The sequence below is a fragment of the Nocardia sp. NPDC001965 genome (assembly GCF_053594175.1).
This window is the reverse complement of the sequence record NZ_JBSFDZ010000015.1, coordinates 1-112,337: the sequence shown is the minus strand read 5'-3', so window position 1 is coordinate 112,337 and position 112,337 is coordinate 1. Positions and strand designations below refer to the sequence as shown.

The following is a 112,337-nucleotide window of genomic DNA, read 5'->3' as shown; positions in this document are numbered from 1 at the left end:
TACGTGGTTACGCAAGCTGCCGCCTCCGGGCCCTGACTCGGTCATGCGGTGTGCAACCCACATTCGGTCTTGGCGAGACCGGCCCAGCGGCCGCTTCGCGGATCGGAACCCGGCTCCGGCTTCCGTGTGCACGGAGCGCAGCCGATGGACGGATACCCTTCCTCCACCAGGGGATTGACGAGAATCGAATGCTTCTCGATGTAGTCCTGCATCTCGTCGTCGGACCAGGGTGCGATCGGATTGATCTTCACCAGCCCGAAGCCTTCGTCGAAGGAGATGAGCGGCGCGTTGGCGCGGGTGGGTGCCTCCACGCGGCGGATACCGGTGACCCACGCGTTGTAGGGCGACAGCGAATTGCGCAGCGGCACGACCTTGCGCAGGCGGCAGCATTCGTTCGCGTCCCGGGCGAACAGATCCTTGCCCAGCAGCGCGTCCTGTTGATCCACCGTCTGCTCCGGGCGGGCGTTCACCACATTCACCCCGTACACCGCTTCCACGGCGTCGCGGGTGCCGATCGTCTCGGCGAAGTGGTAGCCGGTATCGAGGAACAGCACGTCGACGCCGGGCCGGACCTCGGCGGCCAGCTGGACCAGCACCCCGTCCTGCATATTCGACGCGACGATATAGCCGGTGCCGAAGTTCTCGTCGGTCCAGCGCAGCAGCTCGGCGGCCGAGGCGTGCGGGCCGAGTTCGGCGGCGCCGCGTTCGGCCAGGGCCTTCAGTTCCTCGGTGCTCAGTTTGGCCGGCAACTGTTTCTGCTCGGTTGTCACAGTGGGTTCTCCCGTCACCACGCTCGCGGGTTTCATCGCAGATCGGCTTCCTCGGCGCGAACGGCCCACTGTGCGAACCGTTCCCCGCCTTCGCGGTGTTTGACGAAATTGCGGACCACGCGCTCGATGTAGTCACCGAGTTCGGCGCTGGTCACTTTGTGCTGACGCAGTTTGCGTCCGAAGGCGCTGTCGAGGCCGAGGCTGCCACCCAGATGAACCTGGAAGCCCTCGACCTGATTCCCGTCGCCGTCGTCGACGAGCTGGCCCTTGAACCCGATATCGGCGATCTGCGACCGGCCGCAGGAGTTGGGGCAGCCGTTGATATTGATGGTGATCGGTACGTCGAGCTCGGCGTTTATATCGGCCAGCCGCTGTTCCAGCTCCGGGGCCAGCACCTGGGAGCGTTTGCGGGTCTCGACGAAGGACAGTTTGCAGAATTCGATCCCGCTGCAGGCCAGCAGATTGCGTCGCCAGACCGAGGGGCGCGCGTGCAGGCCCAGGGGCTCCAGTTCGGCGATGAGTTGCTCGACCTTGTCGTCGGCGATATCGAGCACGATCAGTTTCTGATAGGGCGTGAACCGGATCCGGTCCGAGCCGGCCCGCTCGACCGCGTCGGAAACCTTCGTCAGGATGCTGCCCGAGACGCGGCCGGCGATGGGGGAGAAGCCGACGGCGTTCAGGCCGTTGCGCAGCTTCTGCACCCCCACGTGGTCGATCGGGCGGCTCGGCTGCTCGGGCGCCGGGCCGTCGATCAGCTTGCGCTTCAGATACTTTTCCTCGAGGACCTCGCGGAACTTCTCGATACCCCAGTCCTTGATCAGGAACTTCAGCCGCGCCTTGGTGCGCAGGCGGCGGTAGCCGTAGTCCCGGAAGAGGCTCACCACCGCCTCCCAGACCTCGGGCACCTCGTCCAGCGGCACCCACGCGCCGACCCGCTGGGCCAGCATCGGGTTGGTGGACAGTCCACCGCCCACCCACAGGTCCAGGCCGGGTCCGTGTTCGGGATGCTCGACGCCGATGAACGCGACATCGTTGATCTCGTGCACTACATCCTGCTGGCCCGAGATCGCGGTCTTGAACTTGCGCGGCAGGTTGGAGTACTCCTTCTTGCCGATATAGCGACGCACGATCTCGTCGATCGCGGGCGTGGGGTCGAGGATCTCGTCGAGCGATTCGCCGGCCAGTGGGGAACCGAGCACCACGCGCGGGCAGTCGCCGCAGGCCTCGGTGGTCTGCAGGCCGACCGATTCGATCCGCCGCCAGATCTCGGGAACGTTCTCGATCTCGATCCAGTGGTACTGGACGTTCTCGCGGTCGGAGAGGTCGGCGGTATCGCGGGCGAATTCGGTGGAGATGCCACCCAGTGTGCGCAACTGCGCGACGTTCAGGGCGCCGCCGTCGCACCGGATCCGCATCATGAAGTACTTCGCTTCGAGCAGATCGATGTTCTCGTCACCGGTCCAGGAGCCGTCGTACCCCTGCTCGCGCTGGGTGTACAGACCCCACCAGCGGAAACGGCCACGCAGATCGCCCTTGTCGATACTGTCGAAGCCGTTCTTGGAATAGATGTTCTCGATCCGCGACCGGACGTTGAGCGGGTTGTCGTCCTTCTTGGACTGTTCGTTCGGGTTCAGCGGTTCGCGGTAGCCGAGCGCCCATTGGCCCTCGGCGCGACGGCGGACCGGTTTGCCGGTGCGGGCGCGCGTGGGCCGGGCGGCGGGGGCCTCGGCCTTCGCGGGGGTGGTGGCGTCGGTGCTCGACGTCATGAAGTCGCTCCTGCTGGGTTGGGCTTACGTCCGTGCTGAGGGCGCGAGGGGCTGACTCGCGCCCGCGGTGTCAGCGGGCCGAAATCCTCGAATCGGAAATGCCGGGAATCCGGGAAGGGCGCAGCTGAGCTACCGGGCGGAACCGGGCAGACAACAGGCGCTGCAGACGCGCTTGTAGTCGACGTGGCGACGTGCCACAAGTCGTACTCCGGATGCGCGCATGCGACCCATTGTGCCATGCCGATGCTCGCGTTCTGACCGCCCTACCAGTATTTCCCGCGAACAAGCGGGAAATTCCCAGGTTCACCGGGTCTATTTGTGACGGCTGTCATATTTCCACCGGCGGGGGTATCCGGACGCGCGATCGGCGGCGCCGGCGGTGAACCCCGGGGTTGACCTGAAGTTCGGTCGAGGTTGCAAGCTCTGCCTCATGACGATCGAAACCACGCAATCCGGTCACCGCCCGGCCGACACCGATGCCGCCACCACCGCTGTCCACGCCGTGGTCGCCGCAGTGGCCCGCGCCCAGGCCGACGAGGACATCGACGCATTCGCCGCTCTCTTCCGCGATGACGCCGTCTGGACCACCGGCCACGGAAAGCGGCTGTACGGAAGGAGTGCCATCGCCGAGTTCACCGCACAGGTGCTGCCCGGGGCGAGCGCTCACGGGCACGCGACCTATGAGGTCGAACACATTCTGTTCCTGCGACCCGATGTGGCCGCGGTGAAGGTGCGGCAGCGCTACTTCGACACCACGGGCGCGCTCACCGGCGAGGGAACGCCGATGTATGTCATGACCGAGGAGGACGGTCGCTGGGTGCTCACCGCGAACCAGAACACCCCGATCGTCGAGGGCTGATCCGCCCACGGTCACACTGGAGGGGTGAGTCCCGCCGCCACCACCACGCCGCACACCGACGTCTCCGCTCCGGTGCTGCGCGATTTCGGCGGCGGGCCCTTCGGTATCTACGTCCATGTACCGTTCTGCGCGACCCGCTGTGGTTACTGCGACTTCAACACCTACACCGCCGGTGAACTCGGCAGTTCGGCCTCGACACAATCGTGGGCGGAGGCGCTGCGCGTGGAGCTGGCGACCGCGGCCCGGGAGTTCGCGGCGCTGCCGTCGGCGACACCGCCGGTGACGACGGTCTTCGTGGGTGGCGGCACCCCCTCGCTGCTCGGCGGCGACGGTCTCGCGGGCGTGCTCGACGCGATCCGCGCGGAGTTCGACCTCGCGCCGGACGCCGAGGTCACCACGGAATCGAATCCGGAGTCGACCTCGCCACAGTTCTTCGAGCGGATCCGCGCGGCCGGTTTCACCCGTATCTCGCTCGGAATGCAGTCGGCCGCCCCGCACGTCCTGGCCGTCCTGGACCGCACCCATACCCCGGGCCGTCCGGTCGCCGCCGCCCGGGAGGCCCGGGCAGCCGGATTCGACCACGTGAACCTCGATCTGATCTACGGAACCCCGGGTGAACGCGACAGCGATCTGGACGCGAGCCTGGACGCGGTACTCGAGGCCGGGGTCGACCATGTCTCGGCCTATTCGCTCATCGTCGAGGACGGGACCGCGCTGGCCCGCCGGGTGCGCCGCGGCGAACTCCCCGCCCCCGACGACGACGTCCTCGCCGCCCGGTACGAGCGGATCGACGCACGGCTCGAAGCCGCCGGGCTCAGCTGGTACGAAGTGTCCAACTGGGCGGCCGGTGACGCCGCACGATGCCGGCACAACCTCGGTTACTGGGACGGTGGCGACTGGCTCGGCGCCGGGCCGGGTGCGCACAGTCATCTCGGTGGTGTGCGCTGGTGGAATGTGAAGCATCCCGCGCGCTATGCCGACCGCGTCGCCGGTGGCGGCCTACCCGCGGCGGATTGGGAAGACCTGACCGACGCCGACCGCTACCTCGAGCGCGTCATGCTCGCCCTGCGGCTGCGCACCGGTCTGCCGCTCGCCGATCTGGATACGGCGGGTAACGCCGCCGCGCGCCGTATGGCCGCGGACGGTCTGGTCAGGGTCGACGATGATCGGCTGGTCCTGACCGCACGCGGGCGGTTGCTGGCCGACGGGGTCGTCCGGGATCTGGTCGGCTGATCGCCGGCGCTGCGCCGGTCATTCGAAAAGTGCGTAGTACAAGCACAACCCACCGAGGACCAACGTCAGTGCACCGACCACCGCCGCCACCACGCGGTAGTAGCGCCAACCCGGGAACGTTTCCCGCGGTTCGGGGCCCAGCGCGCCCGCGGGCACATTGTTCAGCGGCGACTGATAGTGGACGGTCGTGCTGTGCCCGGACACCACCGGGATCATCGCGTCCGCGAAGCCGAACTTGCCGGCGGGGACGGTGGCGAGCAGGATTTTGAACCCGACGATCCAGTGCGCGACGGTTCCGACCCGCACATGGTGGACGCCCGGGGGAACGGGGATATGCGTCGTCCCCCATGCGGCATCCGCGATCCGGTGGCCGTTCACCACAATGCGTGGTCCGGCGAGCCACCGGTAGCAATGCGGCGGCACCGTCCAGGCGAAATACCGCGCTTCCACAACTATCCCGGTAGGCCCGGGTACGGGGGTGTACAGCGGCACGGGCGAATCCGGAGTCGCATCGTAGGGCAGGATGAAATCGGGCGGGAGCATCGTGCCGCGATAGGGCTGCCCGGGAGTCACCGGGCGGACGGGGGGAGGCTGCGGGACAGCCCGCGGCACTTGTTGTGGATGTGGTTGCATGGTGATCCTGCGTTCGCTCAGCGGGGAAGGGATGGCCTGCCGGGGCGCCCGCCGATCTCGCGGACCGGCCGGCGTGCGGTGTGGACCGTTGTCGTCAGGCAGGTGCGGGGGCTTCTTCGGAACCGGTGATCTCGTTGAGGATCGCGGCCAGGGCATGCCGGATCGGCGTCATATCCTTGAGCGCCAATCCGAGTTTGGTGAGCAGTACCGAGACCCGGACCGATTCCACAGTGATCCGGTTGGCCGCTGCGAATGCCACAATCGGCGCCGAAGTACCCAGCGACAGAGCCAGTTCGATGGTCCATCCGATCAGCGCGCCGACCAACGCCACCAGGATGTCCTGGACCATGGTGCGTACCGCGTCGACGATTTTCTGGGCTTTCTCCATCATGGTGGCGAGTCCGGCGGCCGCGGCACCGGCCGCTTCGATCCGGTCGATGGCGGTCGCGGCGTAATTGCGGTAGGCGGTGGCAGTTTCACCGGACCACGCGGCGATGTCCTGGTCGACGGCTTTCTTCCAGTCCGCGCCGATTGCTGTCAGCTCTCCCGCGATCTCGGTCCACGTCGCCGCGTAGGCCTCGACCATATCCGGGTTGCCTGCCAGCGCGTCGAAACTGCGCCGCAGGTACTCGCAATGCTCCAGCATCCATCCCGCGATCTGGCCGCCGGCGAATCCGAACGGGTCGGCCCATGCCCCCCACGCTGTGAGTCCGACGTCGACCGCACCGAAAGCAGCGCTGAGATAGTCCTCTTTCCGTAAATCGGATACAACTTTCCACGCGTCGAACGCGACTGTGCCCTCCAACGCCCCCCACGGCCCGTCTTCGCCGTCGAGGCCGATATTGGAGAAGGTGAACAGCGTCTCCTGGAAGTACTGCTCGCGGAAGTTCGTGCCCTCGGCGATCAACGGATTGCCCTCGGGGGCGGCTTCGTCGCCGAACCCCGGCAGCGACTCGTTGAGCCAATCGCCCACTTGATTTGCCATCACAGCCCCCCGGTGGCGCCGTCGACGGTCGTCTGCAGTCCCTCCAGCGCCTTCGAGATCGCGCCGTCGGCGCCCTCGAACGAATCCGCGTCGGCGGTGAGCTTCTCGGGTACAGCGTTCACTGTGCCGGTGAGATCGCTGATCGCCTGCACGGTGGCGGTGTGGTTATCGCTGAGCAGCCAGTCGACGATGGGCTTGGGGATCGCCCCGAAGCCGTCGTCGGCCGCGCTGATGTAATTCGCCGCTTCCAGCGCGGTACCGAGGCGCGCGGCGATCTGACCGATCGAGGTGGCGTGCTTGCGCAGGGCTTCGGGATCCACCTGTACGGGAATCGGATTCGACATCGCCGCCTCACACCAGCCACGAGGTGCGGCGATAGTATTCGCCTTCCTCGTCTTCGACATCGGGGATCAGCGACGAAGCAACCGGTAGTTGTTCCGGTGGTGCCGAGGGCCGCGGGGGCGCGGCTTCCGGCGCGACCGGGGGCCGGGGAGCCGGGGGTGGTACCGGTGACGGTGATGTCCGCGGTGGCTGCGGCGCGGCCGGTGATCCGGGCGGGACGGGATGCGGCGGCGGGGGCGGCTGCTGTGACCAGATGGGATCCGGCGCGGCGGGCGCGGTCGGGGAAGCGGACGCGGCGGTTTCCGGGGCGGCGTACCGGTCCTCGTACTGTTTGATGATGTTCGCGCCGATCGAGTCGTCGCCCACCACCTCGCGAATGGTGGCGGTCACCTCGCCGACCAGCGTTTCGCGGGCCCGGCGCAGACACTCCATCACCTCGGCCGACAACGCTGCCGGGCTTTTGCGGCGGATACCGTCGGTGAAGCGGATATCTGTCGGTGCACCGTTCGCGTCGACGACCACGACGACACTCTTGTCGCTGGAGGTGATCGTCACCGCCAATTGCGCCATCCGGGTCTGCACCACCTGGTAGCGCTGCGACTTGCGTTCCATCTCCTCGGCCCACCGGGCCAGGTCGGCGCCGCCCCGGGACGGATCATCGATCACGCGGAATTCCCCCCTCTGTGTATCTTTGATCATGCGGCTCCGACGCTAACATGCGCGCTACGACGGCACCGGGTGAATTCGTCCGGCGCAATTACACTGGGTAACGGACCCGGTGGTACGTGCGCCGGATCCACAGGACGCGGTGCGCCGGACGACCACATCGACGCGCGGCAAGGCTAGGAGGTGGGGTCGATGTCGAGCACCGAGGATCGGCGCTTCGAGGTCCTGCGGGCGATCGTCGCCGACTATGTCTCCACCAAGGAGCCGATCGGTTCGAAAACCCTGGTGGAACGGCACAACCTGGGTGTTTCCAGTGCGACCGTACGCAACGATATGGCCGTCCTGGAGGCCGAGGGTTACATCGCCCAGCCCCACACCAGTTCCGGCCGTATCCCCACCGACAAGGGTTACCGCCAGTTCGTGGACCGGATCGCCGAGGTGAAGCCGCTCTCGGTGGCCGAACGCAAGGCGATCATGCAGTTCCTGGAGTCGGGGGTCGATCTCGACGATGTGCTGCGCCGCGGGGTGCGGCTGCTGGCGCAGCTGACCCGGCAGGTCGCGGTAGTCCAGTACCCGACGGTCTCCGCGTCCACGGTGCGCCACCTGGAAGTGGTCGCACTGAACCCTGCCAGGCTGCTGCTGGTGGTGATCACCGACACCGGCCGCGTCGATCAGCGGATCGTCGAACTCGGCACCGTGGTCGACGACGAGGATCTGGCCGCCCTGCGCGGCATGCTCGGTGCCGCCATGGACGGTAAACGTCTCGCCGCCGCTTCCGCCGCGGTCGCCGAACTGCCCGAACAGGCACCACCCAAACTGCGCGATGTACTGATAAAGGTGTCGACGGTCATGGTCGAGACACTTGTCGAACATCCCGAGGAACGCCTCGTACTGGGCGGTACCGCCAACCTGACCCGCAATGCCGGGGATTTCGGTCTCCACGGCTCCCTGCGCAATGTGCTCGAAGCGCTGGAGGAGCAGGTCGTGGTCCTCAAACTGCTCGCCGCCGCCCAGCAGCCCGGCATGGTGACGGTGCGCATAGGCGAGGAGACACAGGTCGAGGAAATACGCGGTACCTCGGTCGTCACCACCGGTTACGGCTCCGCGGGCGCGGTCCTCGGCGGTATGGGTGTCCTCGGCCCCACCCGCATGGACTACCCCGGCACCATCGCCTCGGTAGCGGCCGTCGCCCGCTATATCGGCGAAGTACTCGCCGAACGCTGAATCGCCACCCGCTTCCCGCCCGCGAGAACTGTCGTGGGAACCGATCGCGTGTGCGATGGAACTCCCGCACCACCGATCGTCGAACACCCATCGCGCTGGAGGTTTGCCCAGCAGCCCGACCGGTGCATCAGCACGCATTGTCCTGCTCCGGATGGTCGACCTCAGTGGTCGGGCCCGCCCCGGTTCTGGAGCGACAGAGCGAAGGAGCGCAGCGACTGAGCGCCGGAGTGAAGAACCGGGGTCACGAGGGCCCGACCCCGCCCCGCCGGAGGCGGGGCAGGCAAACACAGCCTCGCTGTTACGCTCGTGTTCTCCGCCGATATAAAGTTGAGTCGACCAGACTAACCTCACGGGCGGGCGGCTCACCCATCAGGAGCCACGCGGCCGGCCTTGCGAGCCGGAGCCGTGGACAGCGACCAAGGACTAAGAGAACTCAAGTGGCACGGGACTACTACGGATTGCTCGGTGTGGGCAGGGATGCCTCCGACCAAGAGCTCAAACGCGCGTATCGCAAACTGGCTCGCGAACTGCATCCCGATGTGAACCCGGACGAGGCGGCGCAGACCCGGTTCAAAGAGGTCTCCGCGGCGTACGAGGTGCTCTCGGATCCGGAGAAGCGGCGCATCGTCGATATGGGCGGTGACCCGCTGGATGCCGGTGGCGGCGCGGGCGGTTTCAGTGGCGCCGGTTTCGGTGGCCTCGGTGATGTGTTCGAGGCTTTCTTCGGCGGGATGAGCGGAGGCGCCGGTGGTAACGCGCGCAAGCCGCGCGGCCGGGTGCAGCCGGGCGCGGATTCGCTGGTGCGCACTCGGCTGAGTCTGGCCGAATGCGCGGTGGGGGTGACCAAGCATCTGACCGTCGATACCGCCATCCTGTGCGATCTGTGCCAGGGGGCGGGTACCAACGGTAATTCCAGCCCGGTGCGTTGCGAGACCTGTGGCGGCGCCGGTGAGGTGCAGTCGGTGCAGCGGTCGTTCCTCGGCCAGGTGCTGACCTCGCGTCCCTGCCCGACGTGCCGGGGTGCCGGTGAGACGATCCCGGATCCCTGCCACAAATGTGGTGGTGACGGCCGGGTGCGGGCGCGCCGGGAGATCGCGGCGCCGATTCCGGCCGGGGTGGCCAACGGTATGCGGGTGCGGCTGGCCGCTCAGGGCGAGGTGGGTCCCGGTGGCGGGCATGCCGGTGACCTGTACGTGGAGATCGTGGAGCAGCCGCACGACGTGTTCGTGCGCGACGGTGACGATCTGCACTGCACCGTCCGGGTGCCGATGGTGGACGCGGCGCTCGGTACGACCGTGGTGATCGACACGATCATGGACGGCCCGACCGAGCTGAGTATCGGTCCCGGTACGCAGCCGGGGGAGATCTCGGTACTGCGCGGGCACGGGATGCCCCGCCTGCGGTCGAGCGCGCGCGGCGATCTGATGGCGCATCTGGATATCGTGGTGCCGAGCAAGCTGGACAGTAAGCAGACCGATCTGCTGCGTAAGTACAAGGGCTTGCGGGTCAAGGACAAGGCCGAGGTGATGTCGGCCCAATCCGAGCACAACAGCGGTTTGTTCGCCCGTCTGCGCGCCTCCTTCAGCGGACGCTGACCCGGTGGCCGCGACGGTCTTCTACCTCGACGAGATCCCGGAGCCCGGGGCTGTCGCGGTACTGGACGGCGCGGAGGGGCGGCATGCGGCCACCGTGCGCCGGATCCGGGCCGGGGAGGCTATTACGCTCTCCGACGGCCGGGGCGTGGTGGCGGAGACGGAAGTCGTTGCCGCGCAGAAGAATCAGCTCGATCTGCTGGTCCGGGACCGGCGGCGCGCGGTTCCCGCGTCGCCGGCGGTCACCGTGGTTCAGGCACTGCCGAAATCGGAGCGTTCGGAGCTGGCGGTCGAGTTGATGACCGAGGCCGGCGCGGATGTGATCGTGCCGTGGCAGGCTGCGCGCTGTGTCTCGAACTGGGAGGCCAAAGCGGACAAGGGTGTGACCAAATGGCGATCGGCGGCCAGAGCCGCCGCCCGCCAGTCGCGGCGCGCCTACATTCCCGAGGTCACAGCCCTGCAGCGCACGTCGGAGGTGGTGGACGCGGTCCGGGCCGCGACGGCGCGGGGCGCGGTGGTGGCGGCCTTGCACGAATCGGGCACCGCGACCTTCACGGGGCTCCCTTGGCGTTCCGCGTCGGCGGTCACTGTGATCGTCGGCCCCGAGGGCGGCCTCGATGAGGCAGAACTGGCCGCGTTGGCCGGGGCAGGTGCCGAAGTGGTGCGGCTGGGTCCGACGGTGTTGCGTACCTCGACCGCCGCCGCGGTGGCGCTGGGGGCACTCGGAGCGCTCACTTCGCGGTGGTGACGAGCGACCGGACATCCGGTGGTGCAGGTCTTCGGCGCGGTGGCCGGGCGAAATTCCACTGGGACCTGTCGGGGCCGGGAGTTAGACTCTGGGCAGCGACTCCCGTTCGCAACCAGTTCCACCAGCGGCGCGTCACCGCAGCTCCGAGACCGGAAAGCAGGCCATAGCGACTACGTGCGATCACAAGGCGATATCGGCGATCAGAACCCCTCCGCGGCCGGGGTCGGGGCCGCGGGGCCCGCGGCACGCACCGTTCGTTCCAGCATCGAGCTCGCTCCCGAATCGGTTTTCCCGTTCCTGGGCTCCGCCGACGAGAACCTCCGTGAACTGGAGAGTCTGCTCGCCGCGGATATCCATGTACGTGGCAACCTGGTCACCCTCACCGGGGCGGCGGGGGAGGTGGCGCTGGCGGAGCGGGTCGTGGAGCAACTGGTCGCGCTGACCGGCCGCAATCGGGTGATCACCCCCGAGGCGGTGCGGCATACCGTTTCGATGCTCACCGAGGGAAGTTCGGAAGCTCCCGCCGAGGTGCTGAGCCTGGACATCCTCTCGCGGCGTGGTAAGACGATCCGCCCGAAAACGCTCAATCAGAAGCGCTATGTCGATGCGATCGACGAGAGCACGATCGTTTTCGGTATCGGTCCGGCCGGTACCGGTAAGACCTATCTGGCCATGGCCAAGGCGGTGCAGGCACTGCAGACCAAACAGGTCAACCGGATCATTCTCACGCGTCCCGCGGTCGAGGCGGGGGAGCGGCTGGGGTTCCTGCCCGGCACCCTCAACGAGAAGATCGACCCGTATCTGCGGCCGCTCTACGACGCGTTGCACGACATGATGGATCCGGAGGCCATTCCCAAGCTGATGGCCGCCGGGGTCATAGAGGTCGCGCCGCTGGCGTACATGCGTGGCCGTGCTCAACCACTTTTCACCAAGGTGCTGACTCCGGAGGGCTTCCGACCGATCGGCGATCTGGAGGTCGGAGACCTCGTAATCGGTTCGGACGGCCGTCCCACCCACGTGCTGGGGGTTTTCCCGCAGGGCTCGAAGGAGATCTATCGGGTCCATACCCAGGATGGCGCATCCACCCTCGCGTCCGCGGATCATCTGTGGTCGGTGTACACGCGAGATGATCGTCGCCGGAACAAGCCCGCGCGGGTACTGGAGACGAAGGAGATGGTCGGCAATCTGCGTGCCGCGCACTGTCACCGCTATGAGCTCCCGCTGCTCAGCGAACCGGTCTGTCTCCCGGCTCGCCCGGTCCCGATGGACCCCTACGCGCTGGGTCTGCTCCTGGGCGACGGATGCCTGACCGGTAGCACGACACCCGAGTTCTCGACCGAGGATCCAGAACTGGTCGAGATGCTGGTACAGGCGGTGCCCGGCATCGTGGTCCGGCGAACCTCTCAGGTCGACTACGTATTGAAACGAGACCGGCAGCCAGGCGAAGTCATAACACTGGAGAACCCGATCACCGGTGTTGCGCGTCGGCTGGGGCTCGCAGGCACGCGCTCGAGCACGAAATTCGTACCCGAGCTGTACCTGAACAACGACGCCTCGGTGCGTCTCGGCGTACTCCAGGGCCTGTTGGACTCCGGCGGAGGACCGGTTGTGCCGGAGGGCCGGACTTGCCGTATCCAGTTCTGCACCGTCTCGGATCGGCTCCGCGACGATATCGTGTTCCTGGTGCGTTCCCTCGGCGGTATCGCCTACACGGGGACGAAACCGGCCGCAGGTCGCAAGCCGGGACCGGCCAACGGGCGCCCGGTGTTGCACCGGCACGATGCCCACACCGTCGACATCCGGCTACCTGCCGGGATCGAACCATTCCGCCTCGCACGTAAAGCGGCGAAGTATTCGGCCGGTGGCGGCCGGCCCATGCGTTTCATCGATCGTATCGAGCCCGCCGGAACCGAAGAAGCAGTCTGCATCCAGGTCGCCGCGCAGGATTCGCTGTACGTGACCGAGGATTTCCTACTCACCCACAACACGCTCAACGATTCGTTCATCATTCTGGACGAGGCGCAGAACACGACCGCCGAGCAGATGAAGATGTTCCTGACCAGGCTCGGGTTCGGCTCGAAGATCGTGGTGACCGGTGATGTCACCCAGGTGGACCTGCCGCACGGTGCGCGGTCCGGCTTACGGGCGGCCTCGGAGATTCTCACCGGTATCGAGGATATCCATTTCGCCCAGCTCACCAGCAGCGATGTGGTCCGGCACCGGTTGGTCTCCGATATCGTCGACGCGTACGAGAAGTTCGAGGCCGAGGCCAGGCCGCCGGTGGGCCCGCCGCATATGTCGGGGAACCGGGCGCAACGGCGGGCGGCGAGCCGGACGGCGCGGCAATAGGCGTACCTCCGCATTCGCTCCGGCCGTGCGCGTTCGTATGGTGACCGGTCGTCCATAGTGCCGGTTGTGGTGGGCCTCGGCGTACCTTCGCGTTCGCTGCGGCCGTGCGCGTTCGTGTGGTGACCGGTCGTCCATAGTGCCGGTTGTGGTGGGCCTCGGCGTACCTTCGCGTTCGCTGCGGCCGTGCGCGTCGTGCGTACCTGTGGGTTCGCTGCGGTCGTGCGCGTCGTGCGTACCTGTGGGTTCGGTCCGGGCGTGCGCTGTGTGCGTAGCTCCGCGTTCGGCGCGGGCGGGCGCGGAGTGTGGATGGGCTGTGTCCGGGGGGACCCATTAGGCTGACCAGGTGAGTATCGAGATCGCCAACGAGTCGGGCATGGAAGTGCCCGAAGAAGACCTGGTGGGTGTCGCCCGGTTCGTGATCGACCGGATGGACGTGCACCCGGCCGCCGAACTGTCCATGGTGCTGGTGGATCTCGACACCATGAGCGATCTGCACATGCGCTGGATGGATCTGCCCGGTCCGACCGATGTGATGTCGTTTCCGATGGACGAGCTCGAACCGGGTGGCCGGCCGGACAGTCCCGAACCGGGTCCGTCGATGCTGGGCGATATCGTGCTCTGCCCGGAATTCGCGCTGGACCAGGCCGCCAAGGCCGGTCATTCGCTCGATCACGAACTCGCCCTGCTCACGGTGCACGGAGTGCTCCATCTGCTCGGATACGACCATGCGGAACCGGCCGAGGAGAAGGAGATGTTCGCCCTGCAGGGCCGATTGCTCGAACAGTGGTACGAGGAACTGCGGGAGGAGCAGCGGCGGGCCGAACTGGCCGCCCGGGACGCCCGGCTGCTGGGCAAAACAGGTTTCGCGGCACCGGAGGACAATCGCTCCTGGCCGGGTGACGCACACGCGTGAACGAGATGACCCTGCTGTTGGTCGCCGTTTTGCTCGCTGCTGTCGGTGGTGTCTTCGCCGCGGTGGATTCGGCGTTGAACACCCTGTCACCGGCCCGGCTCGACGATATGGCACGCAGCGACCGGCCCGGTGCGGTGCGGCTGAGCCGGATCGTGGACGACCGGCCCCGGTTCGTCAACCTCATGGTGCTGTTGCGCATCCTGTGCGAGATCACCGCGACCGTGCTGCTGGCCGCCGCGCTGAGCAGTTTCATGGACAGCGGCTGGGCGCTGCTGGTGACGGCGGTGGTGATGGTGCTGGTCTCCTATGTGGTGATCGGGGTGGGGCCGCGCACCCTGGGGCGGCAGCACGCCTACACCATCGCGCTGGCCGCGGGGTTGCCGCTGCAGTTCATCGGTGCCCTGCTGGGGCCGGTGAGCAGGCTGCTGATCCTGCTCGGTAACGCGATCACCCCGGGCAAGGGCTTCCGTAACGGCCCGTTCGCCTCGGAGATCGAATTGCGCGAAGTGGTCGATATGGCGCGCGAACGCGGGGTGGTCGCCGACGACGAGCGCCGGATGATCCAGTCGGTGTTCGAGCTCGGGGACACTGCGGCCCGCGCGGTGATGGTGCCGCGCACCGAGATGGTGTGGATCGAGACCGACAAATCGGTGGCGCAGGCGATGTCGCTGGCCGTACGCAGTGGGCATTCCCGGATCCCGGTGATCGGCGAGAACGTCGACGATATTCTCGGCGTCGTCTACCTGAAGGATCTGGTGCCCTACGCCGATCGCGGGCGCAGCGTCCGGGTGCGCGAGGTCATGCGCGATGCGGTGTTCATGCCCGATTCCAAACCGCTCGACGATCTGCTCGACGAGATGCAGCGGCGGCGCAACCATATGGCGCTGCTGGTGGACGAGTACGGCGGGATCGCCGGTCTGGTGACCATCGAAGATGTGCTCGAGGAGATCGTCGGTGAGATCGCCGACGAATACGACACCGATGAGACGCCACCCATCGAGGAGATCGAACCCGGCCGGTACCGGGTGTCGGCGCGTTTGCCGATCGCCGATCTGGGAGACCTGTACGGGCTGCCGATCGACGAGGAGGAGGTCGACACCGTCGGCGGGCTGCTCGCACACGAGCTGGGGCGGGTGCCGCTGCCGGGCGCCGAGGTGGTCGCGCACGGTCTGGAGTTGCGCGGCGAGGGCGGGGCCGACGCGCGCGGGCGCGTACGGGTGCACACCGTCGTGGTGGGGCGGGCGCCCGAGCAGAATACGGATACCGATCCGGGATCGGAGCGGGAACACCCGTCCACCCGGCAGGACGAGGGAGCAGGCGATGAGTGAGCTGGATGCCGAGGACAACAAGTTGCTGGTGCTCGCCCGGGGCGCGCTCGGTCGCACGGGTGGGTCGGCGGGTGCGGCGATCCGCGATACCGACGGCCGTACCTATGCTGCCGGGGAGGTCGCGTTGCAGGCCCTGCGGCTGACGGCTCTGCAGTCGGCGGTGGCGGCCGCGATCTCCAGTGGTGCGGAGGGTTTCGAGGCCGCGGTGGTGATCGGCGGGAAGTTCGCGGATGCCGGAGTGGCCGCGGTGCGGGAGGTCGCCGCGGGCGCGAAGATCATCTTCGCCGACGCGTCCGGCGCGGTGTTCGATATCGCCGAGGGCTATGAGGCGACCGATGCCTGATCCCGCCGAGGGGGAGTTCCGTTCCGGTTTCGTCTGTTTCGTCGGCCGGCCCAATACCGGCAAATCGACGCTGACCAATGCACTGGTGGGTGCGAAGATCGCGATCACGAGTTCGCGGCCGCAGACCACCCGGCACACCATCCGCGGCATCGTGCACCGCGAGCACACCCAGTTGATCCTGGTCGATACCCCGGGCCTGCACCGGCCCCGGACGCTGCTCGGTCAGCGGCTCAACGATCTGGTGCGCGATACGTATTCCGAGGTGGATGTGATCGCGCTGTGTATCCCGGCGGACGAGAAGATCGGTCCGGGGGACCGCTGGATCGTGCAGCAGGTCCGGCAGATGGCACCCAAGACCACGCTGCTGGGTGTGGTCACCAAGATCGACAAGGTGAGCCGGGACCAGATCGCCCGCCAGTTGATGGCGGTCTCCGAGCTGCTCGGGCCCGAAACCGAGGTGGTTCCGGTTTCGGCCACCAAGGGCGAGCAGATCGAGGTCCTCGTCGATGTGATCGCTTCCCAGATGCCGCCGGGTCCGGCGTTCTATCCCGACGGGGAGCTCACCGACGAGCCCGAGGAAACCCTGATGGCCGAGCTCATCCGGGAGGCGGCGCTGGAGGGGGTCCGCGACGAACTGCCGCATTCGCTGGCGGTGGTGATCGAGGAAGTTCTTCCGCGCGAGGAGAACGAGGACATGCTGGACGTGCACGCGCTGCTGTACGTGGAGCGGCCGAGCCAGAAGGCGATCGTCATCGGCAAGGGGGGCGCCCGGCTCAAAGAGGTCGGGACGAACGCGCGCAAACAGATCGAGCACATTCTCGGCAGTCGCATCTATCTGCATCTGCACGTGAAGGTGGCCAAGGACTGGCAGCGCGACCCCAAGCAGCTGGGCAAACTGGGTTTCTGAGGCCTGCGGACGGCGCATCGGCCGACCCTTTCCCGACACTGGAAGTTAGCCGAGGTTCGGCTTTCTCCCAGTGGCGGAGGTTGGACCAGACCGATATGCTTCGGCCCGTACCCGAATCGGTCGGAGTGAAACCATTTTTCGTCCGACGATTCGGTAACGGGCACGATGTGGTGCCGGATGCGGGCTCGGGTTTGGGTCGGCACGACCAAGCACGAGCGGGGGGTACCCGACCTATGTACGAATCCGTGCCGGTGGCCTCGGCCGGGGGGATGAGCCGACGGCAGCTGCTGGCTCCGGCGCTGGCCCTGGGGATCTCGGTCACCGTGGGTATCGGGCTTCTCGCCGCCGCCATTCTCTCGGTGACACCCGCGGACCGGATGATCACGGCCGTCTGGATTTCGGTCGCGGTGGTCGCGGCCTGCACGGCGGTCGCGACGGCCGTGTACTTCCGCGCGGCCCTCACCGCCGAACAGCGCCGCAACAGCGAAATACTCGACCACCTGGTGCGAATCGAGCGCCGCGCCGCGACCGCCGAACAGGCCGTGGCGGCGGAGAAAGAGATCAGCGCGACCAGTGAACGCCGCCGCCTCGCCGCCATCGCGGCACTGGCGAACGCGGCCGGCCGGATGCAGGCCATGACCACCAGCATGCTGGCGAGCCTGCAGGATCTGGAACATCGATACGCCGATCAGCCGGTGCTGGCCGATCTGCTGAAGATGGATCACGCCACCGCGCAGGCCGGGCGGCTGGCCGACAGTATCGCCATTCTCAGCGGTGCGCGCACCGGTCGGCGCTGGGCCAAACCCATTGTCATGGAACGTATCCTGCGCGCGGCCATCGGCCGGGTCGGCGGATATCAGCGGGTGCGGTTGCGGGCGATCGTCGATATCGCCATCGCCGGGCACGCCGCCGAAGGTGTCATCCACGCGCTGTCCGAACTCGTCGACAACGCGTGCCGGTTCTCTCCGCCCACCACCGAGGTGCACATCTACGCCGCGGAGATCCCGGCCGGTCTGGTGGTGACCATCGAGGACAGCGGGCTGGTGATGAGCGAATCCTCGCTGCACCGGGCACAGCTCACCGTCGCCGGTACCGAAGGCGACGCCGCCGAGGGGCTCTCCTCGCTCAACGGCACCCGCTTCGGGCTCGCCGTCGTGGGCCGGCTGGCCCGCAAACACGGTCTCACCGTCAGTTACCGCCCGTCCGCGATCGGCGGCACGGCGGCAGTCGTGATGATTCCCCGGGAACTCACCGCCCGGATCGAACCGCCGGTCACTCCGGCCCTGCCCGCCGGGCATTCCGCCGGGCAGGCCGGCCTGCCCCCCGGCACCGGTGCCGCCCCCGAATCCGGCCCCTTCGCTGTCGTCTCCGAAACCGGGGCACGCTTCCGTTCCGCTCCCGCGGATCCCGGCGCGGCCGACTCGGCCCGCATCCGTCTCGGATCCGGGAACACCGCAGCGGACCGGCATGTCTCGGGTCGGCACAGCATCCCGCAGCACAGTTTCGGTGAGTTCCCGGTGGCGGCGGCGGAAACCGAGGCGACCACCACCACCGTTCTGCCCAAGCGGCGCCGGGGCAGCACGCTGGCGGCCGCGCATCCCGAAGGTCTGCCCGATCCCGACTCCTTCGACGGTGCCGCCGCACCCGATTCGCCCGCGAGACACCGCTCGTCGGCGTCGTCGCTGGGCGCATTCCAGCGGGCGGTCACCGGACGTGCCGGAGACGAGGCCCAGCCGTTCGGCGGACCGATCCAGTCGCCCGGCAACGACGCCGGGCGGCTGTCCCGTCACTCCATGACAACCGACCGGGAGAACGATCGATGACGATGACATCGGATCCAGCGCAATTGGATTGGCTGTTGCAGCGACTGCTGAGCGAGACCGCGGGCGCGCGGCACGCGGTACTGCTGGCGGCGGACGGTATCCAGATGTGCCATACCGCGGGACTGTCCATGGACCAGGCCGACCGGCTGGCCGCGATCGCCTCCGGCGTGCAGGCGCTGGCGGGTAGTGCCTCGGCCGAGTTCGGCAACGGCCGCGGTGGGGTCCGCCAGTCGATGACCGAGTTCTACGGGGGGATCCTGTTCATCGTCGGCGCCGGCGCGGGCGCCCAGATCGCGGTGCTGGCCGACGACGACGCCGATGCCGGCCTGGTCGGTGCCCAGATGGCGGCGCTGATCGAACAGGTCGGGGAGTATCTGTCCGCACCGCCGCGAGGGAGCCGAGCGAGGCTGCTGTGAACCGGCCCGGCCGCGACGACGAACCCGACCGTTTCTACACGCTCACCGGTGGTCGCGCCGCCCCCACCACCGAGGAGTTCGATCCGGTGACCCTGGTGGTCAGCGAATGCGCGCCGGCGGCGGCGATGCAGTACGAACACGCGGCGATCCTGTCCATGTGCCTGCAGCCGACCGCGGTGGTGGAGATCGCCGCCGAACTGCGGCTACCGATCGGCATCGCGACGGTCCTGGTCGCGGACCTGTTGCACGCAGGCAAAGTCACCGTTCGCCATCCCGACCTGGATACGGGTCCCTACGGTGACACGTTCGATATCGACATGCTCGAGAAGGTGCTAGTTGGACTCCGTAGCCTATGACGACCGCCCCACACGCGCCCGGGCGCCACTGAGCAATTCGGTGCGGCACGCCCTGAAGATCGTCGTCGTCGGCGGTTTCGGGGTCGGGAAGACGACCATGGTCCGCGCGGTGAGCGAGATCCAGCCGTTGGACACCGAGGCGGTGATGACCAACGCCGGTGTCGGCGTGGACGATCTGTCCGGGGTGACCGGGAAGACGACCACTACCGTGGCCTTCGACTTCGGCCGGATCAGCCTCGCCGAGGAATATGTGCTGTATGTGTTCGGCGCGCCCGGCCAGGAACGGTTCTGGTTCCTGTGGGACCGGTTGTTCACCGGGACACTGGGGGCGGTGGTGCTCGTCGATCCCCGCCGGATCAGCGATTCCTGGTACGCGATCGATCGGCTGGAACACCAGGGCACCCCGTTCGTGGTGGCCTGCAATTCCTTCGAACCGATACCGCCCGCACTCGACGAGGTCCGCGACGCCCTCGATCTCGACCCGCACGTTCGGCTGTTCTCCTGTGACGCGCGTTCCCGGACCTCCAGCAAACAGGTGCTGATCGGGCTGGTCGAGCACCTCATCGAACGGCAGGTGCCACCGGCGGTAGCGGAGGTACGGTCGTGAACCGTCCGGCCTACAGCACCGGTATGTCCCCGGGCGGCTGCCCGGTGTCCCCGAGCGGTGCCGTCACCCTGGACGGCCCCGGTTTCCATACCGATCCCGCTCTGCTCTACACCCGGATGCGGTCCGAACACGGACCGGTCGTCGCGGTGGAACTCATCGGCGGGATCCCGGCCTGGCTGGTGATCGGGTACCGGGAACTGCACCAGGTCACCACGGACGGTCTGCTCTTCCCGCGGGATTCGAGTCTGTGGAACCAGTGGCCGCTGATCCCGCCGGACTGGCCGCTGCTGCCCATGGTCGGCCGGCCGCAACCGGGTATCTATTTCACCGCAGGTGCCGCGCACGCCCGGCATGTGGGCCTGGTCGAACCGGCGCTGGAATCGGTGGACCCGTTCGCGCTGCGCACCGCCTGCGAACAGCTCGCCGACGGGTTGATCGACCGGTTCTGCGGCCGCGGTCACGCCGATATCGTCACCGAATTCGCCGAACTGCTACCAGTGCTGACGCTGGCCTGGATCATGGGTGTCCCCGAATCGGACGGCCCCTATCTCGCGCACACCATGCAGACGCTGTGCGACGGTGGCCCGGAGGCGCCGGCCGCCTATCAGCGGTTCACCGAGTACATGCAGCAGCTGCTGGCGCAGAAGAAGGCTGTACCGGGGCAGGATCTGGTGTCGCGGATGCTGGCACATCCCGAACCGTTCGCCGACGAGGAATACGTGCTGAACATGCAGTCGGTGACCGCGGCGGGCCATCTGCCGACTGCCGACTGGATCGGTAATTCGATCCGCCTCATGCTGGTCGACGACCGGTTCGCGGCCGCGTTCGGTGCCGCCCGGCACAGTATCGGGCAGGCGATGACCGAAGTCCTGTGGGAGGACACCCCCACTCAGATCCTGGCCGGGCGCTGGGTTTCCCGCGATACCCGCCTCGGCGAGGCGCTGGTGCGGCGCGGTGACATGCTGCTGCTGGGGCTGGCTGCCGCGAACGCCGATCCGCATATCCGCCAGTACTCCGGCGACGGCGCCGAACCCGCCCATTCGGGTAATGCCGCGCATTTCGCGTTCGGCCACGGCGAATACCGCTGCCCCTATCCGGCCCAGCAGATAGCCGAGATCATCGCCCGCACCGGGATCGAGGTCCTGCTCGACCGGTTGCCCGATCTGGATCTCGCCGTCGCGGCCGAGTCCCTGGTCCGGCGGCCGTCACCCTTCCTGCGCGGATTCACCGCGCTACCGGTCGATTTCACACCCGTTCCCGCCGTTGGAGGTGGCTCGTGAGCCAGCATTGCCCGCACAGTGCGGCCCTGACAATCGACCCGATGGTCGCCGATCTCGCGGGCGAGACCCGCACCCTCACCGAAGGTCCGGCACTCGCCCGGATCGAACTGCTCGGCGCGCCCGCCTGGACGGTGACCCGGCACAATCTGGCCAGGCAGCTCCTCACCGACACCCGCCTGGTGAAAGATCACACGCAGTGGAATCTGTGGCAGTCCGGCGCGGTGACCCGGGCGTGGCCGTTGATCGGCATGATCGATGCCGGGCGGTCCATGTTCACCGTGGACGGTGCCGAACACCGCCGGCTGCGGATCAAGACCACCCGGGCACTGGCGCCGCGCCGGCTCGGCACGCTGCGACCGAAGATCGAACAGTTCACCGCCGAACTGCTCGACGATCTGGCCGCGGCCGGTGCCGCGAACGAGGTGGTGGATCTGAAGCAGATATTCGCCTACCCGCTGCCGATGCGGGTCGTCAGCGAGCTGATGGGGGTGCCGCGCTCCGACCACACCATGCTGCTGGAGTCGTACAAGGCGTTCTTCTCGCTGCTGACTCCGCACGAGGAGCGGATGCGGGTCTTCGCCGAACTCGACGACTACTACACCGGTCTGATCAAGGAGAAGACGGTCCACCCGGCCGACGATCTGACCTCCGATTTCATCCACGACGTGGCCGCGGGCGAAACCCCGCTGACCGAGGCGGAAGTGCACGGCAACCTGAAGGCGCTGGTCGCCGCGGGGCACGAGACCACCGTCAGCCTGATCGTCACCACCGTCCGCGCTCTGCTCGCCCATCCGGAACAGCTGGCGGCGATCCGGTCCGGCGATCGCACCTGGGCGGACGCGATCGAGGAGACGCTGCGCTGGGACGGCCCGGTCATCCACCTGCTGATGCGGTTCGCCACCGAGGACATCACCGTCGACGATGTCACCGTCGAAAAGGGCGACGGTGTCGTCATGTCCTATCGGGCGATCGGGCGCGACCGCGACCTGCACGGCGCGGATGCCGACACCTACGACATCACCCGGCCCACCGCGAACCGCAATATCTCGTTCGGCTTCGGCCCGCATATCTGCCCCGGCGCGGCCCTGGCCCGACTCGAAGCCTCGATCGCTCTGCCGGCGCTCTTCGACCGCTTCCCGGACCTCCGGTGCGCCATGCCGCTGAGCGAGATCGGTAATCTGCCGGTCCTCACCCAGAACGATCCGGCGGCGTTCCCGGTTCGGCTCGGTGATCGGCCGACTGGGCAGCCCTGACAGCGCGGCGGCCGGAGTGAGTGAGGCCCTCTCCCCGTCGAGTGGAGGTCTGCGCTCGGCCGCGGGTGAAGCATTACGCCGGAAAGGCGCGGCCGCTCCGCTCCGCGTCCGCCGTTCGGTGCAGCGCTTCGAGCAGGTGCCGCACGGCGGGCGCCGCCGGTCCGGGAGGTACGGCCAGCGACGTCGTCACCGATTGGCCGGCGAGAGGCCGGATCGCTACCCGGTGCACGGTCGGCAGGGCGGCTACCTCGTAGAACACCGTCCATGACGGCCGGTCCGCGGCGATATCGGTGAGGCTCTGCTGCAATGTGGTGAACGGCGGGCCCGCAGGTGGGTCGATCCCCGCGCTCCGGCATGCCGCGGTGACCAGGTCGTGGAAAGGCGGGTTGGATTCCCGGGCGGCCAGGCGTAGCGGCAGCTGCCCCAACTGTTCGAGCCGCAGTTCGGCCTCTCCCGCGAGCGGATGATCCGCCGGTAGCGCCACATAGAGCGGATCGGCCCACACCTCGAGTACTTCGAGGCCGGCCGAATATCGCAGGGCGCGCACCAGGGCGGCGTCCAGTTCCCCGGAACGAACCGCGGCGAGCCGTTCGGCCGGTGCCAGCCGCCGGGGCCGGACCTGCAGGCGTGGCGCGACAGCGGCCAGCTCGTCCAGCGCGCGGTACATCCGGTTACCGGGGCCATGCAAGGTCCCCAGTCGCAATACGCCGTCGCTGCCCGTCGCGATATCCGCGGCGGTATCGGCCATCCGCCGGGTGGCCGCGAGCACGAGCCGGGCTTCGCCCAGCAGCCGTTCGCCCGCGCCGGTGAGCCGGACGTGGCGAGTCGATCGGTCGAGCAGCAGGACACCGAATTCTCTTTCCAGCCGGGCGATCTGCTGACTCACCGCCGACTGGACGATGGTGAGTCGTTGCGCCGCCCGCCCGAATCCGCCCTCTTCGGCGACGGCGACGAAATACTCGAGCTGCCGTAGTTCCACCGTGCCTCTATTCATCTGGATCCGTGATCACTGCCGGTGGTAACTGCGTCTGGTTCGCGCTTTCTTCCCGGTGTGCACTGAGAGCGACAGCAGAACGAAGGAGCACATCATGTCGTCCTCTGGATCCGACGCCCTCGTCGTACCGGCCGGGACCGCGGAAAGAGTGGAGTTACCCCACGGCGGGGCTTTCCATCTGCTCGCCGATGCCGTAGACACCGGCGGCGAGCTGGGCGCGAACCGGCTCACCCTCGGTGTCGGCGCGGACGGGGCCGGCCCGCACTATCACACGCGGTCCGCCGAGTTGTTCTATGTTCTGGCCGGGACCGCGGAGTTCTTCCTCGACGGCGCGTCGGCGACCGCGCCCGCGGGCAGTCTCGTCGTGGTCCCGCCGGGTATGCCGCATGCCTTCGGCGCCGCGCCCGGGTCGGCGGCGGACCTGCTCATCGTCCTCGCTCCCGGTGTCCAGCGGTTCGAGTACTTCCGTCACCTCGGGCGGATCCAGCACGGGCACGCGGACTTCGACAGCCTGCTCACCGAACAACAGCGGTACGACGTCCACTTCCTGCCCGCGACGCCTTGGCGCCGACCGGCCGGGTAACCGCGACGAGCGGGCCTGGCAGGTGCACCCCGCCGCGGAGGTGCGGCGGCCGCGCCGGAACGGCTCGAGGCGAGGTGGCCGGACCCATGCAAGACTGGTCGGGTGCGTTTGTATCGTGACCATGCCGTCGTGCTGCGCCAGCACAAGCTGGGTGAGGCCGACCGTATCGTCACGCTCCTGACCCGGCAGTACGGTCTCGTGCGCGCCGTGGCCAAGGGGGTGCGCCGCACCAAATCGAAATTCGGGGCCCGGCTGGAGCCGTTCGCCTATGTCGACGTCCAACTCCATCCTGGCCGCAGCCTCGATATCGTGACCCAGGTCCACACCGTCGAGGCGAACGCGTCCGCCATCATCGCCGACTACGGCCGCTACACCACCGCCTGCGCCGTACTGGAGACCGCCGAACGCCTGGCCGGTGAGGAACGTGCCCCCGTCCCCCGGCTGCACACCCTCACCGCGGGCGCGTTGCGCGCGATCGCCGAGGGGCAGCGGCCCCACGAATTGATCCTCGACGCCTTCCTGTTGCGCGCCATGGACTACGCGGGCTGGGCCCCCGCCGTCGACGAATGCGCCCGCTGCGCCACCCCCGGCCCGCATCGCGCGTTCCATGTGGGCGCCGGGGGAGCGGTCTGCGTCCACTGTCGCCCACCCGGCGCCGTCACCCCCGCTCCCGCGGTCTTCGACCATCTGCTGGCACTGCGCCACGGTCGCTGGGACCGCGTCGAAACGATCCCCGAATCGGCCCGCCGGCAGGCCAGCGGCCTGATCGCGGCCCACCTGCAATGGCATCTGGAACACAAACTGCGCACCCTCCCGCTGGTGGAGCGCAGTGGCGGAGCCCCCCGCCCCGGAGCCGCGAACACCGTCGAAGAACTACGCGCGGAAGATCAGGTCGCCGGTGCGGCGGGGCCGAGTAGCCGGTAGACCGGCCGACCCGCTCTTGTCCCGCCGACGGCCCGTGCCGGTTTCCGGAGCGAGCGATAGGGGCTTCTGGGTTGATGCTGTCCCCCCGCTGCCCCGTCGGGAGCCGGACCGTCGGCAGAGCTAGGCTTTGGAGCGTGATCCTGCGTCGTGACACCACCGGTTCGGACGTACCCGCGTCCGATACCGTCCGTACCATCCGGCCGCCGTCACCGCACCCCTCGGGGGCCCGGCCGCCGGAGATTCCGGCGGAGCTGGTGCCCAGGCATGTCGCGCTGGTGATGGACGGTAACGGGCGGTGGGCGCAGGAGCGCGGGCTGCCGCGCACCGCGGGCCATGAAAAGGGCGAGGCCGTGCTCATGGACACCGTCGAGGGTTGTATCGAAATCGGTGTGAAGTGGTTGTCGGCGTATGCGTTTTCCACTGAGAACTGGCGGCGCAGCCCCGATGAGGTGCGGTTTCTCATGGGGTTCAATCGGGATGTGATCCGGCGGCGGCGGGACGAGATGCACGAAATGGGTGTGCGCGTGCGCTGGGCCGGGCGGCGACCGCGATTGTGGCGCAGCGTGATCCGTGAGCTGGAGACCGCGCAGGAGTTGACCAGGGACAACACCGTGATGACGTTGACCATGTGCGTCAATTACGGGGGTCGTGCCGAGATCGCCGACGCGGCAAGGGAGATCGCGCGCCGGGTGGCGGCGGGGGAGATCGATCCGGACAAGGTCGGTGAGGATACGATCGCCCGGTTCCTGGACGAGCCGGATATGCCGGATGTGGATCTGTTCCTGCGGCCGTCGGGGGAGTTCCGTAGTTCGAATTTCCTGATCTGGCAGTCCGCGTACGCGGAGTTCGTCTATCAGGCGACGTTGTTCCCGGATTTCGATCGGCGCAATCTGTGGGATGCCTGTCTCGAGTACGCGCGCCGTGATCGCCGGTTCGGAGGCACCAAATGAGTAGTGAGGCCGAATCGGGCGCGCTGGCACCGGATCTGGAGCTCCAGGCGCGGGCCGGGGCGGGGCTGGGGCTCTACGATATCGATGTCCGGGTCGACAACGACGGTTCGCTGCGGTTCGATTTCCAGGGTGCGTTGTGCTCGCTGAGCGCGTTCACCTTGACACCCGGCCTGGATGTGTTGTCGCTGACGTGTGTGCTGGCCTGGGATCGTCCGCTCAAGCCGCAGTTGCACAAGCGGGTGGCCGAACGGAACGCCTCGCTGCAGTTCGGTTCGATCGCGGTGATCTCGCACGGCAAGCTCGCCGATGTGATCCTGCGGTACACCTTCCCGGCGGCGGGTCTGGACGATCCGGCGTTGACGACGATGATGCTGCTGGTGCTCGGTGGCGCCGGTGAGGCGCGTAAGGGTTTGTTGCCCTGATCTGCTCGGTCAGGCCGGGTCGGCGACCGTAGTGGATTCGTGCCGCGGCCGGGTTCCGGGCGCGCCGTAGGGGAACAGTGTCTCGACCCCGCGCAGGTACTCTTCGCGGACCGGGTCGCCCAGAATCAGGTGCTGGAGTACGAATCCGGGGAGCAGCCCGAACAATGCGGCGGCCACCGCGTCGAGGTCGGCGTCGGGTGGTAGCCATCCGGCTGTGCGCATCCGCTCGGCGTATGCGCGCCACATTCCGCGGATACCGGCCAGCGTCTGCCGGACCGGTGCCGCCGCGTCCTCGTCGATCAGAGCCAGCGACCAGGCTTGCGGGGCGAGACGGATCCGGCCTTCGGGGCCGCTCTGGGCGATGATCCAGTCCGTCATCTGCCCGATCAGTTCGGCGGGGGTGGGCAGCGGATCGCTGTCGATGACCGCCGTCATTTTCGTACGGATATCGCCGGCGGCAGTGGACGCCAGTGCGATTACCAGTTGGTCCTTGCTCTTGAAGTAGCGGTAGACCGCGCCCGCGGAGAGTCCCGATTCGGTGAAAACGTCTTGCATCGAGGTCTGGTGGAAGCCTTTACGGACGAAGCAGATCCGGGCGGCGTCGAGGATCTGCTGCCGGCGGCGTTCCAGGTGTTCGTCACTGACTCGGGGCATGCCTCCAAACTAAAACGAATGTTCGTTCTTGACAAGGCGCCGTGGCCGGTGGGACGGTGAGTGCACAAAAAGAACGAGCCTTCGATTTTCTGGGGAGAACCTCATGAACGTCATCCAGCGCGCGGTGGCACTCGGGGTGGGCGCGGCTCTGCTGCAAGCGCTGATGTTGATCGCCTTCGCATGGCCGGCGACCAATATCGCGCCCCGCGACCTGCCTTTGGCTGTGACCGGCCCGCAGGCGGCAATGGTCGAGTCCCGCCTCACGGGGCAGAGTCCGGGCGCCTTCGAACTGACCGTCGTGCCGGACGAGGCGGCGGCACGCGAAGCGATCGGTGATCGCGAGGTCTACGGCGCGATCGTCACCGGCGGCGGCGCACCCCGGGTGCTGGTCGCCTCCGGCGCGGCCCCGGCGGTGGCCCAGCAGCTCACCCAGATCGGTCAGCAGATATCGGGCGCACCCGCCGCGCCGGTGGAGGACGTGATCCCGGCCGACCCCGACGATCCGCGCGGCGCCGGATTCGGCGCGATGGCCCTCCCGCTGGTCATGGCGGGTATCGCGGGTGGCGTGCTACTGACCCTCCTGGTGCCCTCGGCCGGTGGACGCGCCCTGGGCGTACTCGTCTTCGGTATCGCCGGCGGCCTGCTCAGCATGCTGGTGACCCAGACGTGGTTGTCCATCGTCCCCGGTGAATACCTCGCTCTGTCGGTAGTTGCCGGACTGGTCTCGTTCGCGGTCGCCGGCACTGTCACCGGTCTGGCCACCGTGATCGGTCGCGCCGGTATCGGTATCGCCGCGCTGACCATGCTGCTGATCGGTAATCCGTTCTCCGCCGCCACCGCCGCCCCCGAACTGCTGCCGCAGCCGTGGGGGGCGATCGGTCAGCTGCTGCCCCCGGGTGCGGCCGCCTCGCTTCTCCGCTCGGTCGCGTTCTTCGACGGAGCGGGAGCGCAACGCCCGCTCCTGGTGCTGCTGGCCTGGGCGGCGCTCGCCCTCGTACTGCTCGGCATCGGCGCGATCCGCGATCGCAACCGTGTCGAGCCGGAGCCGTCCGCCGCGTCTGCTCCCGAGGTGGTGCCGGTCACCGCGTGACCCCGCGCATCGAGAAACGGCGGAGGCCGCTACCACCCGGTGGTAGCGGCCTCCGCCGTTGTCCGGTGGAATTCCGGAGCGGCTAGCCCCGCCCGACCGCGGCGCAGGAGTGGCAGGTGCCGAAGATCTCCAGGGTATGGCTGACTTCGGTGAATCCGTGGCTGGAGGCGGTGCTGGCCGCCCATGCCTCCACGGTCGGCCCGGCGACCTCGACCGTGCGGCCGCAGTGGCGGCACACCAGGTGGTGATGATGACCGGTGGAGCACTGCCGATAGACCGATTCGCCGTTGTCGGTGCGCAGGACGTCGACCATTCCGGCGTCGGCCAGTGATTGCAGTGTGCGGTAGACGGTGGTCAGTCCGATCCCCTCGCCGCGCTGGCGTAGCTCGTCGTGTAGCTCCTGAGCCGACCGGAACCTGTCGATATCCTCCAGTAGCGCGGCGATCGCGTTGCGTTGCCGCGTGGTGCGAATACCGACTGCTTTCTGTGTGGCGGTCCCTTTGGCGGTGGCCAGGTTCTCGGACACGAATTACCCTTCTTCTTCGGCGTGCGCTACTGCGTCGACCACGATATGCGCCAGATGGTCGTCGACGAGTTCGTAGAGGACCTCCCGGCCCGAACGCTCGCCGTGCACCACCCCGGCCGATTTGAGAATCCGCAGATGCTGGCTTACCAGCGGTTGTGTAACGCCGAGAGAATCCACCAGCTCGTGCACACAGCGCGGCGACTCCCGCAGTTGTAGCACGATGGCGATACGAACGGGGGCCGCGAGTGCGCGCAGCAGTTCACCGGCGTTCTCCAGTACGGTCCGTGGGGGTATCGGGACCGGTGCCGGAGAGCGGTAGGGGTTGTGCTGCCCGGTGGCGGTGTGCGTTGTCATGGTCCACTCCTTATTGGAAACCGGTCTCATTTTGATATGCAAGGGTATGCATGTCAAATATCCGTGCCGGTCCGGATCCGAATCGTGTCCACCGGGCTGCGCCGCGCAGCTCCGCATTCGCTCCGGGCAGGCGCGCACCGCGTACCGCCGCCTCCGTCCCCGCCGCACGCAGGCTGCGGATAGGGTCCGCCCGCGTGCACCCACTAGGCTGTACCCGATCAGCCGCGCACGGCAGAGCAGCTACCGTGGGCAACCGCGATCACGTAGCCCCTTCCGGGCGGCGTAACTACTGGCGATTCGTAGTGGATGGAGAATTCTCGCGTGGCACCCAAGTCGAAGGTGGACACCGTTGCCAACCTCGCCAAGCGTCGGGGTCTCGTGTACCCGTGCGGTGAGATCTACGGCGGTACCAAATCGGCGTGGGACTACGGTCCGCTGGGCGTCGAGCTCAAGGAGAACATCAAGAAGCAGTGGTGGCGGTCCATGGTCACCAGCCGCGAGGACGTCGTCGGCCTCGACTCCTCGGTGATTCTGCCGCGCCAGGTCTGGGTGGCCTCCGGCCACGTCGAGACCTTCTCCGATCCGCTCGTCGAATCCCTGCACACCCACAAGCGCTACCGGGCCGATCATCTGCTCGAGGCCTACGAAGCCAAACACGGCCGCCCGCCGGCCAACGGCCTCGCCGATATCAACGATCCGGAGACCGGCCAGCCCGGCAGCTGGACCGAACCCCGCAACTTCTCCGGCCTGCTGAAGACCTACCTCGGCCCGGTCGACGACGAAGAGGGTCTGCACTACCTGCGCCCCGAGACCGCCCAGGGCATCTTCGTGAACTTCGCGAACGTCATGACCACCGCGCGCAAGAAGCCGCCGTTCGGTATCGCCCAGATCGGTAAGAGCTTCCGCAACGAGATCACCCCCGGCAACTTCATCTTCCGCACGCGCGAATTCGAGCAGATGGAGATGGAGTTCTTCGTCAAACCGGGCGAGGACGCCGAATGGCACAAGTACTGGATCGACACCCGCTTCTCCTGGTACACCGACCTGGGAATCGATCCGGAGAACCTGCGCCTGTACGAGCATCCGAAAGAGAAGCTCTCGCACTACTCGGCCGGAACCACCGATATCGAATACCGCTTCGGTTTCCAGGGCGGTGAATGGGGCGAGCTGGAAGGTGTCGCCAACCGCACCGACTACGACCTGTCCACGCACGCGAAGCATTCCGGCGCGGAGCTGAGCTACTACGACCAGACCACCGAGGAACGCTACGTTCCGTACGTGATCGAGCCCGCCGCCGGCCTGACCCGTTCGCTGATGGCGTTCCTGGTCGACGCGTACGCCGAAGACGAGGCCCCGAACGCCAAGGGCGGTGTGGACACCCGCACCGTACTGCGCCTGGACCGTCGCCTCTCGCCGGTCAAGGCCGCCGTACTGCCACTGTCCCGCAACGCCGACCTGACCCCGAAGGCCAAGGACCTCGCCGCCCGGTTGCGCCGGAACTGGAATGTCGAATTCGACGACGCCGGCGCCATCGGCCGCCGCTACCGCCGCCAGGACGAGATCGGCACCCCGTTCTGCATCACGGTCGATTTCGACACCCTCGAAGACCAGGCGGTCACAGTGCGCGAACGCGACACCATGACCCAGGAGCGGATCGCCCTGGACCAGGTCGAGGGTTATCTGGCGCAACGCCTCATCGGCTGCTGACCGGTACTCCGTCCGTTCCTTGCCCTACCGCCGCCGATCAGGGCGGCTGGTAGGCGGGAGCGGGACGGGAGCGGCAGGCCGCATGCGGCCGGCGCAGTGGGAGCAGATGTGATCGGATAGGTGCCGAATCGGTGGCGGCGCCCGATTCGGCGCTGTCACATCCTGATCCTCGTCCGCGGCCGGGTCGGCGGGGCGTACTCCCGGCCATCGGCCCTGCCCGGCGCAAGCACTCGCCGCCGGAGGGTGCTGCCCGGATCTCTGCGTCCGGTCTCACTAGCATCAGGGTGTGATCACCATCGATACCTCCTACACCGGACATGTCTCACCGGGTTCCGCGCCGCAGCGCCGCGAAGTCCCGGGAGCCCGGGTGACCAAGATGTCGGTCGGCCCGATGGACAACAACACCTACCTGGTGCAATGCGCGACCACCGGCGCCGCCCTGCTGATCGATGCCGCCAACGAGGCCGACCGGATCATCGAGTTGATCGAGCAGGAGACCACCGGCGGAGTCGGCCTGATCGTCACCACTCATCAGCACGGCGACCACTGGCAGGCCCTCGAAGCCGTCTCTGCCGCCACCGGTGCCCCCACCGCGGCGCATGCCCTGGACGCCGAACCGCTTCCGGTCGTCCCGCAACGCATCCTGGCCGAAGGGGATACGGTCACCATCGGCGACCTCACTCTCGAGGTGATCCACCTGGTCGGGCACACTCCGGGATCGGTCACCCTCGCACTCACCGACGGCTCCGGACGAACCCATCTGTTCACCGGCGACTGCCTGTTTCCGGGGGGCCCTGGGCGGACAAGAAGTCCGGAGGAGTTCAATTCGCTCTTCACCGGATTGACCAGCAAGGTTTTCGACCGGTTCGGCGATGACACCGTTGTGTACCCCGGGCACGGAGATGACACCACACTCGGTGCCGAGCGGCCACATCTGGCGGAGTGGAAGAGTCGCGGATGGTGAGCGGAGAGCGGGTTCCGGCGGGCCTGCCAACTCGGCTCGCCCGTTCATGGTGTCGTCTGTCGCCGCAGGTCGATACGGTCGCATCATGAGCGGCGGTGAGACTCCGGAATGGGCCGAAGGGCTGGCCCGTAAACACCTGGCGCCGCTGCCCCGACGGCTGGCCCATGTGGAAGGGGTGGCCCGACAGGCTGCTCGCGCTGAGGAAGTGGTGGACGATCCGGCGCTGCTGGTCGTCGCGGCATGGCTGCACGATATCGGCTATGCGCCGGATATCGAGCGACTCGGGTTTCATCCGGTCGACGGCGCCGAGTTTCTGCGTGACCACGGAGTCAGCGATCGGTTGTGTGCCCTGGTTGCGAATCACTCTTGCGCGTGTGTCGAGGCTAGACGCCGCGGACTGCAGATCGAGTGGTCCGACGAGGAAACAGAGCTCCGGGATGCCTTGTGGTGGGCCGATATGACCACTACGCCGACGGGTGGCACTACTGCGGTCCGTGAGCGGATTGCCGAGGTCCAGGCCCGGTACGGACCCGATCACGTTGTCGCTCAGTCGGTGGCGGAGGCCGTGCCGTACCTGCTCGGAGCGTCCGATAGGACGGTAGCCAGGCTCGGAGCCGTATCGTTCAAGTGAAGTACGGGCTGTTCGAGTCCTCGAGCCCTTTCTGAATCCTGAGCAGGATGGATGGGTGGATATCCCGCTCGGACAACTCCGTCGGCCGGACCCATTCGACCTCTGTGGATTCCTCACTCGTCCGCAGGTCGCCACCGATCGGCTGTGCGCGGAAGCAGATGGAGAACTCCTGACGTACCTCGCCGTCGTCATAGGCGATGACATGCTCAGGATTCGAAAAGACGCCCACCAGTTCGATCACGTCGACCTCGATGCCGGTCTCTTCGCGGACTTCCCGAACAACAGCTTGAGCAACCGTCTCGCCAGCTTCGAGGCCGCCGCCGGGCACGGAGTATTTGCCGTTGTCAGAGCGCCGGATCAGTAAAATTCGGCCCTCGCGATCCTGGACGAGAGCGCTCACCGCCACCTTGACGGTGTTGGGTGTCGGTGCGGCCGGATCGTAGAAGTAGTCCGTTCTGCTCATGCTCGGTTCCCGAAGTCGGCTTCGTAGCTCTCTGTCCAGACCTGTTCGAAGCTGGTCGTGTAGGTCTCGAAAAGGTCGGCCGCCGGGAGCTGCCGCAAATGGAGTGCCGGCGCGTAGGCCCCCGGCTGCCCGTACACGTGCATATTGACGATCATCTCGTCATCGAACCTGAAGATGGAGTTGTAGAGCGTCGTCTTGTGGTACCGGATGTCGACCCCGTCGATCGCCGCCAGCGGTTCGATCAGGGCGAGCGCGTTCCGGATCCGCGCGGGCACAGTCGCCGCCGCCAGCCGCTCTTCCCCGCTTCTCTTCGTCGCTTCGTCTTCGTCTGGATCCCCGAACAACATTCGGACCTTCATGCCCTCACGCGTCTTCTGCTTGATGGTCCGCGCGAACAACGGCTCTTCGGTGAGGAACAGCCCGGCGAGAACCAGGACGTCGATCTGCTCGGTTGCCTGCGACAGCAGGCGCGTCCACAGATCATGCGGAATCGCGCTCCGATGAGGGTAAACGTTGATGACTTCTGACTGCGCCACCTCTGTGCGGCGTTCCGGTGCGAGCGCTTCGGGCCAGAGGTAGTTCTCAGTCTCGCGCACCATCGAGGCGAGCTTGTGTCGATGGCGTGGGTACGGCGTTCGGCCCTTGGTGATCCATCGCTCAACTGTCTTCTCTTCGACTCCGACCTCGGCTGCGACGTCGGAGATATCCAGGCCATTGCGCAGAAGCGCCTCTCGCAACCGATCGTTCGGCATCTCAACTCCCAAGGGACGACTAGGGACTTCTTAAGTGTAGGCGAGACGTCCTCAGCCGTCCAGCTATGCGGTCATTGCGACAGCCGATTTCCCGAAAAGTAACGGATTGCAAGGCATTTCCTACTTTTCGAAGGAGAGCAACCGTGTCGCACAAGCACTTCGGTCAGGCCAGCGGGACCGACGCCCGCCGACTGATCAGCCTCAAGACGGCGGCCTCATTGGTCGACGTCGACGCGAAGACGATCCGCAACTGGATCCACGCCGGCCAGCTGCGCGGCTTCCGCGTCAACGGTCATCTGCTGCGGGTCAACCACGCCGAACTGCTGGCGCTGGTTCAGCCAGTAACCGTGCCTCTGATGGGGGAGGCGGAATGACCAGCCAGAAGAAATCCGAAGCGCCGAGCCGCGTCGATGCCGGTCGCTTGGCGGAGTACGTCGCCAAGGTGGTCGAGCAGGCGCCGCCCATCTCGGCCATAGCGCGAGCCCGGTTGTCCGCCGTTCTCGGTAGCGCGGATCGGAGGGCTGCGTGATGCGGGCGCGAACGTTCGCGGTGGTCCTCGCCGTGGTTTCGGTGGGCTTCCTGGTTCTGACGGCTCCGGAGATTGTCGGTCTCACGGTGATGCTGCTGGGAGCGGTTGCGTTCTGGCGGATGCGGCCCCGGAACGGGGTGCGGCGATGAGTATCGAGCAGGAACGGGAGCCGTTCAACGATCCGGCGGACCTGCTGGATGAGCTGGACTCGATCATCCGAGAGCAGCAGTTACTGCGGTTGCGGGTGGAGGCGTTACAGGCCCGATATCGGGAGTTGGAGCCCTACGCGGAGCGATTCGACAAGCCGGGGCTGAATGAATGGTCTACGCCGGAGACGTTCGGGTCGGTGAATATCGAGTCCGCAGTAAACCGGCTCGACGCTGTGGTCCGAGAAATGGCCTGGTCGCAGAAGTGGCTTCAGATGACAGCCACGGTCGCGGCGAAGGTGCAGGAATACCCACGTCGCCAGCTGGTCGTCGACGGGTTGCAGGTTGGGCGGTCGCGGTGATCGGCCGGGAGCCGAACGGGTACGGCCCGACGCATTACGACCGAGTTCGCGGTAATCACGCGTTCCAGAGCATGGCGGCCCCGGAGTTCACCAGCACGAGCGCGGTATTCGCCCCGGTCCGGGCGCTTCCGATCGGCGCGCAGCTGATTGTGTGGGCGGTGCTGATCCTTGTCGGGATGTGCGGTTGCACGGCGGCGTGGATCGATCAGCAGTCGTATCAGCCGTCACCGAAGGTGTGCCGTGCCGATCAGATCCCGCATGCGGAGCAGCTGGGCTGTGTTCGTCCGGCACCACAGGTGCAGTCCCCGGCAGGGCGGCCGTGATGGCGGCCGAGCAGCAGTATCGGGACCAGATCCCGGTCTACGAGTGGCGGTGCGCCCCGGGCCATCTTCGGACACGACGGCAGCTGGCGGCGCAGGGTTTGCGCCCGAACGGTCAGGACATCGCGGGCCGGGTCGAGCGTCCTCGTCGTCGGGGTGAGCCTTTGACGGCCTACCTCTACGACATCCGGTTGGCGGCGGCGAAACGCGAAGCGACCCCGGCGCAGCTGGCGGCGCTGGAGCGGGCGACGCGGGAGCGGCAGTTGCGGGCGGCGGAACGCCGTGGCATCAACCGCGAGGAGATGGATACCGCCGGTGATCCCGGTTCGGGGTGGGCCGATTCCACACCAGGCCAACGGATCGCGGGTCACGCCTTCGCCGATCTGGTCGAGGGTCGGGATCGGGAAGGGCTGGAGCGGTGACCCGCCGTCGTCCGGTGCCATCGCAGGTCCGTGAGCAGTCCCAAGTTCACGGGCAGCAGCTGGTCCCGGTCACCGAGGTGCCGCACCTGGCCGCTGCGGCGATTCGCAGTGGCCGGGTGGATCGAAAGATCCGGGTGGATCTCCCAGCACCGCAGCAGGTCCGGACTCCGGGCCGGACGGCGGGCCAGTGGCTGGGTTCGGGGCAGCGGTTGCGGCCGGTCCGGCCGCAGTACGTGACCGAGGAAGAGATCGAGCAGGCCGAACAGGGCAAGCGGGCCCCGATCCCGGGTCACCCGTTCGCGGGTCTGACCGGCAATCGAGAGCGAGAGGAGATGGAACGATGACGGTTCACCTGCTGAGCCCGCGCGACATGGTCGTGCTGACGGTGCTGGCCGAGCATTACGGTGCACCGCTGGATGTGGTGGCCCGGATGCTGGGTGTGTCGCTGCCGAGCGCGTATCGGATCGTGCGGAAATGGCGGGGCGCGCACATGGTCTCAGGGTTGAAGATCCGCCCTGTCCCTGGTCCGACCTGGGTGTTTCCGACGCGGTCGGCCGTGGAGGCACTGCTGCCGTTCTGGGCGCGGTATTGGACCCCGACCCCGAAGATGGCCGCGCACGTAATGACGGTGCTGGAAGCCCGGTTGGCGTTGGTCGGCCTGGACCTGGACCGGTGGATCAGCGAACGCGAACTGCGCGCCCAGCTGGGACCGGTGAAGCCGGGCGAACCGCGCCCGCACGTCCATGACGGCCGGTGGCTGGACTCGGCTGGTGACTGGCGGGCGGTCGAGATCGAACTGACCCCGAAGACCCCGCACGTCGCGAAAGCCGCGGTTGCACGGGCGAAGAAGGCCGCGCACGGCCAGTGCGCCGCTATCACCTACTACTGCGCGGATCCCGTGATCACCGACCGGTACGGCAATTCGACCGGCGAGCGCAGCAACGAGATCCGCAACCTCATCCGGGCCGCGGCCAAGGAGACCTCTTCTGTGGAGGGTCCTTCGGTGCGGGTGGCGGGTTTGTCCGAACTTCTTCCTGACCGGGACTCCGCTGTTCGGCCCGGCTTGACGGTGATCGCTGGCGGAGCAGCTGATCACGGGCCCCAGGCCGGAAAGGCGGTGTCGTGATGAGCACCGAAGAGATTTACGCCCAGGACCCAGGCTGCCAGCCGGTCCTGACCCCGCAGGACTGCGGACCGCATGTGACCTCGATGCCGACCGTGCCGGTGAGCCCGGCGGAGCCGTCCCAAGCTCCGCACGGTGATCCGATGCCCGAGATCAGCCCGTCGCTGCCCGGTATCGACCCCGATGGCGAGTGGTTCAACTGGCTGAACATGCCGGACTGGACGTGGGACGGTGTGGTCGACGGCGGTGTGGTGACCGGCGCCGGTTTGGTGTTCGTGCTGATCCTGACCCTGTTGCTGCTGGTGCCGTCGACGCTGCTGGCGTGGACGCCGGCGAAGATGCGGAACTGGACGATGGCGTCGCTTCTGGCGCTGCCCGGTTCGGCGATCGTGTTCGACGGTCTGGAGGCCACCGCGCCGCTGACCCAGTTCCACGAGGGCGCGACCGAACTGCTGGCCGGGAACCCCGTGCACGGGCTGCTGTTGATGTCGGTGCTGCTGGTCCCGGCGTCCTGGCTGGCCGCGACGGTGGCGGTCACCGATCGCCGAGTGAAGGCCGCTACCACCGGTTTCCGGTCCCCGGCCGCGACCGAGCGGGCGTTGCATCGGCAGGCGCAGCGGGAGCAGCGCGCCGCGGCCCGGTTGTCGCGGTATCGGCTCCCGTTCTCCACCGGTGGGCTGAACCCGCACCCGGTGATCGGACGGCTGGCTGTCGAGCACACGCAGGCGCCGGCGAAGTCGCGGGCGCGGGCGTTGATGGGTCGCAACGAGACCCGGTTGATCGTGCCGTGGATCAAGATGAACGAGCACGGCACCAGCGTTGCGTCCTCGGGTAAGGGCAAGTCGACGCTGATGAACCGGGCGTTGATCAGCTGGTTCGTGACCGGTTGGCAGCGGCACCGGCAGTGGTGGCGCACCGACCGTCCCGGTCGCCCGCTGGTGTTGGTGATCGACTGCAACGGCGGTCCGGACTCCCGTAAGGCCGCGAACCGGCTGATGCCGTGGTTCAAGGCGTTGGGTGTGCCGGAGGAGCGGATCGGGCTGTTCCCCGACCTCACCGGCCTGGATTTGTGGTCGACGCCGAAGGTCGATGACCTGCGCTCGATCCTGTCGGCGATGGTCTCCGGCGGCTCGGTGCCGACCAGTGACACCGAGAAGTACTTCCACGAGATCCGCGAAACCCTGATCCACCTCATCGTGGACGCGCCGGAGAAGGTCGTCGACGGCGAACCGGTCGGTGAGAACCCGCCGCGCTCGTGGTTCGAGTTCCTGGCCCGGTTCGACGTGCACGAGCTGGCGAAACTGTGGGGCGGGGTCATCGACGACACGATCCCGTGGTCCGGCGTGCCGGGCGTGGACGCGGAGATCGCCTCCACCAAGGCCGGGAAGCAGCCGGTGATGGATTCCGCTCGTGCGGAGTTCGGGAACCTCTATCGCGCTCTGGGTGATGCGTTCGACGGCGAGAAGTCGTTCACCGACTTCGATGTCCTCTACATCGTGCTGGAAGGCATCAAAGCCCCCGATCGGGCCCGAGCCCAGTTCGCGGCGCTGGGTTGCATGTTGGAGCAGCTCGCCGACCGGCAGCACGGCCGCCAGGCCATCCTCGCCGTCGACGAGTTCTCCGCCGTATCCGATGGCAAGACCCGCGCGAAGGCGTGGGTGGAGCGGCTGCGTAAGGCCGGGATCTCGACCTGGTGGTTCGCCCAGTCCTGGAACGGTCTCGGCCACGACGACGACGCCCGCGAAGCACTCGTGACCGCCGCGTCCGGCGGATCGCTGCTGGGTGGTCAGCAGCGCGGTGAGAAGTTGGCCGAAACCTACGGCACCCGCAAGGGCTTCGACCTGTCCCGGAAGCTCATCGGCGGCTCCACGATCGGCGACGAGGGCAACATCCAGGGCCACGACAAGTTCCTGGTCGACCCGAACAAACTGCGCTCGATGGGCAAGGGCGACATCGTCCACGTCTCCGACGGCATCGCTCGATTCGGCCGCGTCTCTCCGCTGGATGAGCGTCAGCTCGCCAGCCTGCGCCCGCTGCCCGGTTTGGGCCGTCTCGTCGACCCCGATCCCAAACCCACACCGGAGCACGTTGCCCCGGTGATCGATCTGACCAAGCGCCGTCCGGCCTGATCAGGAAGGAGAACACGTCATGGCTATGCCCAACATCAATCCCGAAGACCACGGCGAAGAGATCCCCAGCACCAACGCCCCCGGCCGGGCGCATGAGGACAGTGTCCTGGCTGCTCTGCAGGCCGATATGGAGGGCAGCACCGCCGCGAAACTCGCCGCTCAGCTGGTGCCCGTCGTCCCGGACGGCGGGCAGGTCGGGCGGGCGATCACCCCGACCGTGCAGAAGGCCGCGAAGCTCGGCGACACCGTGCGGTTGTGGGCGCCGGCCATCGGCGCCACGGCTGTGGTCGGCGGTGCGGCGCTGGTGTTCCCGCTGACCGGCCCGCTCGCGATCTACAGCGCTGGCCTGGTCGGGTTCGGTCTCTGGCACTGCGCCGGACGGCCCGGCCCGGTCCAGGCGGTGCTGATGCTCATCTACACCGTCACCGACGCACTCGCCCGGATCCGGGAATGGGTGGCCCGGCTGTCGGCTCGCCGCGCTGCCTATGAGGCCCGGCGCACCAACTCTCAGTAACTCCGTAAATCAGTAAACACAGAAGGAGAACACCGCTATGTCCGATCGTTCCGTCGAAGACCAGATCATTGCCGAGACCACGAGTTTCGCGGCCAAGCTCGGTGTGCTGGCCCGCCAGCATGCCCAGGCCCGGGGCTGGTTGGGGCAGCGCAAGGTCCGCCGCGAGATCAGCCTGACGATGCGGGCCCAGCGCCGCGCTGAGCAGGCCGAACGGGCTCATCACCTGTCCTACACATCGCAGATGATCCACCGATATCAGATCGCGGCCCAGGCCCGCACCGATCGTGCGCTCGATCCGCGGATCGGCATCGAGCAGCAGCGGCGTGACGCTGACGCCGATGCTCGTCATCTCGACGAGTTGCGGGAGCGGATCGTCGGTAACACCCGATTGACGCAGGTGGAGCGCGGTATCGCGCTCGATTGCCTGGAAACGGCGCGGATGTGGCCGCACGGGAAGGTCAAGACACCGGAACTGCTCGCCCGGGCACCGAAGGTCCGTGGCGTGGACGCGTTGCGGTATCGGGCGCGGCTGGCCCGGGAAACCGCGTGGGTGCGGGAGCGTCGGTACGAGCGTGAATCCGGGCGCCTGGCCCACGAGGCCGCATGGATCGAGCAGCGCCGGGCCGAGCGTGGGCCCGTGCGGCAGGAGTTCGTCGCGAGCACCTTGCAGCAGCCGGTTCGCGAGGAGGCGCCGCAGGCTGCGCTGGCGCGGCCGACCGGTGAGCTGACCATCGGGCAGGCCGATGCGATCCAGAAGATCCGCCATGCACAGTTGTCCTGGAACGCAGTGGCGCCGCAGGCCAGCCATGGCGAGCGGGAGCAGCTGGCCGAGCAGTGGCGCGACGCAGGCCGGGCTGCGGAGCAGGCCGGGCTGACCTCCCAGCGTATCGACTGGGAATTTCGCAACGCCGAACAGAACTCGCGCTACACCAGCCGGATCCACTCCCGGGGCGCCGACGGTGCCGTCGCTAACTGGCTGGCCTACCACCCGAGCGAAGCCGAAGCGGCCAAGTGGGTGGCCCGCGATATCGGGACGGCGAAGTGGAATCCGGGCGTGCAGCTCAACGTGGCGATCCACGAGCACGGCACCGGCGCCCCGGTCCGGTCCGTCGACGGCAGGGTCGAGCACGTCACCGCCCGCACTGCGGAGTGGGCACGCCCAGCACAGCAGCGCGAGCAGTCTCCGGAGGCCGCGGAGTTGGCGTCGCTCAAGCAGCGCCATCACCTCTCGATCGAGCACAACGCCGATTTGGCCGCGCAGAACGCCGGATTGACCCAGCAGTTGACCGCGCTGCGGGCCGAACGCGATCAGCTGACCGAGGAGCGCGACCGGTACAAGACCGAGCGCGACGAGGCCGTGCAGAAGGTGGTCGCGCGTACGCCGGCGGCCGAGCGGCTGGGCAGCCCGCAGCGGCAGGCCGCCCAGGCGCAGCGGGAACCGATCCCGGGCCACCCGTTCTCGGGCCTGGTCAACGGCCACGACCGTGAGCGGGAAGGCATGGAGCGATGACCAATCCGGAGACCACCAACCGATCCGATCAGGAAGGAACAACACCCATGACCGAGACAGACCGAACCGAAACAGAAGCCTTCATCGTGGACCCGGACCGACTGCGTCGCTACGCCGGCGAGAAGTTCAGCGACCCGGGCCAGCCGGGTTACTACGCCCGCCGGGGCGTGACCGACGAGGTCGAGCAGCAGATGCGCGCGGACGCGGTACGAGCTGCGCGGTTGCTGGAGCAGGCCCGCAAGGTCGGGACTCGGGACGAGTACGTGAAATTTTCCGATCCCGCCGGCGAGATCCGCTCCCGGTGGGCGAACCACGAATCGGATGTGGTGCGTGCGAGCTGGGAGTACCTCGACGATGCCCGCGAGGACTGGCGACGGTCGCCGGGGGCGATGGAGCAGCTCTACGAGGAGATTCTGATCGACCGGGTCGACAGCGTCACCGGAGGCATGAGCCCGAACGAATGGTGGTCACAGCGTCAGGCCCGCGAGATGGGCGGTCACGGACCGTGGCCGGAGGCCCGGGACCCGTTCAGCATCGATGCCGGCCGCACACGCCCGACCAGCGCGGCGGACCCAGCCTGCCCAAGCCACTACGCCGATGCGGCGGACCGGGCAGAGCAGGTGATGCGGGCGGACTTCGCCCAGGTGTATCGGCTGGACCGGGAGCGGGGCCAGACCTACACCGACAGCGAGTACGTGCAGCTCACCGAGCAGATGCACGATATCGCTGAGCCGTGGGTGGCGCGCATCGATGAGCTCGGGGAAACCTGGCGTGATATGCGCTGGCTCTCCTCCGGTAGTTACGGCAGCCGTGGCGAATACGCCGATGCGGTCGAACGGATCGAGCAGTACCGCCGAGAGGACAATCCTCTGTTCACGCGCAGCGCGACCCAGGTCGGTGAGCTGACGGGAATCGTTCGCCCGCACCGGTCGACCGCCGCTCCGCGCACTCCCGAGACGCCGGTGTCCTCCGCCTTCGCCGCAGCCCGCACCGCCGAACTGCGCCGGTGCGGTCGCGCTCCGATCCCGGGGCATCCGTTCGCGGGCCTGGTCGCCGGGCACGAGCGGGAAGGAATCGAGCGGTGACCGCCGTGGAGATCCGTCGGCAGTCCCAAGCTGACGGGTTCACCCCACTGCGGCCCTACGCCCCGGAGTCCTACGCCGAGCTGGAAGCCCGCCTGATCACCGCGAACCAGCGCGCCGCGGACCTGGAAGAGCAACTGGCGCAGGTCACCGGCGAGCGGGACACGGCCGAGCACCGCGCCGCGGAGCTGGAAGACCGTAACCGAGAGCTTGCCCGCGATCTTGACGACGCACTCGATATCGCATCCGAGCACGCACTGGATGCGGGTCGGGAACGCATGGTTCCCAAGCCCATCTACGGCCACCCGTTCGCCGGGCTGGTCTCCAATCGCATCCGAGAAGGGATGGAACGATGACTACCACTGTCGCCCCTGTGTCGCCCGAGACTCCGGCTGTCGCCGCTGTGTCGCCCAAAGCGACGAGCCGGTTCGACTTCGCCGAAATCGTCGCTTTGGCCATGACCGTGGTCATCGGTGCTGGTGCGTTCGCGTGGAGCTTCGCCGCGTTGAGTGATCTGTCGCGGATGGCCGGCATCACCGACAGCCTCACCTGGATCGGGCCGGTGTTCGTCGATGGCGCGATCATCCAGTCGATTGTCGCCCTGGTGTCGCTCAAGCGACGGGAGCGATTCGGGGTGAAAATCCCGAAAGCTACTCGCTGGTTCTTCTGGGGTGAACTGTTCGCCGCGGAACTGATCTCGGTGGCCGGAAATGCCCTGCACGCTGCGGAATCAACCGGCCGGGTCCTGCCCGCCACGATCGCGGCCTGTGTGGCTGGAGCTGCCCCGATGTTCGGTCTGGCCGCTACCCACGGTCTGACCGGCCTGCTGGAGGTTCCCCGGGCCGCGTCGCCCGAGGCGACACCCGGCGACAGCAGTGTCGTCGAAGGCGACACCACCCCCGGCTCGGGCGACAGCGAGGCGACACCGGAGTCGGCGGAGGCGACACCCACCGTCGAGGAGGCGACAGCGGCACGCGACGCCGAGATCTGGCGGTTGCACCGCGAGGGCTTGTCCTATCGCGAAATCGGCCCGCTCGTCGGCGTTCACTCCGGGTCGATCGGCAAGATCCTCGCTCGCCTCAAGGCCGAGCACGACGCGACAACCATCGAGCCGCTGGCGCTGCCCGAGGCTCCCGAAAACGTCCGGTACATCGCCGGATAAACCCACCACCCATCGATAACCAAGGAGTAACTGTTATGTCGTGGATCATGTCCGATGAGCCCAAGGTCATCCGGAGCGCGTTCGGGAAGAACGACCGGCCCGGCGCCACCGTGATCGGCCTGGTCATCTCGCAGGAGTTGACCAGCCAGAAGGACCCGAAGACCGGTAAACCGAAGGTCCGTGGTGGCCGGGAGGTTCCGCAGCTGGAGGTGGTGATCCTGACCGAGCAGCGCACCGACGCCGACGACGACGGCGCCCGGAAGCTGTTCGTGCGGGGCAATATGCAGAAGGCGATCAAGGCCGCGATCCTCGCGGCCGGCGATGACGATCTGCGCACCGGCGCCCGGGTCACGGTGCAGTTCACCGGCACCGGGCAGGCGTTCAACGCCGACTACGCCCCGCCGAAGCTGTATCGAGCCAAGTACGAACCGGCCACCGATGACAGCCTCGCCGAGGTCGCCGCCTATCTGGGCCAGGACGACGACGAGTAACCCTCACATCGAGTTCTGACCAGTAAAGAAGGTCCCTGCCGAGTCCCAATCGGCAGGGGCCTTCCGCATGTCCGGGACCGGAGTGACCGGCCGGACACGATCATTGTCGCCCACGCCGGGACCGCCGCGGGCGCGGGTTGTTCTGCTCCTGGTCGGGGCGCGTGCGCCCCTTCTCGGGCAGGCCCCCGGCCTGCCCGATATCGCCTGCTCTTCGCGCGTAGAGGCTCCGGGGTCAAGGGTGGCCGCAGGCCATCGCCGAAGGCGACGCGCAGCGCCCTTGACGCTGGAGGGGCGCGCGAACACAATGCAGGCGCCCCGACCAGGAGCACGCGGCCGGCAGGCCGCGCACGGCGCCCCTCGGGGCGCCGAAAACCTGATCTTGACCAGCGGGTTGCTGCGCGAAAACCGTGATAAAACCGGGCCAAAGGCCCGCCAAACGCGGTCACAAGTTGTCACAACTTTTATCACCGGCGCTTCTGTCTCCCCACCCCTCCTGACCTGCCTAGACCGGCGCTGCGCGCCGGTGAATCCTCCTCCCCCTCAGTCCCCAATCTCACTTCCACTACGTGAAACGAAAGTGAGATTGGGGACTGAGGGGGAGGAGGATTCAAAAATCAATTCAGTTCAGGAGGGGTGGGGAGACAAAAGAAAAAGACTCTGGTTGCGTTGGGTGGGTATCGGTGCGTTGGCATGGTGGTGGCGTTGGCATACGAGGCCAGTGGTGACGTCATGGACGGATCCGGCGGTCTACTGATCGGCCCGGCGAGCGTGTGCGGCGTAAGCGAGCGCCGGTGACGTAGCGGTGGTGGTGCGAGCGCGCGGGGCGCACTCGTCCGAGAGCTACCGCTCTCGCCTGTGTTCCGCACGAGGGCCGTGGCGGGCGCGCCTCTCCGTCCGGCCTATCTGGGGCTATCACACGACCACCGGACATCAAGGGCGCCTACGGCGTCGGCAAGCCGATGGCCTACGGCCACCCTTGACGCCCGGCGCCCGTGTGATCGGGCAGCCCCAGGCCGAACGGAGAGACACCCCCGCCACGACAAACCGAGCGCTCCACTCCGGTAGAACTCCGCAACCTGGCGGCTGCGCACGGGGCTCTGCCCCGGAACCCCGCTCTCGGCGAGGCCAGGCGCTCACAGAGAGCCAGGGCACGGACTCTCACGCCACGCAGCTCTACCGGATTTTTTCCTGTTCGTCCGGATTAGCGCGGTGTTCGCTGTGCGAAGGTCGTTTCTTCCTAGGAGATCGCTCTTCGATGGTAATTGCATAGTTCCGTGAGCTGCTTTTTCCAAATTTACCTCGACGGCGGCTTATTCGGCGCCATCGAAATGACAGCGCAAGGATTACCACAAGCGATCCTATTACTATCGTAAAATAGATAGTAAGGCTGGCTGCGGGCCTGCTTCCAAAAGTGTCATCAATCCACGCGATGAACTCGGCAGGCCATTTCCCTTGCTTGCTGAACACCTCCATAGTTTCTGATATGCGTGGGAGAAGCGCGAAGAGGACCACTAGGAAACCCGCTACCGAGATCGCGATGGACCTTCGATTCTGCATTCTTGAATACCGAGATGACACAACGCTTTCAAGTGTCTTGACTCGGTCCAGTAGTCGCGAGTATAGGTTGTGAGAATCTTGCTTGTCCAAAATTGCCTTTACGATCGCTCCATCGTCCGGCCCGGACAGAAGATTTCTGCGGTACTCTTGCAACCCGATGGCCAGGATACTTTGAGCCTCGAACAACTTGCGGTCCCGTACAACGGCATCGGTAGTGATGCTATCGATCTGTTCGAGCTGCCTTGATTGTAAAAGCGCAGACTCAATTGGGATCAGAATATTCATGTCGTCCACGAAATCAGTGTGGCGGCCGTCCCAGTCGAGGTATATCGCATTACCGGCAGAGAGCCATAGCTCTCTGTCTGCTATCTTGAGGTGATTTTCTAGCAAGGATTCTTTCGCGGGCCCTTCAATGGTTAGGTCATACTTCGCCCGCATCATGAGAGAAGCAAGGGCATCCGCATGGGTCACCTTTGCTGACCGGCCTTCGCAGCATAGGGGCTTGCCAAGAGACATGGTAGTGAAGCAGTGCCACTCGTGAATGGATGTTCTTTTCGCAAGAATTTCAATGGCCCCGAGGTAAGCTGAAAATACAGTCTTGATGGTTAGTGGATCGTCGCCGCCTTCCGAATTTGCACCGCTCGATACTTTGACCCATCTTTGGTTCTCGGATTTTTCGAGGTCCAGTTTTTTAATCGCGCGAGAGCTGATCCTGACCTTTCCGGTGCTAGCCCAATATTTGGTAATTATTGGAAGAGAGATCTTCGCCCACTCAAGTCGGCGCTCACTGCTTTGCAGGCAAGCGGCGATTTCTTTCGGATGGAGCTGCTCACTCACTCCCGTGCTGAATGTCAGCATACATATGCCTGATCGATGGATCATCAAGGATGCTTCTATGGCATCTTCCTCGGCCATCAAGACGTCTTTGAAGAACACCCTATTGAGTGCAAGCCGAATGTAGGGTTCTCCCTTGAAATATCGCGGGTAGTGGGTGCGTTGCTCGATTCGAACCCGTAAAGCCCCATGTAGATGGTGATCCAGCAGGCCCTTATCCATGCGGGAAACTGAGTCCTGCACCTTCCGGATGATTGGCGAGTATGAATCATCCCTGTCATCTGGCTGGGAATTTTGTATATGGTATGCCCTGGGGCGATGGATTAGAATTATAAAATATTGAATGAGCAACTTGACAGTTAGCCACGGCTGAGTTTTTAGTAGGATCCAAGCCTCGGGTTTCTCTGAATTGAATTCCTCCATGAAAGTTTGAAACCTCTGGGCGTGGCGTAAGTCTCGTTCTGCTTTAATAATGCCATTGCTAACCCTCAGTTCGTCGGTGGCCGGGCTCGCGGCTATCGTAGCCATATTGCTTGTGAGTAGCCTATTTGCAAGCCGGTTAATGTTTAACCGGGGGCCCAGATCGAAAACGTATGAGTAATGAGCACCGCGTCCTGTTATCGTTAGAGTGTGTTCGTCATCGACGGCAACCTTCCGCTGGCGCACTGCCCGAAGTATGGCTGACCTAAGTGGCATCCTTGACCTGTGGACTTTCTCTGAAGTCTGGCGTGCGAAACTTATGTGGAATATGTTAACGGGAGCGCTCGAACCAGACTAAAGATCCTGCTCACGAGGTCGGCTTCCTCGGCGGCCATGGCTGCTTAGCGGGGGCCCTTGAATTCGAACGCCGAGTCGTACTCGTTCCAGTCGATGCGGACTCCTTCGGGCTTAAACCCAGGCCCTCCGCGGGCTGGGAGGATCGTTACTCGGATGCCTAGAGCGTTCAGCACTGCGATCTGCTGAGTGACCGCGAGGCCGATCCAGACCTGGTGGGCATCGCTGGTAGTGATTTGTGACAGCAGCGCGCCATCCAATCCAGCAGCGGTCCGCGTCGCGTCAGCTTCCGCCGCGGCGAGTTCCGGCTTGAGCTTCGCAGTGATGCGCGAGAGTTGCTGTGTGTCAATGGCCCCGTCGGCGAAGGCGTCCGCCGCACTGTCCAGCCTGGACCGTATGGCATCTACCCGGGAGCGTGCTTCCTGCCCGGCAGTATCATCTCGGGCGAACAACTCTCGTGCGTCAGGTTGTGTCAACCTCGTGCAGACGACCTGTGCAACGAGCTCGTCGACCCACTCCACCCGTCTTCCGACGCATCCGCGACCTGTGGGGCAGGCATACAGCACGTGGGGACCTCCGCGGTTGACGACTCGCAGTGTGGAGCCACACACGCCGCATCGTCCGATCCCGAACGACAGGAGGTGTCGCCGAGCTCCGCTTTTTGTGACCGACCGGCCAGGAGCCGTGAGTAAGGCAGTAACACGGTCGTGGTCGTCGCGATCCACTATCGCAGGCCACGCGGCCGGGTATTCCTGGCCGCGGTGTGTCCTGACTGCGATGTTCATCCTGCGCAGGGCCAGCTTCCGGACGGTCGACGACAGCCAGTGCCCTTTTCCCTTCGGCGTGGGCACGGCTTCTTCATTGAGTCGCTTGACGATGGCGTTCAGCGATAGGCCGGCCAGCAGATCAGTGACGATTCCACGGACTACATCTGCTGCAACTGGATCCTCGACGTCTTCCCAGCTCAGTACCGTGCCCGCAGCGTCTCGGCGATAGATGCGCTGCCACCCGTAAGCCACATGGCCGTTGGCCCGCCCCTCCTCGGCGCGCTGCTGTGCCGCGCGGGCGATCCGCTCGCCTTTGATCTCGGATTCCGCTGTGTCGAACTCGCCAAGCACCCCGGCGTACATCCGGCCGGCCGCCGATGTCAGGTCGATATCCGAGCCCTTGACAAGGGCGATGCCCACACGGGCCTTCGAGAGAACGTCGATCGCATGTGCGCGCTCGCGCCGGTTGCGCCACAGGCGGGAAAGGCCATACGAGACGATGTGCTCGAACTCTCCGCGCGTGGCCGCTTCGAGCATGGCCTCGTAGTCCTTCCGGTGCTTGGTCCCCTTCAACGCCGAAATGTCGTTGTCGGTGTAGACCCGCACCACTTCCCATCCCCGCGATTCGGCGAGGCGTACCGAGTCTTCGCGTTGGCGCGCGATGCCCTTCTCTGTGCTCCGCGGATCCTCGGAGATTCGACAGTAAACAACCGCTCTACCTGCCATGATAGCTATATTACCCGCTGAGAACCCTCTGTATTTCCAGGAGGTGTCGGGAAGACCTGGCGCCCCGGGGATTTCACCACTCTGCTGGATGGGGTGACCACCAAACTGTTCGACCGCTACGGCGACGATACGGTCGTGTACCCGGGACACGGCGACGACACCACCCTCGGCGCCGAGCGGCCGCAGCTGGCGGAATGGAAGAACCGGGGCTGGTGAGCAGGCTGTAGCCGATCGGTCCTATGCGCCACATTGTCAACGCGGTAGCCTCGGAAAACACTGACGAGGTATCTTCTTGTCGCGGTGGACGACTCCGTGAGCTGTCTACGGTGTCTGAGTGGGAGGTCACGGATGAGGCGAGTCCGGATGCCACTCGACCGCGGTGCGGTGCAGCTGTCGAAAATCGGTGGAACGCGCGGTTCGGCAACGGTCGCGATGCTGTCCACTACCGTCCGCCTGGACCGGCCGCTACCGGTACAGCATGGGATTCATGAGCGAACTCCGGCAGCGCGTCGCGCGGTTCTGTGGTGAAAGGTCTTCCTGCCGTCTCCGCCGGTGACTTGGTCCGGCGGCTGCGAGACGATTTGGTGGAGCTCCTCGGCCGGCGAACCGGAGGTTGTCTGCACGATTGTGTGGACGGTATCTCGGGTGGTGCCGGCCGCGCGGCGAGCGCCCATGAGAACGCTGCCGATCGTGCCCGGCAGTTGATCGACTCACGAGATGCGAATACGTCACCGGAGGGCTCCTGTCGGGCGTCGACGGCACGTGCCGGACAAGATCCGTCCACCCTGGAAACAGAATTTTCGTCGCCGACCAACGGATCCCACAGCGTCGAGCCGGACTCCGGTCGGACCGAGCATTTCGTGGTGAGACTCGGCGGAGAAGACCAAGATACCTTCGTGAGCCTACTTCATAAGCTCCCACTTATGCATCTCGTCAGTAATCCCGGTCTCATGTCGAGATTTGCGGAATCCCGGGGAAAGTCGTTCTCGGCATCCGAAAGAAGACTTATCGGTCTCTTCGAGAACATCCAGCCAGAGCGAGGTACGGAACTGAGGAACCTGAACCTCGAGTACCGATGGGTCTCGGCAGATCGGGCGGTGCCAGTTCCGAAGCTCGTCCAGGAGGCGCGCGTGCACGGTGGAGCGGAACCCGATGCCCCCTGGACACATATTGGGTACGGGGTTGCAGAAGACTACATGGAGTCCCATCCCGGCCCCGGTGTCCTTTTCGTCTACGACGGTAACAAGCTCAGATCGCCGACCAAGGAAGAAATAGATGCCGAGCGGTCCGATCCCAATGGGAAACATACCTACATGTATGCAAAGAAACCTGTCGACGGTCTGGAGTTGAAGGACGCGCTCGTCGGGATGGTCCGCTTCGATGCGCCCGGCGACGCAATTTGATCCGTGTGGTGTGAGGAGCTCGACCCTCGGCGGCCGTGACCCGGAGACCACGGCCGCCTGGAGCGAGGCGAACCGGGTTCAGGACAGTTCGACGAGTTTCTGCCGCAGCCAGCTCAGGGCGGTGGCTCCGCCGGCTACCTGGTAGCGCGGGTAGCTCTGGTGGATACCGGATTTGACGAAGTCGTCGACCTGCTTCTTACGTTCCTCGTAGGCGTTGTTGTTGAGCTGGTCGTGCAGCAGACCGAGCCCGCCCGCCGCCAACGCGTCGTTGAGCAACTGCATACCGAGGGTCTGGTAGTTGCCCAGCTGAGTGGGGTCGGCGTTGGAGACCTGGGCGAAGAACCCGGCGATCCGGGCGGCGAAATCGCCGTCGGGAGTCGAGCAGTACAGGTCGCCTACCGCGCAGAACGTGTAGGTGCGGTTGCTGAGCCAGCCGAAGCCGGTGAGCCGGGGGCCGCCGGCTCCGGCGCCGAGGACCGGCGGGCCGACGAGGTTGTCGAGGGGAGAGCGACGGGGGTCGGCGATCAAACCGACCAGACCCACCCGGTCGGCGGGTACCACGCCGAGGCCGGTGCCGATCTCGGAGGCCAGGTCACCGGCCGCGTCCGCGCCCTGGCTGTAGCCCAGCAGCGCGAAACGGGTGTTGCCGCAGCGCCGGGCGACATCGGCGATCAGTCCGCGGGCGCCGGCGACGGCCTCGTTCTTGGACCGTCCGTAGACCTCGCCCTCCCAGGGAAAGGCGGTCGCCGTGTAGGCGACATAGTCGGTGTGCGCGTTGCCCGGTAGATCCTCGGCTGCCAGGGCGAGCATTCCCCGGCCCGGGTCGGCCTTCGAGGTCTCCCAAGTACCGGGAATCGCGACCACGTACAGGCTCGGGCAGCCTTCGGGTGCCGCTTGAGCGGTCGTGGCCACGGCGGGGGCGAGGACCGACGCGAGGGTTACCGCTACTCCGGCGGTGGCGGTCTTCCATCCAGAAAACATCGTGTACTCCATGTGCTCACCGAGACGGCCACCGGCCGTTCACCTGTTCCCAGGGTTCCCGAACAGTCGACGGGCATGCCACACCTTTGTGGCGTGACGCCGGGGTGCGAGTCCGTGGTCACCGATGGATCGGTCGGAGAGACAGCAGATCTCGCCGAGGGATAGCCAAGCACATCGGCGCTCGTTCCGAAAGTCGAATCTACCGGTGTTCGGGCCTGATCAACGGGATATTCACTCTCGGGCCGGCGGCCTGTCGCGAAATTCGCCCGGATGTGGCGGTTTCGGTGCCACCCCTGTGCGCCGCACACGCCTGCCGGTCCGGCCGTGCCCGAAGGTCGGCACTGCGCGGGCCTACCTGGTCTCTGGTCGGCGTCCCGCGCTCTCGGTTCGTAGTCCGGCCAGACGATCCGGGTGGAATGCACAGTACGACCCGCCGCGCCGCCGCGAAACCGCTACCGCAGTGGGAAACCGGGCCGGTGGTCTGCTGCGATGGCCGCCACCCGACGGATCCGGTGGGGCGACAGCGTTCGCCTCGCGCACTGCGGCGTCGCGCTGCTGTCGGATCGCGGAACGCTGCGCGGGCGGCGGGGTGCGGTCACTGGGCAGTGGATGTTCCACTGCGGGTTTCCGGATAGTGGGGGAGTGGTCGCGCGGGCCGCGGCGGCCCGTCCCTCCCACTCGAGGCGAGCCCGCTGATAACGATTCGGACCACAAGGTGCGCCCGCCGAACGCGTGAGCCCGTTCGCGCACTGTCCGGTTCGCCTCGTCTGCGGCGCAGTCTGCCGATAAGCGATCCGCTGACCAGCGGAAACGGATTACCCCCGGGCCGTGGCGAACCGGAGGTACCCGGCCGCCGCGGTGTCCGCGGCCCGGAACCTGCCTGGCAGACTTGTGTCGTGACTTGGACGCCGGCGCGTACACGACCGCACTCGCGTGCGGACTCCGGTGCTGCGCGCGGGATCGGGGCGGGGATCCTGCGCTGGGGCGGACGGCTGATCGGGGGCGCCCTCCTGGTGGGGTTGATCCTGGTGGGCGGTACCGCCGTACGGGTATGGCAGGTGGCTCGGATCGAGGACTACACCCGGGCCGACGCCATCGTGGTCCTGGGCGCGGCGCAATACTCCGGGACCCCGTCTTCGGTGTTCGAGGCGCGCCTCTACCAGGCGGCGAACCTGTACAAGCAGGGAGTTTCCGATCTGGTCATCACGGTCGGCGGGAAACAGGAGGGCGACCTGTACACCGAGGCCGCCTCCGGAAAGATGTACCTGACCGAAGCCGGTGTCCCCGAGGACGCTGTACTCGCGGTGGAGACCGGTTCCGACACACTGCGCAGTATCGAAGCCGTGGCCGACGCGATGCACGAACGCGAACTCGGCTCGGCGGTACTGGTCAGCGATCCGTGGCATTCACTGCGGACCCGCACCATGGCCCGCGACGCCGGACTCGACGCCTGGACCGCCCCCACCCGCACCGGGCCGGCGGTCTACACGCGCGAATCGCAGGCCCACGGAATCGCCCGGGAGACCGCGGCGCTGCTCTGGTATCAGCTCACGCATTTCTCGGCGGATTTCAACTACACCGCAGGGCAGTGAACCCCACATCCGCCGCCGAACCCCCGATCGGTCACCACCCGGTGGCAGACTGGGTGCGGTGACATACACCGAGCACGACCGCGAACGCCTGGTCGTCGAGGCACCCAAAACAGCAGGTCTCGCCGGGGCCGGCGCCCACGGAAACGGGCACCGCACCGAATTCGCGCGCGACCGTGCCCGGGTGCTGCATTCCGCGGCCCTCCGCCGTCTCGCCGACAAAACCCAGGTGATGGGACCGCGCGACGGTGACACCCCGCGCACCAGACTCACCCATTCGCTGGAGGTCGCGCAGATCGGCCGCGGTATCGCCGACGGACTCGGTTGCGATCCCGACCTGGCCGAACTCGCCGGGCTCGCGCACGATATCGGTCACCCGCCCTACGGCCACAACGGGGAGAAAGCCCTCGATATCTTCGCCGCCGATTTCGGCGGTTTCGAAGGCAACGCCCAGAACCTGCGGATCCTCACCCGCCTCGAACCGAAGGTGCTCGACTCCTACGGTGGCAGCGTCGGCCTCAACCTCACCCGCGCCGCGCTCGACGCCGCGATCAAATACCCGTGGCACCGCACCGAGGCCGGCGGCAAATTCGGTGCCTACGAGGCCGACGCCGACCGGTTGTCCTGGGTCCGCAAAGGCGCCCCGGATCGGCGACCGGCCCTGGAATGCCAGGTGATGGACTGGTCCGATGATGTGGCCTACTCCGTGCACGATGTGGAGGACGGCATCATCGCCGGCCGGATCGACCTCCGGGCCCTGGCCGACCCGGTGGAGCGGGTGGCGCTGGCCGAACTCGGACACGTACAGCATCGCGGCCTCTCGGTCGACGACCTGGTGTCCGCCGCACAGCGTCTCTCCGAACTCCCGGTCGTAGCCGATGTCTTCGTCTACGACGGCACCCTGACCAGTTCGGTCGCATTGAAACGGCTCACCAGCGAACTCGTCGGCCGGTTCGCGAACGCCGCGGTCGTGGCGACGCGCGAAGCCTGCCCCGGCCCACTGGCCCGCTACTCCGCCGACCTGGTGATACCGCCGGTGGCGGCGGCCGAGGTCGCTGTGCTGAAAACCGTGGCACTGCGCTACGTCATGTCCGACCCCCACCACAAACTGCGACAAGCCGAACAACGCGACACGATCACCGCGGTCGCCGGACACCTGCTGACCACCGGCCCCACGCTCCTCGACCCGCTACTGCTGCCCTGGTGGGATGCCGCGACCGACGACAGCGCCCGCGTCCGGGTGATCGTCGACCAGATCGCCTCCTACACCGAAAGCCGCCTGGAACGGATCGCGGGCTGTATCTGATTGCCCCGCCTTCGGCGGGGCGGGCGGGGCCCTATTGACCCCGGTTCTTCACTCCGGCGCTCAGTCGCTGCGCTCCTTCGCTCTGTCGCTCCAGAACCGGGGCGGGCCCCGCCTCGGTGCTGGGCTCCGCCTTCGGCGTCGTCGGTCGGGACCGCTCGCGATCCCGGGTCTGCACTCCGGTGACCGGTCCCTTCATGCCCGCGCTCTGTCGCTCCAGAACCGGGCGGCCCGTCGTAGTCGTGGGCTCCACCTCCGGTGGGCCGGTCGGGGCCCCGCGACCCGGGCTTTCGGTCTTGCGCTCGGGTCGCTGCGCTTTTTAGCTCTGTCGCTCCGGAACCGCGGCGGGGCCGGCGCGCTGAGGGGTCGCCAGCCGGAGTGGACGCACACGCCCCCGGCCGGGGTGGCTCCGGGTGTGTTCACCACGGCGAGGGTGCTCGGATTCTGCCGTGAGCCCGCTGGCCTAGACTCGACTCCGTGACCGGACGAATACCTGCTCGCGATATCACCGCCATTCGGGAGCGCGTCCGGATCGAGGATGTGGTGGGCGAGTATGTGGCGCTCAAACGGGGTGGCCCGGATTCGATGAAGGGCCTGTGCCCGTTCCACGACGAGAAGTCTCCTTCCTTCCATGTCCGGCCCAACCACGGCCTGTTCCACTGTTTCGGGTGCAGCGAGGGCGGAGACGTGTACGCCTTCCTGCAGAAGATCGAGCACATCGGTTTCGTCGAAGCGGTCGAGCAGATGGCCGACCGGATCGGCTACCGGATCAACTACGAGGGCGGCGGCACCTCGGTCCAGCGTGACCGCGGCACTCGTTCCCGCCTGGTGGCCGCGAATGCCGCCGCGCACGAGTTCTATATCGAGCGGTTGCGCGGACCCGACGCGACCGTCGCGCGCAAGTACCTCACCGATCGCAACTTCGACGAGGCGGCGTGGACCCAGTTCGGATGCGGTTACGCCCCCGACGGCTGGGATGTGCTCACCAAGCATCTGCTGAACAAGGGGTTCGATTTCAAGGAGCTCGAGGCGGCGGGGCTGTCCCGGCAGGGGCGCCGTGGTCCGATCGACCGTTTCCACCGGCGGCTGCTGTGGCCCATCCGCAACCTCGGCGGGGATGTGATCGGTTTCGGCGCCCGCAAACTCTTCGAAGACGACACGATGCCGGGCAAGTACGTCAATACTCCGGAAACCCTGCTGTACAAGAAGTCTCAGGTCCTGTTCGGGCTCGACCACGCCAAACGCGAGATAGCCAAAGGTCATCAGGCCGTGGTCGTCGAGGGCTACACCGATGTGATGGCCATGCACCTGGCCGGGGTGAAAACCGCCGTCGCCGCCTGCGGTACCGCCTTCGGTGACGACCATCTGGCGATCCTGCGCCGCCTGCTCATGGACGACAACTTCTGGCGTGGCGAGATCATCTTCACGTTCGACGGTGACGCCGCCGGGCAGGCCGCCGCGCTCAAAGCCTTCCTCGGCGACCAGAAGGTGGCCGGGCAGACCTATGTCGTGGTGTCACCCGACGGCCAGGACCCGTGCGAGATGCGCCAGCATTCCGGCGACGCCGCTCTGCGCGATATGGTCGCCCGCCGCGAACCGCTGTTCGATTTCGCGCTGCGGCAGGAGATCGCCAAACGCGAGGACAGCCGCACCCGTGCCCTCACCTACGACAGCCAGGTCGAGGTGATGCGCTGGGCGGTTCCCATCGTCGCGCAGATCAAGGACCACGGCCTGCGCAAACGTTATGCCACCCAGCTGGCCGAATGGACCGGCTGGCAGGATCCGCAGCTGGTGTACCGGCGGGTGGACGAGGAGGCCCGCAAACTCCGGGGCGCCGCGGCCGCCGCGCCCGCCCGCACGCCCCGCACCGAGCAGTCCGGTGTGGGTCCCACCCAGCCGGCGGCCCGCCCCGATCCGCGCGATCCGGTGCTGCGCTCCCAGCGCCAAGCTCTCGCCGCGGGGCTGCAGTACCCGGAGATCGCCGGTCCGGCGTTCGACGCCCTGGAAACCGACGCCTTCACCCACCCCGGCTATATCGCGGTGCGCAGCCTCATGGCCGAGGCCGGAGGGGTATCGGCGGGGCTGTCCGGTGCCGACTGGGTGAGCACGATCAGCGACCTCACCGACGATCTCACGCTGCGTGCCCTGGTCTCCGAACTGGCCAGTGAACCGCTGCCGGTGAAGACCACCGGCGATATCCCCCGGTTCATCACCGGTGTCCTGGCCAATGCCCAGGCCGCTCTGGTCGGCCGGCAGATCGCCGAACTCAAATCACGACTGCATCGGGTCTCCTCCGTGGACGAACCGGAGACCTATATGGCATTGTTCGCCGATCTCGTCGCTTTGGAGCAGTACCGCAAGAGTCTGCTCGAACAAGCCATGGGCAACAGCGAATTCGGCGCTGCCTGACCGGTGGAACCCCGGCGTGTACGGCCGCATTCGGTTCGGTCGTGGGCGGACGGCCCGCGGCTCTGCTCTAGCGCCGCCGCAACTGATCGTGCGGCACCATGACAGTGGTGCGTTCGTCGAGCGGCTCCATCGGCTCCAGTTTCGGCTGGGTGCTCAACTTGTCCGAGAGACGTTGCCGGCTCACCTGCACCAGCTTGCGGGTCACCGGGCTTCCCGCGACCGCGCGCGCACTCGCACTGATCTGCTCGTAGCGCGCCCGCCCGGCTTTACTGCCCAGTACATAACCGGCAGCGATACCGATGATCAACCGCAGCATGTGGGTGGAGCTCCTCCCAGTAGTCCGTGCCGACCCATCCTGCCCGACCGCACCGACACCTGTCGATCCGACTCCCACCTGCCGCTCGCGTCCCGATTTCTCCTCCCGCACCGGCTCGACCCCGCGATTTGGGCGCGCACCCACCCATACGCTAGAGTTTCCTCTCGGTCAGCCCGGTAAGGGCGGGACCGCCGAGCAATCCCCTATAGCTCAATTGGCAGAGCAGCCGACTGTTAATCGGCAGGTTACTGGTTCGAGTCCAGTTGGGGGAGCATAAACAGCAGGTCAGGCCCGATAGCAGGGAATGACCTGCTTTTCTTTTCGGCCGATTACCCGAAATACGCCGGCGTTTCCGCGCCGAACTTCTATTCGGTCGAACGATAGGGCGATCGTTCTTCGTGGCGGGGAACACGGAGAGGCGACTCACCACGGCCGGGTCGAGCTGATCGGTGCGACCTTCCGGATCCGAGGCGGCGCAGGGAAATTCGCTGTCGCACGAGCACGCCGCCACGGTCACGGTGCCCGTTTCGCTGTCCGAGTGCGGCGGGGCAAGATGTGACGGACAAGTCGTGAATTGCGGCGGAGGCGAATGTGAGCGAGTCATTTCTTATCGATCCGGAGGCTGTGCGCGCCTTGACCGGAGAACTGCGTGGTATCGCCGAGAGAGCGGCCCGCACCGCTCGCGACCTGCAGGACGCGCTCGCCGCCGCCGGAATGAACGAAACCTCCGCGAGTTGGGGCGATGACGAGATGGGCCGGGCATTCGCGGAGTGCTACCTGCCGAGCGCCGACGAGGGCGTCGACGCTCTGGAGAACAGTGCCGGCGCCCTCCGTGAGATGGGTGCCCTGTTCACCGCAGCTCTCACGGCTTTCGACGACCTGGATCACGCCGGTGCCGGATTCGTGCGCGACGCGACCGCACCGTCGGAGCTCTCCTTCTCGGACACCGATGTGGGCCCGCTCACCGGCCAGGTCCGCCCGCCGGCACATTTTCGTCCAACGCATACTCCTGCCAGGTCCAGCGGATTCGACCCGAACCGGGGGATGACGACAGCGGCTGTCGCCGCGACACCCGGAGTCGATGGTGCGGTGGAATCCAGCACGTCCGCCCTCGGGACGCAACCCGCGACCGGCGCGCGCGAATCCGCGATCGATACTCCCTCCGGACCGGTGGACGATCGCCCCGACGGGAGCCCCCCACCAACCGGACCGGCGGTGTCCACCCGATCCGCGACCGGCCCCGTCCGCACGGAAACCCTGACGGGACAGGCACCTCGCGGTGCCCAGCGGGCCGTACCCGGCGCCCGCAGTTCTGCCCGCTCCCCGTGGTCCGGGCGCATACCGGTCGAGCAGGCGCCTGTCGCAGGGGGCCGTGCCCCGGCCTCCCCGCCGCATGTTTCCGCACCGAATCAGCCGGGCAGCACACCTCGGGCCGATCCACCGAACCACCCGGGCAGCGCACCTCGCGGTGCCGCACCGGGACGCCGGGACGGGCGCAAGCACGATCAGCGGCTCGTGGCCGTCACACCGAAGCCGCGGAAGTCGAGCCCCCCGCAGGCGCAGATGGTGCCCGAACCGGTGACAGATTCGGCCGTACTGCGCATAATCGACGAGCTGGGGGCCCGGTACGGACTCCGGATCATCGGATTCGACACCGCTGGACTGGACGAACCGGCCGCACGTGAGATCGCCGCGGCCGTCGATTCGGTGCTGGAACGGCATCGCAACATCGACCTGCGGGGGTTGGAAATCGCCGATTCGGGCGATGCGCTGCCCGCCCGGCTCGAATGGACGGTCGTCACCGCAGCCGATCAACCGGAAATCCGAGCGGCGCATATCGTGCTCGACCGGGCCTCGACCACCGACCCCCACACCCGGCTCGCATCCGTCGAGGTGGCGACCCACGGCCGCCGGCCGGCGCCCGGCGCCACGGAACGCCCGCTCTACGCGAACCTGGTCCGGGAACTCGGCCGCGCGTTGGCCGCCGAGGGTCACTACGCGGCACACCGGCTGGCTCAGCGCACGCTGATCGCCGAGTATCGGCGAATCGCCGGCCCGGAGCATGCTCGCGATCCGCTCGGCCGGATAGTGCGTGGCTACCGGCACTGGCGCGACCAGCTCAGTGGGTGTTCCCCTGCCGTACGCTTCGACCCGGCCGCCGCATTGGTCGAAGCGTTCACGGAAGTCGAGTTGTGTGCGGACCGGGCAAGTGCGCCGGCTGTAGCGCTGCACCGGCTGCTGGTGGATACCGCAGGGCAGGGAACCCGACAGGGGCCGCTACCGCGGTTCGTCGGGCGCCGCATATGAGCTCTGGGTCACCGATGCGATTCGACATCGCCCGAGTGGAAGAGTCGATTCGTACGGTCGTCGATCGCCACAGCTCGGACACCGGGTGTGCACAAAGCACCGACGGCCGTCCGAATTATGGCCTGCCGGGACATTCCGTCCTCCGCGGGCCTTCATTAACCTCGGATACCGCTTATAGGTGTAAGTAGATCGCGTCTCGTAGAAATGGGCCCGGGAATCGACCCCCGGCGCGTATGTCTTCCGGGACGCCGCGCCGATGCCGATCCGGCTCGAATGGATGTAGATATGAACCGGAACCATTTCGAAGACTTCGGTTGGGCCACGCGTGATATGCGCTCGCGGATGCACGCATTGCTGGATGCCTACGAGCAGCAGCGGACGCAGATCGGCGAGGTGCGGCAGCAGTTGGTCGACCTGCGTGTTCGGGCCACCACCTCGGACGGCTCGGTGCACGTGACCGTGGATTCCACCGGGGCGGTACTCGAGGTCTGCGTGACTCCGGCCGCTATGCGCGGTACCGCCGGACAGCTGAGTGGGCTGCTCACCGAGACCGCGCGTGAGGCCGCCCGGCTGGCGAAGGAGCAGGCTGCTGTCGTCGTGGCACCGCTGGCGGGCCTTGCCGGCGGTATGCCCGATTTATCCGAGCTCTTGTCGAGGTGAGTTGGTTTGGTCGCTCTGCCGGATGGCTTTCCGTTGGGGGTGTGCGAGCCGGTGCTGGGCCCGTTTCCGCGCGGTAATCCGGAGGCGTTGCGAACGGGGGGCGATGCCTGGGAGCGGGCGGCACGAAGGTGTCTGTCGGAGGCCGAGGGGCTCGAGGATGTGGCCTCGTCCCTGTCGAGGTGTTCGACCGGTGACACAGCGGTCGAGGCGCAGCGGGTGTTGGGCGGGTCGGCGGCCCGGAGACGGGATCTGGCTGTGTATTGCGAGAGCAAGGCGGTGGAGTGCCGCGAGACGGCCAACGCTATCGAACTCGGTCAGTTCACCTGGATTGTCATGGGTTCGGCGCTGGTGGTGGAGTTGCTGGCGTCGCTGGTGATGCCCGCGGGCGGGATGGTGGCGGCCGCCGGGGTGCGGGCGGCCGCGCGGAAAGGGTGGCAACTGGCGTGGGTGCGGTTGATCGAGTCGGTGGTGGCGCTGTGTGCCCGGTTGTCGGCATCGCGTGCGGCATTGATCGGCCAGGGGATCGTGGTGGGTGGGGTAGTCGGCGGTGGCGTCACCTGGGGTGGGCAGATATGGCAGCAGCACCGTCGGGATCGGGACACGATCGACTGGGAAACGGTGACGGTGTCCGGGGCCGGGGGCGCGGCCGGCGGACTGGGTGCGGGAGTTCTGTACATGCGACCGGTGGCGGGGGTGTTGGCGCGATTGCAGGCGACCGGGACCCGGGGCGCCGGGGCGGTGGCGACGCTGTTGGCCGGTGGTGCGGCCGGGGTAGCCGGTGGGGTGACCGGCACGCTGGGAGGCGCGGTCGCCGCAGGTGTGTACAGCGGAAAATTCACGATTCCCGATCGATCGGAGCTCTATCCGGGTGCGGTCAGCGGTGCCTTGGAGGGTTTGCTGTCCGGGGGTGTGCACACTGTCGGCCACTCGGCTGTCCCACCGCGTCCAGCGGCCGGATTGCTCGGTAGTCCTGCCCGGTCGCCGAAACCGAGTGACCTGGCAGCGCTGTTCACTCGTGTCGTGAACTCGCGCGCGTCGGGTCCCTCCGGTGGTGCCGACCTGCCCGGTACTGCCACGGCCACTGCTGCGCACTCTTCATTCCAGCTCGGCGACAGGTCGTCGGCCGGTCCGGCGCGTTCGATGAAGCCTGTCGCCGAACCGTTCGTCGGGGTAGCGAAAACCGCGACCGAGCCCGATCCGGCGGCCACAACCGATCCGCTGCCACCCGACGACAGATCAGCAACAGCTGCGAGCTCCGACCCCGCGATCCCCGGCGTCGCGGAAGCCGGCACCACCGCCGATACCGGCATCGACTCATACCCCCGCCCCGCCACCGACGATGCCCCGGCGGAGCGCCCCGCCACCGGTAGCCGGTACCGGACCGGCCCCGGCGCGGACGATGCCTCCGTCACCACGGGGGTCCGGGTATCCGCCGGCCCGGCCACGGACCCACCGGCCGCTGTCACCGACTCGGCAACCCGTACCACCGGAAACGCCGCCGGTATCCACATCCCGGTCGGGGCCGATATCGCGGTGACCGCCGCCGACCCCGGCCGTCTCACTGTTCCCACCCCATCCGATCCACCCGTCGAAACCGCGTTCCCACCGTTTTCCGCTGACGCCCACAACCGGTCCGAACCACATGAGAACATTCCGTGGACCCGCACCACCGAACACCTCACTCCACCAGAGTTCCCCACGCCGGAACACAACCCCGCACCTCGGCGATCCCCGCACAATCCGCCACGGGAGCCGGGTTCTTCCGCACCGGCGGACGAGCGAGGGTGGCGGCAGCGGCGGGTCCAGGACGAGTCCGAATTGGCCCGAGCGCTCTATCACCGGCCGGAGACCAGGCGAGCCGTAATCGCCGTGATAGATCGATTACGCGCGGTTCTTTCCGCCCTCCATCCGCACGCGACTCGGGAGCAGATCGACAATGCCTTCTACACGCCCGAGGAGACGATTTCGGGAGGAATGGTCTTACGCTCGGTGCCGTTGGACGAGTTGCGGCGAGACGGCAACCTGCGGGAGCTGATGTCCGCGGTGCAGAATGCGATGTGGCGAAGCCGGGAAATCGCCGACCCTTCCGGCACGACTCTGGACGACGGTCTGGCCGGGTTGCTCAACCAGCCGGAGTGGGGGGAACGAGCAAAGCGGCTGGGACTGAACGCCGACGCACTGGGCCGAGTGCGCGAATCGATCACCGGCGGCGACCCGGGCGCGGCGATTGCCGCACGAGAACTCCGCTCGTCGGGCCATGGTATGAGCGATCCCGGGCATATCACGATTCGTGAGGAGATCGTTCGCAGCGGCGCGAACAGAATGCCACGTGAAATACCGGATCAAGTACGCCGGAGCCTGACCGTCCAGGACTGGAGTGTGCTCGGTATGCCCTTGTCGACCCGGGAATTGGAGGCGATTCCCGGCGGTCTGGTCGCGCTCCGTAAGACCCGGCTGGATCCGCACCTGCCGTTACCGCGTGATAAGCGGGGCCGAGTCGATGTGAAATCACTCGAAGCTCGGCTTGCCGCCGAGGACCCCGCATTTCGTCACATTCTTCCGCTCTACCGGTACGACGAGCACGGCCGCCGGATGCGAGATGAATCGGGCCACGCTGTAGTGGACGGCGTTCTGGCATACCATGAGCACGGAACAGTGGACGCCACCACCGCATTGCGACTCGACCCGCACGAGTTCGCTGTTCCGCTGCCGTGGCGGCCGGGCGCGGCCCGGTTCGACTTCGCGAAGGACGGTGAGTGGTTCCGGCGGACCGCGGTCGAGCGTGGAGTTCCCGTTGGATCCGGGGTTTCGGGAACTGCGGCGAGAATAGCGGCGCGATTCGACTGGATCATGCCGCCGGGTGTTTCGAAACACGATTTCGCCGGAGCAATTCTATCCCTCCTGCTACCGCAACATCATTCTCTCTACGAAACGGTATGGGGAATGCAGATGGTCGGAATGTCAGTGGTGGACGCGGCAGTCTTCCGGGCACCGGACAGTACGGTCGCAGATCTGTATGAAGCGGTTTTCGGCGTGTTCGGAATCCCGGCGCCGGAAAGTCCGGCGCGAGCCGCTCCGCTTTCCGCTGTTTCGCACTCGCACAGCCGCGCTCCCTATGCGATAACGGAGCCCGAGCTGCTGCCCTCCGTCGAAGACTTCGAGCTGAGTGATCGCCGAATCCAATCGATTTTCGACGAGAAGATAGCACCCGCGCTCCTTACCGACCGGCCGATGCGCTCCCTGGAACAGGTGGATGAGCCTGTGCTGTATGTTATCGGCGGGCAGCCCGGTGCCGGAAAATCGACACTGGTGGACAGGATTCGCGATGAACTGTCCGAACAGGGTGGTGCGGCATTGATCCAAGCCGACGAGCTGGAAAGATTTCATCCAGCATATTCGGCGCTGTATCGGGAGAACGATTTCACCGCGCACGATTACCTGTATCCGACGGCTCGGAAATTTCGCGATATGCTCGAGGGTTTCCTCGTACCGGGTCCGCACAATCTCATAATGGAAGGCGGTAATTCCGATCCCCGGGGTACGCTCGCTCGAATCGCACATATAGGAGAAAGTCGCAGCCGAACAATTATGGAAGTAATAGCTCTGCCGAGGGAGCAGAGTGATCTGGCTCGGTTGGAACGCTTTGTGAACGGTCGGGAAACCGTTGGATTCGGCCGCTATGTCACCCGTCGGACTCACGACCGGCTTTATCTCGGCGCATCGGAGCTGGTCCGACTGGTCGAATCGGAAATGCCGGTTTCGGTGAATTCATTGCGGATCCGTACCCGCACCGACCTCCTCTACGAGAACCATCGCACCTCGGATGGAAAGTGGCACGACCCGCCGCGTGCTCGGGTGATATTGGAAGCCGAAAGAAATCGGGAGTGGACCAGCGAAGAGTGCCGGGCATTCGAGGACCGGATCGCCGGGTTGAGTGAGTTCGTGGACTCGAAGGTGCACCAGGACCCTGCCCGCTGGATGCCACTGGTGGACGAGATCGACGGTTTACGAGTCCTGGCAGAGCACAAGCTGTCCGGGTCGGCGTCGCCGTGACCGGCGCGCGTGTCGTCGCGCTGCTCGACTTCTCGCCGCTACCGATAACAGCAGGTAGTGGGATCGTTATTGTCCCGTCCGCCCCGGCCCGGTCGATTCGTATCAGCCCGCGAAAGCGGCCTCGGGGGGAGCGGTCGCGTCCGCCAGGCGTTCCAGTGCGTGGTAGGCGGCCGTGCCGGGCTCGGCGCTGTAGGCCACGAGTCGCTGACCCGCTGCGTTCGGCACGGCCAGTACCGCGTAGTCGAGGGTGAACGCGCCGACCAGCGGGTGATGGAGATGTTTGTGGCCACTCACCTTGTGCCGCAACTCATGGTCGTCCCACAGCTCGCCGAACGCGGCGCTACCCGCGTTCAGTTCGGCCACCAGCCGGCGCAGTACCGGGTCGTCCGGGCGCTGTCCGGTGGCCGCGCGCAGATGTGCCACCGAATCGGCGGCGATATCGGCCCAGTCGGAGAACCGCCGCCGGGATTCCGGCTCGATGAACACGTAGCGCAGGTTGTTCGGTCGGCGGGGGCCCGCGGTCAGGTGGCCGAATATCGCGGCGGCGCTCGTATTCCAGGCGAGTACGTCGCTGTACCGGTCGATCACGTACGCGGCGGTCGGCACCGACAGCAGTTCCAGCATCCGGCGGGCGCCCGGGGCCAGTTCGTTCGGTTCGGCGGGCAGCAGTCGTACGTCGCCGCCGAGAGCGAACAGGTGCTCACGTTCGTCGGCGGTCAGCCGCAACGCATTCGCCAGTGCGGAAAGCACACTCGGCGACGGATGCGGGGCGCGACCCTGTTCCAGACGTGTGTAATAGCCGAGGCTGACACCCGCGAGTCCGGCGATCTCGGCCCGGCGCAGGCCTTTGGTGCGCCGGACTCCCTCGACGGTGATGCCCGCGGTCCCGGGATCGAACGCGGTCCGGCGGGAGCGCAGGAACGAACCCAATTCGGCCGCCTGAATACCTGCCATCTCGTCCTCCTGCCCGGTACCGCGCCTCGTTCAGGGTAGCCCTGGCAGGTGCACCCTCCGCTATTGTCCGGCCGGGAGTGCGCGATCGAAGCTGAAGGACGTGAGCACAACCGTCATCCTTCCCGAACCCGCCGCCGGGACCACCGAGGCACCGACGCAGGCAAGGTGGACACTTTTCGCGGCGTCCTTCGGCTTCCTGATGGTCAGCCTGGACGCCACCATTGTGAACGTGGCACTGCCCACGCTGGGGCACCGGCTCGGCGCGGGCTTCGGGCAACTGCAATGGGTGGTGGACAGCTACACGCTGATGTTCGCCGCCTTCCAGCTGATCGGCGGCACGCTGTCCGATCGGATCGGGGCGCGGCGCGCGTTCACCGTGGGCCTCACGCTGTTCACCGTCGCATCGCTCATCTGTGGGCTGGCGGTGTCCCCGGCAATGCTGATCGCCGCCCGGTTCGGGCAGGGGCTCGGCGCGGCGATCCAGTTGCCGGCGTCGCTGGCCATGATCCGGCGCGCGTACGACGACCCCGGCAAGCGCACGCGGGCCGTGGGTCTGTGGGCGGCCGCGGGCGGGGGCGGCGGTGGCGGCCGGGCCGGTGATAGGTGGCGTGCTGCTGGTGACGCTGGGCTGGCGATCACTGTTCCTGGTCAACCTGGTGATCGGTGCGCTCGGCCTGCTGGCCGTGACCCGCGCGGCGCCTACGCCCGCCGGATCCGGACGGCGGATCGATCCGGTCGGGCAGCTCACCGTGGTGTCGGCGCTGTGCGGCCTGACCTACGGTCTGATCGAGGGCGGCCATCAGGGCTGGACCGCCGGGCCGGTGCTGATCGCCCTGGGCGCGGCGGTAGTGGGTGCGGCCTTCTTCATCTGGTGGGAGCGTCGGGTCGAGGGTCCGATGCTGCCGCTGGATCTGTTCGCGCAGTCCACCTTCTCGGTGGCCTCGGTGGTCGGTTTCGTGCAGAACTTCGCGTATTACGGCATCGTCTTCCTGCTGTCGCTGTTCCTGCAGGAGCAGCGGGGCGACTCGGCACTGGTGACCGGACTGGTGTTCCTGCCGATGAGCCTGGGGGCGCTGACCGCCAATCTGCTCGGCGGCCGGATCACCGCCGCGTTCGGTCCTCGACTGCCGATGGTCGGCGGCCAGATCGCCTTCGCGGGCGGGTTGCTCTTGCTGGTCCTGGGTGGCGCGGATATTCCGCTGTGGATGATCTGGGCGGCGACCGTCCCGGTCGGGTTGGGTGCCGGGCTCGTCGTCCCCGCCATGACCAGCGCGGCCATGGAGGCCGTTCCGGCCCGCTACGCCGGTGTGGCTTCGGCGCAACTGAATACGGCCCGGCAGGTGGGGGGAGCGGTAGGCGTCGGGTGTTCGGCGCGCTGGTGGCCGGGAACTTCCTCGGTGGGCTGCAGACCTCGCTGCTGACCGCCGCTGTGGCGTTGCTCGCCGCGGCGGCGATCGCTGCGAGATTCGTCGCGGTCCGTTAGCGCAGGAAGGTGCCGGTACCGGTGTTGCCGTCGCCGGATCGCAGCGGCGGCCGGAGACCGATACCGGTGCGGCGCGGCATCGTTGCGCAAAGCCGGAGCTCAGCGTATCGGTGGGAACAGTGGTGGGGGTGTACCGATGGGGATGACCCGGATGCCGGACCAGGGACACGGTGTGCGGCTGTCGTAGGAATGATCGGCTATGCGCTCATCCGCCACCGTGACCAGCGTTCCCGGGCAGAGTCCCGGGCAACTGATCGCGGTGACAGGCCCGATGAGATTCGTACGGATGAAGATTCGCAGTTGCCGGAGGTTGATCCACGGACCGCGGCCGCATTCACATGCCGGGCTGTCGGACACTTTCATGCCGACCCAGGGGCATTCTCCGGGGACGTTGCGCCAGTGGTCGGCGATCCGGCCGTCCGCCAGCCGGGTGCCGTGCAGACAGTACTGTTTTTCCGGGCAGTAGTAGAGCCCCGGGGACGATTTGGGTACGAGCATTCCGGTGTGGATCCAGGGCGCGATTCGGCACCGGCATTCCGTGCCGTTGGGCAGTGGCATGTCGTTCTTTCCGTGCTGGGTTGTCAGGAACCGGCTGCGCCGGGGTATCGGGAAATCTGCTGATCCGAGCTCGGGGTGTTACCGATTTCGGAATGAAAAGTGCTGGGCGAGAGCGAAGTCCGCGGATCGTTGTCGGGTGAGCCGCGCAGCCCCGCGGCTATCCGTTCGAGGATCGCGGTATCCGTGCACCAGGTGTCCTGCCAGAGTCTCAGTGTCGCGGCGATAGCTCTGTTGGTGGTTCGGGTGGGCAGCGTGGGGCGTTGTTCGGGCATGGTCCGACCTCATGGGTTCGATGTGCTGAACAGGGGGCACCGGCTCGCGCCGGAGAATCGGCGCGGGCCGGGGACACGCATAACGCAAGGGTTTACCCCCGCTAAACACGGCGGGCGAGAACGACCCTGTGGTTGAGGGGGTATAAACACAACCTTACGGCGGCCGTCCGCCCGACGTCAAGGCGTTCTAAACTCGGAGACGTGGATGGCGCGAACGAGTTCGACGAGGTCCGAAGCGATCCGGACCCGGTCCGCCGCGGGCAGCGAGCCACCGAGATGATCACGCTCTACCAGCAGCGGGGCACCGAACTGGCCAGATTGCGGCGAGAAGCGATCGAAGAAGCACACCGGACCGGCCTCAGTTACACCGAGATCGCCGAGCGTCTCGGGATCACGAAAGGCCGGATCACTCAGATCAGAGCGAGTGCTCCGCCGCCCGAACGGGCCTTCTTCGGCGTCGGCCCGGTATCGGTCGGGATTCCCCGGCAGACCGACGCCGAGGACACGCGCGAAGAGTTGTCCTTCGACGTGAGTTTCCAGGCGACCCAGGAGCGAGTGGAAGTCGACCTCGCACGTCTGTCGCTGGCGTCCACCCGATTCGAGATCGACTCCGATGACGAACAGGTTCCGGCCGGCGACGCCGTGGTGATCTGTGGTCCGGAGTCGGCGCCGGTGGCCGAGAGTCTCCTCGCCGCCGACGAGGCCCTGAGCTTCGAGAAGATCGACGGAACATGGTGTCTGATAGAGAAGTCCACCGGCCGGCGGTACGACTCTCCGTTCCGTGCCGACCTCGCCAACCGGATCGATATCGGATACCTGGGCCGACGGGTGGCGGACGGTCGCGTCATCGTCCATATCGCAGGTGTGACGAGTATCGGATCGCTGGGCGTCGCCCATTGGCTCAGCGACAACGTCTCCGAGCTCTACGAGCAATCGGCCGGATTCACCAGCGCCGTGATCGAATGCGACTTCGACGAAGAACCGTCGATCACCGAAAGCCGGATCGTGGCGGGACCTTTTACGGCGCCGGAGTGAGAGGCCCGAGGTCCGCGCTTCGGCGAGATCAGTGATACCGGCCGGCGCGGCCCTGATGCATCGGCATGCGGCCCCGCTGGCGCCCGGTTCTCCCGGTCGGCATCGCCGCCACGGGCGACCCCGCCCGGGCCTGTGTCGATCTCGGCACGAGCGTCCCGGCCGATCCGTGCGGCGGTCCACCGAGCGCCGTGCGACGACACCGCTCAGACCTGCATGGTCGCCCCGTCATCCGATGCCGGGACGCCTGGGCCGGCGCCTTCCTCCGCCGACCCAGGCGATTCGATACCCGGCGGATGCCTGAACCCGGCGAATCCGCCGAGCCCCCCCACACCGTCGGCCATCACCGGCGCGATCGGTGTCAACTCCCCCTTGATGACGACATCCACGACACCGCCTTCGGGATCGCCTTCCTTACGCTGAACCCGCACGACTGCCGCTCCGTGGTCGAAGGTGATCACGTCACCGCTCATGAGGTCGAGCGGGCCGACACGTGCCAGCTCGTTCTCGTCGGCCCACCGCGCGTCCGTATCCGCGTACGCGGCCTTCGCGTCGGTACCGCCCTTGTTGCTGTAGGCCACTTCGAAGGCGCGGGCGACACTCGCGGACACCCACTCGACGACACCGTCCACGATATGGGTGTATTCGACCCTCCCGTCCCCGTTTCGTTCCCGAGCCGGCGACGATACCGGCCGGGGCGCGGTCTCCTCGGCGTCCCGGCCGGCCGGTGCGTCGTCTGATGTCTGTTCTCCCGAAGCCTGCTGGGGCCACGGCGTGGTCACCGCCCGCTGCGGTGTCTGCGGCGCGGCGGCCTGCTGTGTTCCAGGGTTCGGACCGGAATCGTGATACCGGTCGGAATCGTGTTTCACATCCTCGTCCGGACCGGTGTCGGAGAGGCCGGGATCCTGCATATTCGACAGCCAGAGCGGCAGCATCAGACTGGAAGGATCGAATCCCGCGGCGCCACCGAGCGGATCTGCCGACGGCGGCGGGGTCGGCACGGCGTTCGGTACAGAAGGCGAATCGACGGTAGCCGGCTCGATCGCGTCGAGCGCGTCGATCGACGAGGAATCGCCGGACCCGGTGCCGGAAACAAGATCGGTGCCGGAGCCGGTATCGGTGACCGGGGCACTGCCGGAGCTCGGACCGGTCTCCGCCCCACCTGTGTAGAAAGGATCGCCACCACCGGGGGCTGCCGCACCGACCACACCGGTACCGGCGGCGGCACCAGCGGTACCGGTACCGCTGACATCGGTACCGCCGGCTTCGGTCGGACCTGTACCAGCAGAACCCGACTCGGCTCGCTCGGTAGCACCAGTAGTGACTTCGGCATCGCCGGTGTGGGCGGACCCGGACTCGGCCGCATGTGTATCGGGCTCGCCCGACCGCGTATCGGCAGAACCTGAATCGCCGGGCTCGTCCGCGGCCGTGTCGGAATCACCGGCTTCGGTGTCGGCGGAATCGGGATCGGTGTCGGCGACTGCGCTGATACCTACGCCGGCCGCGACCGCGGCGACACCGATCCCGGCCCCGACACCGACATTCCGCATTGTGCGACCGGACCCCGTATCCCCGCGACGAGAGTCCGGACGACCCTCGGAATCGGTGCCACGAGAGTCCGAACGACCATCGGTGTTCGCGCTACGAGCGTTCGGTTGGTTGGGGGTGTGGGTGTCGGGGGTGTTGGGTTGTTCGTCGGTGTGGGTGTCGGGGGTGCTGGGTTGTTCGTCGGAGTGGGTGCCGCGGGCTTCCGGGTCGACCACACTCCTCGGCGAATCTCCTTCGCCCGCGCCGTCTGCTCTGCGGTTCGGACCCGGGCCGGTGGGGGCCGAACGCAGGGCAGATACTTCACGCTGCGAGTTTCGTACCGCCCTGTCCCGCGCTGCCTGTTCCCTTCGCTCCTCGCGCTCCTGCCGTGCCTGCTCTCGCCGTGCCGCGTCTTCCTGCCGTTCCTGTTCTCGCCGGGCTGCGGTCGCCTGCTGTTCCCGTTCTCGCCGTGCCGCTTCTACCTGTCGCTCCTGTTCCCGCCGTGCCGCTTCTACCTGTCGCTGGTGCTCCCGCACCAAGCGCTCCCGTTCCTTCGGAATGTCGTTTTCCAGCCGCCGGACCTCCCGCTCCAGCCGCCTCTGCTCCTTTGCTTGCTCGCTCACCATCCAATCGATGTTGTCGCGGGCTTCGGTCAGATCTCGCAATTCCCGTGCGGTCCGGTCGTCGTATCGGATCTCCAGGTCTCGCCACCGCGACTCCCGTGCCGCACTGGTACCGGGGCCGCCCGCCGCGGTGGTCTCGCCTCGAAGCCCGCGCAGTTCCGCGCGTAGTTCCGCTCGCCGGCGCGTCAGAGCGTCGAGGCGCAGACGACCCTCGTGCCGTCGATTCTCCGAATTCCGGAGCTCTCCGATGGTCTGATCGCTGTTGCGGACTTCCCACGGCTGGTGCCCGGCCTCCGTGCGACGCGCGATGTGCCCGGTCAGCTCTGCAGTCAGACTCCGGTACTCCGCTTCGGCGTCGTCCAGCCGTCGGGCGAGCCGCTCGCGCGTCGGATGCTCGTCCAACTGCCGGCCCAGCGACCATCGTTCGCGTTCGAGTTCGCGCAGCCGGGAACGCGTTATCATCTCTTCGGTCAGGTCGCGCAGCGCCTGTCCGTGCACCGATACCGCGTGCGGGGTCACCCCCTGGTAGTCCCTGTCCCGCAGCTGACGCTCCAGTTCGTCCCGCGAGAGCGCGGTGGTGTCGTCGAATGCGCGAGCTCCTCCTCTGACTCCTCTGCTCGTGACGGTGTCGAGGTCGTCCGCCGCTACCCGGGCCATCCGGGTTGTCGTCACACCCAGACGCTGACAGACAACCTGAACGACTTCGTCCAGATTCCTCCATGCCAGCATGGGGTTCCCCCTCCGTCTACCGGCCGGATTCTATGCCGACCAGGGCAGGCCAACGTCTCGAATTGTGAGTGATCCGAGCTGTTTCCGCGGCTTCGGCTCGAGGTCCGGTGTCGTGGAAACGTCACCGGTCGACCGACTTTCGTCGATACCTGGCTACTCATCCGAACGGTACAGCGCGAGCGGCCGCTTACATCTACTGGCGACACCATCCCGGATGCGATTTCCGCGTTTCGGTTCGTCGGAACGCGGCGAGGTGTTCGTCGAACTGCAGTGTCGGTGAACCCTGTTTTGTTGCGGCCCGAATTGTCGAGCGGGGCATGCCCGTCTTCCCCTTCCGATAGAAGGGCGAGCAAGCCGAGAAGTTCGCGGCAACAAGGTGACACGCTCCCTACCGGGGCCCTGTTCCAGGGGAGCACTCGCACTGTTGCGCCGGCAGTGAACACCGACCCGACCGGGCTCGATGATCACTACAGTCGATCGTATGACGACAGTCACAACGCGCACGGTCGAGTACCCGGCCGACGGCCTGACGATGATCGGTCACCTCGCGCTCCCGGCCGGCGACGACCGCCGGCCCGCGGTCCTGATCGGACCAGAAGGCATGGGGCTCAGCGACGTCGAACGCCGCCGGGCCGACGCTCTCGCCGAGCTGGGATACGTAGCGCTGGCCTTCGATATCCACGGCGGGAGGTATCTGGGCGCCCCCGAGGAGATGCTGGCCCGTTGCATGCCGCTACTCGCTGACCCCGACCGGATGCGGGCCATCGGCCACGCGGCGCTCGACGTATTGCGCACCGCACCCCGCACCGATCCCGACAGGATCGCCGCCGTCGGTTACGGCACCGGCGGCGCGATCGCGCTCGAACTCGGGCGCGACGGCGTCGATCTGCGCGCGATCGGGACAGTCAACGCACTGACCACGGGTCGACCGGGCGAGGCGGCGCGCATTCGCTGCCCGGTGTGGGCGGGGGTCGGGTCGGAAGACCCGATCATGCCGCCCGCGCAACGCGACGCGTTCACCGCCGAGATGCAGGCTGCCGGCGTCGACTGGCGCGTCGTGGTCTACGGCGGTGCCTTGCACGCCTTCCACCATCCGCCGGTCGACCACCCCACGGTCCCCGGTGTCGGCTACCACCCACGGCACGCGCAGCGAGCCTGGCACGACGTCGTCGACCTGCTCACCGAGTGCCTACCCGTAGCGGCTCCGGCATCCTGAAGCTGTCCCCGGCCGCGCAGCCGTTGTCGTGGCTACTATTGCGATCGTCGGTCCTCGAAGAGGGAGGATTTGCGGGGACGCTCGGGTCGGTCGGTCACGGGCGAACCCCGGCGGTGGCGGGCCCGGGAAGACGGAACACCCGTCGTGCGGTGCCCTCGAGGAAACCGGTGCGGAGATCGTCGTCGAACTCCAGTGTGTCCAGATCGCGTAGCGCGCGGACCGGATCGATCATCGGCCAATTCGTGCCGAACATGACACGGTGGCGGCCGAGCGTTCGGGCGAAATCGAGGAATGCCGGGGGTAGGCGGTCGAGCGCGTATGCGGAGGAGTCCACGTAGAAGTTCGGGAATTTGACGGTGAGCGTGATGACTTCGTCCAGCCAGGGAAATCCCACATGACCGCCGACGACCACCAGATCCGGAAAATCGAGCAGAACCCGTTCGAGGTACGGGATCGGCCGGCCGGTTTCCGAGGTTTTCAGCGGCCCGGTGTGCCCGATCTGGGTGCACAGCGGTACGCCCGCTTCGACGCATGCGGTGTAGACGGGGTAATAGAGCCGATGGTCCGGCGGTAGCTCCCAGAGCCAGGGCACGACCCGGACGCCTACGAAGATGTCACCGGCCAGGTCGCGTACGGTCCGCGCGGCACGCACCGGATCGCGGAGGTCGACTCCGAGCAGGCCGCGGAATCGGTTGGGCGCGTGATCGATCGCGGCGTGTACCTCGTCATTGGTGATCAACGGTCCGCCGGGACCGTACCAGGCCGACAGCAGCGCCAGGTCCACTCCCGCGGCATCCATTCGCGCGAGGGTGTGGTCGAGGCCGGGCGCCATCTGGGCGGAGTCCTTGCCGGTCCAGCGCAGCAGGGTGGCCAGCCAGGGCTCGCGGGCCATTCGCGGGCCGACCTGCTGGGCCCACACATCGATCGTTCCCATGGGCGACTCCTCTCCCGATATACTTCACTATCAAAGTATTGAGAGGTGGACCGGATGGCAAGGGACCCGTACCGGCTGATCGGCCGGATCCAGCAGGTGTCCCATTCGTTGCGCAAGAAGTCCGACCGCCTGCTCATCGACGCTGCCGGGGTCACCACGGCCCAGGCCGGGATCCTGGCCGTGGTCGCGGATGATCCGGGCTGCTCACAACGGGGTATCGCCCGGCGACTGCGGCTCGGTGAACCTGCCGTGGTGGCCGCCGTGGGGAGACTGCTCGATGCCGACCTGGTCGAGCGGCAGGTCAGCGACCACGATCCGCGGGCGGTGGCCCTTTTCCTCACCGCGCACGGAGTCGAGACGGTGGGCCGGGCCCAGCAGACCTACGGCATCATCAATCAGGCGGTGCTGGACGCGCTGGGCGCCGACGGCCGGGCACGATTCGCCGAACTGCTCGATGCGCTGGATCAGGCCGTCGGTGCGCTGCCGCTCTCGGTGGACGACCAGGATTCCCCCGGCACCTGACGGCAGCTCCGGGTGGGTCAGGCCGCGACCGGAGCGGATTCGGTGTGCCGGGAACGGGCGAACAGGAAGGTGGCGACGGCGGCGGGGATGTTCATCAGGAACCCGTACACCGCGCCGGGCACCGCCATCGTCTCGTTACCGAGCACCGATACCGCGACGGTGATGGCCAGCGCCGCGTTGTGGACCCCGATCTCCATCCCCGCGGCGATAGCGTCCGCGCGCTCGACGCCGAACGCGCGCGGCACCGCGTAACCGATGGTCAGGCTGCATACGCACAGCAACAGCGCGATCGCCCCCAACTGCCCGATATGGCCGGTGAACGCGTCGAACTCGGAGACCAGCGCCGCGACCACGACGAGCGCCAGCACCACACCGGCGGCTACCTTGACCGCGGTATGCATGCGCAGTGCCCAATCGGCGAACATTCGCCGCACCGTCATCCCGGCCACCACCGGTACCAGTACCAGTGCGAAAACCTGGAGGAATTTGGCGGGTTGCAGGCCGATACCCGCGCCGTCGTCGAGGAACACCGAATACGAGAGACCCACCACCAAGGGCAGGGTGAACACCGCCAGTACCGAGTTGACGGCGGTGAGTGTGATGTTCAGCGCGACATTGCCACCGGCTATATGGCTGAACAGATTCGCCGAGGTCCCGCCGGGCGATGCGGCCAGCAGCATCATGCCCACCGCGAGGGCGCCGTCGAGCCCGAACAACCGCACCAACCCGAAGCAGAGCGCGGGCAGGACGACCAGCTGGCAGACCAGCGCGATCAGCGCCGCCTTGGGGAAGCGCGCCACCCGGGCGAAATCCGCGACGGTGAGTGTCAGTCCCAGACCGAACATGACGATTCCGAGTGCCACGGGCAGGGCGACCGCGAAAAGCGTTGAACTCATGAGCCATCCTTCCGACGGCCGAGTGTCGCCCGCCGCCGCGAGCGTCGTCAAATGGATGGATGCCCACCGTCGGTGGCGCTCGGCTCGGCTGTCCCCGGTTTCCGCGTCGCGTAGTCCGGTGCGAGCGAGATCCGGTGCGAGCGAGAAAGGCCCGGGGCGGGACGCCACCAGTGGTGCCGCAGGGTCCGGGACTGTGCCGCCCCGGACTCCGCGGTCACACGATCAGTTCGCCCGGCAGACGAACATCCACTCGGTGCCGTAGTGTTCGGCGGCGCTGCCCTCCAGGCGTTCCCACTCGTAGTGGCCCGGCTCGCCGCCACCGGCGGTGCAGGGGTCGCCGACCTTCTTGCCGTCGGGCGGTGGGGGCGGACCGGGCTGCTCCGCGCCCGGGAGTCCGGGCAGGTCGGCGCTACCGGAGGGCAGCGCGGCGGCGGAGGCCGCCGGGAAACCGGTGACTGCCAGGGACATTGCCGCGATCACGCAGGCTTTCTTCATACGGCGAAGAGATCCGATCCGGGGTGACCGTCGAGTTCGTCGGTGCCCTCGACGGCCGGATCGGTGTCGGTGGTGTACTCGTGGATCCCCGGCCGGGCGGCGCTCGCGCTGTCGACCTCGGGTGAACTCGTCGCGGCTCCGTGTATCGGACATCGGGCGGTCGCTCCCCGTAGCGGCCGGATTCGATTGCGTGGGACAGTGCGAAATCGACCGCGGCTGCCGGGGAATCCGCCGTGAGCCCCGCGCGAACCGGTTCGCCCACCGGGTCGTGCACCGTCCAGCCGTGAAGGGAGGCGACGGGGGGCCTCGCCGCGTCGATCGACCGGCGCGAGTTCGGACAGGGTCCCCCAGGGGTCTCGCGGTCACAGCATCGGCGGAACAGATGAGGATGTTGTTGCGGGCCTCGCCCATATCCGTGAACGCGACCGCTACGAGGCCGTCGCAGATAGTGCTCCGGTCGGTATCGGGGCGGACGCCGATGACGAGACCGCCCGCCCAGGGCTCCTTCGGCTACGGCCGCCATCACGCGGTACCCCCGCCGCGCAGGACCGCCGCGCCCGCGTCGGTGTACCGGCGTGGCCCGCGGACGGCGATCTGGGTGGTGGATATCTCGCTCCTCGGGCTGATCGCGGTGGTGCCGGGCAGGTGAAAACAAGCCGAACCCAGCCGACCGCTTCGGCATTCCGTCGGTGATACGGGGGTATCGCGTCCGGTGGCGGCGCGGCCGAATCGCCCGTTGCCCAATTGGTAAACATATGCCTATTGTATGCTCATGTTTATCAATAAAGTGTTCTCCGTCCGCACGGTCCTGCGAGCAGTGTCGTGACCGCCGCCCCGCCGTTCTCCGAAGACACCGTGCTCATGCCGTGGAAACCCGGCCCCGCCGCGGATTCGACCGGAGCGGTATTCGTCAGCGTGACGGATTTTCTCGCGACATCGGAGCCCGATGTCCGGCAGATCTACGAGCTCGGCCTCGAGCTGGGGGAGACCTGGCCGGTGCTGGAGGGCGCGGTCGGTGTGTGGCTCTGGGGCCGGCCCGCGCAATTACGGGGCGGTTCGATCTCGGTATGGGACAGTGAGCACGCGATGCGGCGGTTCGTACGCTGGCCGGTCCATGCCCGGATCATGCGGGCCTGGCGCGGGCGGGTGCGTGTCGCCGCCGACTCGTGGCACGCCGACCGCTTCGATATCGAGAGTGTGTGGGCGAGAGCGGGAAAAACCATCGAGCACCCTCACCCCGGCGCCCGATAGTGCCGGGGCGACGCCGGTGTCCGCTGCCCCGGGATGATCGGTGCCGACGGTGGGAACTGCACCGGCAGCGCGGTCGGGGCCGGATGGAACGCCGGGCCGCCGGGTGGGCCCCGGCGGCCGGACCATCAGCGGAATGTGAACGGTGGTGACGGCGGGAACTGCACCGGCAGAGTCGTGAGCGACCGGTGGAACGGGCCCGGCCGCCAAGCGGGCCCCTCCGGCGGCAGGGCGATTTCGAGTTCCGGAATGGCGTCGAGCAATTGGTCGATGGCGTCCTGGGCGACCAGATAGGCCAGCGTCTGTGCCGGGCAGTTGCGTTGTCCGAGTCCCCAGGAGAGATGGGAGCGGTTGCCGTGATGGTCGTCGGCGCGGATGGAGGGGTCGTGGTTGCAGGCGGCGATGCTGATGACGACGGGTTGGTGGGCGGGGAGCCAGACGTCGTCGATGAGGATGGGTTGGCGTGGATAGGTGATGAGGAAGTTGGCCATGGGCGGGTTGTCGAAGAGGACCTCGTCGAGGGCGTCGCGGGTGGAGAGGCTGCCGCCGAGGACATGTCCGCCGAAACGTTCGTCGGTGAGGATGAGCAGCAGCGTGTTGGCGATAAGGTTCTGCTGGAGCTCGATGCCCGCCCCGTAATGGCTGGTCACCTGGTGGATCATCTCCACCTCGTCCAATTCGGCGGAGTGCCGGAGCAGGATCGAGGTGACATCGTTGCCCGGTTCGGTGCGTTTGAGCGCCACCAGTTCGGCCAGCGCCGCGCCGATCATCCGGTTGCCCTCGTCGGCGTCCACACCTTCGAACATGGCGGCCATGCCCGCGGCGACGCGCTCTCCGATCTCGGGCGGGCAGCCGAGCAGGGTATTGCAGACCTGGAAAGCCAGCGGGAAGGCATACTGCACGAGCAGGTCCGCTCGACCGGTCTGGCAGAAGGAACTGATCAGCGGGACGGCGATCTCCTCGACCGCGGCGCGTATGGCGTGCAAGTCGATCTCCGCCAGTGCCGCGACATTGGCCTCCCGGTAGCGCTGCTGGTCGATTCCGGTGCTGCGGGCCGCGATCGGCCGCCATTCCATGATCGGCAGGACCGGGCAGTCGGTGGGCATTTCCTGCTGCCAGGCGCGTGGGTCGGCGGGGAAGTGTTCGTGGTCGTTGAGGATCCGGACGGCGGTCCGGTGTTCGATGACGAGGGTGGCGGGGACGTCGGGAGCCAGGTCGACCGGCACCATGGCGCGGTGTTCGCGGCGCATCTGCCGGAAGACCCGATGGGGGTCCTCGGCGAATTCGGGTGCGTAGAGGGGGATCCGGGGACTGTCGTCGGCGAGGGGTGAGCCGTGTACAGGCCTGGGCGCGGGGTGGACGGCGGGCGGCGTCGTGCTCAAGGGTGACTCCATACTGGTCGCGACATTGCCGACAATTACCGAGCGGTCGGCCCGTCATCTCGGCACGATGTAGCACCCTACTGGATAGGAACGCGAAATATATTGCGGTGCTGTGGCTTACACAGCACACGTGGAGCCCGACGGGCATTCGTACCGCCCTGGAGTCGCGGGAGGGGAACGGGTGGCCGGGGGTCGGCCGCCGGGAGTTTCGCAGAACTCTACGGGTGTGGCCGCAGGCCTGCCGGGCGAACGCCGCTCACCCGCGCGCACCGCACCGGGCGGGCGAACGCGGAAGCTTCAGATGCGCCGGGTATCGCGGGCGCCCGCCGGGATTGTGGTGGCCAGGCGACGGACCTTGTCGAGAGCGTCCAGGAGATGGGCCGTTTCGGTCCACCGGCCGAGAAACGCCTCCTGCGCGATGACGATGCCCGCAGTGCCGGCGACCTGTTCGCTCACCGGGCACCACGCGTCGAGTCCGAGCCGGCGCCGGGGATGGCTGCGCAGGCCGGCCGTCCAGGTCGGGGCTCGATACACCACCTGATGGGGTAGATAGGCCGGAATACCCTCCGCCGCGAGGGCGGTGACGATCAGGTCGGTACACACATTGCCGAATTCGCCGATATCGACGGTCAGCGGGAGTGCCGCGAAGTTCCGGCGGGTGATACGGGAGTCGGGCGGGTGCAGGGTGAGGCCGGCGGTGGTGGCCAGGCCCGCGCGGAACGCGGCGACCTGCCGGGTCTTCGCCGTGATCTGGTCGTCGACGCGGCGCAGCTGGGCGCGCAGGATCGCGGCCTGGAATTCGGTGATCCGGTGATTACCGCCGAATCCCCAGTCCGCTTCCGGCCGACGCCGCCGCCCGCAGTTCGCGAGACCGTACACGCGATCGGCCAGCTCCGGATCAGCGGTGACGACCAGCCCGCCCTCGCCGGCGGTCGGGGCCTTGGACTGCTGGAAGCTGAAACAACCGATCCGGCCCAGTGTTCCGGCGGATCTGCCGTTCCATCGGGCGCCGAAGACATGCCCGCCGTCCTCGACCACGAACAGCTCGTGGCGCTGCGCGATATCGAGCAGCCGGTCCATATCGGCGATATGGGCATAGGTGTGGACGACGAGTATCCCGCGGGTACGTCCGGTGACGGCCGCCTCGACCGCCGCCGGGTCCAGACACCAGGTGCGGGGATCGATATCGGCGAACACCGGCACACCACCGTTGACGACGACCGCACGCGCCGCCGCGGTCCAGGACAGCCCCGGCACGATCACCTCGTCGCCCGGGCTCAGGTCCAGAGCCGCCACCGCGATCTCCAGTGCGGCGGTACCGTTCGCCACCGGTAGTGCGTGTTGTGCGCCGAGATGACCGGCCATGGCGTGGCCGAGCTCGGTCTCCTTCGGCCCGTCGAAGGACCAGCGATCGTTGTCGAGGACCTCGAGCAATTCCCGGCGCTCGGCCTCGTCGTGCACCGGCCATCGGTACGGCGTACTCCGCACCGGCACGCCGCCGTTGAGTGCCAGGCAGTCAGCCGGTCGCACCGCGGACCTCGGGCCCGGAGGTCATCTCGCACCCGTTCCGGGCGTGGTGCCGGAACCTGTGCGTAGGAGGCCGCGACTACAGCGCGGTTTCCGGCCGGTCGCGGTGTCGTGGCTCGGGTCGGTTGCCGACATTCCGTCCCCCTGCATGGTCGTTCCGGCGATCGCGGATCTCGCTGTCCCGGAGCCGCGATCGAGATCTCCGATGATAGGCCCACCGGTGATCGCCTGCTCCGAATCGAATGTGTTGTGCGGGTTTCCGGGTCCGGGGCGGATCGGCTGCCGCCGTGATGTGCTATCGGTACAGGCCGTCGAGCACTATCGCCAGCAGTCTGCGCCAGTCGCCGGCCCCGGTGCGAACAGTCGCCGACAGGGCGCCCACGATCAGGTAGACATCGGCCACCGTGCAATCCGCGCGCAGTGTGCCCGCGGCGCGGTCGAGTTCGACGATCTCGCCGATCACGGCTTCGAGCCGGGTGCGGGCTTCGCCGCGCGGTTCGCTGCCGGTCGAGTGCCGGGCCGATTCGACGGCGGCGGAGAGGCCGCGGTCGGCTGCCAGGATCTCGCCGACCCGGTTCAGGTAGCGGGCGAGCGCGGTGCCGGGTTCCGCGCCGTCGCGGCATTCGCGGCGGGCGAATTCCTCGATTTCGGCGAACCGCTGGCCGGCGGCCGCCTCGACGAGATCGGTGTGGGTGGGGAAATGCCGGTAGACGGTACCGATACCGACGCCGGCCGCGCGCGCGATCTCGGGAAGCTGTACACCGCTGCCGTGCTCGGCGAACAGGGTGCGCGCGGTGGCGAGTATGCGATCCCGGTTGCGGGCCGCGTCGGCGCGCGGGGTGCGTCGGGGGGTTGGTCTTGACAACCGGGAACCTCTCGTGGCTAGCTTAAACGGAATCGGAATCCGCTTCCGATTTTAGCTTGTCGAGAGGTGGGAGTCCATGGCCGAGGATCGTTTTCGTGTGCTGGCGCCCGGGGAGGTGCGGCACGGTCGAGTCCCCTTACCGCCGGCCTTCGCGGTGAAAGCGCTGACCGGTGACACCGAAGGAAGGTTCTCGCTGTTGGAGGTGACTCTCGCCCGGGATATACCCCGGCATACGCACCATGTCGCCGACGAATGCATCTACGTGCTGGACGGGGAACTCGGTGTGGATTTCGCCGACCGGTCGCTCACCGTGACACCGGGCATGTTCGTCCTGCTGCCGCACGGAGTACCGCACGCGCTGCGCGCGGTATCGACACCGCCACCCCGGCTGCTCCAGATCTCGTCACCGGGCGGATGGGAATGCTATCTGGAGGATCTCTTCGAGGCGGGTCCGTCGGTTCTCACCGAGGGAGCGCTGGATCCGGTGAAGATCAATCCGATCGCGGCCCGATACGACATCCGCTACGAGGAATCCGCCTAGTACCGCGCTGCTCTCACCGACTGCCGATTCCGGTGCGGTCCCGGCGCGCCGTGCCGATCCGGGTGCGCGAGGCGGGCCGGCTGCCGGTTCGCGGATTCGGTGCAGAAGGTGCCGCCGCGGGAATGGCGATCCGTAGCGTTACCCGCCCGGGCGATGCGCTCGGCCTACCGGAGGTCCCGCCGCCGATGTAGAGGAGGCGATCGCGGGCGTCTCTCCGGTCGTCCTCCCGGCCGTGCTGTCCTCCGGGCGTGGCCGGGAACGGCTCGGGCCGGTTCGGTGCCCGACGGTGCGCGGACACGGTTCCGACACCCCGGCTGGGTACCTTGCCGGAAGTGTCCGGCGCGCGCGGATCGGGGACGGGGGTTTGCGGCGCGGGCCGGCCGGGGCAGACAATGAGACCGGCTCGGCGACCGGCTGAGCTGGTGGAACGACAACAGAAGGCAGCCGCGAGAGCAGTCATCCGGAGGACGCGACCTGCCGTGAGCGGATCCGAGGTTCGATCGACCCGAGGAGCAGAAGATGACGCAATCCGCGCCCGTTGATCTCAAGGGCAAGCACAGAGCGATGTGGGCATCGGGCGACTACCCGCGGGTGGCCGCCGATGTGATTCCCGAACTCGGCAGCAGACTCGTCGACGCCTGCCGTATCCGGCCCGGACAGCGGGTACTGGATATCGCCGCCGGTGCGGGTAACGCTGCGATTCCGGCCGCGGCGGCGGGCGCGGAGGTGGTGGCCAGTGACCTCACACCCGAATTGTTCGAGGTGGGCCGCCGCAATGCGGCCGCCGCGGGCGTCGATCTCACCTGGGAACAGGCCGACGCCGAGGACTTGCCCTTCGAAACGGGCGCTTTCGACGTCGTCATGTCCTGCGTAGGGGTGATGTTCGCGCCCTTCCACCGGACGGCCGCCGATGAGCTGATCCGCGTCACCACCGGCGGCGGGACGATCGGCCTGATCAACTGGACGCCCGAAGGGTTCGTCGGCCGGATGTTCGCCGTGCTGAAACCCTTCGCCCCCGCCCCGCCGCCCGGGGCGCAACCACCACCGCTGTGGGGGGACGAAGCCCACGTGACGGAACTGCTGGGAGACCGGGTGACGGGTCTGGAACTGCGCCGGGAACGCGCTGTCGTGGACTGCTTCGCGGACGGAGCCGCGTTCCGCGACTTCTTCAAGGCCAATTACGGCCCCACGGTCACGGTGTACCGGGCACTCGCCGGCGAACCGGAGCGGGCCGCCCGGCTGGACCGGGAACTGGCCGAGCTCGGTGCGGCGCACGATCTGGGCGGTGGCCGGATGGAATGGGAATACCTGCTGGTCACGGCGCAGCGCGCCTGAGCCCGGCCGGTGGAGAGCCGGACGGGACTTTCCCGGCCCGGGCGCGGGTTGTAGACAGGGCAGACAACGCGAAGGAGGAAGCGTGACCGAAACGCGCAAGGCGATCCTGGCCGGTGGGTGCTTCTGGGGTATGGAAGAGCTGATCCGCAAACAGCCGGGAGTCGTGTCGACGCGCGTCGGTTATACCGGCGGGCGCAACGACCACCCCACCTACCGCAACCATCCCGGCCACGCGGAGGCGGTCGAGATCGTCTACGACCCCGCGCAGACCGACTACCGGGCGTTGCTGGAGTTCTTCTTCCAGATCCACGATCCGACCACCAAGGACCGGCAGGGCAACGATATCGGTAGCAGCTACCGCTCCGAGATCTTCTATCTCGACGACGAGCAGAAGCGCGAGGCGCTGGCCACCATCGTCGATGTGGAGGATTCGGGACTGTGGCCGGGCAAGGTCGTCACCGAGGTGACACCGGCACCGGAGTTCTGGGAGGCCGAACCGGAGCACCAGGACTATCTGCAGAATTTCCCGAACGGCTACACCTGCCATTTCCCGCGACCGGGCTGGAGGCTGCCGCGTCGGCAGACCAGCTCCTGACCGCCGCCGGGCGCACTCCGCCCGGCGACTGCGCGTGACCGGAGCGGTCGGAGCCGGCGACTCAGGCCGGCGAACGGGGCGGGCCGGATTATGTCCCGGCCCACCCGGCGCCCGGTCCCACCGCCGTACGGATTCGCGGCCTTGCCTCGGGTGAGGATTCGCGGTCCGGCCGCGGTACGGATTCGCGGCCCGGCCGCGGTACGGATTCGCGGCCCGGCCGCGGTGATGAGTAGTGTCGGTCGGGTGAGTAGTCGGTCGCGCCGTAGGTTCCACAAGATCGGACGATTCGATCGCGCCGTCGGCGGCGCCGTAGCGGAATTCCCCGCCTCCCGGATGGACGCCGGGTTGCTGCGCCTCACCGGAAGCGCGGATCACAGTGTGCTGTGGATGGCCGTCGCGGGTCTGCTCGCGGTGCGCCAGGGCGCGACCCGTCGCGCCGCATTGCGCGCAGTGGTCTCCGTGGCCGGTGCCAGCTTCGTCGCCAATGTCGTGCTCAAAACAGTTTTCGCGCGGCGCCGCCCGGCCGCCGAACTGATGCCCGAGTACCGCCGGCTCTCCCCGGCGCCTACCTCCTCGTCGTTCCCGTCGGGCCACAGTGCCAGCGCCGCGGCCTTCGCGACTGCTGTCGCGATGGAGAGCCCGCGTACCGCGCTGGCCGTGGCACCGCTGGCGGCCGCCGTCGCCTACTCCCGGGTCCACACGGGTGTGCACTGGGGGTCCGATGTCCTGGTCGGCGCCGCCGTCGGCTCCGGAATCGCGCTGGCGACCCGGCGGTGGTGGCCGGTACGGGAATCGGATGAGGCACAGGCCCGGCTGGTGCGTGAGGCGCCGGTACTCGCCGAGGGCAAAGGGCTCGTCGTCATCGTGAACCCGGTATCCGGTGACGCGAACTACGACCCGACCGACGATATCGCCGCGGCCCTGCCCGCCGCCGTCGTCCTGCGCACCGAACCCGATGTCGATTGCACCGAATTGCTCGAGCGGGCCATCGCCGGGCAGTCGGAACCCGTCGCGGCCTTGGGGGTGGCCGGTGGTGACGGGACGGTGGCGGCGGTGGCCGCGGTCGCGTTGCGCTTCGAGCTGCCGCTCGTCGTGATCCCGACCGGGACGCTCAATCATTTCGCCCGTGACCTCGGTGTCTACGATCTGCTCGAGGTCGTCGACGCGACCGGCGTCGGCGAAGCGGTCGCGGTGGATATCGCCGGTGTCGAATACGGCGATGCGAACGAGATGCACACCCGGCATCTGATCAACACGTTCAGCCTCGGCTCCTATCCGGATCTGGTCCGGCTGCGCGAGAAATGGCAGTCCAGATGGGGGAAATGGCCTGCGTTCGCGGCCGCGCTCGTGGTGACGCTGCGCCGGGCCGAACCGATCGAGGTCTACCTGGACGACCACTGGCAGCGGGTCTGGTTCCTGTTCGTCGGCAACGGTCCCTACCATCCGCACGGTGCGGTTCCGGCCTTCCGTGACCGTCTCGACTCCGGACTGCTCGACGTTCGCTGGCTGCGTGCCGATCTGCGCTGGTCGCGTACCCGTGCGGTGGTCGCGCTGCTGCTCGCCGCCATCGGGCACAGCCGCGTCTACGGGGAACGGCAACTGCCGGAACTGTTCGTGTACCTGCCCCGGGCCGAAGCGCTCGCGGCCGACGGTGAGGTGTTCGGCAACGCCACCCATCTGCGCTTCACGGTGGCCGGCCAGCTCACGGTGTATCGACGCGACGAATCGAATCCGCTGTGGGTCAACCGCAGCCGGCCGCATCACCGCCGGGCTCCCTGGCTGCCGGACGTATTCCGCTTCCGCTGATCCGGCGTCGGAGTTCGCGGGGCCTTCGCCGGTGATCGGCGCCCGATGCGGAGTGCGCGGACATTACCCGAATCGGCCGCCGGGCCGGTCCGCCGACCTTACGATATGAGCAGGTCGGCGCGCGATCGCGGGCCGGCTCGGAAGTATTGGCCACGGGCCGGGGTCGGATCATGCACCGTCGCGAGCGCAGTCTCATCGTCACCCTGTTCACGGCGGCCGGTCTGTTGGCCGCCGCGTCCCTCTCCGCCGCCGCGCCGGGCCCGCCCACGCGCACCGAGCTCCCGGTGGAGTCCGGTTCCCCGCTGACCGAGGTGGTGGAAACCGTTGTCGGCCTGACCGTTCCGCTACCCGGATCGGCCGGTCCCCATCCGGCCGCCTGCGACCGGCTGTCGTATCTGCGCTGGCGGCACGCCGACGGCCCCGAACGCGCGGCCGACGCGGATTCGATCCTGATCGCCCAGCCCGGTGTGTTCGAAGGCGCGGCGGCCTTCGACACCCTGGCCCGCAACACCGTGGCCGCCGCCGCGCTGGACGGACGCCATATCGAGTTCTGGGCGCTCGACCGTCGGTCCAACTGCCTGGAGGACCATCTCGGGCAGCGGGCGGGTCTGCTGGCGCGCGATCCGCACCGGGCGGTCGACTACTACTTCCGGGGCGCGGCGGTCGACGGGCGCACCTTCGCGGGGTACGTGCCCGACAGCGAGCTGGGCTGGCTGGGCCGGGTCGGTATTGCGCAGACCGTCGAGGATCAGTACCGCCTCCTCGTCGCCGAGTTGCCCGATCCGGCGGTCCGCGCACACAAGGTGCTGTGCGGCGGCCATTCGCTCGGTGGCCTGATCACCGGATATTTCGCCGAATGGGATTTCGGCGGGGTGGCCGGAAAGGACCAGTGCGCGGCGTGGTTCGCGCTCGATTCCGCTGTCGGCACCTCGGTTTCGGCGCTCAGCGGGCTCCCCGAGGAAGTGGTTTCGCTGGGCCGGCTCGGTGCGGATGTGACCCGGGCGGGATTCGAGACCGGTGCCCTGCCCCGCACCTTGTCGCTGCCCGCGGTGATCAACCCCGAGACGATGAACCTCCTGGGTATCGTCGGTCTGGCGGCGGCGATCGCGCCGGATGCGGAATCCGATCTCGCCCGGTACATTCCGCCGAACAGCAACCAGGACGCCACCTATCGGATCCTGTTGTCCCGGGATCTGCTTACGGCTCTGACCGGCACGCCCTCGATCGGCGATTTCCGGATGACCAATGCCGCGGCGCTGGGCGCGTTCCTGGATGCGAACTCCCAACCCGTGACCATCCTGAAGACCGGACTGGGGTTCTTCGGCGGCGGTCCGGTCGTCGACAAGGATTTCCCACCGGATATTTCGGCCCTGGGCGCTGTGCCCGGCTTGCGAGCGCTGGCCGGGATGCTCGGCGGTGACGATCCGATGGCGATCGTGGGTGTACCGCACGGTCCGCTCTACAGCTGGATCGATTACGACGGAATCGGGGCCGCACCCATCCCGCTCGACCGGTACGGCCGTCCCTTCACCACTCCGGAACGGGAAGTCACCGGCATCCACGACCTGGCGCGTGCGCTCGCCGAGCACCCGCTGGATTTCACCGAGTGGTATTTCCCGGCGAAACTCACCGTCGATATCGTCCAGGGCGATACCCCGGAGATCGCCCGCCACCGGGTACACCGCACCGGAACCCGGGACCGTCCGATCCTGAACCTGATCGGTGGCTCCGGCATCGTGGTGGCGAGTGGAGTGGTGAGTCCGGGCGAAACCGTTGTCGCGCCCGGGTACCACCATCTCGATGTGCTCACCGCCGCCGCGCGGCGCAACGGTGGTGCCCCGGAGATCGTGTCCACGAATCTGGCCGCTTTCGCCTCCCGGGTGACGGGCTGAGACCCGATCGCCGACTACCGGCGGGTGTGCCGGGGCAGGGCGTCATTCGTCCTCCGGGCCGGTATCCGGTCCTGTCACGGGATGTTCCGGTAGCCGTCGGGTGCCGAGCAGCGCTGCCACCGCGAGCAGGGCGGTAACCGTGAACGCGGTGTGCAGGGCGTCCAGGCGGGCCGAGCTGTTGACCGCGACAACGGTGTCGGCGGTGGATCCGTCGACACCCGCGTCGGTGAGGGCGGTGCGGAGCTGGGTATCGGACAGGAACGGGACACCCTCGGCCAATTGGGTGCCGGCCTCCTGCTGCACCGAATCCGGCACCGCGGGATTGTTCTCGATCCCGTCGAGCACCGAGGAGGTCAAGGTGGCGATGAGCACCGACCCGATCAACGCGGTGCCGAGCGAGGCGCCGAGATAGGAGGCCGTGTTCTGCAGTCCACCCACTTCGGCGCTGCGGGATTCCGGCACCGCCGAGACCGTCACCGCACCCAACTGCGATGCCAGCGCACCCAGGCCGGCACCCATCAGCAGCATCGGAATCGCGACCACCCGCGCATCGGCGCCGGGATTCATTCCGGCGGCGAGTATCAGTATCCCGGTGATCATCGACAGCAGACCCAGACGGACCACCCGGCGCGGGCTCGCCCGGGGTGCCAGTTTCGGAATACCCACCGCGGTCGCGATCAGCGCGACCGACAGCGGCAGCAACCGCGCACCGGTGCCGAGCGCGCTGAGCTGCAATACCACCGACAGGAACAGCGGTACTGCGAAGAAGACCCCGGCCTGCACGCTGAACTGGGCGAAGAACATCCCCAGCCCGCCGGTGAGCCGGCGATTGTCCAGTAGGCCCGGATCGAAGAGCGGTTCGCGACCCGTGCGCACACACGCCGCCAGCCGCTCGCGGAGCAGATACAGGACCAGCAGCCCGCCCAGGAGCAGCCAGATGACCGGTGAGAGCCCGAACACCGCGGGGGCACCGGGCCGCTCCTGGATCCAGCCCCATTCGCTCGAACGCAGGACCGCGTACACGATCATGGCGAGTCCGCATACCGACAGCACCGCACCCAGTACATCCAGCCGCGCCCGCTCGGGGGAGCTGTCGTTGATCCCGCGCAGGAACAGCAGGATCAGGACCACCACGGCGACCTCACCGAAGAAGACCAGCCGCCATGAGGCATAGGTGGTCACCGCGCCACCCAGCAGCGGACCCACCGCGATCGCGGCGGCAGCGGCCGCAGCGACCAGGCCGTAGGCCGCCGGACGTCGTTGCGCCGGGACGTTGGCAGCTACCAGCGCCACGATCGCCGGCATGATCAATGCCGCGCCGATCCCTTCGAGCAGCGACCAGCCCACCAGCAGAACGCCGAGGTTCGGCGCCAGGCCGGTCACGAACGAGCCCACGCCGTAGACGACCAGCCCGATACCGAAGACGCGCCGCCGGCCGAAGATGGCGCCGATCTTGCCGCCGGTGATCATCAACGACGCCATCACCAGGGTGTAGAAGGTGATGGCGGTCTGGATGCCGGTGATACTGGTCCCGAGGTCCTGCGCCACCGTGGCCATCGAGACGTTCATGACCGAACTGTCCAGGGCCATCAGGAACTGGCCGGCGCACAGTACGCCCAGCACCAGCCCGGACCCGGAGTCCGGCTTCGGTCGCGCGGGTTGCCGGGTGCTCATCGGCGGTGATCCCGGACGGCCCGCTATTCGGCGGAGTTGAAGTCGATCATCCAGGGCACCGAGAACTTGTCGGTGAGCATTCCGAACAGTTCGGTCCATTCGGTGGCGGCGAGGTGCATATCCACCGATCCGCCCGCGCTCAAGGCGCCGAAGACGCGCTCGGCCTCGTCCTTGTCGCTCACTTCCAGGCAGACGGTGAAGTTCGGCCGCTGCGGCACCTCGACGGTCTGCCCGGGCGGGCAGTCCGAGCCCATCAGTATCTGGCCGGTTCCGGCCAGCGGTAGCGCGGTATGCGCGACCAGGCTCTTGGCCTCGTCCGGTAGATTCGCGCCCTCGCCCATATCGCCGAACCGGATCAGCTGGAGTTCACCGCCGAACACCGACTGGTAGAAGGTGAACGCCTCTTCGGCATTACCGTTGAACATGAGATACGTGTTGACGGATTTCACGGGTCTCCTCCTCTGGTGGTGCGCGTGTGCGGATGTCGTGACCAGGGGGAATCAGCACAATCCGGGGACGTCGGGCAGCTGCGCGGCGCCCTACGGACTGATCGGCCGAGCGTATCCCGGGTGTATCCGTGCCGGGGCAGATCCCGCCCAGATACGGATGCCCGAGTGGCCGGACCGAGCGCCCGGCCGGTGTCCGGTGGCGGTGGCGGCCGCGGATCGGCGGCGGAACAGGATCGCCGGGCCGACCCGCCGGATGGTCTTCGTACGCCGGAACAGCCGGGCTGCCGGTGGATACTCGAGGTGTCCAGCCCGGCCCGGGCGACCGCATATCCGGCCCTGATGCTTGTGGAGGTTTCCATGGCATTGACCCATCCGTCCCAGCCCGGTGGCCCCGACCGGGACGAGATCTCGGTGAATCCGGTTTTCACCCGGGAACCGGTCGAGGTGCCCCGTAACCGGTTGCCCGCCCGGGAACTCGACAGTGATACCGCCTATCAGATCGTGCACGACGAACTCCTGCTCGACGGCAATGCCCGGCTCAATCTCGCCACCTTCGTCACCACCTGGATGGAGCCGGCGGCGCAGATCCTGATGAGCGAATGCTTCGACAAGAACATGATCGACAAGGACGAATATCCGCGCACCGCCGAACTGGAGCAGCGGTGTGTGCGCATTCTGGCGGATCTGTGGCACGCGGCCGACCCCGATCATGCCGTCGGCTGCTCGACCACCGGGTCCAGCGAGGCGTGCATGCTGGCCGGGCTGGCGATGAAACGCCGGTGGCAGGTGCGGCGGCGGGCGGCGGGACAGTCGGCCGAGCGCCCCAATCTGGTGATGGGGATCAATGTCCAGGTGTGCTGGGAGAAGTTCGCCGAGTACTGGGACGTCGAACCACGGGTGGTTCCGATGTCGGGGGACCGGTTCCACCTCACGGCCGACGAGGCGGCGGCCCGCTGCGACGAGAACACGATCGGTGTGGTCGCGATCCTCGGTTCCACCTTCGACGGCAGCTACGAACCGGTCGCCGAGATCTGCGCCGCGCTGGACCGGGTGCAGGCCGAGCACGGCTGGGATATCCCGGTGCACGTGGACGGCGCGTCGGGCGCCATGATCGCGCCGTTCTGCGATCCCGAACTGGAATGGGATTTCCGGCAGGACCGGGTCGCCTCGATCAACACCTCGGGCCACAAATACGGGCTGATCTATCCGGGAGTGGGGTGGGTGCTGTGGCGCGATGCCGACGCGCTCCCCGACGATCTGGTGTTCCGGGTGAATTACCTCGGCGGCGAGATGCCGACCTTCGCGCTCAACTTCTCCCGGCCCGGCGCACAGGTGGTGGCCCAGTACTACACGTTTCTGCGGCTCGGCCACCGCGGCTACGCACGGGTACAGGGTTACTGCCGGGAGGTCGCGTCCGCGCTGGCCGACCGGATCGCGAGTATGGGTCCGTTCCGGCTGATCACCGACGGCCGGCAGCTGCCGGTGTTCGCGTTCACCCTCGCCGAGGGCGAGACCGGGTATTCGGTCTTCGATGTCTCGGCGGCACTACGGGAACAGGGCTGGCTGGTCCCCGCCTACACTTTCCCGGCCGACCGGGAGGATCTGGCCGTGCTGCGCGTGGTGGTGCGCAACGGTTTCAGTCACGATCTGGCCGATCTGCTGATCGAGGCATTGGAGCGGGCGCTGCCGAGGTTGCGGGCTCAGCAGGCGCCGCAGCGGGGCCCCGAGGCCGCGTCGTTCTCGCACGGCGCCGATTTCCGGCCGCACCATTCGGGTGTGCGGCGCGCGGAGTCCTGACCGAGCCTCGAGTCCTGACGACGATACGCGCCGTGACAGAGCTGAACCGGCCGTCGAGTCGCCGCGATCGGCCGGTTCAGCGGTCTCGGGCCGGGCCGCCCGAGGTCTATCGGCACCTGTTCGATGTGCCGTTGTTCAGGTATCAGAAGGCGCTGCCGGTACCGGGCAGGAAGATCCGCGGGAAGGGCAGGCCGTATCCGTGGCGCGGGCCGTTGTCCCAGCCGCGGTCCCAGTTGTTGTGCCGGCCGTGGTCCCAGCCGCGGTCGCGGCCGCGATCCCAGCCGCCGTCCCAGCCGCGGTCGTGCCGACCCCGGTTCCAGTCGACCGGGTTGTCGTGGCGGCCGTTCCAGCTGTGGTCGCCCCGGCCGTTCCAGCCCCGATCGCCGTGGCCGTGACCATGCCTTCCGGGCCGGCTCACGTCCTGGACCCGGTCAGTGTCCTCGGTGACCACGGGTGCGCCGTTATCGGCGAGTGCGGGTGCGGCGGTGACGGCCAGCGGGGCCAGGACGATCGCGGCGGTAGCGGCGATCCGGACGGCGAGTCGGCGGGTGCGTGCGGTTCGATGCATGATTCGGTCCTCGGTCGTAGCGCCGCCCGGAGGCGGTTGCGGAAGCATTTGCACTGGGGGAGTGCGGCTTTGATGACCTGAACCGTACCGCTATTTAACGGCGCATTCAACAGGTGTTCGTTAATTGGGGCTGACAAATCTCGTGAGCAGCGGATTCACCGACCCCGGCGGACGCCTATCCGGTGGCGGCGGGGCTGTCCGGGGGTGCGGATTCGACTTGATCGAGCCGCAGAACGCACCGGGTGCGGCTGTAGATGGTCGGCATGCACTCGTTGCAGTGCACACAGGCTGATTCGGTCCGCGCGTCGGATCGGATACGCCGCAACAGATCCGGCTCGCGCAGCAGCGCCCGGCCCATGGCGACGAAATCGAATCCCTCCGTCATCGCCAGATCCATCGACTCCCGATCGGTGATACCACCCAGCAGCACCAGCGGCATGGAAAGCTCCCGCCGGAACTGGCGGGCTCGCTCGAGCAGATAGGCCTTTTCGTATGGGTACTCGCGCAGGAATGCCTTCCCGACGAGCCGGAAACCCCAGCGGGCGGGGCCGGGCAGCGTTTTGGCGAATTCGCGGCGCGGTGCGGCACCGTGGAACAGCAGCATGGGGTTCAACAGCGAACTGCCCGCGGTCAGTTCCAGCGCGTCGAGCGCGCCGTCGGCCTCCAGCCACGCGGCCACCTGTAGCGACTCCGGCAGGCCGAGTCCGCCGCGGACCCCGTCCTCCATATTCAATTTCGCGGTGACCGCGATCCGGTCGCCCACCGCCTCGCGCACTCGCCGGGCGATATCGCGGGCCAGTCGCGCCCGGTTCTCCAGGCTGCCGCCGAACCGGTCCTTGCGGCGGTTCAGCAGTGGGCTCAGGAACGAGCTGACCAGATAGTTGTGCCCGAAATGTATTTCCACTGCGTCGAATCCGGCTTCGATCGCCAGCAGGGCCGCATCGGCGTGGGCGGTGACGAGTTCGTGGATCTCCGCCGGATCCGGCACCTTCATCGGGCTCATCCCCAGCGGGCTGAACATCCGGCTCGGCGCCAGCGCGGGTGCGCGATTGGATGCCGAATTGGCCACCGGCCCCGCATGGCCGATCTGCGCACTGGCCGCCGCGCCCTCGGCATGCACGGCATCGGTGAGCCGGCGCAGGCCGGGGACCGCCTCCGGTCGCATATAGATCTGGTGGCGGTCGGTGCGCCCGCCCGGGGCGACCGCGCAGTAGGCGACTGTCGTCATTCCGACTCCGCCCGCGGCGATCTCCCGATGGAATTCCACGAGATCGTCGGTGACCAGTGCGTCGGGGGTGCGGCCCTCGAAGGTGGCGGCTTTGATCACCCGGTTGCGCAGCGTGAGCGGGCCCAGTGGGGCGGGGGCGAATACGTCGATCACGAGGGTTCTCCTGTCGGTGCGGTGAGGCCGGCCACCACGAAGGTGCGCAGCGTGGCCACGGCTTCCGGGCTCAGCGCCCGCTCCTCGGCGGCGGCGCGGCCGAATCGCATGATGATGAGGTCGAACGCGAGCATCCAGCGGCGCAGGCTCTCCCGTTCGCCGACCTGCGGGAGCAGGTCCGCCCATGAGTCGATCCGGAACCACCGCTGCTGCCACTGGTCCGGGCCCACCTGCCGGTCGATCACGCACTGTGCGAGCAGGCGCAGGTGCAGACGTCCCAGCGGATCGGCGGCCAGACCGGTGAAAGGGGTGAGAACGGCGTCGACGATCTCGGACACGGGGCCCGCGGCGGCGGTGATCGTGGTGAGGCGCTCGGCCCAGAGTGCGCCCAGGCGCTCCTCCAGCAGTGCCGCCACCAGGGCTTCCTTCGATCCGAAGTGGTAATGGACGGCGGCCGGGTTCGCCCCGGCCTCGGTGCAGATGCGGCGCACCGAGACGTCGTCGTAGCGCTCGGTGAGCAGCAGTCGTTCGGCGGCCGTGAGCAGGCGTTCGCGGGTCGCGGCCGAAACTCGCGCGGGCATGCGGCCAGTGAACCACCACCTGGATCGTATTTCAATCATTGATTGAAATACTGTTTGAAATACCAGGTAGAAGCGCTGAGGAGCAGCCGTTATCCGATCGCAAACGCCGTCGCGGGCCACTCGCCCACATCGACGGCCCGGTCCTGCTCTACTGATTGCCGGTAGTCGCTTCCGGTTGTCCGATATGTCCTCGATCGACCGACAAGGAGAAGACGATGGCCCTCGAGATCCGCTCGGTGACAGTGCTGGGCACCGGGGTGCTCGGTTCCCAGATCGCCTACCAGACGGCCTTCCACGGATACCGCGTACAGGCCTACGACATCAGCGACGAAGCGCTGGATACCGCACGCAAACGCTTCGCCGGTCTGGCTGCCACCTATCGCGACGAGGTGATGGGCGCTACCGAGGAGCTCACCGAACAGACCCGGGCGGGGATCGGCCTGACCACCGATCTCGGCGCCGCGGTCGTCGATGCCGATCTGGTGATCGAAGCGGTGCCCGAGGTGCTCGACATCAAACGGCAGACCTACGAGAAGCTGGGCGAGCTGGCACCGGAGCGGACGATCTTCGCGACCAACTCCTCGACGCTGCTGCCCAGTGATATGGCGGATTTCACCGGTCGGCCGGACAAGTTCCTGGCTCTGCATTTCGCCAACCAGGTGTGGAAGTTCAACACCGCCGAGATCATGGGCACCACCCGGACCGATCCGGCGGTGTTCCGCGCGGTCGTCGATTTCGCCGCCGCCATCGGCATGGTCCCGATCGAGGTGCACAAGGAGAAATCGGGGTATGTGCTGAACTCGCTGCTGGTGCCGTTCCTGAACTCGGCCATCGAACTCGCCGCCGGCGACTACGCCGAACCCGACGCGGTCGACAAGACCTGGCGGATCGCCACCGGTGCCCCCATGGGCCCGTTCCAGATCCTCGATATCGTCGGGCTCACCACGCCCTACAACATCCTGAGCAGCGACTCCGAAACCGAAGGGCTGGCCACCTGGTTGAAGGAGAACTACATCGACAAGGGCAAGCTCGGCGTGGCCACCGGTGAGGGGTTCTACAAGTACTCCTGACCGGCCGCCGGGCCGCGGGCTAGGTACTCAGCTCGGGAGACCCGCCGCCGTCGTGCGCTCCGACCGGCCCGCGGCGACCAGTCGGCCGCGGCGCAGCACGTATCGATCCGCAGGGGCGGTGGCGACGGCATCCGCCAGTCCGCTCGCCCGGACAGCCAGGAGATCGGCCAGCGCGCCCGTCTCCGGCCCGGCTGCCGGTAGCGACATCACCGCGCGAGCACTGTCGCTGACCGCCCGATACGCCTCGGCCGGTGTCAGATGCGCGGCGGCGACCAGCAGAACGGCTGTCTCGAGGGCATCGCTGCGGCCCATCGGGTTGTAGGGGTCGCGGACATTGTCGGCGCCGCCGGCCACCCGGACCCCCGCGTCCAGCAGAGCGCGTACGGCCGTGAGACCGCGCGGGGTCGCCACCGGCCGGTCGCGTCCCTGCAGGTACAGATTGGTGATCGGGAGGGTGACCACCCCGATCCCGGCCGCCGCGACCGCTGCGGTCACCCGGGCGACGACCTCAGGTGCCGCGGTGCCCAGACTCACGCAGTGGCTCGCGGTGACCGATATCGAATCCGGCCGGTCACCGACGGCGTGCGCGAGATGCTCGAGGGTGAGCATCGCCGGGTCGAGCCGTTCGTCGGTGTGCATATCCACCCCGACCCCGCGATCGCGCGCGATCGCCAGTAACCGGTGCAGATTCGCGAGGGGCTCCGGGGTCTGGTGCGGATGCCCGCCGACGAGATCGACCCCCATATCCAGTGCGGCGTGCACGGTCTCGTCGTCGGCGGTGAACGGGGCCAGCGCGACGAGCTGGATATCCATGACCTCGGCGAGTTCCGCCCGGACCTGGACCAGCGCGCGGACACCGCGCAGCGGATCGTCGCCGCGCAGCAGATTGACATGGGAGCGAAGGGCGGTGGTCCCGTTGGCGAGTGCGCGCAGCGCGGCCCGGCGGGCCCGGTCGGCGATACCGTCGACCGTCAGTCGCGGGGTGTACGCCTCCCACGCGGCGATGGCCGACCCGAGATCGCCCATCGGAGGCTGTATCTCGTCGTAGGACAGGGCCTTGTCCAGGTGCGCGTGCGGTTCGGCGGGAGCCGTCAGCAGGACGAAACCGTCCAGATCCAGATCTGCCGCACCGATCCGCCCGCTCGTCGCGGGGACCACCTCCACCACTCGGCCGGCCGCGATCCGCACGTCCACCACCCGGCCGTCGGCGAGTCTCGCGTTGTGCAGGACCGGGACCGGACGCCCGTCGGCGCGGCGGAAACCGGACATGCCTCGGTCAGGCGGCGAAATCGCGTTTGCGGATGGCACAGTGCACTCCTTTCACGATGTCGACCACCTGGGTCACCGAGAAGTCGCCGGCGGCGCTGAGATACAGATACGCTTCGCTCGGAGTCATACCGGTGCGGTCGGCGAGGAAGTCGACGGAGATCCGGGCGCACCGGCGCATGGCCTCGTCCAGGCTCTCGTCGAGCCCGAGCAGGATCCAGTGCTCCGCGGTCTCGGCGAACGGCAGGCCGCTGTGCCACGGGCCGGGTGCGGATCTCAGCACCGACAACCGTGCGGTGACCCGCAGCGAGCCTTCCAGCGCGGTGAGCGCGATCTCCCCGTTGCCCTGCGCGAAATGCGGGTCACCGAGATAGAAACCGGCCCCCGCTACCTGCACCGGCAGGTAGAGCGAGGATCCGGCGGCGATCTCCCGGATATCCATGTTCCCGCCGAACGGTCCGGGCGCAATTGTGCTCAACGCGTCGTCCCGGTGCGGGGTCACCCCGCACAACCCCATGAAGGGCCGGAGCGCGATCGAGGCCCGGCCGGTGTCGTACCGGAATTCGGCCCGGCCGGGCCCGTCGAACGCACAGAATCTGCTGAACACCGCGGGTGTGCCGCCGTCGGCGTCGCGCGGTAGCGCGTCGGGCAGCGCACCTCGCCCGTGCCGGCTCGAGATGACGCCGTACGGAACCCGGGGCGTCAAGCCGAGAAAGTCCACGCGCAGCCAGTCGCCCGGTTCGGCACCACGGATGTGTACCGGCCCGAGCACGATATGGGGCCCCTTCGGGTCCGGCGCGCGGTGCAATCCGGATTCGGCCAAGGCGACGGCATCGGGTAGCACCGCGCCCGGTTCGACACCGAACTGCCCGAAATAGCCGACCGGATCGCGACCCTGATCCTCCATCAGGCCCTCCTGCGACACCGTGTCGAAGGTGACCGTGTTCCCGCTGTCGACGACCAGGACAGGCGGGGTCGCCGGGGTCGGCAGCGTGCCCCAGCTGACGGTCTCGGGCGTGCACCAGAGATAGTGATCGGCCGTTCCCGGATCTGTTCCGGCGGTGAGGATATCCATCATGCGTGGTCGGTGAGGATCGCCCGGTGCTCGCGCCAGCCGCCCGGCGCGGTGATCTCGTGCGCCCGATCGCCGGGGCCCGGTGTCCGGCGGCACACCATGCTCAGCGAACCCCGTCCGTCTTCCAGTTCGATCACCGACAGTTCCAGCTCGGCGGGTTCGCGGGGCAGCAGATTCTCGCGCAGATCCATGTAGGAGACGGCATAGATCTCGCCCGGTACCGCCCAGCCACCCGCGGGAACCGGTGCGAGTCCGGGGAACACATCACCGAAGGAGAAGAAGCGGTACCGGGGCGCGGTGCGGACCGGGCCGAGGTACCGCGCGGCGGCGAGGGCGTCGTTGAGCGATCCGCCGCGCATGGCCTGGCCATTGACGAACATGAGGACGCTATCGTCGGACATGATGGAACTCCTTGTGCGGCAGCGCGCGTGCGACCACGCGTCTAGATGAGAGTGGTGTTGCCGGGGCCGCGTAGCGCGTGGACGCGCGCGGCGGTGGTGGCGCGTTCGAGATCGCCGCTGGCGAGATCGTCGAGCAACCTCCGATGCTGGGAGACCGGTTCGTGGCCGGGTTGCTGGACGTAGTCGTCGGTCGGGTAGAGGAACGCCTGACGTTGCAGGAACGACGAGGTGATCGGTGTGAACGCGGCGCGATTCACGGCCATGTGGAATTCGAGATGGGCCATCGAATACTGGGCGCTGCCGACGCCGTACTCGTGCAGTGCGGCGCCCAGCGGTTCGAGCAGAGCGTAGAGCGCCGGCCAGTCGACATCGGCCACCTTGGCGGTGAGCATCTTGGCCGCGACCTGATCGAACGCGACCCGCAGTTCGTGCAGTTCCGCGCGGGCGGCCGCGTCGAATTCCACCACGACCAGCTGTCCGCGCCGGACCCGCTCGACCAGTCCCTCGCTGGTGAGCCGCTGGAGCGCCTCGCGGATCGGGGTCCGGCTCACGCCGAGTTCCTCGGCGATCTGCTCCTCGGTCAACCGGATCCCACCCGCGTACTCGCCGGTGGTGATCTGCTGGCGCAGGAACCGGTACACCCGTTCCCGGACGCTCAGTTGCTCGTCGGCGGGTACGAGTCCCGCGCTACCGGCCGCGGTCACCGCGCGCTCGCGTCGAGCAGGGCGGCGCGGCACGCGTTGGTGACGCGCTGCATGAACGTTCCCGACATCACGTTCATCCCGGCCCGCAGTGCGGTGATCTGCAGGGTGGAGACCCGGTTGTTCAGATCGAAGTAGCAGTTGCCCGGCCGGGTGAGCTCGGCGAAATCGAAGGCGAACGGCCTACCCTCTGAATCCTCGGTTTCCCCCCAGGTCGTGGTGTTGACGACCAGCGCCGGGGACCGTTCGGCGCACAGTGCCTTCAGCTCGGATGGTGCCACGGCCTCGGCGCCGAACCGGTCCGCCCAGGCGGCGAGCGCGTCCGCGTTCCGGGCGCTGCCGAGTAGCCGGGCACCGGGCCAGGCGCGCCGGCAGCCGAGCGCCACGGAATTGGACGATCCACCTGCGCCCAGAATCAGGATCTCGGCGGGTGCCCGGCCGCCCAGTACGGTTTCCATCGCCGCCTGCGCGGCCCAACTGTTGGTGTTGACCCCGATCGGGCCGCCGGCGCCGCGTACCACGGTGTCGACCACCGCCGTCCGCTCCGCGGATCCGGTGCGGGTCGTGAGCTGCTTCGCGATCTCCTGCTTCCACGGGCTGAGCACCAGCGCGAGGTCCCAGGAACGGTCGGCGAGCAGGGCCGCCGGGTCGGGATGGTGCACGGTATCGGCCAGTTCCACGTCCCGGGCGGCGAGCGCGTCGAGCAGCAGCGCACCCCGGAGCGCCCCGGCGGCGGTGGTGCCGATACCGGCGATCACCGCCAGCGAACCGCCACAGGTTCCAGTGGATGTACTCGCTGCGGTCCCGTCCCGGCGCACCTCGTCGAGGCAGTGCCGCACCGCGTTGCGCAGTGTGGCCGTGCCGTCGCCGCCGGCGTCGAGCAGAGATATCTGTGCGTCGGTCACGACTTCTCCCTTGTGCTGATGATGCCGCCGATCACACTGCGGCGGTGCGGGGTTCGCGTACCGGGCGCACCTGGCGACCGGACGGTTCTCCGATGATTTCACCCTTCTCGAACACGAGCCGGCCGCGCAGATAGGTCGCCAGGACCGATCCGGTGAGCGGCCGGCCGTGGTAGGGCGTCACCGGGTGCTTCGAATGCAGGGTGGCGGAATCGAGAGTTGTCTCGGTGGTGGGATCGACGAGGACGAAATCCGCGTCGAAGCCCGGGGCGATCTGCCCCTTACCCGGAATCGACCAGCGCTGCGCCGGCCGGTACGCGCACAGGCGCACGATGTCCTCCACCGTCAGTTCGCCCCGGGCGGCGGCGGTGAGCAGCAGCGGCAGCATGGTCTCGACTCCGATGAAACCGCCGTAGGCCTGCCAGACATCGGCTTCCGCCTGTTCGGCGGCGGTGTGCGGGGCATGGTCGGTGGCGATGATGTCCACATCGCCCCTGACTATCCCGGCCCACAACGCGGCCACATCGGCGGCGGGCCGGATCGGCGGGTTGAGTTTCACCAGATTGCCGTGGGTGTCGTAGGCGGTCTCGTCCAGGAACAGATGCGCGACCAGGGTTTCGACGGTGACCCGGTGGCCCTGGGCCCGCAGATCCATCACCCGCTGCAGACCCACCGCCGTGGACAGGTGATGGATATGCAGTTTCGTACCGGCCTCGGTGGCCATGGTGATGATCCGGGTGACCGCCTCCACCTCGACGAACGCGGGACGCCCTTCCAGGTGAGCGCGGGGGTCCTTGCGTCCGGAGGCCTGTAACCGGTCGCCGAACATCCGCAGCAGATGGTCGTTCTCGGCATGGACGCCGACCACCAGATCCGCTGCCGCGGCCGCTTCCAGCCCGCGGAAGATGGCGGCGTCGTTCGGGCACCGGTTGTCGCCGGTGGTCTGGCCCATGAAGAGTTTGAACCCCATAGCGCCGAGCTCGGCCATTCCGGCGATCTCGCCGTCGTTGTCGTGGTCGATCATGCCGTAGAGGCCGAAATCGACATACGCCTTGTTCCGCACCAGCTCGAGCTTCTGCCGGTACCGTTCGGCGGTGGCGACCGGCGGTTTCGTATTCGGCATATCGACGACGGTGGTCACCCCGCCCGCAGCCGCGGCCCGGGTACCGCTGGCGAAGTCCTCCTTCTCGGTCATTCCGGGTTCGCGCAGATGGACGTGCATATCCACCAGGCCCGGCAGCACCAGCAGGCCGCCGGCGTCGACCGTGGGTACACCGTCGGCGGCGAGACCCTCGCCCACGGCGAGGATCCGGCCGTCCCGGACCGCGATATCGTGGCGCCGGCGTCCGTCGTGCGAGACGACAGTGGCACCGGTGACCACGAAATCCGGGATGGGGGGAGTGGGCATGAGGAGGCCTTTCGGAAGCTGGTAGGGGTCAGGCGAGGGCGAGGTCGGGGTTTTCTGCGAACACCTCGCGGATCGGGCCCAGATCGAACAGCTGGTTCACGCCGAGCTTCAGCCCACCTGCCGAGATGGCCGCGATATTCGCCTCGGCGGCCTCGTCGGAGATGGCGATGATCTGCTGGTGCGGATCTCCGTTGCGGATGAGATCGTTGCCCGCGAGACAGCAGTCGAGGGTGCTGGCACGGTTGAGTTCCAGGGTGCGCCCGTAGTCGTCGACGGTGATGTCGGTGGCGAGCCGGGGGTCGGCGAGCACGTCCTTCCAGCCGCGGATCTCCGCCTTCAGGAATGCCTTCACCTTCTCGCGATTGTTGTCGAGATTGTCCTGGGTGGTGATGTAGGTCTGTCCGACCAGCGGAAACCCCATATCGGCCAGCAGGGTCGCGCGGATATCGAAACCCTTGTGCCGCAGATCCACGACCTGGCTGTTGATGAACCCCAGGTAGCCGTCGATCTCGCCGGCCGTCATACCGATCGGATCGCCCTGGACGGGCACGGTGGTGATCCGGGACTCGTCGAGTTTCAGCGCGGCGAGGAAATTGCGCCACACGGGTTCGCTCGACGAGGCGCAACCGATGGTCTTGCCGTAGAGGTCCTGCGGTCCGGTGATCGGTTTCGAACCCATCGACATGATGCACCCCGCGTACCGCTGGTACACCGCGCCGATGATCTTCAGCGGCGCGCCCTTCGCGACAGCCGAACCGGTGATGGGAACCTGGGAGACACCGGCGAAAGTGCGGGTGAGTACGTCGGATTCGATGGGCGGCGCGGTGGGACCGCCCGACACCAGATCGGATCCGGTGAATCCGGCCTCGGTGTAGTAGCCGTTGCGGTCGGCGAGATAACTCCCCGCGAACTGCGTGTTCTTGATCCAGGCCAGCCGCTGGGAAGCGACGCCGAATCCGTCGCCGGATCCGGTACTCGCCGCACCGGAGACGCAGGCGGTGAGCGCGGCCGAACCGGCCAGCGCGATACCGCCGACCGCCAGGCTGCGGGTCAGGAACTTGCGGCGGTCCAATGGTGCGGGCATGGGGATACTCCGATCGATGGTGGGCAAGAGTGCGGAAGGTCAGCGGGGTTCGCTCATCCGGGCCGTCACCAGGTCTTCGGCGAATGCGACGACCTGGTACACGGCGACGCAGACGACGGTGAGCACGACGACCGAGGCCCAGAGGCGGTCGAACTGGAATTCGTTGGCGGCGCGCAGCATCTGCCCACCCAGGCCCTCGCCGGTGGCCAGCCATTCGGCCAGTAGCGCGCCGACGACGGAGGTCGTCACGGCGACTCTGGCCGCGGCGAACCAGGTCGGTACCGCGTGCGGCAGCGCGATCTTGCGGAACACATCCAGCCGGGTCCCGCCGAAGGCGGTGAGCATATCGAGGTCGGCGCGCGGTGCCGAGCGGATACCGTGCAGCATGGTCAGCAGTGCCGGAACCACCACCACGGCCGCGCCGATGACGGCGGTGGCGAGGGCGCCGCGACCGAAGACCAGCACCAGGATGGGTGCGACGGTCACCATCGGAATCGCGTGTACGGCGGTCACGGTCGGGCCGAACATGGTCTCGACGGCGCGGGAGAAATAGAAGAGCAGCGAAACTGCACCGGCCAGGGCGAGTCCGAGCAGGTAGCCGTAGGACGCGTCGGCCAGGGTACGCAGCAGGTCGGCGCCGATCGCCGCCCGGTTGGCCGCGGCCTCCGGGGCGGTGAACAGGTAATCCAGCACGTCGCCGGGTGATTTGGCGACGAACGGGCTCACCGGCACCATCCGCAGGAAGAGCGTCCAGACTCCGACGATGGCGACGACCGCGCCGAGCACGGTGGCGACCGTCCGGGCCGCACTGCGAACCAGCGGACTGCCGGCCGGGATCGTGATACTCATCCGCGCACCTCCGCGGTGGTGCTCGCCGCCCACGGTGTGGCGAACCGTTCGACGGTGGCGACGACCAGGAAACACCCGGCCGCGAGAACACAGCACACGAGGGTGATTCCCCAGGTGCGGACGACATCGCTGGACTGCTGCGCGACCACCAGCGCGGCGCCCAATCCCCGCTCCTGGCCCATGAACTCGCCGATGATGGTGCCGAGCAGGGCGGCCGGGACGGCGATCTTCAGCGCGGTGATGATGCTGGGCAGCGCATAGAGCAACTGCACTTTGCGCAACACCAGATAGCGCCCGCCGCCGTAGGCCCGGACCAGGTCCTCGCCGACCGGGTCGGCGTGTCGGAGCCCGTTGAGTGTGCCGACCAGGGTGGTGAAGAAGACCGACACCGCGGCCATGATCGCCGAGGTCACCGGCCCGTTGAAACAGGCCGCCAGAATGGGCGCGATGGCGATCAGCGGTACACAGGCCGAGGCTATGCCCACCTGCAGGACCAGTTTCTCGACCGCGGGCACGGTGAGTACCAGTGCGGCGCAGCCGATCGCGGCCAGATTGCCCCAGCAGAACCCTGCCGCCGCCGAAGCCAGGGTGACCGGTAGGTGCAGGGCGTAGAAGTCCGCGCCGTCGGCCAGCAGGCCCTCGACGATCTGCACCGGTGCCGCGATGGCCGGACCGAGGACACCGGTCGCGCCGACGAGTTGCCAGAGTAGGAGGACCAGCAGCGATCCGCCGGCCGCCAGATATCTGCGATCGTTCACGCCCCGACCCCCGAGGCGACCGGCGCGTTGCCGAACAGCACCGAGGAGAGCAGGTCGACATAGTCGTGGAAGGCGCTGGTCCGCATCATCTCCGGGGTACGCGGCCGGGGGAGATCAATATCGACCACCTTCTGTACGCGTCCCGGTCGCGGGCTCATCACCACCACGGTGTCCGACAGGAACACTGCCTCGGCGATCCCGTGCGTCACCATCAGCGTCGTCGCGGGGCGTTCGGTCCAGATGCGCAACAGCTCGATATTGAGGTTCTGCCGGGTCATATCGTCGAGGGCGCCGAACGGTTCGTCGAGCAGCAGGACCCGCGGTTCGACCACCAGGGCCCGGGCGATCGCGACGCGCTGGCGCATTCCGCCGGACAGTTGCGCGGGCCGCGCGTTCTCGAAGCCGGTGAGCCCGACGAGATCGATCAATTCCTGGATCGCGTTGTCACCGACCCGCTTACCGGAAACTTCCAGCGGCAGCCGGATATTGGTGCGCACCGTGCGCCACGGCAGGAGCGCGGCCTCCTGGAACGCGATTCCCAGGTGATCGTGGCGGCGCATCTCCCGGGGTGTTTCGCCGTGGACCAGGACCTCGCCCGCGGTCTGCGGTTCCAGCCCGGCCAGGATCCGCAGCACCGTGCTCTTCCCACATCCCGAAGGTCCGAGCAAGGTGACGAACTCGCCCGCACCGGACCGGATATCGACGCCGTCGAGTGCGGTGATCTCGCGTCGTCCCGCCGTGAATTTCTTGCTGAGACCGGCGATATGGATACCGGGTGCGGTAGGCGGAACCATACGTTCTCCTCGTGTGAAGCCCTCCGGCTTGTATCCGAGTTCGGATCCAAGCTCGTATCCAAAAGCTACGAGGTGCAGGTTTCGTGTGGATGACGCGACGGCACGAGTGGATTACGTTCCGCTCACCGATTCCGGAAGCCGCTACCGGACAACCGCGGCCGTGCCTCCACCCACCCGAGGCGCCGGCACCCCGGGTGGGTGGGGGAGCGTCACCGAGGCGGTGGCGTCTGGGCGGACTGCCGGGCCACCCGGTCGTCGTGGATCCGGACCAGTTCCCGGAAACCGATCCGGTCCCATCCGGGTTTCGGCTGGATACTCCATTCGTCCTGCGCCGTCCGCTGACCGGCGGCCTCGGGCGGGCCGCCGAAGGGCGGACCCGACAGCGGATACGGATGCTCGCATTCGAGCGTGTCGTCGGAATACCTGACCTTCATCAGTTCACTGCAGATCTCGGTGAACGACAGGGTCGGCCAGCCGTACCAGAGCGCCAGCGCCGGTACCGTGAACGCGCCCTCGATCACCAGCGCGAACAAGCAGACGAAAATACCCCGGCGCAACCAGCGGTGCATCCGCGCGTACGGCGCGGTGGTGCCCAGCGGCAGTTCATCGTTCTCCGGATCTCCTGCGGGGGTCGGGTTCTTGCTCATGCGGGGTCCTTCGGAAGAGTTGTTCGAATGCCGCCACTTCTCAGTCGGCGAAGATCTCGCGGTTGACGGTGTGCAGATAGGGAATCGCCAGGAACGGTGTGATGTAGAAGATGTCGTAGAGCCACCAGCCGATCACCGGCAGCACGACCCCGTCGTAGCGCACATCGGCGTACATGGTCATGTTGAACGTGTAACCGATCCAGATCACCAGCCCGAACCAGCAGGTGACGATCATCCACTGATGGCCCCAGCGTTTCATCTGCAGGAACGCGATCGCCGCGGCGATCCGCATCGGGAACACGGTGAGCATGAGAGCCACTTCCCAGCCCTTCTCACCGGGCGCACCGGCCCCGCCGATCCACAGTTCGTTGTAGTGCCAGAAGTAACCGGCATCGAAGAAATTGCCCCACGCGGTGAGGATCACCCGGTTGATCAGGGTGTGGTTGGCGATCAGGTCCAGCGCCCAGCCCAGACTGTTCAGCGCGGCGTCCAGGATCACCAGGTAGCCGATCAGGGTGACGATGATCGGCCGGACCGAGAGCCCGGATTCCTGCGCTTTGCGCTGCAACCAGACACCGCGCAGAAAGATCGGCAGGCCGACGATACCGAGGACCAGCGTCCCCATCAGCAGGGTTCCGGCGGTGAGCCACCAGTCGGCCCGCCGCTGGGCGCGGCGCGATTCGTCGTGATGGGCGTCGTAGGCGTCGGCGGGTTTCGGGGCGCCGGAGCGCCACGGCAACGAGACAGCGGAGAGTTTCACGGCGGTTCCTACCAATCCCGGACCGAGTACATGTGCAACTGGATGAGGAACATCGCCAGTAGGAATCCGTAGGCGAAGATCTGGACGGCGATCAGTGCGCGGCGGCGCCGGCGATCCTGTTCGTTCACGGGTTGGTCCTCCTTCTAGACCTACTGCGCGGAAGCGGTGTCCGCGGCGGCCAGTGCGGCCGCCGCGATCTCGCGCAGACCTTCGTTGATCGCGCCGTTACTGCTCAGCGGCGCCAGGATGCATGCTTCGGCGGCCTCTCGTTCGCCCGCTCCGGCGGCGACGAGATGCGCGGTGGTCACCAGGACCCGGGTGGAGGGTGGTTCGAAATGGAACACCTCGTCGGCTTCGCGGATGACGCGCGCACAACCGACCAGCCGCCGGGCGACCGCCGGGTCGACCCCGGTCTCGGCGACCACCACGCCGGCTTCGCTGTCGGCGTCGAGGTAGTCCATCGTCAGGGTCACGAAGCGCTGCCGGAAAGACGGTTTCAGTTCCTTGAGCGAACTGCGGTAGGCCGGGTTGTAGGAGCAGACCAGCATGAACGTCTCCGGCGCCCGGACCACCTCGTCCGCGCGATCCAGGTAGAGCTCGCGGCGATGGTCGGTGAGCGAATGCAGGATCGCCAGCGAATCGTGCCGTGCCTCGACCACCTCGTCGAGGTAGCAGATCGCGCCGTCCTTGACGGCCCGGGTGAGCGGGCCGTCGTTCCAGACCACATCGCCGCCCGTCACCAGGAACCGGCCGACCAGATCGGAGCTGGTCAGATCGTCATGACAGCTGATCGTGACCACCGGGCGGCCCAGCAGCCGGCCCATGTGCTCGACGAAACGGGTCTTCCCGCACCCGGTCGGGCCGGTGAGCATCACCGGGATCCGGCGCCGGAACGCCCGTTCGAACAGGGCGATCTCGTTACCGGTGGCGGGCTGGTATTCGCTGCTCATGCTGACCTCTCGATATCGGCCGTCCTGCGTATCTCCGCATCCGTTCCGGCCGCGCGCGGACTGCGGACGGTCCCCGCCCGGCGACGCCCGTCAGGCGGCGACCAGTTCACGGTGGACATGAGCGAGGACCCGGGGCAGTTCCTCGACCCGGTGGATGCGCCGGGACCGCCGCTCCCCGAACACCACCGGCAGCGGATCCACCCGGGCGGGGCCGACGCCGAGGTAGTAGACCGCGACCCCGGCCTCCTCGGCCTCCTCGACCGCGTGCGCGACATCGGCCCAGGCGTACCGGCCCTCATAGCCTTCGTCGGAGATGAGTCCGTCGCCGATCACGATCAGCAGCCGCCGCCCGGCGGGCCGGTCGAGCAGGCGGGCGGTGAGATGACGCAGCGGCGCCCCGAGCCGGGTGTAACCCGCGGTCCGCAGGCCCAGGCCGCCGGGGTCGACGAAACGCGGATCGTCGAAATCCTTCAGGCAGCGCACCTCGACCCGGTGCCGGGTATTACCGGTGAACACGAAGATCCCGTGCTGCTCCGCCGCCGCGGCCATGGCATGGGACAACGCGTCCGCGCAGGCCAGTTCCAGGGCGAAGGTGCGGCCCTGGTGCGCGCCGAGCGACGAACTACCGTCCAGCAGTACCGCGGTCGCCACATCGCGGGTGCTGGGCAGCAGCTCCCGGAACACCCGCGGCTGGGTCGCGGTGCCGGTGCGCAGATCCACGTAGTGGCCGATGTAGCGGTCGATATCGAGATCGGATCCGTCTTCCAGTCCGCCGGTCGGTGCGCGCTGGGTGCGCCGGCGGAACCAGCGGGTCACGTCCACCGCCGCGGGTGCCGCGGTATGGGCCTGTCGCGGCTGCCGGAGTTCCAGGACCGCGACGTGATCCGGGAGGAAACGTCTCGTCCACAGATTCCATTCGGGATAGGGGATGCCCGCGCGCTGATCCGGCCGGATCTCGACCTCGTCGTCCTCGGGCCGGCTCGGTGGTGGCAGGTTGGGGTTGCGTACCCCGCCCGCACCGCCGACGGGTACCGACATGGCCCGGTAGGAATCGGCGCGCGGCGTCGTCCAGGGCATCCGCCCGTACATCCGCCGCAGCGCCGTCGACAGCGCACCGCGTCCGGCCTGCGTCAGCGGCGGATGCCCCAGAAGCGGATGGGGATCCGGATGCCGTACGGACCGGGCCAGATCGACAGCGCGCGCGAGGATCTCGGCGCCGTCGAGGTCCGGGTCGGCGGGTTCGAGCTCCGGCAGGATGCGTCGTAGTTCGGGGATCAGTCCGGGGAATCTGCCCGTGATCCAGCCCAGCGCCACCGCGCCCTCCACCACCGTCAGGCCCGCCAGTTCGCGGGGCGACAGCTCGTCCAGCCGATACTTGGCGATACGGTCCTTCGACGGTGCGCACTGCAGGGCGACTCCGCAAGTGAGGGTCCGCCTGGTCCAGTCCGTCGGCGGCGGGTACGGAACGTGCACCACGGTGCGCCCGGGGTTCAAGCCGAAGCTCCGCCGCTCCCCGGTGATCAGGCGGGCGCCCCGGCGCCGCCGGTCCGAGAACGCGACGGCGGTCACCGCGCAACTGCGCTCCACCGTCGCCGCGGAACCGGAACGGCCGATGTCCATGACGGTCCCCGCCGCTCAGAAGGTCCCGATATTGCGCATGACCCAATACCAGAAGCCGATCACGGCCCCCATCGCGCCCCAGCCGACGATCAGCCGAACGATGTCCTGCCACATAGTGACCTCCTGTGGTCGGTTCCCGTGGGTGCCGGGACGAGCCGCGGTCGCGGATTCACCGGGGCTCCATACCGCGAAGAGCGGTGGTGACGTAGTTGTCGAGCATGGCGGCGCGTACCGCCTTGGAATCGCTGGTGGTGGTCAGCAGGGCGTAGAGCCCGAGCAGGAAGAAGACCGCGCTGTGGAAGGGATCGACTTCGGTGGCCGCTTCGCCTGCTTCGCGGGCGCGTTCGATCTCCTGGACCACCTGCACGATCAGCGGATGGTCGGTCCATTCGTCGTCCGGCGGGCGGGTCGGGGTGAAATGCAGGCCGAGTACATCTTTGAACAGGATCGCGCCGACCCGGCGTTCGACCGACAACACCAGCCGGACCGCTTTCGCCAGCGCGCCCGGCAGATCGTGCGGCGCCGCCACGAAACGAGCGAACTCCGCGGCCACCCGGGTTTCCTCGCGCCGCTCCAGTTCCAGCAGCACGTGCTCTTTGCTCGGGAAGTGGAAGTAGAAAGTTCCGCGCGCGACACCGGCTGCCTCGATGATGGCGCCGACGTCGGCACCGGCGGTCCCGGTGCGCCGGAACTCCGCGACGGCGGCGTCGAAGACTCGTCTGCGAGTCTCCAGGCGTTGGGCCTCGCGGCCCCGTGGCTTCTCCGTCGGCGCGTTCACACGTTCCATCAGAAGGTACTCACTGAAAAATGTCAATAAAAAATGTCAATGACTTCTGTCGTTGAACAGTCGGGCGGCGGGTCGTTCGACCGGGCTCGGGTAGCCGGAACGGTCCGATACGCGCAATGATTCGACCGCTCTGCTCCGCGCCGCCGACTCGAACCGAGTGCCGAACCGGCTCGGCCCGCGTATGTTCGCTACGGCGAAGTCCGGCTCGGCTGAAGGGAAGGCGAGACGCACACCCTCCACCACCGGATCCTCCGAGCTCACCCAGAACAATCTGGGGAACCGGGTCGAGGCCACCTCGCGTGACCTGAGCGGCGGGTACCGGGCGCGCACCGGAAGACTGCCGATCGAGACGCATCCGGCGACGGACAGATATCTGGCGGAGCAGTTCGACACCCGCGTCGGCCGGGTGCCAGGGCCTGGTCCGGGGGCCGGCCCGGTCACCGTGCGGTCGCTGCCCCGGCGGCCGGCGGACTTGCACACGGTATGGACCGGTCTGTATCTGGTGACCTGATCACATCCGGATTCCGGATGCCGTGACCGCGTCGCTTCCGGGCTCGTCTTCCCGCCGGTGGGATCTCGGTAAGTCTCCGACCCAACTGCCACACAACAGTATTCGGAGCGCACACGATCTGTGCGCTCGCCGGGCGAACGCGCGCCCGATCGGATCATGCGGTGGTGACAGTGAGAACCGCAGTGGCGACGGCGAGGACGAAGTAGACCCCCGGGAAGGCCATGTTGTAGTAGACGTGCGCGCGCAGGTGGGTGATGAGCGCGCCCGCGTAGAACAGCACCAGCGCCACCGCCGCCGCGAACCCCAGTGGCTTCGTGCCGAGGATTCCGAGCACGACGCCGGCCGCCCCGGCGAGCTTGAGCGTGGCCAGCCACGGTAGCCAACCGGGCGGTACCCCGACCTCGGCGGAGTTGGCCAGTACGAACTCAGCGCGGGCGAAATCGGCGAGAGCGATACCGGAATTGGCCACCACGGTGGCGATCGCGACGACGAGGTAGGTGGTATCCACCGCTGAACTTCCTTTCGGAGGATGGTGCCGTCGAAGGGTCGACAGCGAACGAGATGCGTGCGGCACCGCGTCCAAAGGCTGTGCCGACTGTGGAATCCACCTTTCCCGGCCCTGGAGAAAGCCGCCAATACCTGCATCCATAACCTGTGGGAATGGATGTGGACATCCGGCTGCTCCGCTACTTCGCCGCAGTGGCGGCGGAAGGCACGCTGACCCGGGCCGCCGCCCGGCTCTATGTATCGCAACCGGCGTTGACCAAGCAGATCCGGCAGTTGGAGAACCTGCTCGGTGTCGAGCTCTTCGTTCGTTCCCGGACCGGGATGGCACTCACTCCGGCGGGCGAGGCGCTGGCCGGGCGGACGCATTCGGTGCTCGCCGAATGGGACCTCGCGGTGCAGGAGACCCGCCGGGCCGCGGGCCGGGCGGCGCGGGTGCTGCGGGTCGGCTTCCTCGCCAGTGCCGCCAACGAGGCCACTCCGAGGATCATCGCCGCGTTCGGCCGCCGCCGGCCCGGCTGGAGGGTGGATATGCGGCAGGGGTCCTGGGGGGATCCGACCGGAGGTCTCGCCGCCGGTGAGGTGGATATCGCGCTGCTCCGCCTCCCGTTTCCCGGGCAGGAGCGATGGCGGGTGCGGGAGTTGTTCGCCGAGGCACGCTGGGTGGCGCTGGCCGCCGCGCATCCGCTGGCGGACCGCGAGGTGATCGCCCTGGCGGAGCTACTGGACGAACCGTTCGTCGCCGCGCCCGCGGAAACCGGCGCGTGGCGTGACTACTGGCTCGCGGCCGGGGAACGGGGCGGCCGGATACCGCGTATCGGCGCGGTCACCGATCAGCCCGACGATTGGCTCAATGCCATCGCCAACGGTTACGGAGTGGCGTTGGCGCCCGAATCGGCGGCCCGGTTCTATGCCAGACCCGGGATCACCTACCGCCCGGTGACCGGGGTGGCGCCGAGCCGCGTCGGTGTGGTGTGGAAGCCCGAGTCGGATACGGACCCGGTGGTGCGAGAGTTCGCCGACTGTTGTGCCGAACTCGGTGCCGGGGAAGGCTGACGCTCGATCGCAGTTCAGGGCCATTTTTCACAATCTGCGCCGAGGCGTGCGCGATTATCTGATGCCATAGTGGCACCTATCTGAGCCAGATTCTCTTGCGTGTGTGCCATGTGTGTGCCATAGTGGTGCCATGGACTTGAGCGCATACGTGAGCAACCTCGGCCGAGAGTTCGCCACCCTCGCCGAAACCAACGGCGACGAGGCTCGTGAGCTGGTCGAACGGCTCTCCGGCTCGCTCGAGTCGGCGATCCGGATGACCCTGCTGGAGACGCTGGCGGCCGCGGCCGACGAGATCACCGTGGACCTGGCTCCCGGATCCGTGGAACTGCGGCTGCGGGGTCGCGATCCGGACTTCGTCGTGACCACACCGCCCGCCGAACGCGGCGCGGACACCGCGACCGACGGTGACGGCGCGGACAACGATCCCTTGATCACCGAGGACGGGCCCGCCGCGCGGATCAATGTGCGGATGCCCGAACAGCTCAAGGCCGCGATCGAGGAGGCCGCGGCCAAGGAAGGACGTTCGGTCAACGCGTGGCTCGTCCGCGCGGCCGCCACCGCTCTGCAACGCACCGAGCGCGAGCGGCGACCCGAACCCCGTAGCGCCGGAAACATCTTCAAACAGGGCTTCACCGGCTGGGTGCGCTAGCCCACACGCTTTTCCGTCACCAACTTTCCCTTCCGTCCCGACCTGCGGGAACGGCTCACCAACCCATGATGTGGAGACCCCCATGCCAAAATACGACACTCCCGCACCGATTTCGGCCGTCGTGGAACTCGGCTTCGGTTACGTGCGAATCGCCGCGAGCGACCGGACCGACACGGCGGTCGAGGTCCGCCCGACCGACGAATCCGACGACTCCGACCGGAAAGCGGCGTCCCAGGTGCGCGTCGAATACGCGAACGGGGTCCTGCGGGTCACCGGCCCGAAACGGCGGATCGACTTCTCCAAGAAGACCCGATCGGTCGATGTGGATATCGAACTGCCCAGTGGTTCGGATATTTCCGCCGATATCGACGCCGGCGATATCCACGGCACCGGACAGCTGGGCGAATGCGGGCTGGAAACGTCCGCCGGGAGCATCCGGCTCGACCGCACCGGCCCACTGCGAGTGAAGACCTCGGCCGGTCATGTCGCCGTCGAGGCGGTCGGCGGCAATGCCGAGATCTCCACCGGCTCGGGCAAAGTGCAGCTCGGTTCGGTGGCGGGCACCGCGGAGGTGAAGAACTCCAACGGCCGGACCGCCATCGGATCCGTCGGTGGCGCCGCCCGGGTCCGCGCGGCCAACGGCGATATCCGGATCGAACGGGCCGGCGCCGATGTCCACGCGAAATCGTCGAACGGCAGTATCCGGCTCGACGAAGTGGTCCGCGGCGCGATCGATATCCAGAGCGCCATGGGTGATCTGGAGGTCGGCATCGCCGCGGGCACGGCCGCCTGGGTTTCGGTCGATACGAAATTCGGGACCGTGCGCAACTTGCTGACCGACGCCACCGGCCCCGAGAAATCCGACGAAACCGTCGAGGTGCGCGGCCGCACTTCCTTCGGCGACATCACCATCCAGCGCTCCTGATCAACCACCGGAAAAAGGAACAGCATGACCATCGAAGCGCCCCGGGCGGCCATCGCCGTGACCGGACTGCGGAAATCGTTCGGCGACAAGACCGTCCTCGACGGCATCGACCTGAGTGTTCAACGCGGGACCATCTTCTCGCTGCTCGGCGCGAACGGTGCGGGCAAGACCACCACGGTGCAGATCCTGTCCACACTCATCAATGCCGACTCAGGGGAGATCCGGGTCGCCGGGCACGATCTCACCCGGGATCCGGACGCGGTACGCGCCGCGATCGGTGTCACCGGCCAGTTCTCCGCGGTGGACAATCTGCTCACCGGCGAGAAGAACCTGCTGCTGATGGCGGATCTGCATCACCTCACCCGCGATGACGCCCGCCGCCGCACCGCCGAACTGCTCGAACAGTTCGATCTGATCGAGGCGGCCCGGAAACCGGCATCGACCTACTCCGGCGGTATGCGCCGCCGGCTCGACCTGGCGATGACACTGGTCGGCAGCCCGCAGGTGATCTTCCTCGACGAGCCGACCACCGGTCTGGATCCGCGCAGCCGCCGCAATATGTGGCAGATCGTCCGCGATCTGGTGTCCGGCGGTGTCACCATCTTCCTCACCACGCAGTACCTGGAGGAAGCCGACCAGCTGGCCGACCGGATCGCGGTCCTCGACCACGGCCGGATCGTCGCCGAAGGCACCGCCGACGAGCTCAAACGCCGGATCCCCGGCGGACACGTACGCCTGCGGTTCGCCGACGAGCAGGCCCTGGATCTGGCCCTGCGCGTACTGGGCCGCGCCACCCGCGACGGCGACGCGCTGGCCGTGCGGGTCCCCAGCGACGGCAGTATGCGTTCGCTGAAAACCGTGATCGACCTGCTCGAGGACCGGGCCGTCGAGGTCGACGAACTCTCCGTGCACACCCCTGATCTCGACGATGTCTTCCTCGCCCTCACCGGCAACCCCTCCGACGCGAAAGTGACCACGCGATGAGTACCACCACTCCCACCGCGCCGCTGCGCTTCTACCCGCTGCGCGATTCGGCCACGATGCTGCGCCGCAACCTCGAACACATGCTGCGCTACCCGTCCATGACCGTGATGCTCGTCGGTATGCCGGTGATCTTCTTGCTGCTGTTCGTCTACGTGTTCGGCGGCACGATGGGTGCCGGTCTCGGCGGGCCCAGCGGTGGGCGCGCCGAGTACGTGGCTTTCATCGTTCCGGCGATTCTGCTGATGACCGTGACCGCCGCGGTGCAGGGCACCGCGATCTCGGTCGCTATGGATATGACCGAAGGTGTGATCGCCCGGTTCCGCACCATGCACATCGCCCGGGTCTCCGTACTCACCGGGCATGTACTGGGCAGTGTCATCCAGACGATGATCAGCCTGGTGCTGGTGCTCGGGGTGGCGTTACTGGTCGGGTTCCGGCCGACCGCGAGCCCGGTGGAATGGCTGGCCACGGCCGGGTTCCTGCTGGTGGTGACCTTCGCGCTGGTCTGGCTGGCCGTGGCGCTGGGCCAGGCGAGCAAAACCGTCGAATCCGCGAGCAATGTGGGCATGCCGCTGCTCCTGCTGCCCTTCCTCGGGTTCGCTCCGGTCGAATCGATGCCGTCCGGACTGCGCTGGTTCGCCGAATACCAGCCGTTCACCCCGATCATCGAAACACTGCGCGGTCTGCTGATGGACGAACCGCTGGGCAACAACCCCTGGATCGCACTGGGCTGGTGTGCTGTCACCGCCCTCGGCGGGTACCTGTGGTCGAAGAAGCTGTTCACACTGTGCGTGGGGTATTCGGACGGTGCGGAGGAAAGGGGCGAGGGTGCAGGTTCCGGGTGACATATCGGGCTCGCGCAGTGAGGGCGGGATATG

At 67.4% G+C, this 112,337-nt stretch carries 112 protein-coding genes, 1 tRNA gene and 2 pseudogenes; 67 read left to right on the top strand and 48 right to left on the bottom strand.

Annotated features, from left to right (window positions below; translation table 11 throughout):
- Positions 1-41: 41 nt before the first annotated feature.
- From ACWCPQ_RS21505 to ACWCPQ_RS21495, 3 genes are all read right to left on the bottom strand, one after another.
- Positions 42-806, bottom strand: coding sequence for a phosphoadenylyl-sulfate reductase (locus ACWCPQ_RS21505; RefSeq protein WP_449901513.1), 765 nt, complete (start codon positions 804-806; stop codon positions 42-44).
- Positions 803-2,536: a nitrite/sulfite reductase gene (locus ACWCPQ_RS21500; protein ID WP_449901510.1), complete on the bottom strand. Its 1,734-nt coding sequence runs from the start codon at positions 2,534-2,536 to the stop codon at positions 803-805. Before ACWCPQ_RS21500 ends, ACWCPQ_RS21505 begins: the two co-directional genes overlap by 4 nt.
- Positions 2,537-2,665: 129 nt before the next feature.
- Positions 2,666-2,758, bottom strand: a complete 93-nt coding sequence (locus ACWCPQ_RS21495) for an Ms4527A family Cys-rich leader peptide (RefSeq protein WP_357054283.1) — start codon at positions 2,756-2,758, stop codon at positions 2,666-2,668.
- A gap of 208 nt (positions 2,759-2,966) precedes the next feature.
- Here ACWCPQ_RS21495 and ACWCPQ_RS21490 point away from each other — a divergent pair, with 208 nt between their 5' ends.
- Both ACWCPQ_RS21490 and hemW read left to right on the top strand, forming a co-directional pair.
- Complete coding sequence (locus ACWCPQ_RS21490) at positions 2,967-3,395, top strand: SgcJ/EcaC family oxidoreductase (RefSeq protein ID WP_449901507.1); 429 nt, start codon at positions 2,967-2,969, stop codon at positions 3,393-3,395.
- 24 nt (positions 3,396-3,419) lie between these two features.
- Positions 3,420-4,628, top strand: coding sequence for a radical SAM family heme chaperone HemW (hemW, locus tag ACWCPQ_RS21485; protein ID WP_449901504.1), 1,209 nt, complete (start codon positions 3,420-3,422; stop codon positions 4,626-4,628).
- Between the two features lie 18 nt (positions 4,629-4,646).
- Here hemW and ACWCPQ_RS21480 read toward each other — a convergent pair whose 3' ends face one another.
- From ACWCPQ_RS21480 to ACWCPQ_RS21465, 4 genes are all read right to left on the bottom strand, one after another.
- Positions 4,647-5,201 (bottom strand): hypothetical protein, encoded by a 555-nt coding sequence (locus ACWCPQ_RS21480; RefSeq protein ID WP_449901501.1) that lies wholly within the window; start codon positions 5,199-5,201, stop codon positions 4,647-4,649.
- A 154-nt stretch (positions 5,202-5,355) separates the two neighbouring features.
- Entirely contained in the window at positions 5,356-6,246 is an 891-nt protein-coding gene (locus ACWCPQ_RS21475) for a WXG100 family type VII secretion target (protein WP_449901499.1), read from the bottom strand.
- Positions 6,246-6,590, bottom strand: a complete 345-nt coding sequence (locus ACWCPQ_RS21470; protein WP_449901497.1) for a type VII secretion target — start codon at positions 6,588-6,590, stop codon at positions 6,246-6,248. The genes ACWCPQ_RS21475 and ACWCPQ_RS21470 overlap by 1 nt, the downstream gene beginning before the upstream one ends.
- Positions 6,591-6,597: 7 nt before the next feature.
- The gene (locus tag ACWCPQ_RS21465) at positions 6,598-7,254 is read right to left on the bottom strand and encodes a YbaB/EbfC family nucleoid-associated protein (protein WP_449901494.1); all 657 of its coding nucleotides are present in this window, start codon (positions 7,252-7,254) and stop codon (positions 6,598-6,600) included.
- Between the two features lie 192 nt (positions 7,255-7,446).
- On the opposite strand from ACWCPQ_RS21465, the gene hrcA reads away from it, so the two are divergent.
- The 14 genes from hrcA (at position 7,447) to ACWCPQ_RS21395 (ending at position 22,393) form a co-directional block, all read left to right on the top strand.
- Positions 7,447-8,478: a heat-inducible transcriptional repressor HrcA gene (hrcA, locus tag ACWCPQ_RS21460; protein ID WP_449901493.1), complete on the top strand. Its 1,032-nt coding sequence runs from the start codon at positions 7,447-7,449 to the stop codon at positions 8,476-8,478.
- 437 nt (positions 8,479-8,915) lie between these two features.
- Entirely contained in the window at positions 8,916-10,073 is a 1,158-nt protein-coding gene (dnaJ, locus tag ACWCPQ_RS21455) for a molecular chaperone DnaJ (RefSeq protein ID WP_449901490.1), read from the top strand.
- A 4-nt stretch (positions 10,074-10,077) separates the two neighbouring features.
- A complete protein-coding gene (locus ACWCPQ_RS21450; protein WP_449901487.1) occupies positions 10,078-10,818 on the top strand; it encodes a 16S rRNA (uracil(1498)-N(3))-methyltransferase in 741 nt (246 codons plus the stop codon).
- A gap of 192 nt (positions 10,819-11,010) precedes the next feature.
- A complete protein-coding gene (locus tag ACWCPQ_RS21445) occupies positions 11,011-13,167 on the top strand; it encodes a PhoH family protein (protein WP_449901600.1) in 2,157 nt (718 codons plus the stop codon).
- 343 nt (positions 13,168-13,510) lie between these two features.
- Positions 13,511-14,080: an rRNA maturation RNase YbeY gene (ybeY, locus tag ACWCPQ_RS21440; protein ID WP_449901485.1), complete on the top strand. Its 570-nt coding sequence runs from the start codon at positions 13,511-13,513 to the stop codon at positions 14,078-14,080.
- 5 nt (positions 14,081-14,085) lie between these two features.
- Complete coding sequence (locus ACWCPQ_RS21435; protein ID WP_449901597.1) at positions 14,086-15,408, top strand: hemolysin family protein; 1,323 nt, start codon at positions 14,086-14,088, stop codon at positions 15,406-15,408.
- Entirely contained in the window at positions 15,401-15,751 is a 351-nt protein-coding gene (locus ACWCPQ_RS21430) for a cytidine deaminase (RefSeq protein WP_449901483.1), read from the top strand. The genes ACWCPQ_RS21435 and ACWCPQ_RS21430 overlap by 8 nt, the downstream gene beginning before the upstream one ends.
- Entirely contained in the window at positions 15,744-16,658 is a 915-nt protein-coding gene (gene era, locus ACWCPQ_RS21425; RefSeq protein WP_449901481.1) for a GTPase Era, read from the top strand. Before ACWCPQ_RS21430 ends, era begins: the two co-directional genes overlap by 8 nt.
- Positions 16,659-16,891: 233 nt before the next feature.
- Complete coding sequence (locus ACWCPQ_RS21420) at positions 16,892-18,481, top strand: sensor histidine kinase (protein WP_449901479.1); 1,590 nt, start codon at positions 16,892-16,894, stop codon at positions 18,479-18,481.
- Positions 18,482-18,483: 2 nt separating this feature from the next.
- Complete coding sequence (locus ACWCPQ_RS21415; protein ID WP_030523153.1) at positions 18,484-18,897, top strand: roadblock/LC7 domain-containing protein; 414 nt, start codon at positions 18,484-18,486, stop codon at positions 18,895-18,897.
- Positions 18,894-19,253, top strand: a complete 360-nt coding sequence (locus ACWCPQ_RS21410; protein WP_449901477.1) for a DUF742 domain-containing protein — start codon at positions 18,894-18,896, stop codon at positions 19,251-19,253. The genes ACWCPQ_RS21415 and ACWCPQ_RS21410 overlap by 4 nt, the downstream gene beginning before the upstream one ends.
- Positions 19,234-19,860 (top strand): GTP-binding protein, encoded by a 627-nt coding sequence (locus ACWCPQ_RS21405; RefSeq protein WP_449901476.1) that lies wholly within the window; start codon positions 19,234-19,236, stop codon positions 19,858-19,860. The genes ACWCPQ_RS21410 and ACWCPQ_RS21405 overlap by 20 nt, the downstream gene beginning before the upstream one ends.
- Before the next feature lie 23 nt (positions 19,861-19,883).
- Entirely contained in the window at positions 19,884-21,140 is a 1,257-nt protein-coding gene (locus ACWCPQ_RS21400; protein WP_449901596.1) for a cytochrome P450, read from the top strand.
- A 41-nt stretch (positions 21,141-21,181) separates the two neighbouring features.
- Positions 21,182-22,393 (top strand): cytochrome P450 family protein, encoded by a 1,212-nt coding sequence (locus ACWCPQ_RS21395; protein WP_449901474.1) that lies wholly within the window; start codon positions 21,182-21,184, stop codon positions 22,391-22,393.
- 73 nt (positions 22,394-22,466) lie between these two features.
- Here ACWCPQ_RS21395 and ACWCPQ_RS21390 read toward each other — a convergent pair whose 3' ends face one another.
- A complete protein-coding gene (locus ACWCPQ_RS21390; protein WP_449901473.1) occupies positions 22,467-23,387 on the bottom strand; it encodes a LysR family transcriptional regulator in 921 nt (306 codons plus the stop codon).
- Between the two features lie 94 nt (positions 23,388-23,481).
- Between ACWCPQ_RS21390 and ACWCPQ_RS21385 the strand changes: the two genes are divergently transcribed.
- From ACWCPQ_RS21385 to ACWCPQ_RS21370, 4 genes are all read left to right on the top strand, one after another.
- Positions 23,482-23,970, top strand: coding sequence for a cupin domain-containing protein (locus tag ACWCPQ_RS21385; protein ID WP_449901471.1), 489 nt, complete (start codon positions 23,482-23,484; stop codon positions 23,968-23,970).
- A gap of 102 nt (positions 23,971-24,072) precedes the next feature.
- Complete coding sequence (gene recO, locus ACWCPQ_RS21380; protein WP_449901469.1) at positions 24,073-24,894, top strand: DNA repair protein RecO; 822 nt, start codon at positions 24,073-24,075, stop codon at positions 24,892-24,894.
- A 134-nt stretch (positions 24,895-25,028) separates the two neighbouring features.
- A complete protein-coding gene (locus ACWCPQ_RS21375) occupies positions 25,029-25,844 on the top strand; it encodes an isoprenyl transferase (RefSeq protein WP_449901467.1) in 816 nt (271 codons plus the stop codon).
- Positions 25,841-26,266, top strand: coding sequence for a hypothetical protein (locus ACWCPQ_RS21370; RefSeq protein WP_449901465.1), 426 nt, complete (start codon positions 25,841-25,843; stop codon positions 26,264-26,266). Before ACWCPQ_RS21375 ends, ACWCPQ_RS21370 begins: the two co-directional genes overlap by 4 nt.
- 9 nt (positions 26,267-26,275) lie before the next feature.
- Here ACWCPQ_RS21370 and ACWCPQ_RS21365 read toward each other — a convergent pair whose 3' ends face one another.
- Positions 26,276-26,920 carry a TetR/AcrR family transcriptional regulator gene (locus tag ACWCPQ_RS21365; RefSeq protein WP_449901464.1) on the bottom strand — a complete coding sequence of 215 codons (645 nt, stop codon included), beginning with the start codon at positions 26,918-26,920 and terminating at the stop codon, positions 26,276-26,278.
- Positions 26,921-27,023: 103 nt separating this feature from the next.
- Between ACWCPQ_RS21365 and ACWCPQ_RS21360 the strand changes: the two genes are divergently transcribed.
- On the top strand, positions 27,024-28,010 hold the full coding sequence (locus ACWCPQ_RS21360; RefSeq protein ID WP_449901461.1) for a hypothetical protein: 987 nt from the start codon (positions 27,024-27,026) through the stop codon (positions 28,008-28,010).
- A gap of 82 nt (positions 28,011-28,092) precedes the next feature.
- On the opposite strand, the gene ACWCPQ_RS21355 is transcribed toward ACWCPQ_RS21360, so the two are convergent.
- Positions 28,093-28,536, bottom strand: coding sequence for a Fur family transcriptional regulator (locus ACWCPQ_RS21355; RefSeq protein WP_449901458.1), 444 nt, complete (start codon positions 28,534-28,536; stop codon positions 28,093-28,095).
- 3 nt (positions 28,537-28,539) lie between these two features.
- On the bottom strand, positions 28,540-28,890 hold the full coding sequence (locus ACWCPQ_RS21350) for an ArsR/SmtB family transcription factor (protein ID WP_449901455.1): 351 nt from the start codon (positions 28,888-28,890) through the stop codon (positions 28,540-28,542).
- A 306-nt stretch (positions 28,891-29,196) separates the two neighbouring features.
- Between ACWCPQ_RS21350 and ACWCPQ_RS21345 the strand changes: the two genes are divergently transcribed.
- From ACWCPQ_RS21345 to ACWCPQ_RS21335, 3 genes are all read left to right on the top strand, one after another.
- Positions 29,197-30,597, top strand: a complete 1,401-nt coding sequence (locus ACWCPQ_RS21345) for a glycine--tRNA ligase (protein ID WP_449901453.1) — start codon at positions 29,197-29,199, stop codon at positions 30,595-30,597.
- A 286-nt stretch (positions 30,598-30,883) separates the two neighbouring features.
- Positions 30,884-31,561, top strand: coding sequence for an MBL fold metallo-hydrolase (locus ACWCPQ_RS21340; RefSeq protein ID WP_449901450.1), 678 nt, complete (start codon positions 30,884-30,886; stop codon positions 31,559-31,561).
- Positions 31,562-31,646: 85 nt separating this feature from the next.
- On the top strand, positions 31,647-32,192 hold the full coding sequence (locus tag ACWCPQ_RS21335) for an HD domain-containing protein (protein WP_449901448.1): 546 nt from the start codon (positions 31,647-31,649) through the stop codon (positions 32,190-32,192).
- Here the strand turns inward: ACWCPQ_RS21335 and ACWCPQ_RS21330 are convergent.
- Together ACWCPQ_RS21330 and ACWCPQ_RS21325 are read right to left on the bottom strand one after the other, a co-directional pair.
- A complete protein-coding gene (locus ACWCPQ_RS21330; protein ID WP_449901446.1) occupies positions 32,185-32,655 on the bottom strand; it encodes an NUDIX hydrolase in 471 nt (156 codons plus the stop codon). The two genes, ACWCPQ_RS21335 and ACWCPQ_RS21330, sit on opposite strands and share 8 nt — an antisense overlap.
- On the bottom strand, positions 32,652-33,407 hold the full coding sequence (locus ACWCPQ_RS21325; RefSeq protein WP_449901443.1) for a helix-turn-helix domain-containing protein: 756 nt from the start codon (positions 33,405-33,407) through the stop codon (positions 32,652-32,654). The genes ACWCPQ_RS21330 and ACWCPQ_RS21325 overlap by 4 nt, the downstream gene beginning before the upstream one ends.
- A gap of 143 nt (positions 33,408-33,550) precedes the next feature.
- Here ACWCPQ_RS21325 and ACWCPQ_RS21320 point away from each other — a divergent pair, with 143 nt between their 5' ends.
- Genes ACWCPQ_RS21320 through ACWCPQ_RS21250 form a run of 15 tightly spaced genes read left to right on the top strand, consistent with a single transcriptional unit; the run spans position 33,551 to position 43,197 of the window.
- Positions 33,551-33,781 (top strand): helix-turn-helix domain-containing protein, encoded by a 231-nt coding sequence (locus ACWCPQ_RS21320; protein ID WP_449901441.1) that lies wholly within the window; start codon positions 33,551-33,553, stop codon positions 33,779-33,781.
- The gene (locus ACWCPQ_RS21315; protein ID WP_449901440.1) at positions 33,778-33,936 is read left to right on the top strand and encodes a hypothetical protein; all 159 of its coding nucleotides are present in this window, start codon (positions 33,778-33,780) and stop codon (positions 33,934-33,936) included. The genes ACWCPQ_RS21320 and ACWCPQ_RS21315 overlap by 4 nt, the downstream gene beginning before the upstream one ends.
- Positions 33,936-34,085 carry a hypothetical protein gene (locus ACWCPQ_RS21310; RefSeq protein ID WP_449901438.1) on the top strand — a complete coding sequence of 50 codons (150 nt, stop codon included), beginning with the start codon at positions 33,936-33,938 and terminating at the stop codon, positions 34,083-34,085. The genes ACWCPQ_RS21315 and ACWCPQ_RS21310 overlap by 1 nt, the downstream gene beginning before the upstream one ends.
- Complete coding sequence (locus ACWCPQ_RS21305; RefSeq protein ID WP_449901436.1) at positions 34,082-34,444, top strand: hypothetical protein; 363 nt, start codon at positions 34,082-34,084, stop codon at positions 34,442-34,444. The genes ACWCPQ_RS21310 and ACWCPQ_RS21305 overlap by 4 nt, the downstream gene beginning before the upstream one ends.
- Complete coding sequence (locus tag ACWCPQ_RS21300; RefSeq protein ID WP_449901434.1) at positions 34,441-34,767, top strand: hypothetical protein; 327 nt, start codon at positions 34,441-34,443, stop codon at positions 34,765-34,767. Before ACWCPQ_RS21305 ends, ACWCPQ_RS21300 begins: the two co-directional genes overlap by 4 nt.
- Positions 34,767-35,186 carry an RRQRL motif-containing zinc-binding protein gene (locus ACWCPQ_RS21295; RefSeq protein WP_449901432.1) on the top strand — a complete coding sequence of 140 codons (420 nt, stop codon included), beginning with the start codon at positions 34,767-34,769 and terminating at the stop codon, positions 35,184-35,186. Before ACWCPQ_RS21300 ends, ACWCPQ_RS21295 begins: the two co-directional genes overlap by 1 nt.
- Positions 35,187-35,200: 14 nt before the next feature.
- Positions 35,201-35,530 (top strand): hypothetical protein, encoded by a 330-nt coding sequence (locus ACWCPQ_RS21290; RefSeq protein WP_449901429.1) that lies wholly within the window; start codon positions 35,201-35,203, stop codon positions 35,528-35,530.
- Entirely contained in the window at positions 35,527-36,312 is a 786-nt protein-coding gene (locus ACWCPQ_RS21285; protein WP_449901427.1) for a hypothetical protein, read from the top strand. Before ACWCPQ_RS21290 ends, ACWCPQ_RS21285 begins: the two co-directional genes overlap by 4 nt.
- Positions 36,312-38,438 (top strand): hypothetical protein, encoded by a 2,127-nt coding sequence (locus ACWCPQ_RS21280; protein WP_449901424.1) that lies wholly within the window; start codon positions 36,312-36,314, stop codon positions 38,436-38,438. The genes ACWCPQ_RS21285 and ACWCPQ_RS21280 overlap by 1 nt, the downstream gene beginning before the upstream one ends.
- A gap of 19 nt (positions 38,439-38,457) precedes the next feature.
- Entirely contained in the window at positions 38,458-38,952 is a 495-nt protein-coding gene (locus tag ACWCPQ_RS21275) for a hypothetical protein (protein WP_449901421.1), read from the top strand.
- Positions 38,953-38,989: 37 nt separating this feature from the next.
- A complete protein-coding gene (locus tag ACWCPQ_RS21270) occupies positions 38,990-40,462 on the top strand; it encodes a hypothetical protein (RefSeq protein ID WP_449901419.1) in 1,473 nt (490 codons plus the stop codon).
- Between the two features lie 47 nt (positions 40,463-40,509).
- Positions 40,510-41,547 (top strand): hypothetical protein, encoded by a 1,038-nt coding sequence (locus ACWCPQ_RS21265; protein WP_449901417.1) that lies wholly within the window; start codon positions 40,510-40,512, stop codon positions 41,545-41,547.
- The gene (locus ACWCPQ_RS21260; RefSeq protein ID WP_449901414.1) at positions 41,544-41,900 is read left to right on the top strand and encodes a hypothetical protein; all 357 of its coding nucleotides are present in this window, start codon (positions 41,544-41,546) and stop codon (positions 41,898-41,900) included. Before ACWCPQ_RS21265 ends, ACWCPQ_RS21260 begins: the two co-directional genes overlap by 4 nt.
- On the top strand, positions 41,897-42,706 hold the full coding sequence (locus tag ACWCPQ_RS21255; protein ID WP_449901412.1) for a DUF2637 domain-containing protein: 810 nt from the start codon (positions 41,897-41,899) through the stop codon (positions 42,704-42,706). The genes ACWCPQ_RS21260 and ACWCPQ_RS21255 overlap by 4 nt, the downstream gene beginning before the upstream one ends.
- A gap of 35 nt (positions 42,707-42,741) precedes the next feature.
- Positions 42,742-43,197 (top strand): hypothetical protein, encoded by a 456-nt coding sequence (locus tag ACWCPQ_RS21250; RefSeq protein ID WP_449901410.1) that lies wholly within the window; start codon positions 42,742-42,744, stop codon positions 43,195-43,197.
- 1,173 nt (positions 43,198-44,370) lie between these two features.
- Here the strand turns inward: ACWCPQ_RS21250 and ACWCPQ_RS21245 are convergent.
- Together ACWCPQ_RS21245 and ACWCPQ_RS21240 are read right to left on the bottom strand one after the other, a co-directional pair.
- On the bottom strand, positions 44,371-45,831 hold the full coding sequence (locus ACWCPQ_RS21245; RefSeq protein ID WP_449901408.1) for a hypothetical protein: 1,461 nt from the start codon (positions 45,829-45,831) through the stop codon (positions 44,371-44,373).
- Positions 45,832-46,409: 578 nt separating this feature from the next.
- The gene (locus ACWCPQ_RS21240; RefSeq protein WP_449901406.1) at positions 46,410-47,855 is read right to left on the bottom strand and encodes a recombinase family protein; all 1,446 of its coding nucleotides are present in this window, start codon (positions 47,853-47,855) and stop codon (positions 46,410-46,412) included.
- Positions 47,856-47,882: 27 nt separating this feature from the next.
- On the opposite strand from ACWCPQ_RS21240, the pseudogene ACWCPQ_RS21235 reads away from it, so the two are divergent.
- Both ACWCPQ_RS21235 and ACWCPQ_RS21230 read left to right on the top strand, forming a co-directional pair.
- Positions 47,883-48,071 (top strand): annotated as a pseudogene (locus tag ACWCPQ_RS21235) (MBL fold metallo-hydrolase); the annotation flags it as partial.
- 707 nt (positions 48,072-48,778) lie between these two features.
- Entirely contained in the window at positions 48,779-49,258 is a 480-nt protein-coding gene (locus ACWCPQ_RS21230) for a hypothetical protein (protein WP_449901404.1), read from the top strand.
- A gap of 78 nt (positions 49,259-49,336) precedes the next feature.
- Here ACWCPQ_RS21230 and ACWCPQ_RS21225 read toward each other — a convergent pair whose 3' ends face one another.
- Positions 49,337-50,239: a cutinase family protein gene (locus ACWCPQ_RS21225; protein ID WP_449901402.1), complete on the bottom strand. Its 903-nt coding sequence runs from the start codon at positions 50,237-50,239 to the stop codon at positions 49,337-49,339.
- 896 nt (positions 50,240-51,135) lie between these two features.
- On the opposite strand from ACWCPQ_RS21225, the gene ACWCPQ_RS21220 reads away from it, so the two are divergent.
- The 3 genes from ACWCPQ_RS21220 to dnaG all read left to right on the top strand — a co-directional run bounded on the left by ACWCPQ_RS21220 (position 51,136) and on the right by dnaG (position 55,540).
- Complete coding sequence (locus ACWCPQ_RS21220; RefSeq protein WP_449901399.1) at positions 51,136-51,831, top strand: YdcF family protein; 696 nt, start codon at positions 51,136-51,138, stop codon at positions 51,829-51,831.
- Between the two features lie 58 nt (positions 51,832-51,889).
- Positions 51,890-53,134, top strand: coding sequence for a deoxyguanosinetriphosphate triphosphohydrolase (locus ACWCPQ_RS21215; protein WP_449901396.1), 1,245 nt, complete (start codon positions 51,890-51,892; stop codon positions 53,132-53,134).
- 474 nt (positions 53,135-53,608) lie between these two features.
- Entirely contained in the window at positions 53,609-55,540 is a 1,932-nt protein-coding gene (gene dnaG, locus ACWCPQ_RS21210; RefSeq protein ID WP_449901393.1) for a DNA primase, read from the top strand.
- A gap of 67 nt (positions 55,541-55,607) precedes the next feature.
- Here dnaG and ACWCPQ_RS21205 read toward each other — a convergent pair whose 3' ends face one another.
- Positions 55,608-55,856 carry a hypothetical protein gene (locus tag ACWCPQ_RS21205; RefSeq protein WP_449901391.1) on the bottom strand — a complete coding sequence of 83 codons (249 nt, stop codon included), beginning with the start codon at positions 55,854-55,856 and terminating at the stop codon, positions 55,608-55,610.
- 199 nt (positions 55,857-56,055) lie between these two features.
- Between ACWCPQ_RS21205 and ACWCPQ_RS21200 the strand changes: the two genes are divergently transcribed.
- The 4 genes from ACWCPQ_RS21200 (at position 56,056) to ACWCPQ_RS21185 (ending at position 62,876) form a co-directional block, all read left to right on the top strand.
- Positions 56,056-56,128, top strand: a tRNA-Asn gene (locus ACWCPQ_RS21200).
- A 319-nt stretch (positions 56,129-56,447) separates the two neighbouring features.
- Complete coding sequence (locus ACWCPQ_RS21195; RefSeq protein WP_449901390.1) at positions 56,448-58,163, top strand: hypothetical protein; 1,716 nt, start codon at positions 56,448-56,450, stop codon at positions 58,161-58,163.
- 285 nt (positions 58,164-58,448) lie between these two features.
- A complete protein-coding gene (locus ACWCPQ_RS21190) occupies positions 58,449-58,823 on the top strand; it encodes a YbaB/EbfC family nucleoid-associated protein (protein ID WP_449901387.1) in 375 nt (124 codons plus the stop codon).
- 6 nt (positions 58,824-58,829) lie between these two features.
- A complete protein-coding gene (locus ACWCPQ_RS21185; RefSeq protein WP_449901384.1) occupies positions 58,830-62,876 on the top strand; it encodes a zeta toxin family protein in 4,047 nt (1,348 codons plus the stop codon).
- Between the two features lie 102 nt (positions 62,877-62,978).
- Here ACWCPQ_RS21185 and ACWCPQ_RS21180 read toward each other — a convergent pair whose 3' ends face one another.
- Positions 62,979-63,830 carry a helix-turn-helix transcriptional regulator gene (locus tag ACWCPQ_RS21180; RefSeq protein WP_449901381.1) on the bottom strand — a complete coding sequence of 284 codons (852 nt, stop codon included), beginning with the start codon at positions 63,828-63,830 and terminating at the stop codon, positions 62,979-62,981.
- Between the two features lie 199 nt (positions 63,831-64,029).
- Between ACWCPQ_RS21180 and ACWCPQ_RS21175 the strand changes: the two are divergent.
- A pseudogene (locus tag ACWCPQ_RS21175) lies at positions 64,030-64,353 on the top strand (MFS transporter); the annotation flags it as partial.
- A gap of 73 nt (positions 64,354-64,426) precedes the next feature.
- Positions 64,427-65,251 carry an MFS transporter gene (locus ACWCPQ_RS21170; protein ID WP_449901378.1) on the top strand — a complete coding sequence of 275 codons (825 nt, stop codon included), beginning with the start codon at positions 64,427-64,429 and terminating at the stop codon, positions 65,249-65,251.
- A 161-nt stretch (positions 65,252-65,412) separates the two neighbouring features.
- Here the strand turns inward: ACWCPQ_RS21170 and ACWCPQ_RS21165 are convergent, their stop codons facing one another.
- Complete coding sequence (locus ACWCPQ_RS21165; protein ID WP_449901374.1) at positions 65,413-65,871, bottom strand: hypothetical protein; 459 nt, start codon at positions 65,869-65,871, stop codon at positions 65,413-65,415.
- Between the two features lie 23 nt (positions 65,872-65,894).
- A complete protein-coding gene (locus ACWCPQ_RS21160; RefSeq protein ID WP_449901372.1) occupies positions 65,895-66,143 on the bottom strand; it encodes a hypothetical protein in 249 nt (82 codons plus the stop codon).
- 201 nt (positions 66,144-66,344) lie between these two features.
- On the opposite strand from ACWCPQ_RS21160, the gene ACWCPQ_RS21155 reads away from it, so the two are divergent.
- Entirely contained in the window at positions 66,345-67,178 is an 834-nt protein-coding gene (locus tag ACWCPQ_RS21155) for a sigma-70 family RNA polymerase sigma factor (protein ID WP_449901369.1), read from the top strand.
- A gap of 203 nt (positions 67,179-67,381) precedes the next feature.
- Here ACWCPQ_RS21155 and ACWCPQ_RS21150 read toward each other — a convergent pair whose 3' ends face one another.
- Positions 67,382-69,997 carry a hypothetical protein gene (locus ACWCPQ_RS21150; protein WP_449901365.1) on the bottom strand — a complete coding sequence of 872 codons (2,616 nt, stop codon included), beginning with the start codon at positions 69,995-69,997 and terminating at the stop codon, positions 67,382-67,384.
- 538 nt (positions 69,998-70,535) lie between these two features.
- Here ACWCPQ_RS21150 and ACWCPQ_RS21145 point away from each other — a divergent pair.
- Positions 70,536-71,270: a dienelactone hydrolase family protein gene (locus tag ACWCPQ_RS21145; protein ID WP_449901362.1), complete on the top strand. Its 735-nt coding sequence runs from the start codon at positions 70,536-70,538 to the stop codon at positions 71,268-71,270.
- 94 nt (positions 71,271-71,364) lie between these two features.
- Here the strand turns inward: ACWCPQ_RS21145 and ACWCPQ_RS21140 are convergent, their stop codons facing one another.
- On the bottom strand, positions 71,365-72,204 hold the full coding sequence (locus ACWCPQ_RS21140; RefSeq protein WP_449901360.1) for an amidohydrolase family protein: 840 nt from the start codon (positions 72,202-72,204) through the stop codon (positions 71,365-71,367).
- Positions 72,205-72,258: 54 nt separating this feature from the next.
- Here ACWCPQ_RS21140 and ACWCPQ_RS21135 point away from each other — a divergent pair, with 54 nt between their 5' ends.
- Positions 72,259-72,726, top strand: coding sequence for a MarR family winged helix-turn-helix transcriptional regulator (locus ACWCPQ_RS21135; RefSeq protein WP_449901358.1), 468 nt, complete (start codon positions 72,259-72,261; stop codon positions 72,724-72,726).
- A 17-nt stretch (positions 72,727-72,743) separates the two neighbouring features.
- Here the strand turns inward: ACWCPQ_RS21135 and ACWCPQ_RS21130 are convergent, their stop codons facing one another.
- A complete protein-coding gene (locus tag ACWCPQ_RS21130; RefSeq protein WP_449901356.1) occupies positions 72,744-73,622 on the bottom strand; it encodes a bile acid:sodium symporter family protein in 879 nt (292 codons plus the stop codon).
- 222 nt (positions 73,623-73,844) lie between these two features.
- Positions 73,845-74,117, bottom strand: a complete 273-nt coding sequence (locus tag ACWCPQ_RS21125; protein ID WP_449901354.1) for a hypothetical protein — start codon at positions 74,115-74,117, stop codon at positions 73,845-73,847.
- A gap of 478 nt (positions 74,118-74,595) precedes the next feature.
- Here ACWCPQ_RS21125 and ACWCPQ_RS21120 point away from each other — a divergent pair, with 478 nt between their 5' ends.
- Together ACWCPQ_RS21120 and ACWCPQ_RS21115 are read left to right on the top strand one after the other, a co-directional pair.
- Positions 74,596-74,766, top strand: coding sequence for a hypothetical protein (locus ACWCPQ_RS21120; protein ID WP_449901352.1), 171 nt, complete (start codon positions 74,596-74,598; stop codon positions 74,764-74,766).
- A 173-nt stretch (positions 74,767-74,939) separates the two neighbouring features.
- Positions 74,940-75,368, top strand: coding sequence for a hypothetical protein (locus ACWCPQ_RS21115; protein WP_449901350.1), 429 nt, complete (start codon positions 74,940-74,942; stop codon positions 75,366-75,368).
- Between the two features lie 125 nt (positions 75,369-75,493).
- On the opposite strand, the gene ACWCPQ_RS21110 is transcribed toward ACWCPQ_RS21115, so the two are convergent.
- The 3 genes from ACWCPQ_RS21110 to ACWCPQ_RS21100 all read right to left on the bottom strand — a co-directional run bounded on the left by ACWCPQ_RS21110 (position 75,494) and on the right by ACWCPQ_RS21100 (position 79,139).
- Complete coding sequence (locus tag ACWCPQ_RS21110; protein ID WP_449901348.1) at positions 75,494-76,759, bottom strand: cytochrome P450; 1,266 nt, start codon at positions 76,757-76,759, stop codon at positions 75,494-75,496.
- A 285-nt stretch (positions 76,760-77,044) separates the two neighbouring features.
- On the bottom strand, positions 77,045-78,208 hold the full coding sequence (locus tag ACWCPQ_RS21105) for a DegT/DnrJ/EryC1/StrS family aminotransferase (protein WP_449901345.1): 1,164 nt from the start codon (positions 78,206-78,208) through the stop codon (positions 77,045-77,047).
- A 361-nt stretch (positions 78,209-78,569) separates the two neighbouring features.
- Positions 78,570-79,139, bottom strand: a complete 570-nt coding sequence (locus ACWCPQ_RS21100; RefSeq protein ID WP_449901343.1) for a TetR/AcrR family transcriptional regulator — start codon at positions 79,137-79,139, stop codon at positions 78,570-78,572.
- A gap of 76 nt (positions 79,140-79,215) precedes the next feature.
- Here ACWCPQ_RS21100 and ACWCPQ_RS21095 point away from each other — a divergent pair, with 76 nt between their 5' ends.
- The 5 genes from ACWCPQ_RS21095 (at position 79,216) to ACWCPQ_RS21075 (ending at position 85,308) form a co-directional block, all read left to right on the top strand.
- Positions 79,216-79,680 (top strand): cupin domain-containing protein, encoded by a 465-nt coding sequence (locus ACWCPQ_RS21095; RefSeq protein WP_449901341.1) that lies wholly within the window; start codon positions 79,216-79,218, stop codon positions 79,678-79,680.
- A gap of 519 nt (positions 79,681-80,199) precedes the next feature.
- Complete coding sequence (locus ACWCPQ_RS21090; RefSeq protein ID WP_449901338.1) at positions 80,200-81,015, top strand: class I SAM-dependent methyltransferase; 816 nt, start codon at positions 80,200-80,202, stop codon at positions 81,013-81,015.
- 82 nt (positions 81,016-81,097) lie between these two features.
- Entirely contained in the window at positions 81,098-81,610 is a 513-nt protein-coding gene (msrA, locus tag ACWCPQ_RS21085; protein WP_449901335.1) for a peptide-methionine (S)-S-oxide reductase MsrA, read from the top strand.
- Between the two features lie 243 nt (positions 81,611-81,853).
- A complete protein-coding gene (locus ACWCPQ_RS21080) occupies positions 81,854-83,416 on the top strand; it encodes a phosphatase PAP2 family protein (RefSeq protein WP_449901333.1) in 1,563 nt (520 codons plus the stop codon).
- Between the two features lie 170 nt (positions 83,417-83,586).
- Complete coding sequence (locus ACWCPQ_RS21075; RefSeq protein WP_449901331.1) at positions 83,587-85,308, top strand: hypothetical protein; 1,722 nt, start codon at positions 83,587-83,589, stop codon at positions 85,306-85,308.
- A gap of 42 nt (positions 85,309-85,350) precedes the next feature.
- Here ACWCPQ_RS21075 and ACWCPQ_RS21070 read toward each other — a convergent pair whose 3' ends face one another.
- Positions 85,351-86,982 (bottom strand): MFS transporter, encoded by a 1,632-nt coding sequence (locus ACWCPQ_RS21070; RefSeq protein WP_449901329.1) that lies wholly within the window; start codon positions 86,980-86,982, stop codon positions 85,351-85,353.
- A 23-nt stretch (positions 86,983-87,005) separates the two neighbouring features.
- Positions 87,006-87,431: a VOC family protein gene (locus ACWCPQ_RS21065; protein ID WP_449901326.1), complete on the bottom strand. Its 426-nt coding sequence runs from the start codon at positions 87,429-87,431 to the stop codon at positions 87,006-87,008.
- A gap of 357 nt (positions 87,432-87,788) precedes the next feature.
- Here ACWCPQ_RS21065 and ACWCPQ_RS21060 point away from each other — a divergent pair, with 357 nt between their 5' ends.
- Positions 87,789-89,228, top strand: a complete 1,440-nt coding sequence (locus ACWCPQ_RS21060) for a glutamate decarboxylase (RefSeq protein ID WP_449901324.1) — start codon at positions 87,789-87,791, stop codon at positions 89,226-89,228.
- 142 nt (positions 89,229-89,370) lie between these two features.
- On the opposite strand, the gene ACWCPQ_RS21055 is transcribed toward ACWCPQ_RS21060, so the two are convergent.
- The 3 genes from ACWCPQ_RS21055 to ACWCPQ_RS21045 all read right to left on the bottom strand — a co-directional run bounded on the left by ACWCPQ_RS21055 (position 89,371) and on the right by ACWCPQ_RS21045 (position 91,758).
- Complete coding sequence (locus ACWCPQ_RS21055; RefSeq protein ID WP_449901322.1) at positions 89,371-89,796, bottom strand: hypothetical protein; 426 nt, start codon at positions 89,794-89,796, stop codon at positions 89,371-89,373.
- A gap of 175 nt (positions 89,797-89,971) precedes the next feature.
- Positions 89,972-91,177, bottom strand: coding sequence for an NADH:flavin oxidoreductase (locus ACWCPQ_RS21050; RefSeq protein WP_449901319.1), 1,206 nt, complete (start codon positions 91,175-91,177; stop codon positions 89,972-89,974).
- Positions 91,174-91,758 carry a TetR/AcrR family transcriptional regulator gene (locus ACWCPQ_RS21045; RefSeq protein ID WP_449901317.1) on the bottom strand — a complete coding sequence of 195 codons (585 nt, stop codon included), beginning with the start codon at positions 91,756-91,758 and terminating at the stop codon, positions 91,174-91,176. Before ACWCPQ_RS21045 ends, ACWCPQ_RS21050 begins: the two co-directional genes overlap by 4 nt.
- 215 nt (positions 91,759-91,973) lie before the next feature.
- On the opposite strand from ACWCPQ_RS21045, the gene ACWCPQ_RS21040 reads away from it, so the two are divergent.
- The gene (locus ACWCPQ_RS21040; RefSeq protein WP_449901315.1) at positions 91,974-92,828 is read left to right on the top strand and encodes a 3-hydroxyacyl-CoA dehydrogenase; all 855 of its coding nucleotides are present in this window, start codon (positions 91,974-91,976) and stop codon (positions 92,826-92,828) included.
- Between the two features lie 27 nt (positions 92,829-92,855).
- Here the strand turns inward: ACWCPQ_RS21040 and ACWCPQ_RS21035 are convergent, their stop codons facing one another.
- From ACWCPQ_RS21035 to ACWCPQ_RS20960, 16 genes are all read right to left on the bottom strand, one after another.
- The gene (locus tag ACWCPQ_RS21035) at positions 92,856-94,136 is read right to left on the bottom strand and encodes an amidohydrolase family protein (RefSeq protein WP_449901312.1); all 1,281 of its coding nucleotides are present in this window, start codon (positions 94,134-94,136) and stop codon (positions 92,856-92,858) included.
- Entirely contained in the window at positions 94,105-95,172 is a 1,068-nt protein-coding gene (locus ACWCPQ_RS21030) for an acetamidase/formamidase family protein (protein ID WP_449901310.1), read from the bottom strand. The genes ACWCPQ_RS21035 and ACWCPQ_RS21030 overlap by 32 nt, the downstream gene beginning before the upstream one ends.
- Entirely contained in the window at positions 95,169-95,570 is a 402-nt protein-coding gene (locus tag ACWCPQ_RS21025; protein ID WP_449901309.1) for an allophanate hydrolase-related protein, read from the bottom strand. Before ACWCPQ_RS21025 ends, ACWCPQ_RS21030 begins: the two co-directional genes overlap by 4 nt.
- 41 nt (positions 95,571-95,611) lie before the next feature.
- A complete protein-coding gene (locus ACWCPQ_RS21020) occupies positions 95,612-96,274 on the bottom strand; it encodes a GntR family transcriptional regulator (protein ID WP_449901306.1) in 663 nt (220 codons plus the stop codon).
- A complete protein-coding gene (locus ACWCPQ_RS21015; RefSeq protein ID WP_449901304.1) occupies positions 96,271-97,176 on the bottom strand; it encodes a hypothetical protein in 906 nt (301 codons plus the stop codon). The genes ACWCPQ_RS21020 and ACWCPQ_RS21015 overlap by 4 nt, the downstream gene beginning before the upstream one ends.
- Before the next feature lie 31 nt (positions 97,177-97,207).
- Entirely contained in the window at positions 97,208-98,581 is a 1,374-nt protein-coding gene (allB, locus tag ACWCPQ_RS21010) for an allantoinase AllB (protein WP_449901301.1), read from the bottom strand.
- A gap of 28 nt (positions 98,582-98,609) precedes the next feature.
- Positions 98,610-99,665, bottom strand: coding sequence for an ABC transporter substrate-binding protein (locus ACWCPQ_RS21005; protein ID WP_449901299.1), 1,056 nt, complete (start codon positions 99,663-99,665; stop codon positions 98,610-98,612).
- Positions 99,666-99,704: 39 nt separating this feature from the next.
- On the bottom strand, positions 99,705-100,514 hold the full coding sequence (locus tag ACWCPQ_RS21000; protein WP_449901295.1) for an ABC transporter permease: 810 nt from the start codon (positions 100,512-100,514) through the stop codon (positions 99,705-99,707).
- Positions 100,511-101,272 carry an ABC transporter permease gene (locus ACWCPQ_RS20995; RefSeq protein ID WP_449901293.1) on the bottom strand — a complete coding sequence of 254 codons (762 nt, stop codon included), beginning with the start codon at positions 101,270-101,272 and terminating at the stop codon, positions 100,511-100,513. Before ACWCPQ_RS20995 ends, ACWCPQ_RS21000 begins: the two co-directional genes overlap by 4 nt.
- Positions 101,269-102,066, bottom strand: a complete 798-nt coding sequence (locus ACWCPQ_RS20990; RefSeq protein WP_449901291.1) for an ABC transporter ATP-binding protein — start codon at positions 102,064-102,066, stop codon at positions 101,269-101,271. Before ACWCPQ_RS20990 ends, ACWCPQ_RS20995 begins: the two co-directional genes overlap by 4 nt.
- A gap of 209 nt (positions 102,067-102,275) precedes the next feature.
- Positions 102,276-102,713: a hypothetical protein gene (locus ACWCPQ_RS20985; protein WP_449901289.1), complete on the bottom strand. Its 438-nt coding sequence runs from the start codon at positions 102,711-102,713 to the stop codon at positions 102,276-102,278.
- 40 nt (positions 102,714-102,753) lie between these two features.
- Positions 102,754-103,452 (bottom strand): hypothetical protein, encoded by a 699-nt coding sequence (locus tag ACWCPQ_RS20980; RefSeq protein ID WP_449901593.1) that lies wholly within the window; start codon positions 103,450-103,452, stop codon positions 102,754-102,756.
- Between the two features lie 170 nt (positions 103,453-103,622).
- Positions 103,623-104,423, bottom strand: coding sequence for an AAA family ATPase (locus tag ACWCPQ_RS20975; protein ID WP_449901286.1), 801 nt, complete (start codon positions 104,421-104,423; stop codon positions 103,623-103,625).
- 90 nt (positions 104,424-104,513) lie between these two features.
- Entirely contained in the window at positions 104,514-106,043 is a 1,530-nt protein-coding gene (locus ACWCPQ_RS20970) for a MorD protein (RefSeq protein WP_449901284.1), read from the bottom strand.
- Positions 106,044-106,212: 169 nt separating this feature from the next.
- On the bottom strand, positions 106,213-106,830 hold the full coding sequence (locus ACWCPQ_RS20965; protein WP_449901281.1) for a TetR/AcrR family transcriptional regulator: 618 nt from the start codon (positions 106,828-106,830) through the stop codon (positions 106,213-106,215).
- Between the two features lie 665 nt (positions 106,831-107,495).
- Complete coding sequence (locus tag ACWCPQ_RS20960; RefSeq protein ID WP_449901279.1) at positions 107,496-107,849, bottom strand: DoxX family protein; 354 nt, start codon at positions 107,847-107,849, stop codon at positions 107,496-107,498.
- A 152-nt stretch (positions 107,850-108,001) separates the two neighbouring features.
- On the opposite strand from ACWCPQ_RS20960, the gene ACWCPQ_RS20955 reads away from it, so the two are divergent.
- The 5 genes from ACWCPQ_RS20955 (at position 108,002) to ACWCPQ_RS20935 (ending at position 112,304) form a co-directional block, all read left to right on the top strand.
- Positions 108,002-108,901 (top strand): LysR family transcriptional regulator, encoded by a 900-nt coding sequence (locus ACWCPQ_RS20955; protein ID WP_449901277.1) that lies wholly within the window; start codon positions 108,002-108,004, stop codon positions 108,899-108,901.
- A 130-nt stretch (positions 108,902-109,031) separates the two neighbouring features.
- Positions 109,032-109,550: a ribbon-helix-helix protein, CopG family gene (locus ACWCPQ_RS20950; RefSeq protein WP_449901274.1), complete on the top strand. Its 519-nt coding sequence runs from the start codon at positions 109,032-109,034 to the stop codon at positions 109,548-109,550.
- An 82-nt stretch (positions 109,551-109,632) separates the two neighbouring features.
- On the top strand, positions 109,633-110,475 hold the full coding sequence (locus tag ACWCPQ_RS20945) for a DUF4097 family beta strand repeat-containing protein (RefSeq protein WP_449901272.1): 843 nt from the start codon (positions 109,633-109,635) through the stop codon (positions 110,473-110,475).
- 24 nt (positions 110,476-110,499) lie between these two features.
- Positions 110,500-111,459 (top strand): ATP-binding cassette domain-containing protein, encoded by a 960-nt coding sequence (locus tag ACWCPQ_RS20940; protein WP_449901270.1) that lies wholly within the window; start codon positions 110,500-110,502, stop codon positions 111,457-111,459.
- A complete protein-coding gene (locus ACWCPQ_RS20935; protein WP_449901268.1) occupies positions 111,456-112,304 on the top strand; it encodes an ABC transporter permease in 849 nt (282 codons plus the stop codon). The genes ACWCPQ_RS20940 and ACWCPQ_RS20935 overlap by 4 nt, the downstream gene beginning before the upstream one ends.
- Positions 112,305-112,337: the final 33 nt, after the last annotated feature.

Coding starts and splice junctions, on each gene's coding strand:
- ACWCPQ_RS21505 (WP_449901513.1), bottom strand. CDS start 806: ATGAAACCCGCGAGCGTGGTGACGGGAGAACCCACTGTGACAACCGAG.
- ACWCPQ_RS21500 (WP_449901510.1), bottom strand. CDS start 2,536: ATGACGTCGAGCACCGACGCCACCACCCCCGCGAAGGCCGAGGCCCCC.
- ACWCPQ_RS21495 (WP_357054283.1), bottom strand. CDS start 2,758: ATGCGCGCATCCGGAGTACGACTTGTGGCACGTCGCCACGTCGACTAC.
- ACWCPQ_RS21490 (WP_449901507.1), top strand. CDS start 2,967: ATGACGATCGAAACCACGCAATCCGGTCACCGCCCGGCCGACACCGAT.
- ACWCPQ_RS21475 (WP_449901499.1), bottom strand. CDS start 6,246: ATGGCAAATCAAGTGGGCGATTGGCTCAACGAGTCGCTGCCGGGGTTC.
- ACWCPQ_RS21470 (WP_449901497.1), bottom strand. CDS start 6,590: ATGTCGAATCCGATTCCCGTACAGGTGGATCCCGAAGCCCTGCGCAAG.
- hrcA (WP_449901493.1), top strand. CDS start 7,447: ATGTCGAGCACCGAGGATCGGCGCTTCGAGGTCCTGCGGGCGATCGTC.
- ACWCPQ_RS21435 (WP_449901597.1), top strand. CDS start 14,086: ATGACCCTGCTGTTGGTCGCCGTTTTGCTCGCTGCTGTCGGTGGTGTC.
- ACWCPQ_RS21430 (WP_449901483.1), top strand. CDS start 15,401: ATGAGTGAGCTGGATGCCGAGGACAACAAGTTGCTGGTGCTCGCCCGG.
- era (WP_449901481.1), top strand. CDS start 15,744: ATGCCTGATCCCGCCGAGGGGGAGTTCCGTTCCGGTTTCGTCTGTTTC.
- ACWCPQ_RS21420 (WP_449901479.1), top strand. CDS start 16,892: ATGTACGAATCCGTGCCGGTGGCCTCGGCCGGGGGGATGAGCCGACGG.
- ACWCPQ_RS21415 (WP_030523153.1), top strand. CDS start 18,484: ATGACATCGGATCCAGCGCAATTGGATTGGCTGTTGCAGCGACTGCTG.
- ACWCPQ_RS21400 (WP_449901596.1), top strand. CDS start 19,884: ATGTCCCCGGGCGGCTGCCCGGTGTCCCCGAGCGGTGCCGTCACCCTG.
- ACWCPQ_RS21395 (WP_449901474.1), top strand. CDS start 21,182: ATGGTCGCCGATCTCGCGGGCGAGACCCGCACCCTCACCGAAGGTCCG.
- ACWCPQ_RS21390 (WP_449901473.1), bottom strand. CDS start 23,387: ATGAATAGAGGCACGGTGGAACTACGGCAGCTCGAGTATTTCGTCGCC.
- ACWCPQ_RS21385 (WP_449901471.1), top strand. CDS start 23,482: ATGTCGTCCTCTGGATCCGACGCCCTCGTCGTACCGGCCGGGACCGCG.
- ACWCPQ_RS21370 (WP_449901465.1), top strand. CDS start 25,841: ATGAGTAGTGAGGCCGAATCGGGCGCGCTGGCACCGGATCTGGAGCTC.
- ACWCPQ_RS21365 (WP_449901464.1), bottom strand. CDS start 26,920: ATGCCCCGAGTCAGTGACGAACACCTGGAACGCCGCCGGCAGCAGATC.
- ACWCPQ_RS21360 (WP_449901461.1), top strand. CDS start 27,024: ATGAACGTCATCCAGCGCGCGGTGGCACTCGGGGTGGGCGCGGCTCTG.
- ACWCPQ_RS21350 (WP_449901455.1), bottom strand. CDS start 28,890: ATGACAACGCACACCGCCACCGGGCAGCACAACCCCTACCGCTCTCCG.
- ACWCPQ_RS21345 (WP_449901453.1), top strand. CDS start 29,197: ATGGAGAATTCTCGCGTGGCACCCAAGTCGAAGGTGGACACCGTTGCC.
- ACWCPQ_RS21335 (WP_449901448.1), top strand. CDS start 31,647: ATGAGCGGCGGTGAGACTCCGGAATGGGCCGAAGGGCTGGCCCGTAAA.
- ACWCPQ_RS21330 (WP_449901446.1), bottom strand. CDS start 32,655: ATGAGCAGAACGGACTACTTCTACGATCCGGCCGCACCGACACCCAAC.
- ACWCPQ_RS21325 (WP_449901443.1), bottom strand. CDS start 33,407: ATGCCGAACGATCGGTTGCGAGAGGCGCTTCTGCGCAATGGCCTGGAT.
- ACWCPQ_RS21315 (WP_449901440.1), top strand. CDS start 33,778: ATGACCAGCCAGAAGAAATCCGAAGCGCCGAGCCGCGTCGATGCCGGT.
- ACWCPQ_RS21310 (WP_449901438.1), top strand. CDS start 33,936: ATGCGGGCGCGAACGTTCGCGGTGGTCCTCGCCGTGGTTTCGGTGGGC.
- ACWCPQ_RS21305 (WP_449901436.1), top strand. CDS start 34,082: ATGAGTATCGAGCAGGAACGGGAGCCGTTCAACGATCCGGCGGACCTG.
- ACWCPQ_RS21295 (WP_449901432.1), top strand. CDS start 34,767: ATGGCGGCCGAGCAGCAGTATCGGGACCAGATCCCGGTCTACGAGTGG.
- ACWCPQ_RS21285 (WP_449901427.1), top strand. CDS start 35,527: ATGACGGTTCACCTGCTGAGCCCGCGCGACATGGTCGTGCTGACGGTG.
- ACWCPQ_RS21280 (WP_449901424.1), top strand. CDS start 36,312: ATGAGCACCGAAGAGATTTACGCCCAGGACCCAGGCTGCCAGCCGGTC.
- ACWCPQ_RS21275 (WP_449901421.1), top strand. CDS start 38,458: ATGGCTATGCCCAACATCAATCCCGAAGACCACGGCGAAGAGATCCCC.
- ACWCPQ_RS21270 (WP_449901419.1), top strand. CDS start 38,990: ATGTCCGATCGTTCCGTCGAAGACCAGATCATTGCCGAGACCACGAGT.
- ACWCPQ_RS21265 (WP_449901417.1), top strand. CDS start 40,510: ATGACCGAGACAGACCGAACCGAAACAGAAGCCTTCATCGTGGACCCG.
- ACWCPQ_RS21255 (WP_449901412.1), top strand. CDS start 41,897: ATGACTACCACTGTCGCCCCTGTGTCGCCCGAGACTCCGGCTGTCGCC.
- ACWCPQ_RS21250 (WP_449901410.1), top strand. CDS start 42,742: ATGTCGTGGATCATGTCCGATGAGCCCAAGGTCATCCGGAGCGCGTTC.
- ACWCPQ_RS21240 (WP_449901406.1), bottom strand. CDS start 47,855: ATGGCAGGTAGAGCGGTTGTTTACTGTCGAATCTCCGAGGATCCGCGG.
- ACWCPQ_RS21230 (WP_449901404.1), top strand. CDS start 48,779: ATGCATCTCGTCAGTAATCCCGGTCTCATGTCGAGATTTGCGGAATCC.
- ACWCPQ_RS21225 (WP_449901402.1), bottom strand. CDS start 50,239: ATGTTTTCTGGATGGAAGACCGCCACCGCCGGAGTAGCGGTAACCCTC.
- ACWCPQ_RS21205 (WP_449901391.1), bottom strand. CDS start 55,856: ATGCTGCGGTTGATCATCGGTATCGCTGCCGGTTATGTACTGGGCAGT.
- ACWCPQ_RS21190 (WP_449901387.1), top strand. CDS start 58,449: ATGAACCGGAACCATTTCGAAGACTTCGGTTGGGCCACGCGTGATATG.
- ACWCPQ_RS21180 (WP_449901381.1), bottom strand. CDS start 63,830: ATGGCAGGTATTCAGGCGGCCGAATTGGGTTCGTTCCTGCGCTCCCGC.
- ACWCPQ_RS21165 (WP_449901374.1), bottom strand. CDS start 65,871: ATGCCACTGCCCAACGGCACGGAATGCCGGTGCCGAATCGCGCCCTGG.
- ACWCPQ_RS21160 (WP_449901372.1), bottom strand. CDS start 66,143: ATGCCCGAACAACGCCCCACGCTGCCCACCCGAACCACCAACAGAGCT.
- ACWCPQ_RS21145 (WP_449901362.1), top strand. CDS start 70,536: ATGACGACAGTCACAACGCGCACGGTCGAGTACCCGGCCGACGGCCTG.
- ACWCPQ_RS21140 (WP_449901360.1), bottom strand. CDS start 72,204: ATGGGAACGATCGATGTGTGGGCCCAGCAGGTCGGCCCGCGAATGGCC.
- ACWCPQ_RS21135 (WP_449901358.1), top strand. CDS start 72,259: ATGGCAAGGGACCCGTACCGGCTGATCGGCCGGATCCAGCAGGTGTCC.
- ACWCPQ_RS21130 (WP_449901356.1), bottom strand. CDS start 73,622: ATGAGTTCAACGCTTTTCGCGGTCGCCCTGCCCGTGGCACTCGGAATC.
- ACWCPQ_RS21125 (WP_449901354.1), bottom strand. CDS start 74,117: ATGAAGAAAGCCTGCGTGATCGCGGCAATGTCCCTGGCAGTCACCGGT.
- ACWCPQ_RS21120 (WP_449901352.1), top strand. CDS start 74,596: ATGACGAGACCGCCCGCCCAGGGCTCCTTCGGCTACGGCCGCCATCAC.
- ACWCPQ_RS21110 (WP_449901348.1), bottom strand. CDS start 76,759: ATGGAGTCACCCTTGAGCACGACGCCGCCCGCCGTCCACCCCGCGCCC.
- ACWCPQ_RS21095 (WP_449901341.1), top strand. CDS start 79,216: ATGGCCGAGGATCGTTTTCGTGTGCTGGCGCCCGGGGAGGTGCGGCAC.
- ACWCPQ_RS21090 (WP_449901338.1), top strand. CDS start 80,200: ATGACGCAATCCGCGCCCGTTGATCTCAAGGGCAAGCACAGAGCGATG.
- ACWCPQ_RS21075 (WP_449901331.1), top strand. CDS start 83,587: ATGCACCGTCGCGAGCGCAGTCTCATCGTCACCCTGTTCACGGCGGCC.
- ACWCPQ_RS21070 (WP_449901329.1), bottom strand. CDS start 86,982: ATGAGCACCCGGCAACCCGCGCGACCGAAGCCGGACTCCGGGTCCGGG.
- ACWCPQ_RS21060 (WP_449901324.1), top strand. CDS start 87,789: ATGGCATTGACCCATCCGTCCCAGCCCGGTGGCCCCGACCGGGACGAG.
- ACWCPQ_RS21055 (WP_449901322.1), bottom strand. CDS start 89,796: ATGCATCGAACCGCACGCACCCGCCGACTCGCCGTCCGGATCGCCGCT.
- ACWCPQ_RS21045 (WP_449901317.1), bottom strand. CDS start 91,758: ATGCCCGCGCGAGTTTCGGCCGCGACCCGCGAACGCCTGCTCACGGCC.
- ACWCPQ_RS21040 (WP_449901315.1), top strand. CDS start 91,974: ATGGCCCTCGAGATCCGCTCGGTGACAGTGCTGGGCACCGGGGTGCTC.
- ACWCPQ_RS21030 (WP_449901310.1), bottom strand. CDS start 95,172: ATGATGGATATCCTCACCGCCGGAACAGATCCGGGAACGGCCGATCAC.
- ACWCPQ_RS21025 (WP_449901309.1), bottom strand. CDS start 95,570: ATGTCCGACGATAGCGTCCTCATGTTCGTCAATGGCCAGGCCATGCGC.
- allB (WP_449901301.1), bottom strand. CDS start 98,581: ATGCCCACTCCCCCCATCCCGGATTTCGTGGTCACCGGTGCCACTGTC.
- ACWCPQ_RS21005 (WP_449901299.1), bottom strand. CDS start 99,665: ATGCCCGCACCATTGGACCGCCGCAAGTTCCTGACCCGCAGCCTGGCG.
- ACWCPQ_RS21000 (WP_449901295.1), bottom strand. CDS start 100,514: ATGAGTATCACGATCCCGGCCGGCAGTCCGCTGGTTCGCAGTGCGGCC.
- ACWCPQ_RS20990 (WP_449901291.1), bottom strand. CDS start 102,066: ATGGTTCCGCCTACCGCACCCGGTATCCATATCGCCGGTCTCAGCAAG.
- ACWCPQ_RS20985 (WP_449901289.1), bottom strand. CDS start 102,713: ATGAGCAAGAACCCGACCCCCGCAGGAGATCCGGAGAACGATGAACTG.
- ACWCPQ_RS20975 (WP_449901286.1), bottom strand. CDS start 104,423: ATGAGCAGCGAATACCAGCCCGCCACCGGTAACGAGATCGCCCTGTTC.
- ACWCPQ_RS20970 (WP_449901284.1), bottom strand. CDS start 106,043: ATGGACATCGGCCGTTCCGGTTCCGCGGCGACGGTGGAGCGCAGTTGC.
- ACWCPQ_RS20965 (WP_449901281.1), bottom strand. CDS start 106,830: ATGGAACGTGTGAACGCGCCGACGGAGAAGCCACGGGGCCGCGAGGCC.
- ACWCPQ_RS20955 (WP_449901277.1), top strand. CDS start 108,002: ATGGATGTGGACATCCGGCTGCTCCGCTACTTCGCCGCAGTGGCGGCG.
- ACWCPQ_RS20950 (WP_449901274.1), top strand. CDS start 109,032: ATGGACTTGAGCGCATACGTGAGCAACCTCGGCCGAGAGTTCGCCACC.
- ACWCPQ_RS20945 (WP_449901272.1), top strand. CDS start 109,633: ATGCCAAAATACGACACTCCCGCACCGATTTCGGCCGTCGTGGAACTC.
- ACWCPQ_RS20940 (WP_449901270.1), top strand. CDS start 110,500: ATGACCATCGAAGCGCCCCGGGCGGCCATCGCCGTGACCGGACTGCGG.
- ACWCPQ_RS20935 (WP_449901268.1), top strand. CDS start 111,456: ATGAGTACCACCACTCCCACCGCGCCGCTGCGCTTCTACCCGCTGCGC.